This is a genomic window from Streptomyces sp. NPDC028368, assembly GCF_055565615.1.
This window is the reverse complement of sequence record NZ_JBVHTY010000011.1, coordinates 118,193-200,102: the sequence shown is the minus strand read 5'-3', so window position 1 is coordinate 200,102 and position 81,910 is coordinate 118,193. Positions and strand designations below refer to the sequence as shown.

The window sequence follows — 81,910 nt, the reverse complement described above, 5'->3', positions numbered from 1 at the left end:
CTGCGGGCCAACGAGCGGTGTGGGGGTGGAGGGGGTGGGGCGGGGGGGAGGCCCCCAGGTCAGCCGCTCACGCCGCGCAGGACCATCCCCACAGCCGCCTCCGTGATCTCGTCCGGGTTTTCCGCGGCGCCGAGTTCGATGCGGCGGACCGCGGCGTCTACGACGCCCTGGAGGAGCATGGCGGCGAGCCGGGGCTGTTCATGGCCGAGCGCGCCCAGGGCTTCGACGATCATGGCGATGAGTCCGCCGTGCGCGGCGCGGATCTTTTCGCGTGCGCCGGCATCCAGTTCGCCGGCCGAGATGGCGACGACGGCCCGGTGGCGCCGGTCGCCGACCAAGGCCAGCTGTCGGCGCACGTAAGCCTCGATCTTCTCCTCCGGCGTACCGACGCGCTCCATCGCCGCCTCGACCTCCGCGGCCCAGACCGGGAAGTCCACGGCGCACAGCTCTTCGACGACGGCCGCGCGAGAGCGGAAGTACTCGTACACGGAGGAGCGCGCGAGCCCCGTGCGCTCGGCGAGGGCGGGGAAGGTCAGCGCTTCCGTTCCGCCTTCGGACAGCAGGGTGCGGGCAGCGTCCAAGAGGGCGCCGCGCTGCATCGTCCGGTGCTCGGCCACAGAGGCCGCTCGAATCCTTGGCACATGCCCACTGTACGGATGGCTCGCGCGTCGCGGCACTGGGCCCGGCACCCCGGCACGGGGAGTTTCAACGTCCGACGTCGGCCAGTTTCGCCCGGAGCTGCAGTACGGACTTGGTGTGGATCTGGCTCACGCGGCTCTCGGTGACGCCGAGGACGTTGCCGATCTCGGCGAGCGTGAGCCCCTCGTAGTAGTAGAGGGTGACCACGGTCTTCTCGCGGTCGGGCAGGGTGTTGATGGCGCGGGCGAGCAGTCGTCGCAGCTCGCGGTCCTCGGCGATTTCGACGGGGTTCTCGGCGGCGGTGTCCTCCAGCGTGTCCATGAGGCTGAGCCGCTCACCGCCCTCGCCGCCGACGTGCAGGAGCTCTTCGAGCGCGACCACGTTGGCCAGGGACAGCTGGCTGAACACGCCGTGGAGTTCCTCCAGCGCGATGCCCATCTCGTCGGCGACCTCCGCCTCGGACGGGGTACGGCGCAGTTGCGCTTCGAGGGTGGCGTACGCCCGTTCCACGGCTCGGGCTTTCTGCCGTACGGACCGTGGAATCCAGTCCAGCGCGCGCAGCTCGTCGATCATGGCGCCGCGGATGCGGGTGATCGCGTAGGTCTCGAACTTGATGGAACGTTCGGGTTCGAACTTTTCGATGGCGTCGATCAGGCCGAACACTCCGGAGGAGACGAAATCGGCCTGTTCGACGTTGGGGGGCAGCCCGACGCTGACGCGGCCGGCGACGTACTTGACCAGCGGGGAGTAGTGCAGGATCAGCTGCTCCCGCAACCGCCCGTCGCCCGACGCCTTGTAGGCGTGCCACAGCTCGTCGAGCGAGGAGGGCGCGGCGGGGCGCACGCTGCCGCGCGCGGCGGGTGGTACAGCCGCGCGGTCAGACCCGGAGGTGTGCTGGGGCATTCGTCGCCTTGAGCCGTTCTGCCGAGACGCTGGATGGGTGGACGGTTGAGGGGTGAAGTGCCTGTGAGCGTAGCGTGACCGCGGCGTCGCGGTGCGCGAGGAAGTGGGGATCGGGCGTGCGCAGATACGTTCCGCTGCCCGCACCTCAGGGTTACCTCGTACGGCGTGGCAGCACCGCGACACGGCACCGGGCGCACATTCCCGAGGGGCCGGGCGGCGGGGCGCCATGGCGCGGCGGGCGGGATCCCGTGCGTCCGTTGCATCGCATCGCCGTCGCCCAACGGGCCGGCGCCGCACGTCGAAGCAAGGCAAACCTGGATTCTGCGGTCATTCCCCTCACCCTTTCACCCGTTCGCCCCAGGTCAAGGACCGCCTCGCCGGGAACCTTCGGGCGACTCGGCGCGTCTCACCAACTCCCAGTGGCCACCGCACTTTTGAACGAATCCGAGCGACTGCAGCTCGATGAGCTTGCTCTGCGCGACGTCGCGGGCGGTGCCCGATTCCCTGGCAAGTTGGTCGGCGCCCGCCCCGCCACGGGCAGGCAGGGCATCCAGTACGCGGGCCGCGACGGGGTCCAGGAGGTCGCGGGCGAGGGTCGGCCCGTGCCGTTGGGGGCCGAGGTCGCCGATACTACCGACGAGCTCGATGACCTCGTCTGCGTCGGTGACCAGCATCGCCTCGCCGCGCAGGAGTTGGTGTACGCCTGCGGACAGGCTGCTGGTAACGGGGCCGGGCATGCCCATGATGAACCGTCCCAGGGCCAGCGCTCGCCGAGCGGTGACCAGTGAGCCGCTGCGGAGTTCGGCTTCCACGACGACGGTGCCCCGGGTGAGCGCGGCGATGACGCGGTTGCGCTGGATGAATCGGCTGCGGGTGGGGTGGTCACCGGGCGGTAACTCTGCGACGAGCAGGCCCTGTTCAGCGATACGGCCGAGCAATTCCGTGTGTCCGCGCGGGTAGGCGTAGTCGACGCCGGACGCGAGTACGGCGAGGGTCGGGCCGTCGGCGGCCAGCGCGCCGCGGTGGGCTGCGGCATCGACGCCGTACGCGGCTCCGGAGGCGACGGTCCAGCCGCGTTCGGCGAGACCGGCGCCCAGGGTGGCGCCGAGGCGGGCGCCGTATTCGGTGCAGGCTCGGGCGCCGACGATGGCGACCGAGCGCAGCGCCCAGAACCGGAGGTTCGCCGCACCGCGCACCCACAGGCCGATGGGGCGGTGATCACCGAGGTCGTCCAGCTGGCCGGGCCATTCCTCGTCGCCGGGGATGAGGAACCGGCCGCCGAGCGCGGCGACGGCGGCCAGGTCCGCTGCGGGATCGGTACGCGCCGCGCGCAGCCTCAGACCCGCGATCTTGTCCGGCCGGGCGCCTTCGGGCGGATCGGCGTCGCCGGACAGCGCGCGCCACAGGGCCTGCGGGCCCATCTCGCGCAGCCAGCGACCGGCGGTCCCGTCACCCGGCTCGAGGATGCGGGTGAGCGCCGCGCGCGCCGTGCGGTGTTGCTCGTGCGGCTTGTCGTGAGCCGTCGGCTCGTCGGAGGCTGGGTCCTGTGTCGTGTCGGCTGCGCCGTGGGTGGCAAAGCCCCATGCGTCCGTACCGTTCATTACGCCCCCTGCTCGTCTGGAGGCCGCGTCGTCGCGCGGCCCTGGTTGTGATCCGAAATGGCCGCTCCTGCGGGCCGGGCGGGTGCGGACCGCGGGACCGCCGGCTTTCGTACGGGCGGGCGCGCCGCGCCGGCCACTCCCCCGGGGCCCCCGCCCCCGCCCCCCACCACCCCACGCCACCCCCGTATTCACCGCGGCTCGCCCATCAGCACCGTGGCGGCGGGTCCACGCGCACGTGACACCCATCCGGCCATGGCGTTCTCCATCCGCTCACGGCACATCACCAGGCCGCGTCACCACACCCATTCACGGCCGCATCACCAGGCCACGTCACCCCGCCTACTCACGTCGGCATCACCCGCTCACGGCATCCCGCCCCGCACTCGTGCCACCGCGCCCGCTCATCCCCCACTCATGCATCGCACCCGCTCACGCCGCTTCGCCGCCCGCCGCCGCACCCGCCCATCCGGCTTCACCGGTCACAGCCACCTGCTCATGCTGCGCCCCACCTCACCCCCACCCGCCACCGCCACCGCCACCGGCATCAGCACCAGCACCAGCACCAGCACCAGCACCAGCACCAGCACCAGCACCGACAACGTGGCGCGGGTGGGGGTGGGGGGCGGATGGCGGATGGCGGATGACGGGCTGGTTCAGGACATCGTCGATGCCGACTTCGACGCCGGTGCCGTTACCGGCATCGCGTTGCCGCGCCGTACACCGGTGCGCAGTTCCAGGGCCCAGTTGACGTCCTCCCTGGTGGGACGGTCGCGGCCGGAGAGGTCGGCGGACGTCCAGGCGACGCGCAGGACGCGGTCCAGGCCGCGGACCGTCAGAAGTCCGCATTCCAGGTCGCGTTCGGCCTGGGCGAGGGCTCCGGGGTCCACCTGCCAGCGGGTTCTCAGCTCGTGTCCGGGCACCTCGCTGTTGGTGTTCCAGGGGGTGCCGGCGAAGCGGGCGGCGGCGCGTTCGCGGGCGGCCCGGACGCGTTCGGCCACTTGCGCGCTGGATTCGGCGCCGCGGCCGAGTGCGACCAGCTCGTGGCGGGCGACCGGTTCCACGGCGATCCGCAGGTCCACGCGGTCCATCAGGGGCCCGGACAGCCTCGCTCGGTAGCGGCGGATCGAGGACGGGCGGCATTCGCAGCCGCCTGCGATGGTTCCGTGTCTGCCGCAGGGGCAAGGGTTTGCCGCGAGGGCCAGAAGGAAGCGGGCCGGCATGCGCATCATGCCGGCGGCTCGGGCGACCACCACATGGCCCGATTCCAAGGGCTGACGCAGCGCGTCCAGGACACGGGCATCGCACTCGGCCGCCTCGTCGACAAACAGCACGCCGTTGTGCGCGAGGGATACGGCCCCGGGGCGAGGCAGCCCGCTGCCGCCGCCGACGAGGGATGCCATGGTCGCGGAGTGGTGCGGGGCGCAGTAGGGCGGCCGGTCGACAAGTGGTTGTCCCGGTGGGAGGGTGCCGGCCACCGAGTGGACGGCGGTGACCTCCAGGGATTCCTTGGGGGACAGCGGCGGCAGCAGGCCGGGGAGGCGTTCGGCGAGCATGGTTTTGCCTGCTCCGGGCGGGCCTTTGAAGAAGATGTGGTGGCGTCCGGCGGCGGCTACTTCGAGGGCGCGCCGGGCGCTGTGCTGGCCTGCGACGTCCGAAAGGTCGAGTGGGCGGTCTCCGGGTGGCAGGCCGGCGCAGACTCCGGTGCCGGGTACGGCCAGGCCGGACAGGAAGGGGTCGGGGCGGCCTTCGGTGGGGGTGTCCTCGTCCTCGTCGGGCACCGGTTCGTCGGTGAGGACGGCGATGAGCTGGCGCAGGCTGCGGACGCCGAGGACGGAGATGCCGGGGACGAGCGAGGCCTCGGCGACGGTCCGTTCCGGTACGACGACCTGGCGGTATCCGGCGTCTGCGGCGGCCAGGACGGCGGGCAGTACGCCGCGCACGGGGCGGACGCGGCCGTCGAGTCCCAGTTCGCCGATCATCATCAGGTCGGTGAGTGCGCGGGGGTCGAGCCGCTCGGCGGCGCCGAGGACGGCGCAGGCGACGGCCAGGTCGAAGCCGCTGCCGCTCTTGGGGACGGATGCCGGGCTGAGGCCGACGGTGAGCTTCTTCTGTGGCCATTCGGCGCCGGAATTGACTACCGCCGCGCGCACCCGGTCCTTGGACTCGACCAGGCTTTTGTCGGGCAGTCCGACCAGGGTGAAGGCCGCGACGCCGGGTTCCAGGTCGGCCTGGACCTCGACGACGACGCCTTCGACGCCGACCAGGGCGACGGAGCAGGTACGGGCGAATCCCATCACGCCACCCCCCGTACGTGTTCGACCACCGGGGCACCGCGGGCCGGCAGCAGCACGCCGATGACGTCGATGCGTACGCCGCCGGGTGGCGGGCCGCCGTGCCGCTCCAGCCAGCGCTCGGCCAGCCGGCGCAGCCGCTCGGTCTTCCCGGTCCGTACGGCCGCCATGGGGTGTTCGTACGAGGCCGCGCGGCGGGTTTTGACCTCGCAGATGACCAGTGCGTCGCCGTCGGCCGCCACGATGTCGATCTCGCCGTCCCGGCAGCGCCAGTTGCGGTCCAGGATCCGCATCCCGGCTTCGATGAGCCGTCGGGCGGCCAGGTCTTCGCCGTAGCGTCCGAGCGCCCGCCGCGGGTCCGTCTTGGCGGTGGTGGCAGCCGTGGCGGCCACGGTGACCGTGGTGGCTGTCGGCGCCGCCGGGGTGGCCGATGTCGTCGCAGGGGTGGCTGTGCGGCGTCTTGCTGCCGTCCCGCTGCCCGGCCTTCGGCGCCGACTGCGCTTCGTGCCCTCGTCGGTCCGTGCTGTGTTCCCGGCCTCCCGGCCGGCCTGCGTGGCGTTCATTCGGCACCACCTCCGGCACCGACTGTGACGCCTCCGCACAGACCTATTGGATCTTGGTGGACAACGGGCCGGTTGTGGATATCCCCGTCACCCGCAGGGGTCCCGGCCCCCGTCGTCAGCCGTCCTCAGCTGCCCTCAGCTGCCCTCAGCTGCCCTCAGCTGCCGGGAAGATCCAGATCGCTCTTGTTGAGCTCCTCGATATTCACGTCCTTGAACGTGAGCACCCTCACCTGCTTGACGAAGCGGGCCGGGCGGTACATGTCCCAGACCCAGGCATCGGCCATCGAGACCTCGAAGAAGACCTCGCCCTGAACCGAGTGCACCTGCATTTCGTAGTCATTCGTGAGGTAGAAACGACGCTCGGTCTCGATCACATATTTGAACAGTCCGACGACGTCGCGGTACTCCCGGTAGAGCTTCAGCTCCATCTCGGTCTCGTACTTCTCGAGGTCCTCGGCGCTCATGGCAGATCCCCTTCAGCCGTGCGTCCCCCTATTGTGCGTCAGACCCTCTCGGTCTCCAGGAGCACCGGCGCACTCGGGGGCCCTTCGTCGAGCAGCGTGCGCAGCAGCTCGGCGAGTCTGGTCGGATACACCGTCTCATGCGACGCGGACAGTTCCTCCGCAGTCCACCACCTCACTTCCGAGACGCTGCGTCGCTCCAGGTCGGTCTGCCCGCCCATGTCGGTGGCAGTCCGGTCCGTACGTCCCAGGTAATACCACTCGTCCTGGTCCCAGCGCCGCCCGTCGAAGGGAAAGGAGCAGCGGCGTTTCCACAGGACGGGGCCGAGGGCGGCCTCGGTGATGCCGGTCTCCTCGGCGAGTTCGCGGCGGGCCGCCTCTTCGCGGGTCTCGGTGCCCTCCAGGCCGCCTCCGGGGGTGAACCACCAGGTCTCGTGGTGGTTGTCCGGTTCGAAGCCGTGCAGCAGCAGGATCCGGTCGTCGGGGTCGAGCAGTACGACGCGGGAGACCTTGCGCACCGTGGCGGGGGCGTCGGCGGCCGCTGCCGGGAGCTCAGTCATGGCTGCGGGCCTTGCGGGCCGAGCGCCGGGCGATGGGGCCGTAGGCACCGCCGCCGAGGATGAGGACGGCGCCGGCGATGACGGCGAGGGCGATGGGCCGGACCGGGCCGGGCTGTGAGGTGCCGCCGGGGAGCTCGGCGAAGGCGGTGGGGCGCTGCATCACGCCGATGCTGCCCAGCGGCCAGGCACGGGCGTCCACGCGGGCCTGGACGGCGCCGCGCGGTACGGAGCCGTGGTCGCCGTCCGTGAGGTGGACGCGGGAGTCGAGGGAGTCGTTGCGGTGGTCGCCGAGGAGGAAGAGCTGGCCGGCGGGAACCTTGGCCTTGAAGCCGATGGGTGAGGCGGGTCCGTTGCCGTGCAGATACGGTTCGTCGACGGGCTTTCCGTTGATGGTGAGCTTGCCCTTGGTGCAGCAGGTGACCTTGTCGCCGCCGACGCCGACGACGCGCTTGACCATCGGCAGCTCGCCCCAGGCCGCGTCCTTGAAGACGACGATGTCGCCGCGGCGTATCTCGGAGCCGTCGACCTTCTCGGCCACGACCCGGGCCCCGACGGCGATCGTCGGCGACATCGAATCGGTCGGCACCGTATAGGGGCGGTAGATCAGTGCCGCCCATACGAAGCCGCCCAGGAACAGCACACAGCCGACGGCCACGGCCAGACCGGACAGCACACTGCCCGTGGTCCGGCCGCGGCCGTCGGTCCTGCGTTCCGTACTGCTGCTCATCCCAGTGCTCCCACCCTGCGGGCGGGCGCCCGCGTTCGAAGATCTGGGACGGCACCCTACCTGGGGTAACGCACCCCGGTCAGCACCTGGGGGCACGCTCCTGGGTCAGCCTCCGGCGGCGCCACAGCACGAGCGGTACGGCGCCGGCGAGGCCCAGCGTGGCCGGGGCCGCCGCCATCGCCTTGTTGATCCCGGGCTGGTCGAAGGTGTCGGGGATCGGCAGCGTCGCCCAGCGGTTGATGGGCCAGGCGATGGTGAAGGCGCGGCCGACGACCTCGTCGACCGAGACCGTGCCGTTGCCCTTGAGGTTCTGGTGGTAGCGGGAGTCGAGGGAGTCGTCGCGGTGGTCGCCCATGACCCAGATGCGGTCCTTGGGGACCTTGATCGGGCCGAATGCCCGGTCACCGCAGGGGGTGGCGCCCGGGAAGACGTACGAGTCCTCCTGGAGCGCCTTGCCGTTGACCTTCACCGGGCCGGTGCCGTGGCACTCGACGGTGTCGCCGCCGACCGCGATGACCCGCTTGATCAGGTCTTTTTCCTCGGCGGACGGCATCAGGCCGATGAAGCTGAGGACCTTTTGTACGGGGTTGGGCTCGGGGGTGGGCGCTTCGTTGAGCCAGCCGCCCGGGTCGTGGAAGACGACGACCTCGCCGCGCTGCGGCTTCGACCCGAACCACGGTGTCAGCTTGTCGACCAGCACCCGGTCCCCGCGCTGCAGGGTGTCCTGCATGGAGTCGGAAGGGATGGAGAACGCCTGCACCAGGAATGTTTTGATCAGCAGCGCGAGGAGCAGTGCGATGCCGATGAGGATCGGCAGCTCCTTCCAGAAGGCGCGCGGCTTCTTCGTCTGCTTCACGCTGCCGCCCTCCTCCTCGTCCGCCGGCTGGTCCGACGAGCCGGACCGGCCGGCGGGACCGGACGGGCCGGACCGTACTGACCGCTGTGACTGTGACTGTGACTGATGCACGGAACTCGTCGCCTGGTGCGGGGACTCACCGTGCCCCGCCGGCTCTTCGGGCTCTTCGGTTCCGGACCGCGCGCCGACCGCCAAGTCCCCCACATCTGCTCCTTACTCCACGCACTCGCCCGCCCGTCAACCGGTGCAGGCCCACCACTCCCATAACGAGCGGGAGTTCCGCAGGGGTCGGGAGTACGGCCAAACTCTCGGAGGACAGCCTATGCGGCGGATCCGCGGCCGCCGCCTTCGCGCCCGGCGCGTCGTGCACCGTAGTGAAGGTGTCGGGCTCCTGAAGGCGCCGCCAGTGGCTGAACGGCCAGGCAATCACCACGGCCTGGCCCACGACGTTGTCCTCCGAGACCGTGCCACGGTACGGCTCGTTGAGATGGAAGCGCGAATCCGCGGAGTCGGAACGGTGGTCGCCCATCACGAAGATCCGTCCGGTGGGGACGTTGACCGTGAATTTCAGCTCGGAGGGCGGGTTGCCGGGGTGGACGTACGGTTCGGTCAGCGGGGTGCCGTTGACGGTGATGCGGCCTTGTTTGTCGCAGCAGCGGACGGTGTCGCCGCCGACCGCGATCACCCGTTTGATCAGGTCCTGTTCGTCGGCGGAAGGCAGCAGTCCGATGAAGGTCATGAAGTCCTTGAACTGCTTGACACCGACCGGCGGGTCGCCGCCGAGCCGGCTCTTCTCGTCCGGGGGCAGCCACTTTCCCGGGTCCTTGAAGACGACGACGTCGCCGCGCTCCGGCTTGGCGCCGAACCAGGGGGTGAGCTTGTCGACCAGCACCCGGTCGCCGATCTTGATCGTCTGTTCCATGGAGCCCGACGGGATCACGAACGCCTGGACCAGGAAGGTCTTCAGTACGAGGGCGATGGCCAGCGCCACGCCGATGAGGATCGGGATTTCCTTGAGGTAGGAGCGCTGCCTGCGGCGTTTGATGCGCTTGGCCTGGCGGCGCCGTTCGGCCCGTCCGCCGGTGGCGCGGCGGGTGCCGACCGCTGCCGTGTCGCCGCCGGGCTCGTCGGCCGGCGCGGTGTATTCGTCGGCCGTCTGGCCGTCCGGCTCTTTGGCCTGGTGCCCGTGGCGGGGCTTGCCGCGGTTACCCATGGGGGCCTGCCGGGGCGGGTATGCCGTCGAACGAACGCGGGGTGCTGATGGTGGTCCAGCGGCCGATGGGCCAGCTGATCCAGTCGGCCCGGCCGATCACCTTGTCGACCGGTACGGTGCCGCCGCCGGCCTCACCGAGGTGGTCGCGGGAATCGCTGGATCTCGCGCGGTGGTCCCCCATCACCCACAGCTTCCCTTCCGGTACCACGATGTCGAAGTCCACCGAGGACGGTGCATCCCCCGGGTGGAGATAGCCCTCGCTGACGGGCTTGCCGTTCACCTTGATCCGCCCCCGTTTGTCACAGCAGGTCACGTGGTCGCCGCCGACTCCGATGACCCGCTTGACGTAGTCGGTGTCCGCGGACCGGGTCAGGCCCAGCGCCGCGCCGGCGCCGCGCAGCAGTGCCGTGACGGGATTGTCCCCCGAGTTGCTGTGAACGAAAGACCCCGTGCCGTCGAATACCACGACATCGCCCCGTTCCGGCTCGCTGCCGAAACGGTACGCCAGCTTGTTGACCAGCACGCGGTCCCCGATCCGCAGGGTGTTCTCCATGGAGGAGCTGGGGATCAGAAAGGGTTGGACGACGAACGTGCTGAGGAGGAAGAGGAACGCCAGACAGCAGGCGAGGAGGGTGGCCGGGCGGTGGCGCAGGCGGGCCGTCCGGGCGAGAAAACGCGCGGAGCGCGACCGCTGCTCCGGCCCCTGGTCGGGGGCGGGAGAGGGGTCGCGCTCCGAGAGCTGTGCGTCGGTGTCCATCGGGCCCTGAGCCTATCCGGCCGGGTCCGGACGCCGTACGTGAGCTTGGCTTTACGTTGCTCCGGCGCAAAAAATCGCGCTCCGGTGCGGCCGAGCTCAGTTGTCGCGCTTCTCCTTGATCTTCGCGGCCTTGCCGCGGAGCTCGCGCAGGAAGTACAGCTTGGCGCGACGGACGTCACCGCGGGTCACGACCTCGATCTTCTCGACGATCGGGGTGTGCACCGGGAAGGTGCGCTCGACGCCGACGGAGAAGCTGACCTTGCGGACCGTGAAGGTCTCGCGGACGCCGGAGCCCTGACGGCGGATGACAACGCCCTTGAACTGCTGCACACGGGAGCGGTTGCCCTCGATGACGCGGACGTGGACGTTGACGGTGTCACCCGGGCGGAAGGCCGGGATGTCGCTGCGCTTCGACGCGGCGTCGACGGAGTCGAGAAGGTGCATGACCTACTGCTTTCTTCGCTGATGCCACAGGTCATCAACGGGATATGAGGAAGAGGATGTTTCGGTTGCCGTCCGTCGGGCGGGCGTCGTTCCCCCTGTGGCAGGGGCGCGCGCCGGACGCACACAGCAGCGGCCTATTCTTCCACGGCTTGGCTCGTGCGCCCAAATCGGCCGTCCGTCCCCGGTGACCAGCCCAGCGCGGCGAGGATTTCGCGGTCCTTCTTGGCGAAGGCGGCGGGGTCGGTGCGCTCGATCAGGTCGGGCCGGTTCAGGTCGGTGCGGCGGAAGGCCTCGTCGCGGCGCCAGCGGGCGATCTTGCCGTGGTGGCCGCTGAGGAGGACGTCGGGGATGGTGCGGCCGCGCCACTCGGGGGGCTTGGTGTAGACGGGGCCCTCCAGGAGGTCGGCCATCGCGCCGGGGGCGAAGGAGTCGTCCTGGTGGGAGGCGGCGTTGCCGAGGACACCGGGCAGCAGCCGGGCGATGGCCTCGACCATGACGAGTACGGGGGCCTCGCCGCCCGCCAGGACGTAGTCGCCGATGGAGACCTCGCGGACGTCGAGGCGGTCGCCGTACTCCTCGATGACGCGGCGGTCGATGCCTTCGTAGCGGGCGGGGGTGAACACCAGCCAGGGCGCTTCGGAGAGTTCGACGGCGAGCTGCTGCGTGAAGGGCGCGCCGCTCGGGGTGGGGACGACGATGACGGGTTCACCGTCGCCCGACGCCAGGATCTCGTCCAGCGCCTCGCCCCACGGTTCGGGCTTCATGACCATGCCGGGGCCGCCGCCGTAGGGGGTGTCGTCGACGGTGTTGTGCTTGTCGTGCGCATGGTCACGCAGGTCGTGGATGCGCACGTCGAGCTGTCCGCGGGCGCGGGCCTTGCCGACGAGGGAGACGTTCAGCGGTTCGAGGTACTCGGGAAAGATCGTGACGACGTCGAGCCGCATCAGCTGTCCTCGCGGCCGGAGGCGATCTCGGCCTGGCTGTCGTCGAGGAGGCCGGGCGGCGGGTCGATCACGACGCGCTGCTCCTCCAGATCGATCTCCGGGACGATTTCGGCGACGAACGGGATCAGGACTTCACCGCCGTCGGGCCGCTTGACGACCAGCAGGTCCTGGTAGGGCAGGTGGGAAACCTCGGCGATACGCCCGACGGTGGCGCCGTCGCGGGTGACGACATCGAGGTCGATCAGCTGGTGGTCGTAGAACTCCTCGGGGTCCTCGGGGACCTCCTCGGGGTCGACCTCGGCGATCAGCAGGGTGTTGCGCAGGGCCTCGGCGGCCGTGCGGTCCCCGACGCCCTCGAAGCGCAGCAGCAGCCGGCCGCTGTGCACCCGCCCGGTGGCGATGGTCAGCGGTCCGGTGGAGGACGGGTCGGTGGCGAGGACGGCCCCCGGGGCGAGCCGGAGTTCGGGCTCGTCGGTGCGCACCTCCACGGTGACCTCGCCCTTGATTCCGTGGGCGCGGCCGATCCGTGCGACTACCAGCTGCACGCTGTTTTCTCCCCTTTTTGCGGCTGAACCGCCGCCGCTCTCGCGGAGGTGGCTGAGGACTGTCGTGGTGTCTCAATCGATGGTGGCGATCGTGGATCCACGATCGCAAACGAACTCAGGCCGGGGACGGCTCGAAAGCCCTCCCCGGCCCGAGCCGGTGTTCAACTTGTCAGCGGACGTCGTCCACGTCGACGAGGTCGACGCGGATGCCTCGGCCGCCGATGGCGCCCACGACGGTCCGCAGCGCGCGGGCGGTACGGCCGTTACGGCCGATCACCTTGCCGAGGTCGTCGGGGTGGACCCGGACCTCGAGTACCCGCCCGCGGCGCAGGGTGCGCGAAGCTACCTGCACGTCGTCGGGGTTGTCGACGATGCCCTTGACGAGGTGCTCGAGGGCTTCCTCGAGCATGCTCAGGCCTCGGTCGACTCGGAGGCGGACTTGGCCTCGGCGGCCTCGTCAGCCTTCTTGTCGGCCTTCTTCGCCTTCGGGGTGATGGCCTCACCCTTGGGCTCGTTGCCGGAGTCCTTGGCGGCGGCCTCGAAGAGGGCGCGCTTGTCGACCTTGGGCTCGGCGACCTTCATCGGCGCCGGGGCCGGCAGACCCTTGAACTTCTGCCAGTCGCCGGTGACCTTGAGGATGGCCATGACGGGCTCGGTCGGCTGCGCGCCGACACCCAGCCAGTACTGCGCACGCTCCGAGTCGACCTCGATGCGCGAGGGGTTCTGCACCGGGTGGTACAGGCCGATCTCCTCGATGGCCCGGCCGTCACGGCGGGTACGGGAGTCGGCGACGACGATGCGGTAGTGAGGCGAACGGATCTTGCCCAGACGCTTCAGCTTGATCTTGACTGCCACGGGAGTGGTGTCTCCTGGTCTTGACGTGGGTGGGCACAACGAGATGCCACGTGGGGTTGCGGTACTCGGATGCCCGATGGACGCGTCAGCCGGAGGAGAGAGGGGTCCTGTGCGGCTGTCGAGTACAGCTGGCCATTGTGCCACACGCCGTGCGGTCAGCCGACCGCGGCCACCTCGGGGATACGGAACGGCTTGCCGCAGCCGCCGCAGACGATCGGCGCCTGGGCCAGCACGGACGGCACGACGCGGACGTTGCGCCCGCAGTCGCAGACGGCTTTGACGCGGACGCCGCCTCCGGAGGAGCCGTGCCGGGCGGCCGGGCCGCGGAAACTGCGCGCGGTGTCGGTGGCGGTGGCGACGGTGTGGGCCTTGAGGGCCCTGGCGAGGCGCTCGATGGTGGGGCGGTAACGCCTTCTGGCTTCGGGGTTGAGCGTGACCAGGGAGAAGCCGCTGCTGGGATGCGGTTCGTCGACATGGTCCAGACCCAGCTCCTCGGCGATCGCCAGGAACCGGCGGTTGTGGTAGCGGCCTGCGCGGGAGGTGTCGCGGACGCCGCGGGCGGCGGCGATGCCGTGGACTGCCTCATGAAGCAGCCGTTCGAAGGAGAGTTCGGCGCCACAGGCGGACGAGGACTCTCCGATCAGGGACTCGGGCGCGGCCAGGTCCGGCAGCTCGGGGTGGTGCCGTTGAATATCGGCCCACGCGAGCGCCAGCTCGGCGGCGAGAACAGGCGGTGTCGTGCTCACGTCGTGACAACGAGCCGGGGTCGCCCAGTGTTCCGATTCCGGGGCATCCCAAATAATTTGCACGTACCAGTCAGTTTCTGGTCATGGGCCGTGCCCGGGGGCGGGGTGCGTCGATCCCGCCGATCCCCGCTGATCTCCACCGATCTCCGCGGAAGCCGCCCATCGGGCCTCAAGCCGGGGTGTACCCCCGCGCACCCCCGCGTACGCCGCACGGCGTAATGCGCGCGGCCGCCGGGCGGTGAGCACGGCGGCGATGTTACGGCCCACCGTAGGGGCACGGGGCGCCGGCCGCCGCATCGGGAGGGCGGGCGCCGGCGGGCGCCGGCGTGGCGGATCGGCGTGTGCCGGGGCAGGCTGGAACGGCGCTCAAGGCGCCGGGACCGGCGCATACGGGGGCGCGCGGGAGACAAACCCGGCGCACCCTCTGGACGCCCGGACGGATGCGCAGTTGTCTGGATTGCGGGGGCGCACAACGCTCGGACACGGGGGCGATCGGCACTGAACAGCTTCGGTTCTCGGCGAATAGGGGCGCTTTCGATGTCACCCACGCTCGTGCGGCACCAGCTTCCGGACTCCGCTTCCCCGCCAGGCGACACCCTGCCCGGCGCAGACCTGCCCGGCGACCGCCTGCCCGATCCGGCCGGCTCGCGGGCGCGGGCCCGTGACTGGGCCGAGATCCAGGAGCGGATGCTGGTGCCGCTGTACGAGGCGGCGTACGACCGGCTGGGGGTCGGCGCCGGCACCCGGCTGCTGGGGCTGGGCTGCGGTTCGGGGCTGGCGCTGCTGCTCGCGGCGGGGCGGGGTGCGCAGGTCAGCGGGGTGGAGGGCGATGCCTCGCGGCTGGAGCTGGCGCGGGAGCGGCTGTCGCCGGAGGGTGGGCCCCAGGCGGCCCGCCTGGTCAGCGGGGGGCCGGAGGCGGCGGCGTGCGGGGAGGCTCCGTTCAATGTGATCACGGCGTTCCATCCGTCGGGCTGTGTGCGCACCGTCGAGGGGCTGACGGCGTCGCTGACCGCAGCGGCCTCGGTGGCGGAGCGCGGCAGCGCGGTGGTGCTGGGCGGCTGGGGCCCGGTGGAGCGGTGTGCCACCGCCGGGGTGCTGCGGGTGGCGCAGCGGCTGGCCGATCCCCTGCGTACGGGCGGCGGGTGGCGGCCCAGCGGGCGGGACGATCTGGAGGACCTGGCGGACCGGGCGGGGCTGCGGCCGGACGGTTCGGGGCGGGTGGCCTGCCCGTTCGGGTACGCGGATCTGGCGAGCGCGGTGCGCGGGCTGCTGTCGACGGGGGTGTTCGACGCGGCGCTGGAGGTGACCGAGCGGCGGCAGGTGGAGAAGGAGCTCGGCGAGGCGCTGCATCCGCATCAGCGGGCGGACGGGACGGTCTGGATGCCGAATGTGTTCCGGTATGTGATTGCGCGGACGCGGTAGGCGGGTGCGGAAGAAGGGGCGGCCCCCATGGAGGCCAGGCTCGCGCACCGTATCCGGCTGTTTCGTGACAGCGGTCAGGTCCGCCCTGAGGTCGCCGCGTTCGTGACGGCCGAGCTGGCGGCGCTGGCGGGCGAGGGGCGGCGGGTCACCGAGGACAGCGCGGGGATGCTCACCAGTCATCTGCTGATGGCGCTGACGCGGTTGCTGGACGGCGGTCCCCCGGCGGAGTGCGATGCGGCGGTGGCGGCGGAGCTGGCGGACCATCCCGAGGCGGTGGCGCGGGCCCGCGCCGTGGCCGTACGGGCGGGCCGCGAGCTGGGTGCCCGGCTGCCCGATGCGGAGATTCTTTTCCTGGCCCTGCACCTCGCCGTGCTGCGCGGGGACCCCTCGCTGCGAAGGGAAGCATCATGACGAAGATCCTCACCGGTGGCGTCGGCAAGGCGGAGGTGGCGAGCGCGGTGACCGGGCTGGGGCTGCCGGGCGTCGAGGTCGTCGTCAGCAATGACATGGACGCGGCGGCGGCGCTGCGGGCCGGGCAGGCCGACTACTTCCTGGGGACCTGCCACACCGGGGCGGGCGCCTCCCTGGGGGTGCTGGTGGCTCTGCTGGGTGCGGCCGCCTGCCACACCTTCGGCCGGTCCGTGCCCACTGCGGAGCAGATCGAGGCGCTGCTGGGCGAGGGGAAGCAGGTGTTCGGGTTCGCCCTCGACCGGATCGAGGCGGTGGTGCCGGCGCTGGCCCACGCCATCGCGGTCCGTACGGCGTGACCGGTGGGCCCCGGCCTCGCCCGTCCTGACGTCGCCCAGGCGGTCGGACTGGACTTCTCCCCGGTGCAGCAGCTGACCGTCATCGGGCTGTGTGCGCTGACCGCGTTCGTCGCGCATCTGGCGCTGGCGGTCTTCAACGACGGCGTGCGGCCGTTCATGCTGGACTTCGTCCAGGGGCGGACCACGCGCGGCGCGACGGCGGCGGTCTCCTTCGGGCTCTCGGCGGGGTTCATCTTCGGGCTGGGTGCGCCGATGGCGCTGGCGTCCGGGGTGCTCAATCCCTGGCTGGTGTTTTTGCCTACCGACGTTCTGGGCATCCTGGCGCCCCGGAAGTGGCTGGCGCCGCTGCTGGGCGGTGCGTGGGGCGCGCTGGTCGTCTTCGGCCTCAAGGGTGCTGACGAGGCGGTGCACCGGCTGCCGGTGGACTTTCTGACGGCCATGCAGCAGATGTCCACGCCGATCCTGTTCCTGTTCACGCTGTTCCCGGTGCTGGCGATCAGCAAGCAGTTCGGGCGGCTGCGGGGCGCGGTGGCGGGTGTGGTGGAACTGGCCCTTGTGGTGCTGACGATGAAGCTGTGGCCGCAGGTGTTCGCGGGGGCACTGGCGATGGCGGCCGGGGTGCTGCTGCTGATCGGCTTCGCGGTGGCCAGGGATGTCCGGGAGCGGCGCCGGGAGCCGGGCGTGGCGGCGCATGAGGGGGCCGACGACCCCATGGCGTCGCTGTTCAGCGCGAGCGCGGCCCGGTTGCGCCGCTGTCTGCCGCTGTTCATGGCACTGGGCGCCGGCGTGTGCGTACTGGCCCAGATGCATATCTTCGGCGGCGGTGAGGCGACGAGCTTTCTGATCGCCAGGGGGAAGTACCCGGAGGCGGCGCAGGTCGACCTCTACCGGGTGCTCGGCTTCCTGCCGCTGATCGCCACCACGGCGCTCGCCTCCGGTGCGTACGGCATCGCGGGCTTCACCCTCGTCTATCCGATCGGCTATCTGCTGCCGAATCCGTGGCTGGCGCTGATCTGCGGTGCGCTGGTCTTCGCCGCCGAGGTGCTGGCGCTGAGCGGTATCGGCAGGCTGCTGGGCAGGCTGCCGTCGGTACGCGACTCCTCCGAGCGGCTGCGCGGCGCGATCGGCGACACCCTTCAACTGGCCGTACTCTTCGGCTCGTTGATGGCCGCGAACGCGATGGGCGGCGGGCTGGGCATCCTGATCGTCGGCGGACTGTATCTGCTGAACGAGGCGATGGGGCGGGTCGTGGTGCGGATGGCCGCGGGCCCCGCCGCCGTCATCGCCGCCGGCATCGCCCTCAACGTCCTGTACGGGCTGGACCTGTTCACCCCGGTCGCCGTCTCATGACCGCGGGCACCGCCGCCGAGGTGGCCGCCGGGCAGGTACGGGGCAGCGGCCTGCTGCACACCGTCACCGGCCCGCTGCCCTCGTCCGCCGTGCGCGGCCCGGTGCTCGCCCATGAGCATCTGGCCCTCGATCTCACCCGCGGCGCCGACCGGGAGGCGGCCCTGACGCCGCGCCACCGGGCCGCGGTCGCCGAGGAACTGAGCGCACTGCGCCGGGAGTTCGGCCTGTCGCTGGTCGTCGAGCTGACCTGCCGGGGCATGGGGCGGGACATGGCGGGGCTGGCGCGGATCGCCGCGGCGTCGGGCGTCGCGGTGGTTGCGGCCACCGGCTGGTACTACGAGCCGTTCCACCCGCCCGAAGTGGGCGGCGCCGCCCCCGAGCGGCTGGCCCGGACGCTGATCGAGGAGATCGAGGGCGGCTGTGCCGGCATCCGCCCCGGGGTGATCGGCGAGATCGGCAGTCACGGGGACGTGCCGAGCGAGCCCGAGGCGCGGGCGCTGACCGCCGCCGCGCTGGCCGCCGTCGCGACCGGCCGCTCGGTCGCCACCCACGCCCGGCTGGGCCGTGGCGGCCGCGCCCAGCTGGAGCTGCTGACCGCGGCCGGACTGCCGCCGCACCGCATCGGCATCGGCCATCAGGACCTGCTGGATGATCCGGCCGCCCACCGGGAGCTGGCGGCGGCGGGCGCGTACGTCTGCTTCGACACCGTCGGCAAGGAGCACTACCGGAGCGACACGGTACGGCTGCGCCTGCTGCTGGCGCTCCTGGAGGCCGGGCACGCGGACCGGGTGCTGCTCAGCTGCGATGTCTCCCGGCACAGCTATCTGGTGAGCGAGGGCGGCGGCGGGTACGGGCATCTCTTCCGGTCCTTCGTTCCCCGGCTGCGGGCGGCCGGGGCGGACGAGGAGCTGATCGACGGGCTGACGCGGCGCAATCCGCTGCGGTTCCTGACGGGGCGGGATGTCCCGTACGGCACGGGCGGAGGCGGGAGGCGATGAGCGTGCGCCTGCCCCGGACCAGTCCCCTGCCCACCGTCACCGTGGCCGACGCCACCGACCGGCAGTTCCGTCTTCTGCGGTGCACCGCCCGCCACTTCGAGGGGCAGCAGCTCTTCGAGGCGGATGCCGGGGTCGTGCCGGGGCCGGGCCGTCCGCGCACCACCGCCCGGGTCGAGGCGGTGCTCGCCGATTTCTTCGGGGCCCAGGCGGCGGCCCTGGTGCAGGGCGCGGGCACCGGCGCCATCAGGGCCGCGCTCGCCGCCGTACTGGAGCCGGGCGATCCGCTGCTGATCCACCGGGCGCCGGTCTACCGCACCACGGCCGTCACCCTGCGCGGCCTGGGCGTACGGGTGGTGGAAGCCGATTTCAACGACCCGCGGGAGCTGCGGCGGGCGCTGGCCGCGGGCCGGCTGCGCTGGGCGTATGTGCAGCACACCCGGCAGCGGCTCGCGGACTCCTACGATCCGGGCGAGGTGCTGGCGGCGTGCCGTGCCGCGGGCCTGCGGACCGTCGTGGACGACAACTACGCGGCGTTGCGGGTTCCGGCGTGCGGGGTGGAGCTGGGCGCCGACGCCTCGTGTTTCTCGCTGTTCAAGCTGCACGGCCCGGAGGGGGTGGGCGTGGTCATCGGCGCCGCGGACCTGGTGGCGCGGGTGCGCGACGACAACTACTCCGGTGGCGGCCAGGTGCAGGGTCACCAGGCGCTGGACGCGCTGCGGGCGCTGACCCATGTGCCGGTGATGTGGGCGGTGCAGTCGGCGGTGGGAGCGGAGGCCGCCGCGCACCTGGCGGCCGGCGCGGTGCCAGGAGTCGCCGAGGCCGCGCTGGCCAACGCCCAGGACCGCTGTCTGCTCGTCCGCCTGGACCGCCCGCTCGCCCGCGCGCTCCCGGCCGCCGCCGCACGGCACGGCGCCGCCCCCTACCCCGTCGGCGCCAACTCCCGCTACGAGATCGCCCCGCTCTTCTACCGCCTGTCCGGCTCCGTGCTGGCCGACGCCCCCGAACTCGCCGACTGGGCCGTACGGATCAACCCGATGCGGGCCGGGGCGGACCTGGTCCTGGACATTCTCGGGCGGGCCCTGGCCGACCTCGGCGACGGCGGCCGACGCCCCCGCGCTGCCGGGGACTGACCCGCCGTGTTCCTCGACACCGTCCTCGCCCGCAATCCGCGGCTGGTCGCCTGCGCGGCCGAGCTGCACCGCAGCGGCGCCATCCCGCCGGACACGTATGTGATGGACCTGGACGCCGTACGGGCCAACGCCGCGCTGCTGGCCGCGGAGGCCGGCCGGCTGGGCCTGGCCCTGTGGTTCGTCGTCAAGCAGCTGGGCCGTAATCCGGAGCTCATCGGGGCCATCGCCCGTCATATCCCGCGCTTCGCCGCGATCGATCCGCCCGAGGCCCGGGTGCTGCACTCGGCGGGCGCGCGGCCCGGCAACCTCGGCCACCTGGTGCAGATCCCCCGGCGCGCGCTGCCCGAGATGCTCGCCCGGCGGCCGGAGGCGGTCACCGTCTACGACCTGGCCAACGCCCGCGCGGTCTCGGACGCGGCCGGCCGGCTCGGCCTGGTCCAGGACATCCTGGTGCGGGCGGAGGGCGCCCCGGGCGCGGTCCATCCGGGCCAGGAGGGCGGGGTGCCGCTCACCGGGCTGGCGGACTTCGCCGCTGCGGCCGAACGGCTGCCGGGCGTACGTATCGCGGGCGTGACGGCGTTCCCCTGCCTGGAGTGCGATCCGGTCACGGGCCTGCCCACACCCACCCCGAACCTCGAACTGGCCTTCAGATCACGGGAGTTGCTCGCCGACCGGGCCGGTATCGCCCCGTCCCGGCTGATCCTGAGCGCCCCCGGTGTCACGTCCATGGCGAGCCTGCCGCTGCTGGCCCGGCTCGGTGCGACGCACGGCGAGCCCGGCCACGCGCTGACCGGCACCACGCCCCTGCACGCCGTCGATCCCCGGCAGCCGGAGCGGTCCGCCTACGTCTATGTCACCGAGGTCGCGCACACCCTCGCCGACGGCAGCCCGGCCCTGTTCGGAGGCGGCTTCTACGCCCGGGGCGCCGTCCGGTCCGCGCTGATCCCGCGTACCGGCGCGCGGCTTGCCGTACGGGGCGCGCCCGCCGGGAACATCGACTACTACCGGCTGCTGGAGCCGGGCGATGCGCGGGTGGGCGATACGGCCGTACTCGCCTTCCGTACGCAGGTGTTCGTCACCCGCAGCACGGTCGCGGTGGTCGCCGGTCTGTCGGACGGCGCGCCGGAGCTGACCGGCTGCTACGACCCGTGGGGCCGCCCCCTGGACGTACCGCATGCGTGAGCCCCCGGCCGCCATCCGGCGATCGGGGGCTCATCTCGCTGCCCGGCCCGTGAACTGCTCCGGGCCGCTCAGCCCATGAACTTCTTGAACTCCTCCGGGAGTTCGAAGTCCTGCGGCTGCTGGCCGCCCTGCGGCAGGCCGAGCGGGTTGCCCGCCTGGCCGGCCTCGCGGCGGGCGGCCGCGGCCTGCTCATCGGCCTTGCGCTTCATCGGGTTGCCGCTCTTGCGCTTGCCCTTGGCCTGCTTGACCTGCTTCTTCTTCCGGGCGGCGCCGCCACCCATGCCCGGCATGCCCGGCATCCCCGGCATGCCGCCGCCCTGGGCCATCTTCGACATCATCTTGCGGGCGTCGAAGAACCGCTCGACAAGGCCCTTGACCATGCTGACGTCGACACCGGAGCCCTTGGCGATACGGGCGCGGCGCGAGCCGTTGATGATCGTCGGGTCCTGGCGCTCGGCCGGCGTCATCGACTTGATGACGGCGGCCGTGCGGTCCACCTCGCGCTCGTCGAGGTTGTTGATCTGCTCCTTCATCTGGCCCATGCCGGGCAGCATGCCGAGCAGCTTGGAGATGGAGCCCATCTTGCGGACCTGCTCCATCTGGGCCAGGAAGTCGTCGAGGGTGAACTCCTTGGGGCCCTTCGCCAGCTTGGCCGCCATCTTCTCGGCCTCGGCCTGGCTGAAGGTCTGCTCGGCCTTCTCGATCAGCGAGAGCATGTCGCCCATGCCGAGGATGCGGGACGCCATGCGGTCCGGGTGGAACGCGTCGAAGTCGTCCAGCTTCTCGCCGTTGGAGGCGAACATGATCTGCTTGCCGGTGACGTGCGCGACGGAGAGCGCGGCACCGCCCCGGGCGTCGCCGTCCAGCTTGGACAGGACCACGCCGTCGAAGCCGACGCCGTCGCGGAAGGCCTCGGCGGTGTTGACCGCGTCCTGACCGATCATGGCGTCGACGACGAAGAGGACCTCGTCGGGGCTGACCGCGTCGCGGATGTCCGCGGCCTGCTGCATCATCTCCTGGTCGATGCCCAGGCGGCCGGCGGTGTCGACGATGACGACGTCGTGCTGCTTGGTCCGGGCGTAGTCGATCGAGTCCTTGGCGACCTGGACCGGGTCGCCGACGCCGTTGCCCGGCTCGGGACCGTAGAAGGCCACGCCGGCGCGCTCGGAGACGACCTGCAGCTGGTTGACGGCGTTGGGGCGCTGGAGGTCACAGGCGACCAGCAGCGGGGCGTGGCCCTGGCTCTTGAGCCAGCTGCCGAGCTTGCCGGCGAGGGTGGTCTTACCGGCGCCCTGGAGGCCGGCCAGCATGATCACGGTCGGGGAGGTCTTGGCGAAGCGCAGCCGGCGGGTCTCGCCGCCCAGGATCGTGATCAGCTCGTCGTTGACGATCTTGATGACCTGCTGGGCGGGGTTCAGCGCCTGGGAGACCTCGCTGCCGGTGGCGCGCTCCTTGACCTGCTTGATGAAGGCGCGGACCACGGGGAGGGCGACGTCGGCCTCGAGCAGGGCGATACGGATCTCGCGCGCGGTGGCGTCGATGTCCGCCTCGCTCAGGCGGCCCTTGCCCCGGAGGTTTTTGAAAGTACTCGCCAAGCGGTCGGAAAGCGTATCGAACACGGCGGTCGTCGATCCTCGGGGTCGGGGGCGGGGTCCAGTCGGGTTCTAGGGTATCCGCCCCTGCAAGCTCAGCGGGCCGGGCCTGTGCCGCGGGGCTCTGCGGGCGGGCGGCGCGAGTACGGCGGACGTCCGGGGAAGTCCGGCGGAACCCGCTACAGCAGCGCGTTCTGCACCGTCGCGGCGAGGGCCTGTGCCGCCGCCTCCGGCAGCGGCCGCCCGTCCTGCCGCGTCACGTAGAAGGCGTCCACGGCGTTCGCTCCCAGCGTGCTGATGTGGGCGCTGCGGACGCAGACCCCGGCGCTCTCCAGGGCGCGGCCGATGCGGTGCAGCAGCCCGTGGGCGTCCTGGGCGCGGACCTCGATGACGGTCGCGGTGCGGGAGCTGCCAGGGGCGACGGTCACCCGGGGCGGCGGGGCGAGGGTGGCGCGGGCGCGGCGTGCGTAGGCGCGTTCGCGTTCGGCGAGGCGGGCGGGGATGTCGAGGGTGCCCTCCAGGGTGCGGACCAGGTCCACGCGCAGCCGGTCGGCGTCCGGCAGCGAGCCGTATTCGGCGGCCACCCGCCAGCTGAGGAGGAGGACCGGGCCATCCCCTATGGGGTCGAGGGTGCGCAGGTCGGCGGCGCGGACGGTGAGGCGGTGCAGGGCGAGGACGCCGGCCGCGGCGGGCAGGACACCGGGCTGGTCGGGGACGGCGATGTGGAGCTCCACGCCGACGGGTTCGGGGGCGGGGGGCTGCGCGGACGGTTCGGCGGGGGGTTCGGCTCGGGCGTGCAGGGCCAGGACCGGGCCGCCGGTGCGCCCGGCCTCGACGGCCAGCCGCTCCTGCTCCGCGGTGGGCTCGTCGGCGGCGCCGGCGTCCGGTTCGGCTTCCCCCGCGAGCCGGGCGGCGACCCGTTTGACCAGGTCGCAGACGAGTCCGCCGCGCCAGGCGCTCCAGGCGGCGGGCCCGGTGGCGAGCGCGTCGGCCTCGGTGAGGGCGTGCAGCAGCTCCAGGGTCCCGGCGCTGCCGACCGCCTCCGCGACCGCGCCGACGGTGGCCGGGTCGTCCAGGTCCCGCCGGGTGGCGGTCTCGATGAGCAGGAGGTGGTGGCGTACGAGGGAGCCGATCACCGCCGTGTCGCGGGCGTCACATCCGAGGCGGGCGGCGATGTCCCGGGCGATGGTCTCGCCGGCCACCGAGTGGTCGCCGGGCCGGCCCTTGCCGATGTCGTGCAGCAGGGCGGCGATCAGCAGCAGGTCGGGGCGGTGGACCCGGCGGGTGAGGGCGGAGGCCCGGACGGCGGTCTCGACCAGGTGGCGGTCCACGGTCCAGGTGTGGACGGGGTTGCGCTGGGGGCGGCAGCGGACCCGCTCCCATTCGGGCAGCAGCCGCGTCACGATGCCCTCGGCCTCCAGGGACTCCCATACGGGCACGGTGGGCGCGCCCGCGCCCAGGAGGGTCACCAGTTGTTCGAGGGCCTCCGGTGGCCAGGGCACGGGCAGCGGCCGGGTTGCCGAGGCGGTGGCGCAGCGGCGGATCGCGTGGGTGGCCAGCGGCAGCCCGGCCTGGGCGGCGGCGGCCGCGGCGCGCAGCACCAGCACGGGGTCGCGCTCGGGGCGGGCGGTTCGGGCCAGCACCGCCTCGCCGTCGAGTTCGACGACGCCTTCGGCCAGCGGCGAGCGTTCTCCCTTGCCTGCCGTACGGCCGGACAGCAGACCGCGCAGCATGGGCCGCACGGACCGGGCGCGCAGGACCCGGCCGACCTCGCGCCAGGTGACGTCGGCGGCGTAGGAGATGGTGCGGGCGGCTTCGTAGGTACGGCGGAGCAGGACGTCGGCGTCCGGTGCGCCGAGGGTGGTGGCGACCTGGCCCTGTTCCTGGAGGGAGAGCCGGTCGGTGGCGCGGCCGGTGACCAGGTGGAGCGCGTCGCGGGTGTCGAGGAGGCGGGTGCGGGCGGCTTCCAGGCCGCCGCGGGGTGCGTCGGCGAGCCAGGAGGCGGCGACGGCCCGCAGGGCGGTGGCGTCCCGCAGGCCGCCTCTTGCCTCCTTGAGGTCCGGTTCGAGGAGGAACTGCAGCTCGCCCTGGCGCTCGGCGCGCTCCTGGCACAGGTCGTGGAGTTCCGGCAGCCGTTTGGGGGCGCTCTCGCGCCAGTCGGCGTACGCGGTGGTGCGCAGCGCCGCGGTCAGCTCGGGGTCACCGGCCAGGTGGCGGGCGTCCAGCAGGCCCAGCTGCACCTTCAGGTCCTCGCGGGCGGCCTTGCGGGCCTCGGCGGGGGTGCGTACGGAGTGGTCGAGGTCGAGGCCGAGGTCCCAGACGGGGTACCAGAGGTGGTCGGCGAGCTTGGCGACGGCGCCGGTGTCGGCGGTGCCGTCGTGCAGCAGGAGGAGGTCGAGGTCGCTGCGGGGGGAGAGTTCGCCGCGGCCGTATCCGCCGACCGCGACAAGGGCGACGCCTCGGACGGTGGCGGCGGTGGCGGCGCGGGCCAGGAGGCCGGCGAGCCAGTCGTCGGTCAGCCGCGCGAGGGTGGCCCGGCGGTCGGGTCCGGTGGCCGTGTCGTCCTGGAGGAGCCGCAGGCGGGCGGCGGGATAGCCGCCGGTTGTCTCGTCCGTCACCAGATACTCCCAGGCCGCGTCGTTGGCGGTGGGCCGGCACTCTCCGGCCGGCCCACCGCAACCATCAATTGAGCAACCCCCGCGGCGGGCAACTCCCGCCGCGGGAGCGCGCCGGCTCAGGCGCGAAAGGCGCGCTCGTCAGAGCGCGTCGGGGCCGCGCTCGCCCGTCCGTACCCGTACCGCGTCGTCAACGGGAACGCTCCACACCTTCCCGTCCCCGATCTTGCCGGTACGGGCCGCCTTGACGATGACATCGAGCAGTTCCTGCGCGTCGGCGTCCTCCGCCAGGACCTCGATGCGGATCTTGGGCACCAGGTCGACGGTGTACTCGGCGCCGCGGTACACCTCCGTGTGCCCGCGCTGCCGGCCGTATCCGCTGGCTTCGGTGACGGTCAGGCCGTGCACGCCGAAGGCCTGCAGGGCGTCCTTCACCTCGTCCAGCCGGTGCGGCTTGATTACTGCCGTGATGAGCTTCACGCGTCCACCTTCTTTGTCAGGGCCTCGCCGAGTGCCGGTCCCTTGCGGGCCACGGTGCCGCCGCCCGCACCGGTGAAGTCGTACGCGGTCTCCGCGTGCGCGGCCTGGTCGATACCGGAGATCTCTTCGTCCTCACCGATCCGGAAGCCCATCACCAGGTCGATGACCTTGGCAAGGACGTAGCTGACGACCAGCGAGTACAGCAGGACGCAGACCACTCCGACGGCCTGCCTGCCGAGCTGGTCCCAGCCGCCGCCGTAGAAGAGGCCCTTGGCCTTGCTCTGCACCCCGCCGGTGGCGAACAGTCCGATCAGCAGCGATCCGGCGACTCCGCCGACCAGGTGGACGCCGATGACATCGAGGGAGTCGTCGTAGCCGAACTTGTACTTCAGGCCGACGGCCATTGCGCAGAGCACACCGGCGATCGCGCCGACCGCGATGGCGCCCAGCGGGCTGACCGCGCCGCAGGCAGGGGTGATCGCGACGAGTCCGGCGACCGCGCCGGAGGCGGCGCCCAGCGTGGTGAACGAGCCGTGCCGGAGCTTTTCGTACGCCAGCCAGCCGAGCATCGCGGCGGCGGTGGCGACCTGGGTGTTGACGAAGGCGACCGCGCCGACGCCGTCGTCGTTGCCGAGCCAGGAGCCGGCGTTGAAGCCGAACCAGCCGAACCACAGCAGTCCGCAGCCGAGCATCACCAGCGGCAGGCTGTGCGGGCGCATCGGGTCCTTCTTGAAGCCGATGCGCTTGCCGACGACCAGGATCACGCCGAGCGCGGCGGCACCGGCGTTGATGTGGACGGCCGTGCCGCCGGCGAAGTCGATGACCTGCAGCTTGAAGAGCCAGCCGCCGTCGCCCCACACCCAGTGGGCGACGGGGAAGTAGACGAGGGTGACCCACAGGGCGATGAACAGCGCCCAGGCGGTGAACTTCACCCGGTCCGCGAGGGCACCGCTGATCAGCGCGGGCGTGATGATCGCGAACATCAGCTGGAATACGGCGAAGACATAGACCGGGATGGTGGTGGAGCCCCACAGCTCGGTCAGGCCGATGCCGCTGAACCCGGCGAAGTGGCCGTCCCAGCCGATGAAGCCGCCCTTGTCGGACCCGAACGCGAGCCCGAAGCCGTACAGGACCCACAGAATGGTGACGATGCCCAGGCTGATGAAGCTCATCATCAGCATGTTGAGCACGCTTTTGACCCGGACCATGCCCCCGTAGAAGAAGGCGAGGCCGGGGGTCATGACCATCACCAGTGCGGAGCAGATCAGCATGAACCCGGTGTTTGCCGGGCTGAGTGTGGCTTTGTCTGCTGCCAACGTCAGGATGCCTGGGGGCATCGGCGTCTCCTCGTCGTCGATGCGGCCCGTGCGGGCGTGGTTCTGGTGGGCCGACTTCGCGATGAGGTTGTCGCAGGGGGGTTTCGGCCAAACCTTGCCGGTGTTTCACGGCAGTGACGAAGACGCCATACGTGTTACGCCGAAGTGAACTCCGCCCGGCCTCCACAGGCAAAAAGCCCGGCCGCGGCCGCGCACCCGTATGACCTGGCGTGGGGAAGCCGAGTCGGGCTGTACGGGGCGGCGGCCGCAGCCGGGGGCCGAGGGGCTGTGGGGTCAGACGGCCTTCGCCGCGTGTTCCGGCAGCTGGCGGGAGAGCTCGTCACTGAGCCGGACCACCTCGGCGACGCCGGAGAACTCGCGGACCGCGGTGTCCACCGTCTTGCGCAGCCGGGTGTTGACCCGCTCGGAGCGGACCTGCCGGGCGAACGGGATCGCCCGCTGCGCCATCGCCGCGCAGGCCTCGGGCTCCTTCTGCAGCAGCCGCACGGTGGCCATCCCGATCAGGTTGAGCGCATACGAACGCTGATGCTCGGGGTCCTGGCCGAACAGTTCCACGGCGCGCTCCATCACGGGCTCGGCGAGCGAGGCGTAGGTGGGGCTGCGGCCCGCGACATAGGCGAGGTCGCGGTAGGAGTGGGCGTTCTCGGCGTTCAGCTCGGCCTCGGAGAAGAAGCGGATCCAGTCCGGTTCGGGCTCGCCGGGCATGACGTCGGAGAAGGTGTCCTCGGCCATCCGGACCGCCCGCTTGACCTTGCTGGGCTGGCCCATCCCGGCGTAGGCGCGGGCCTCCATCGCATACAACATCGCCTGGGTGCGGGGGGTCGCCGTCTCCCGGCTGCCGTACTGGGCGAGGTGGATCAGCTCCAGTGCGTCGTCCGGCCGGCCCAGATGGATCATCTGGCGGCTCATGCTGGAGAGGATGTACGAGCCCAGGGGGCGGTCGCCGGCTTCCTTGGAGGCGTGCAGCGCCAGGACGAAGTATTTCTGGGCGGTGGGCTGCAGCCCGATGTCGTAGCTCATCCAGCCGGCCAGCTCGGCGAGCTCGGCGGCGACCTTGAACAGCCGCTTGGCGACCGCTTCGGGCTGGGGCTCCTGGAGGAGGTCGGTGACTTCGTGGAGCTGGCCGACGACCGCTTTGCGCCGCAGCCCCCCGCCGCACTGGGCGTCCCACTGGCGGAACATCGCGGTGGTGGATTCGAGGAGTTCGAGCTCGGGCTGGGAGAGCCGGGCGGGGCGCCGGGCGCGGTCCGGCTGTGTGTCGGTGGCGCCCTGGCCGGCGGGCACCGGCACCAGCCAGCGCTGCATCGGCTCGATCAGGGTGGGGCCCGCGGCGAGCGCCAGGGAGGTGCCCAGGAAACCGCGGCGGGCCAGCATCAGGTCGCTGCGGGAGAACTCGCTGATGAGATTGACCGTCTGGGGGCCGGCCCAGGGCAGGTCGACACCGGAGACGGACGGGGACTGGTGGGCGGTGCGCAGTCCCAGTTCCTCGATGCCGACGACGCAGCCGAAGCGTTCCGAGAACAGCTCGGACAGGATCCGCGGGATGGGCTCGCGCGGCTGCTCGCCGTCGAGCCAGCGGCGGACCCGCGAGGTGTCGGTGCTGATGTGGTGGGCGCCCATGTTGCGCGCCCGGCGGTTGACCTGTCTCGCCAGCTCGCCCTTGGACCAGCCGCTGCGCATGAACCACGAACCCAGTTGTGCGTTGGGTCGTTTGACGGCGTCGGTGCCGCCCGTGCCGCCGTTGCCGGCCACTTGGTAGCCCCCATCCCGATCGTTGCTCTCGGTGCTCGGTGCGAACCCTTCACAGGACGCCGCCCGTTGCGACGCCTGTCCGTGGTACATCTACCCGATCACGCCTTCCGGCCACACCTTTTGGCCTGTGCCCGACCGGTGGGTTGCCACCGGCATACCCGTGCGAATGATGCCTCTCCGGGGTTCGCGCACCGAAAGTAATCCTACGATCACGCCCCCCGCGAGGGCGATTGCGGAAACGCCACCATTCGCCACCCCTTCGAATGAACTGCCCGGCGGGCTCTCGCGATTGACTTGACACAAGCCGATCGGGGCCGGGCGGAACGGAGCGCACAAGGGCGTGCGGACCGCACCGCACCACCCGGCGCGCCGCACCACACCGCGCCGCACCACCGGCACAACGGCCTCGACGGTGCGGCACAGCACGGCAGTTGGGGTCCGCCGGGTGGCTCACCGGCTCGTAACCACAGGCACGCAGTACCCGTTGGAGGGGGCATGGGCTTCACGATCGGCGGCATCCGGGAGATTCGGTCCGGCTCGCGGCGCCGCGCCCGCTCGTCCGAGATCACGGCGGTGGCGGAGTGCACCGGGCTGTGGGGGTGGGACGTGGTTCCCGGCGCCCGCGCGGTCCGGTCCGGCAGCGGCCGTGCGGACTGCTCGTGCGGCGCCGCCGACTGCCCCTCCCCCGGCGCCCATCCGCTGGACTTCGGCAAGGAGCTGGCGGCCGGCGCGACGCTGGAGGAGGCCGCGGCGGCCTGGGGCCGGACCCCGGGTGCGGCCGTGCTCCTCCCGGTGGGCCGGTCGTTCGACATCCTCGACGTCCCGCAGGCCGCCGGCCGCGGCGCGCTGGCCCGGCTGGAGCGGATGGGTCTGCCGCTCGGGCCGGTGGCCGCCACCCCGACGGGCCGCGCCCTGTTCTTCGTCGCCCCGGGCGCGGCCGCCGATCTGCCGGGGCTCCTGTACCGGACGGGCTGGGACGACGCCGACCTCGATCTGCGTCCGCTGGGCGAGGGCGACCACATCACCGCGCCCCCGTCCGACCTGGGCGGCCACGGCCCGATGAGCTGGCTGCGTCCCCCGACCCTGCACACCGCGGGCCGGCCGCCGCAGGCGCGGCTGGTGGTGGGCACCCTGGCGTATCTGTGCGCCCGCGTCTGCGTCTGACCCTCCGCCGCTTCCGCGGGATGCGCTCGCCATCGGGGTGAGCGGCCGGGCGCGCGGTGGCGGGCCGCGGAAAACGTCCGGAGAAAGACGTCGGCCCCCGGTGCCCGCGGAGTGCGGGTCCAGGGGCCGATGACGGCCGGGGCGTGGGCGCCACGGTGGGCCGCCCGTGCGCGGCGTCAGTCGATCAGGGCGTCGACGAAGGCCTCGGGCTCGAACGGCGCGAGGTCGTCCGCGCCCTCGCCCAGGCCGACCAGCTTGACCGGTACGCCCAGTTCGCGCTGGACGGCGACGATGATGCCGCCCTTGGCGGTGCCGTCGAGCTTGGTGAGCACCACGCCGGTGATGTCCACGACCTCGGCGAACACCCGCGCCTGCACGAGGCCGTTCTGGCCGGTGGTGGCGTCCAGGACGAGCAGCACCTCGCCGACCGGGCCGTGCTTCTCGACGACCCGCTTGACCTTGCCGAGCTCGTCCATCAGGCCGGTCTTGGTGTGCAGCCGGCCGGCGGTGTCGATCAGGACGACATCGGCGGACTCGGCGATACCTTCCTTCACCGCGTCGAAGGCGATCGAGGCGGGGTCGCCGCCCTCGGGCCCGCGGACCGTACGGGCACCGACCCGCTCGCCCCAGGTCTGGAGCTGGTCGGCGGCGGCGGCGCGGAAGGTGTCGGCGGCGCCGAGGACCACGGACTTGCCGTCGGCGACCAGGACGCGGGCAAGCTTGCCGGTGGTGGTGGTCTTGCCGGTGCCGTTGACGCCGACGACCAGGACGACGCCGGGGATCTCCTCGCCGCCGTTGCCGATGCCGTTGTGGGTGTGCACGGTGCGGTCGGCGTCCGTGCCGATGAGGGTGAGGAGTTCCTCGCGCAGCAGGTTGCGCAGGTCCTCCGGGGTGCGGGTGCCAAGGACCTTGACCCGCTCGCGCAGCCGGTCGACGAGCTCCTGGGTGGGGGTGACGCCGACGTCGGCGGTCAGCAGGGTGTCCTCGATCTCCTCCCAGGTCTCCTCGTCGAGGTGTTCGCGGGAGAGCAGGGTCAGCAGGCCCTTGCCCAGGGTGTTCTGGGAGCGGGAGAGCCGGGCGCGCAGCCGGACCAGCCGGCCGGCGGTGGGCTCGGGGACCTCGACCGGCGGCGCGGCGGGCGCCTCGGGCTCGGCCGCCGGCGCCTCGGGTTCGGCGGCGGGTGCCTCGGCCTCGGCCGGGGGCAGTCCGACTTCTTCGATGGTGCGACGTTCTTCGTCGCGGGGGGTTTCCGCCTCCTCGCCGACGTGGGGTTCGGCGGGGGGCGCGGTGACGGTGGGGGCGGACGGGCCGGCCGGCGGGGACGGCGGCAGCTGCTTCTTCTTGCGGCCGCTGACGACGAGCCCGCTGATCGCGCCTAGCACGATCACGGCGATGACTACGGCAAGGATGACGGTTTCCATAACCCCTCCAGTATCAGCCACGCCCCGGCCGTGGGGACTGCACGCGCCGAACCCGGATGTGCGGCCTCCGGGCCCGATTCCAGACGTCCGGCATCCAGGATTGAATCTGGATGTGTAGTATCCTGATTCACTCCCCGGGACCCGCCCGTGGAGTACCGGAAAGGGAATCTGGATGTTTGATGTCCTGGTTTTGGGAGGCGGTTTCGCCGGACTGTGGAGCGCCGCCGCGGCCACCCGCCTGCTGCGCATCCACGAGGCCGGGGACACCGGAGCCGCCCGCCGGTCGGTCGCGCTGCTCACCCCGCTCCCCGACCTGACCATCCGCCCGCGCCTCTACCAGGCCGACCCGGCCGGCTTCCGCGTCCCGCTCGACCGGGTGCTCGGCCCGGTCGGCGTGCACCGGATCGCCGCCACCGCGACCGCCCTCGACACCGGGCGCCGCCGGGTCACCGCGACCGCGGCCGACGGCTCCCGCAGCGAGGTGGGCTACCGGCGGCTGGTGCTGGCCACCGGGAGCGCGGTGGTCCGGCCCCAGCTGCCCGGTGCCGCGCTGCTGCACGACATCGACACGCTGGCCGCCGCGGTGAAGCTGGAGGACCATCTGCGGGCGCTGCCCGGCACGCCGGACGGGCCGGGGCGCTGGACCGCGGTGGTGGTCGGCGCCGGGTTCACCGGGCTGGAGATCGCCACCGAGCTGGTCGGCCGGCTGCGCGCCAAGGCGGCCCCGTACGGCGCCGAGGACGAGGTGCGGGTGATCCTCGTGGAGCGCGCGGCCGTCATCGGGGAAGGGCTGGGCGAGGCGGCCCGCCCGGTGATCACCCGGGCGCTGGACGAGCTGGGCGTCGAGCGCCGCCTCGGCGTCACGGTCACCGGCCTGGACGAGCGCACGGTGCGCCTCTCCGACGGCAGCGCACTGCCCGCCCGTACAGCGGTGTGGACGGCCGGAATGCGGGCGAGCGCGCTGACCGAGCAGATCCCCGCGCCCCGGGACGAGCTGGGGCGGCTCGCCGTGGACGCCCGGCTGCGGGTGCAGGGAGTCGAGGGCGTCTACGCGGCCGGGGACACCGCGGCGGCCAGGGCCGAGGGCGGCCACGCCGTGCCGCAGAGCTGCCAGCACGCGACGCCGCTCGGCAAGGTGGCGGGCCACAACGCCGCCGCCGATCTGCTCGGCCTGCCGCCGGTCGGCTTCGCGCCCGACCCGTACACCACCTGCCTGGATCTCGGCGCGGCCGGCGCGGTGGCCACGGCCGGCTTCGGCCGCACGCTGCGTCACGGCCCCGAAGGCTTCGAGAAGGAGCTGAAACGCGCCATCAACGAGACGTGGATCTCGCCGCCGGTCGACGACCCGGAGGAACTGCTGAGGCGGGCCGACCACCGCATCAGCCAGCGGCGGTCCGCACCGTCCCCTGCCTGATCAGCAACCCAGGGATGGACTCTTCGACAAGGGAGTGTGACGCCCGTCCTTGTCGAGGGGTCCAAAGGGATGTTCGAGTAGAACTTGGTTCAAAGTACGATGGTCGGCGGCCACGCAACGCGCGTAGAGTCCTGGCAACAATTTCCGGCCAGGCACCACAGCCGCTGCCTGCACCTCCTCCCCGGGGGTGCCCCAGATCCCCCGCACGGAGACACAGCACCAATGGGCACGTCCGCTTCCACTCCCCAGACCGAGGGCGCCGTCGAAACCCGCGGCATCGAGCCCGTCCCCGACAACGAGCGCCGGGGCCGCGTCCGCGAGCTCTTCCCCACCTGGGTCGCCACCAACATCAGCGTGCTGTTGCTCACCATGGGGGCCTCCCTGGTGGTCAACAACGGCCTGAACTTCTGGCAGGTCCTGCTGGTGGCCGCGATCGCGGCCACCATCGCCTTCGGCATGGTCGGCGTGCTGTCGGTCTCCGGTAAGTGGGGCGGCGCGCCCGGCGCGCTGCTCTCCCGGGCCGCCTTCGGCGTCCGCGGCAACTACTTCCCCGGCGCGATCTTGTGGGTCGCCCGCTTCGGCTGGGAGACGATCAACGCGGTCACCGGCGCATACGCCGTGCTGACCGTGCTGCATCTGCTGTTCGGCGTGGAGAGCAACAACGTCCTGGTCGTCGTCACCCTGCTCGGCTTCGTGGCCGTCACCTACCTGATCAGCGGCATGGGCCGTAAGGCGCTGAACATCTGCAACAAGTACTCGACGTACCTGTTCGGCCTGTTCAGCATCATGGTGCTGGTCTATCTGATCGCCACGATGGACTGGGAAGCGGTCTTCGCCAAGAAGGCGGGCACCACCGCCATGGTGATCGCGGGCATCGGCACCATCGCGGCGGGCGGCATCAGCTGGGTCCCCACCGGCCCCGACTTCGCGCGCTACCTCCCGCACTCCGCCTCCGGCAAGAAGATCGTCGCCACGACCGTCTCCGGTGCCGCCCTGGTCCTGGTCCCGATGGTGCTGATGGGCGGCGTGATGGCCGTCTCCAGCCCGAAGCTGGCCGGCCAGAACACCGACCCGATGTCGTTCCTGGGCAACATCCTGCCGACCTGGCTCGCGGTCCCCTACCTGATCACCGCGCTGGTCGGAATGGTGCTGATCAACAGCCTGTCGATGTACTCCGCGGGCTTCACCGCCCAGACGATGGGCGTCAAGCTGCCGCGTGCCCTGGCGGTCAGCATCAACGCCGTCATCAGCCTGGTCGCCGGCCTGTTCATGATGCTGGTGGCCAAGGACTTCATCGGCCAGTTCATCGCCTTCCTGACGCTGCTCGCGGTCTCCTTCTCCGCATGGATCGGCGTGTACGCCGTCGACATGGCCCGGCGCCGCAAGCTGGCCGTGCGCTACGACGCGGACAGCCTGATGAACACCGGCCGCACCAGCCGCTACTGGTACACCGGCGGCTTCTGCTGGCAGGCCATGACCTCCTGGGCCGCGGCGCTGGCGGCGGGCCTGTGCTTCACCAAGGTGCAGTGGTTCACCGGCCCGCTGGCCACCACCTGGATCGGCGAGAACGGCCTGGGCTGGGCGGCCACGATCGTGATCGCCGCGGCGATCTTCGCGGTGCTGCCCTCGCCCAGGGAGACCGTCCCGGCGGGCACGCCCGAGCGGGCGGCCGACGAGGCCCCGCAGCCGGCCGAGGTCGGCTGACCGGTGGCCGCCCGGCCTGGCGGCCGGTCCCGCGCCCTAGCGATCTGACGTAACGTCAGCTAGCGTCCCCTTCGCCCACCGCCCGGCGAAGGGGACGTCGTCATGTGTGCCATTCCCGCCCGTCACCCGACCACCACCCCTCGACGAGGCGCTGTGCGCCACCCCATCCCGATATCGGTCCTGCGCTTCAACCTCGTCGACCCGTCGCCCACCCCCGACGCGCTGTCCGCGCGCTACCGCGCCGCCCTCGAGATGGCCGCCTTCGCCGACGACCGCGGCCTGACCATGGTCCAGACCGAGGAACACCACGCCACCGCCAACGGCTGGATGCCCTCTCCGCTGACCTTCGCAGGCGCCGTCTTCGGCGCCACCCGCCGCATCGGCGTCACCGTCTCCGCGCTGATCACGCCGCTGCACGACCCGCTGCGGCTGGCCGAGGACATCGCCACGCTCGACCTGCTCAGCGGCGGCCGCCTGATGACCGTCGCCGGGCTCGGCTACCGGGAGGCGGAGTACACGGCGCACGGCAAGGACTGGAAGGGCCGTGGCGCCCTCCAGGACGAGGTGCTGCGGACGCTGCTCGACGCCTGGACCGGGGAGCCGTTCACCTATCAGGGGCGTACGGTCCGCATCACCCCGCGCCCGTACACCCAGCCGCATCCCCTGCTGCTGATCGGCGGCAGCTCCCGGGCCGCGGCCCGGCGCGCCGCCCGCCTGGGACTCCCCCTCTTCCCCAGCGCCCACCTCCCGGAACTGGCGGCCTACTACGAGGAGCGGCGCGCCGAGTTCGGCACCGAGGGCTGGGTGATGCAGCCGCCCGAGCGGACCGCACTGCTGCACCTCTCCGAGGACCCCGACCGCACGTGGGCCGAGTACGGGGCGCATCTGCTGCACGAGGCCCGCACCTACGCCTCCTGGCAGTCCGCCGGCATCCGCTCCGCGGTGCGCTCTACCGCGACGGACGCCGAGACGCTGCGCAAGGAGGGCGTCTACCGGATCGTCACGCCGGACGCCTGCCTGCGGCTGGCCCAGGAGGCGGGCGCACAGGGCTCGTTGATTCTGCATCCGCTGTGCGGGGGCATGCCCGTCGACGAGGGCTGGCGTTCGCTGCATCTCTTCGCGGAGCGGGTACTGCCGCGGCTGGAGGCCGCTACGGCGGGCTGACCTGCGACGTTTGCCGCGCGGGGCGGCGTTGTCAGTGGCGCGTGTCACGCTCGGTCACATGAACTTGGAGGACGAGGGCCGCACCCCGCCCACCGGTCCGCGCCGGACCGGTTACCGCTTCCCCGTACCGCGAAAAAGGTGCTGCCCCGGCTCGGGTGAGCCGGGGCAGCAGCCACAACTGAGGAGACGGACTGGCGGGGGGGGTTAGCCCATCTCCTCCAACGCCTTGCCCTTGGTCTCCTTGACGTACTTGAGCACGAAGGGGATCGAGAGCAGAGCGAAGACCGCGTAGATGACGTAGGTGCCCGAGAGGTTCCAGTCGGCCAGGCTCGGGAAGCTGGCCGTGATGGCCCAGTTGGCGATCCACTGCGCGCAGGCGGCGACGCCCAGCGCGGCGGCGCGGATCTTGTTCGGGAACATCTCGCCCAGGAAGACCCAGACCACGACGCCCCAGGAGAGGGCGAAGAAGAGGACGAAGACATGCGCGGCGATCAGGGCCACGGTGCCCTCGGTGGCCGGCAGAGTGCCGGCCGCGGTCTTGGCGGAGAACGCCCAGGCCTCCAGGGCGAGGGCGATGGCCATACCGGCCGAGCCGATCAGCGCCAGCGGGCGGCGGCCGATCTTGTCGACGAAGATCATCGCGATCACGGTGCCGATGATGTTGATGATCGAGGTGGTGAAGCTGTAGAAGAACGAGCTCTCGGGGTTGATCCCGACGGACTGCCAGAGCGTCGAGGAGTAGTAGAAGGCGACGTTGATGCCGACCAGCTGCTGGAAGACCGAGAGTCCGATGCCGACCCAGACGATCGGCAGGAAGCCCATCTTGCCGCCGAGCAGGTCCTTGAACGTCGACTTGTGCTCGCGGCGCATCGCGTCCTGGATCTCCACGACCCGGGTGTCGAGGTTGACGGTGTGGCCCTCGACCTCGGCGAGCACCTCCTTGGCGCGGGAGACCTTGCCGACGGAGATCAGGAAGCGCGGCGACTCGGGGATCGCGAAGGAGAGCAGACCGTAGAGAACGGCCGGCACGACCATCACGCCGAGCATCCACTGCCAGGCCTCCAGGCCGGCGAGGGTGTTGCGCTGGCCGCCGGCGAGGTTGAGGATGCCCCAGTTGACGAGCTGGGAGACGGCGATGCCGATGACGATCGCGGCCTGCTGGAACGAGCCGAGCCGGCCGCGGTAGGCGGACGGCGAGACCTCGGCGATGTAGGCCGGGCCGATGACCGAGGCCATACCGATCGCGAAGCCGCCGATGACCCGCCAGAAGGCCAGGTCCCACAGGGCGAACGGCAGGGCGGAGCCGACGGCGCTGATGGTGAACAGGACCGCAGCGATCTGCATCACGCGGATGCGGCCTATCCGGTCCGCGATCCGGCCGGCGGTCGCGGCGCCGATGGCGCAGCCGATCAGGGCGACGGCGATCACCTGGGCGAGGATCGCCGGGCCGACGTCGTAGCGGCTGCGGATCGCCTCGACGGCACCGTTGATGACGGAACTGTCATAGCCGAAGAGGAAGCCGCCCATCGCGGCAGCCGCGGTGATGAAGATGACATGGCCGAGATGGTCCGGATGTGCCTTACGGCCTTCGGGGACCGTCGGCTGCGCGGTGCTGGTCAACGTGAACTCCAGTGGCCCGGCTGCGCTGCCGGGCATCGGGGGCTGGCCCTTCCAGTGGCGCATAGGTTGGAGGTACCCACCACTTGAAGGTAAAAGCAACGTTGCAGAGACTATGCCTTCAAGTTTCGAAGTCAATAGCCCGTGATGAATTCGTTTCCCGCCACGTTTCCGCAAGCCTCTGGTGACGCTTCGTTCAAGTTATGAAGAGAGTCGAAGAAGTGTCAGGAGGGGGCTCAGGAGGGGAGGCGACCGAGGGGCCACAAATGATCAATGCAGACGCTGGCTGATCACCTTCGAGACGCCGTCACCCTGCATCGAGACGCCGTAGAGCGCGTCCGCGACCTCCATCGTCCGCTTCTGGTGAGTGATCACGATCAGCTGGGAACTCTCCTGGAGCTCTTCCATGATCCGGATCAGCCGCTGCAGATTGGTGTCGTCCAGCGCCGCCTCGACCTCGTCCATCACATAGAACGGACTGGGCCGCGCCTTGAAGATCGACACCAGCAGCGCCACCGCCGTCAGCGACCGCTCGCCGCCCGACAGCAGCGAGAGCCGCTTGACCTTCTTGCCCGGCGGCCGCGCCTCCACATCCACCCCGGTCGCCAGCATGTCGTCCGGATCGGTCAGCACGAGCCGTCCCTCGCCACCCGGGAAGAGCCGCGCGAAGACCCCTTCGAACTCCCGCGCCGTGTCATGGAAGGCCTCGGTGAAGACCTGCTCCACCCGCTCGTCGACCTCCTTGACCACCCGCAGCAGATCGGTCCGGGTCTTCTTCAAGTCTTCAAGCTGCTCGCTGAGGAACTGGTGACGCTCCTCCAGCGCCGCGAACTCCTCCAGCGCCAGCGGATTCACCTTCCCGAGCTGCTGATACGCCCGCTCGGCGGCCTTGAGCCGCTTCTCCTGCTCGGCCCGTACATACGGCACCGGCTGGTTGCGCGGATGCTCCGGGTCCTCGGGCAGCACCTCATCCTGGGCCGGCGGCGACGGCGGTACGAGCTGATCGGGCCCGTACTCGGACATCAGCCCGGCCGGCTCCACCCCCAGCTCCTCCAGCGACCTGGTCTCCAGCTGCTCGATCCGCAGCCGCTTCTCCGCGCCCAGCACCTCGCCCCGGTGCACCGAATCCGTCAGCTTGTCCAGCTCGGACTTCAGCTCCCGGCCCTGTTCACGCTCGGCCACCAGCGCCGCTTCCCGCTCGGCCTTCGCCCGCTCGGCGGCCGCCCGCTCCTCCTCGGCCCGTACGACCGACACCTCGACATGCGCCAGCAGCTGCCGCGCACCGGAGGCGACCGCCGAGGCCACCGCCGCCTCATGGCGCAGCCGGGCGCGCCGCTGCTCGGCCCGCGCCCGCGCCTCCCGTTCGGCGCGCGCCCCCCGGTCCAGCGAATCCGCCCGCCCGGCCAGCGCCTTCACCCGTTCCTCATGGGTACGCGCCTGGAGCCGGGCCTCCATCTCGGTCTGCCGCGCATTGGCCCCGTCGGCGGCCAGCCGGTCCCGTACGGACGTATCGGGCTCCTCCTCGCCGGCGCTCGCGTCCTCCTCGGCCACCGCCAGCCGCTCGGCCAGCTCCTCGGCCTCCTCGGTGGCCCGCAGCAGCGCCTCCTCCGCCTTGGCGGCCGCCGCGGCGGACCGCTCCGCCTCGCCCGCGGCCGCCCGCGCCTGCCCGCCGAGCCGCCCCAGATCCCCCGCGACCTTGGACTTCTCCCGGTCCGCCGCCCGCCGCCGCTCGCCCAACTCCTCGACCAGCGCGGCACATTCCCCGCGCCGTTCTCCCGCGGCGCGCTGCGCCGTCGCCAGCTCCGCACAGCGCGCCGCCAGGCTCTCCAGCTCGGCCGCCGCCTCGTCGACGGATGCCTGCACCTCCAGCAGACTCGGCGCCCCGGCCGACCCGCCCTGGGCAAAGTGCGCCCCCAGCAGATCCCCCTCACCGGTCACGGCCGTCAGCTCGGGCCGCGCCGCCACCACTTCCTCGGCGTCCTCCAGCGTCCCGACCACCACCACATCCCGCAGCAGCCGCGCCACCGCCGCCGTCAGCTCCCGCGGCCCACCCACGAGTTGACCGGCCCGCACGGGCTCGGAACGGGGGCCGGGCACCCGGGGGACGGCAGGAGCGGGGAGAGCGGGGCCGCCGGCCTCAGCGGCCGCCGGTGCGGGCTCACCGGATTCGGCCGCCCCGGCCGACGCACCCGCACCACCCCCGCCGCGCGTCGGCGCCGCCATCGCACCCTCCGCAGCCGTCACACCGGTCACTTGCGCCGTACCGACCTCATGGGTCACTCCAGCCGCACCCGGCGTGCTGTCCCCTCCCGTCCCCTGCCATCCGATCGCCGCATGCTCCGCCCCCGTACCGTCCGGCGCTTCCTCACCAACCGCCCGCGCCGGTCCCGGCACCCGGCCGACTGCCGTATCGGCCGGCTCACCCGTCCCGCGTCCCGCCGCTACATACGCACCTGCCGCACCATCCACCCCAGCGCCGTCCCCCAACACCATCGCCGCCCTCCCCGCATCCTGCTTGCGCAGCAGCCGGATGGCCTCGGCGGCGGTGGCCGGACCGGTGACGGCGACGGCGTCCGCGGCCGCGCCGAGGGCCGCCGCAACCGGGATCTCGAAGCCGGGGGTGACGGTCAGCAGTTCCGCCGCCGGGCCGAGGACGCCGGTGAGGCGGTCCGCTGCGGCCAGCAGCGCGCCCGAGCCGTCCTTACGGCGCAGCCCCAGCGCCAGCGCGTCGTGCCGGGCCGAGGTCGCGGCCCGCTCCCGCTCGGCCGCGGTCAGCGCCTCGCGCGCGGCGGTCAGCTCGCTCTCCGCCGCCGCCAGCTCCCGGCGGGCCGCCTCATACCGCTCGCCGAGCTCGTCATCGTCCGCGTCCAGCCCGTCGACCTCGGCCTTGAGCTGCTCGTACGCCTCCTGGGCCACGGCCGCCCGCTCCTGGGCGCCGTCCCGTGCCTCGGCGAGCCGGCCGATCTCCGCCCGCGCCGAAGCCGCCCGGCCGCGCGCCGCGGTGACCTGCCCGCTGAGCCGGGCGAGCCCCTCGCGCCGGTCGGCGATGGCGCGGGCGGCATCCCGCAGCCTGCGTTCCTCGTCCGCCAACTGCCGCTCCAGTTCGGCGCGGTGCTCGACGGTGTCCTCCAGCGCCCGGCTCGCCGCCTCCAGCGCGGCCGCCAACTCCGCCTCCTGCTCACGGATCCGGGCCGCCTCGCGCTCCATGTCCTCCGGGTCGCGCCCCTGCCGCTCGTCCGGCGGGGCGGCCGACGCGCTCTTGACCCGCGCCTCGGCCAGCGAGACCGTGCCGCGTACCCGCTCCGCCAGCTGCGACAGCTCGTACCAGGTCTGCTGGGCCCGCTGCACCCGCGGCGTCAGCGTGCGCACCTCCGCCTCCAGCACCGCCTCGCGCTGCAGCGCGGTCCGCAGCTGGGCCTCCGCGGACTCCTTGCGTTCCTTGAGCGCGGCCTCGTCCTCGATCTCGGCGCGCAGCGCCCGGCGCAGGGTGACGAGGTCATCGGCGAGCAGCCGCAGCCGGGCGTCGCGCAGATCGGCCTGGATGACGGCGGCCCGCCGGGCGACCGCGGCCTGCCGCCCCAGCGGCTTGAGCTGGCGGCGCAGCTCATCGGTCAGATCCTGTACGCGGGCGAGGTTGGCCTTCATCGCGTCCAGCTTCCGCAGCGCCTTCTCCTTGCGCTTACGGTGCTTGAGGACGCCCGCCGCCTCCTCGATGAATCCCCTTCGCCCCATCGGGTCGGCGTGCAGTACGGAGTCGAGCTGCCCCTGCCCGACGATGACATGCATCTCGCGCCCGATGCCGGAGTCGGAAAGCAGCTCCTGGATATCGAGCAGCCGGCAGGTATCACCGTTGATCTGATACTCGCTGCCGCCATTGCGGAACATGATCCGGGTAATGGTGACTTCGGCGTATTCGATGGGCAGCGCGCCATCGGAATTGTCGATGGTGAGCGAGACCTCGGCCCGGCCCAGCGGTAGCCGGCCGGTCGTCCCGGCGAAGATGACATCCTCCATCTTGCCGCCGCGCAGCGACTTGGCACCCTGCTCACCCATGACCCAGGACAACGCGTCCACGACATTCGACTTGCCGGAACCATTGGGTCCCACGACGCAGGTGATGCCGGGCTCGAAGCGCAGCGTCGTCGCGGAGGCGAAGGACTTGAAGCCGCGCAGGGTCAGACTCTTGAGATGCACGCTTTTGGACTCTACCGGCCGATTGTCGGGGTGCGACCCCAACATTCCGCCGCCGGTCGCCGCCGCCGTTTCGGGGGTGTACGGCCCCCGGGTATGCGGCGGCGTTCATTTTCGGTTTCACCGGGGAATGCGCAGGGCACATCATGCGGTAAGGGAGGCACCACGAGGCCGAAGAGGCCGCAGGGACGAAAACGAAAGCCGGGAATCGACGGCCTGAAAAGCTACTGCCGGGGAAACGACGAAGGGACGCCGAAGCGTCCCTTGCAGATCTTGAAGAGAGCGGCGGTGCCTCAAGCGGCTGGCGAGCAGCCCGACCGGCCCTGGGGTTGGGGTCAGGTGAGCGCGGGCTCCGCCTGGGGTACGTCGATGTCGAGCATCGAGTCGTCGTGACGTGCGGCAGCGGACAGCATGTCGTTTTCGGCCTGCATCCGAATAAGTTCGGATTCAAGGTCTTGGACGCGCTGCTGAAGCCGTCGCATCTCGGAGAGGACTCGGGGGTCGGAGCCGCCGACGTAACCGAGAAGCGCCTTTGCCATGATGGATGGTCCTCCACACTGAGTGACCGACCGAAGCGGTGTGGGTCGTGAGGGATTCGCACCCGCGGTGCTTGCCATTACTGAGGTCTTCAATGCCAAACAGCTAAGGTGCGCGGGGATTCCAGAGTCTCACCAAAAGGTTTGAGGGTCAACACGATCACCCCCCGTATCCTCGGGCACCCGAGAGTGCGCGGCCGCTTGGGCTCTGCGCCTACTCCCCAGAAAGGTCCCGCGGGGGTGTGGAGATCATCTGTACAGCGGCAGCCTTGCACGGGTCGGCCGAGTTGGCAACCACCAGGCCTTATCTCCTGTGAGCACCTGACAAAGGCATAGCCCAAAGATCATTTTTGACGGCCGTGCGGTCGGTTTCCGCGGGCCTCTCAGCGGATCTCGAAGCCGTCGTAACCGCCGCGGGGCGTGTCCCATATCTCAGTGACACCGTCGACCCGGCCGGGCGTGTCTCCGGTACGCAGCCAGTCCAGCAACTGTTCGCAGCGTTCCTTGGGTCCTTCCGCGACCACCTGGACGCGGCCGTCGCCGAGATTGCTGGCGAATCCGGCCAGTTCACCGATGCTCAGGGCGTTCGCGCGGGTGAACCAGCGGAATCCGACCCCTTGGACTCGGCCGCGCACCCACGCGGTCACCCGGACGTCTTCGTTCATGTGTGCACGTTAACCGGCCAATTGCCCGTCGGGCACCTCGGCCCGGTACGCCATGGCGTACAGTCCCCCGACATCGAGACTCACCCGTTCGGGTGAGTCAACTTGACGCCTAGGCAGGCTCTGCGGCGGTAGCCGCTCCAGTGGAGCCGGTGCTTGCACCGGAGGAAGGAAGCCAGCGGATGGGCCGCCATCGACGTTCTGCTCCCCACGCGCCCGAACCCATAGGAACCCGGCCTGTTGACGCCCCGCCGGCGGCACCGTCCGCCGCCGACGGCAGCGCGCGGCACGCCGGCCGCCGGGCCGCACGCGCCCGCCGGGCGGCGCCGGTACGCACCGGACTGCTCGGTGCCTCGGCCGCGGTGGCCATGGGAGCCGTGGCGGTCGCCTCCGGACTGATCCCGGGCGGCGGGCAGTTCGAGGTGAGCGGCGGCGACCGCGGCGACCGGGTACGCGCCGACTCGCTGCCGGAGCCCGATCCGCAGGGCGGCAATGACATGACGCCGACGGACCGCGCCACCGACCCGGCGAGCCGCGGCGGCGCGCGTCCCACCGCTCCGCACACCCCCCGCGCAACCTCCGCGGCGACCCCGTCGGTCTCCCCCTCCCCGCACCGTACGGCCAAATCCCCCGCCAGAAAGACCGGTTCGCACCGCCCGGCGGAGACCGCCGCCCCGACGGCCGCCGCCACGCCCAGGAGCTCCGCGACCCCGTCGAAGACCGCGGACCCCCAGTCCGCCGCCGAGGCCGAGGTGCTCTCCCTCGTCAACCAGGAGCGCGACCGGGCCGGCTGCTCCCCGGTGACCGCCGGCAGACAACTGGCCGGGCTGGCCCAGAGCTTCAGCGACGACATGGCCGAGCGGGGCTTCTTCGATCACACCGACCCGGACGGCAACACGCCCTGGGACCGCGCACGCGACCTGGGCATCGTGGACCTCGGCGGCGAGAACATCGCCCGCGGCCAGGCCAACGCCCAGTCCGTGATGGACTCCTGGATGCACAGCCCCGGCCACCGCGCGAACATCCTCAACTGCGAGTACAAGACCCTCGGCGTGGGCGCCCACTTCGGGCCGGGCGGGCCCTGGTGGACACAGGACTTCGGGTTCTGAGGCCGCCGCGGACGGGCCGGTCGGCCGCCGGCCGCTGAGGGCTCACCCGTACGGCCGTACCGTGAGGGCGCGAGGCCGCCGGCGCACCAGGCTGCCCCGGGCTCGCCGCGGTGAGCAGGGAGCGGACGAGATGGTCGTCGCTCCCCGGGGCCATGGCGCCCTCAGCCCAGCCGGGCCGGCCGCGGCGGCCGCTGGCAGCGGGGGCAGAAGTAGCTGGAGCGGTTCATCCAGGGGCGGCGGCGAATCGGTGTGCCGCAGCGGCGGCAGGGTTCGTCCTCGCGGCCGTAGGCGTCCAGGGAGCGGTCGAAGTAGCCGGACTCGCCGTTGACGTTGACGTAGAGCGTGTCGAAGCTGGTGCCGCCGACGGCGAGGGCGGCGTTCATCACCTCCCGGACGTGGCCGAGCAGCTCGGCGGTGCGGGGACGGGTGAAGGTGGCGGTCGGGCGGTCGTAGTGGAGCTTGCTGCGCCACAGCGCCTCGTCGGCGTAGATGTTGCCGACGCCGCTGATCAGGGACTGATCGAGCAGGGCCCGCTTGATGGTGGTCCGGCGGCGGCGCAGCGCCTCGTGGAAAGCGGCGTCGTCGAAGGCCGCGTCGAGCGGGTCGCGGGCGATGTGGGCGATGACGTCGGGGAGGTCGTCGGCGTCGCCGGGGACGGTGTCGTGCAGCGAGAGGCCGCCGAAGGTGCGCTGGTCGACGAAGCGGAGTTCGGTGTCCAGGTCGTCGGCGAAGCGGATGCGGATGCGCAGGTGCTTTTCGTCGGGGGCGTCCTCGGGCTGGACGAGGAGCTGGCCGCTCATGCCGAGGTGGGCGAGGATCGCCAGGCCGTGTGTGACGGACGGGGCGATCATCGGCGTGATGCCTTCGGCGGCGGTCTGCGCGGCCGGGCCGCCGCCGGTGACCGGGAGCCAGAGGTATTTGCCGCGGCGGCGTGCCGTACCGATGCGCAGGCCCTCCAGGCGGGCGGCGAAATCGGCCGAGCCGGCCGTGTGCCGGCGGATCGCACGGGGGTGGCGGACCTCGACGGAGTCGATGGTCCGGCCGCTGACCCAGCGCTCCAGTCCACGGCGGACGACCTCGACCTCGGGCAGCTCGGGCACGGGGAGCTCCTCACAATCCTCGGGAAAGACTTCTGACCCCGTCCAGGGCGGCCGGGCCGCCCTGGACGGGGTCAGAAGAGGGATTCAGTGTGCCGACGACTCGGCGTCGCCGGAAGCCGGAGCGTCGTCCTGCGCACCCGGCGACACATCGTCTCCGGAAGCCGACTCCTTGGCCTTGGCCGCCTCGTCCGCCGCGGCGCGAATGGAACGCCACGCGGACTCCGCCGCCTGCTGCTCGGCTTCCTTCTTGCTGCGGCCGGTGCCGGTGCCGTACGAGACACCACCGACGCGGGCGGCAGCAGTAAAGGTTTTCTCGTGGTCCGGTCCGGTCTCGGTGACCAGGTACTCCGGGACGCCGAGACCTTCGGTCGCGGTGAGTTCCTGGAGGCTGGTCTTCCAGTCGAGGCCCGCGCCCAGGCTGGAGGACTTCTCGATGAGCGGGTCGAAGAGCCGGTGTACCAGCTCGCCGGCCGCCTCGAGGCCCTGGTCGAGATAGACCGCGCCGATCACCGCTTCAAGGGTGTCGGCGAGGATGGAGGCCTTGTCCCGGCCGCCCGTGCCCTCTTCGCCCCGGCCGAGGCGGATGAAGGCGCCGAGGTCGAGGCCGCGGCCCACCTCGGCAAGCGCACGCGAGTTGACCACCGCGGCCCGCAGCTTGGCCAGCTGGCCTTCGGGCAGGTCGGGGTGGATGCGGTACAGCGTGTCGGTGACCACCAGGCCGAGCACCGAATCCCCGAGGAATTCGAGCCGCTCGTTGGTGGGCAGACCGCCGTTCTCGTATGCGTACGAGCGGTGCGTCAGCGCACGCACCAGAAGGGCGGACTCGAGCTTGTACCCGAGCCGCCCTTCCAGAAGCGTGTGGGACGAGGCTGTGTCCGCCGGATTCTCATCCCCGCGCTTGCGAGGAGACGGATTGGCGTCTTCCGCCTTCTTGGGGCTAGACACGCTGCCTGTCACCAGCCGCTCAGACCTCGAGGACCTGGCGCTTGTTGTAGGTGCCGCAGCTCGGGCACGCGATGTGCTGCAGCTTGGGCTCGTGGCAGCTAGCGCATGCCACCAGGGTGGGGACCGCAGCCTTCCACTGCGACCGGCGGTGGCGCGTGTTGCTGCGCGACATCTTCCGCTTCGGAACAGCCACGGCTACTTCTCCTGAGGTTCATCCCCGCCGTCGCGGGGAACGTTGTCCTTCTCGTCGTCCTGGTTGGTCCCGACGAGTCCCTGCAGTGCCGCCCAACGCATGTCGACGGCATCGTGGTGGTGGTCCGGGTCGTCCGCGAGCCGCGCTCCGCAATCGGAGCACAGGCCCGGACAGTCGTCCTGGCACACCGGCTGCAGCGGCAGTGTGAGCACCACCGCATCCCGCAGCACGGGTTCGAGGTCGAACAGGTCGTCCTCGATGAAGAAGGTGTCTTCCTCGTCCTCGGCGTCGTCGCCGGATTCCGCGGGGCGGATCCGGTCATCGGCGTCGGGGTAGGAGAACATCTCCTGGAAGTCCGCGTCGAGCTCTCGCTCCAGCGGCTCCAGACACCTTACGCACTCCCCCTTCACGGCTGCACGGGCGGTACCTGTGACAAGTACCCCGTCCATGACCGATTCCAGGCGGAGGTCGAGCTCGATCGATGCGCCCTCGGGCACTCCGACGACCTCATTGCCGAGGTCCCGGGGGGCCTCGACGGTGCGGGAGAGCCGCTTGAGCGTGCCGGGACGACGACCCAGCTCGCGTGTATCGAACACGAGCGGGGAACGGTGGTCGAGGCGGGCGTTGATGGCTTCCTGCTTTCTGTACTGCGCTACGAGCCGCCCGAGATCCGATGGATATGCGGGCAGCAGTGATCGCGAAGTAGACGCGACCGAACAGCCAGGATACTGGACAGGCCCCGATAGGCCCAATCCGCTTCCGGACCTTGCGGGGACGGCTACTGGCGGCCCTCTTCGTACTGCCGGATCTGCTCCAGGTTGATCATGCTGGTGTCGAAGAGGCTGGTCTCGTCCAGCGCCCCGGCCTGGGCATGCGGGTCCTGGGGTGCGTGCGGGGGCTGCGGCGGCAGCTGCTGCTGGTACTGCGGTGCGAGATATCCGGTGGCCGGGTCATAGCCCTGCTGCTGGGCCTGCTGGGCCTGCTGGGCCTGCTGGGCCTGCTGGGCCTGCTGCTGCCAGTCGTAGCCGTACGGGTCCTGGTGGTGCTGGGTATACGGGTCCTGCTGCGGCTGCTGATAGCCGTAGACGTCCTGCTGCTGGTAGGCCGCCGGGTCCGCGTAGTAGTCCTGCTGAAGCTGCGGCTGGGGCTGGAGCGGCTGGTGGGGGTCCGGGAGCTGCTGGTGTTCCTGGGGCTGCGGCGGGGCCTGGGGCGGCTGCGGGTCCTGGCCGGCGCCGATGCCCGCGAGGCCGGCGAGATATTCGGCGTCCGCCTGGGGCTGCCCGGTCTGCGGGTCGCCCGCCGTCGCGAGATGCATCCCGAGCTCATCGACCGCCCGCGCGCCCTGGAGCTTGTCGCGGCCGCGGCCGACCGCTTCCAGGGTCTTGGTCAGTACGGCCTGGAAGGCGCCGAACTTGGCATCCACATAGGCGTCGGCGCGCTGCTTGAGGGTCTCGGGGTCGGCGCTGCGCTCGGGCGCCTCGGTGCCGTCCTCGTCGGGGTATCCCTGCTCGCCGGCCCCCGGGCCGCGGCCGAGCAGCTTCTCGCGGCCGCGGTCGACGGAACCGATGGTCTTGGTGAGGACGACCTCGAAGTTCGCGAGCTTGCTGTCGACGTAGTCGTCGGCCTCGGCGCGGATCTCCTCGGCCTCCCGGCGGGCCTCCGCCAGGATCCGGTCGGCCTCGTCCTGGGACTGCCGGGCGACCTCGGTGTCGGAGATCAGCGAGCCGCGGTGGGCGTGCGCGGACTCGATGATCCGCTCCGCCTCGGCGCGCGCCTCCTCGACCATCTGCTCGCGCCCGCCGAGCAGCTCCTGCGCCTGCGCGAGGGAGCCGGGCAGGGCCGCCCGCACCTCCTCGAGCAGGGCGAGCAGCTCGGCGCGGTTGACCACGCACGAGGCCGACATGGGCACGGACCGGGCGCTGCCGACGGTCTGGACGATGTCGTCGAGCTTCTTCTGCACGTCCACCTTGGACTCGCCACTCTCTGAAGGGATGGAACGAGGGAACGGGACGACTGTACGACCACGGGCGCCGGGGCCGACACCTACTGACGCCCCATCAGGAAAGCGGCCGGCCGGCGCACGGCGCGGCCGGTCACCGCTTCTTGCGCAGCCGCTCGGTCAGGGCGTCAAGGACGAACGGCGGGACCAGATGGGAGACATCGCCGCCCCAGGCCGCGACCTCCTTGACGAGGCTGGAGGAGAGGAAGCTGTAGGTGGGGTTGGTGGGGACGAAGAGGGTCTCCACGCCGGACAGCCCGTTGTTCATCTGGGCCATCTGCAGCTCGTAGTCGAAGTCGCTGACGGCGCGCAGTCCCTTGACGATGGCGGGGATGTCGCGCTGCTTGCAGAAGTCGACGAGCAGGCCGTGGAAGGACTCGACCTCGACATTGCCGTACTCGGCGGTGGCCCGGCGGATCAGGTCGATCCGCTCGTCGACGGTGAACAGCCCCTGCTTCGACTGGTTGATCATCACGGCGACGTGGACGACGTCGTACAGCTTGGAGGCACGGGCGATGATGTCCAGGTGCCCGTTGGTGATGGGGTCGAACGACCCCGGACAGACGGCGCGGCGCAACTTCGTCTCCTCGCTCTGCGGTCCGGTGCTCTGCGGTCCGGTCATGACACGCTTGTTGACGTCGATTCGGCCGACGTCGAAGCGGCGCGACCGTACCAAAGCGTGGCCTCGCCGTAGCGACGGGCCTTGATCGCTTCAAAACCGTCCGGCCATGGGAACGTGCCGCCTCTGGTGCTGCGCTCCACGGTGACGAGTGCCCCCTCCGCAAGCCACCCCTGACCACGGAGTGTGAGCAGAATCTCGCGCAGATCGGCGTCCGTGGCGGCGTACGGCGGGTCCAGGAACACGACGTCGTACGGATCGCCCGGGGCCGGCGTCGCGGCGGTCTGTTCGGCCTTGCCGGCCCGCAGTTCGACGCCGGGGAGGCCGACCGCGCGGATGTTGTCCCGGATGGTGCGGGCGGCGCGGGTGTCGGCCTCCACGAGCAGGACGTGGGCGGCGCCGCGGGAGAGCGCCTCCAGGCCGACCGCGCCGGAGCCGCCGTACAGGTCGAGCACCCGGGCGCCGGTGAGCGGCCCGTCGAGCGACTCCCAGGTGGAGAACAGGCCCTCGCGCGCCCGGTCGGAGGTGGGGCGGGTGCCGTTTCCCGGTGGCACGGCCAGGCGGCGGCCGCCGGCCGTACCGGCGATCACGCGGGTCATGGGCCCGTCCTTACGTTGTGCGTGGGGTGGAGGTGCGGTGCTAGGAGCCGGGTGGGCTCCGCTCCCACGATATTCCGTCAGCGCACGGTCAGCGCCTGCCGGAGGCCTTCGGCAGGCGCACGGGACGGGTGATCGATCTCACCCTGGTCCCGCCGGCTCCGCGTCCCCTCCCCCGAACCCCTCCCCCTGTCCCGCTTCAGCCCTTGTCCAGGTACTGCTCCCGTTCGTCGTCCAGCAGGGCGGACAGCGCGATCCGCAGTTCGGGGTAGGCCGCCAGCTCGGGGTCGGCGGCGACGACCGCGGTGGCCTCCTCCCTGGCGGCCGCGATCACCTCCTCGTCGTCGATGACCGCGAGCATCCGCAGCGACGAGCGGACACCGGACTGCGCCTGCCCCAGGACGTCGCCCTCGCGGCGCTGTTCCAGGTCGATACGGGAGAGTTCGAAGCCGTCGAGAGTGCCGGCCACGGCGGCCAGCCGGGCGCGGGCCGGGGTGGCCTCGGGCATCTCGCTGACCAGCAGACACAGTCCGGGGGCCGAGCCACGGCCCACCCGGCCGCGCAGCTGGTGCAGCTGGGAGACGCCGAAGCGGTCCGCGTCCATGATCACCATGGCGGTGGCGTTCGGGACGTTCACACCGACCTCGATGACGGTGGTCGCCACCAGCACATCCAGCTCGCCGGCCGCGAACTTCCGCATCACCCCGTCCTTGTCGTCGGGGGCCATCCGGCCGTGCAGCACCGCCACTTCGAGGCCCGCCAGCGGCCCCTTGGCGAGCTTTTCGGCGACGTCGAGCACGGCCAGCGGCGGCCGCTTCTCCTCGATGTCCTCCGGTGAACTCGCCTTGTCCGCCGCTCCCTTGGCGCTCTTCTTCGCCCCCTTGAGTGCGTCCTCCTCGTCGCCGATCCGCGGGCACACCACATAGCCCTGATGCCCGGCCTCGACCTCTTCGCGGACCCGTTCCCAGGCGCGGGCCAGGAAGTGCGGTTTGTCCTTGGCGGGCACCACATGGCTCGCGATCGGCGAGCGCCCGGCGGGGAGTTGGTCCAGGACGGAGGTCTCCAGATCGCCGAAGACGGTCATCGCGACCGTGCGCGGAATCGGGGTCGCCGTCATCACCAGGAGGTGCGGCGTCCGCTTTTCCCCCTGGGAGTGTCCCTTGCCGCGCAGCGCGTCGCGCTGCTCGACGCCGAAGCGGTGCTGTTCGTCGACCACGACCAGACCCAGGTCGTGGAACTGCACCTTGTCCTCGATCAGTGCATGCGTCCCGATGACGATGCCCGCCTCGCCGGTGACGAGATCGAGCAGCGCCTGACGGCGGGCCGCGGCACCCATGGAGCCGGTCAGCAGCACCACCTTGGTGCCCTGGTCGGCGCCGCCGAGCATCCCGCCCTCGGCCAGCTCGCCCATCATTTCCGTGATGGAGCGGTGGTGCTGCTGGGCGAGGACCTCGGTCGGCGCGAGCATCGCCGCCTGACCGCCGCTGTCGACCACTCCGAGCATGGCGCGCAGCGCGACCATGGTGTTGTGGGTCACCGTGAAGTGGTCGGTGACATAGGCGTGGTCGGGGTGGGCGACGCTGATGCACTGGACGGGCTTGCGGCCGACGTGCTCGATGGCCCGGATGTCGCGCCGGAAGCCGGTGTGGCCGGTCGACGCCGCATCCGGCAGCGCCACGTAGACGTCGTACGCACCGTCCCGTACGGGGCAGAGCCGCGCACTGCCGCCCAGGGAGCGCACCAGCCACGCGAGGTCATCGGCCGGCTGGGCGGGCGCCGCGCGGTAGACCGCCGATCGGTGGACCGCCGCGGCCCCTGTGGGCCGCCCCCCTGCGTCCAACAGCCCCCGCACCACGGCCAGCCGGTCCTTGAGGGGGGCGTTGCGGTACGCATCCGGGAGCCGGCCCGCCCCCTCGGCCAGCGACCGGCCCAGCCGGTACGGATCCAGCGGCCGGTCCCCGCCGTCGTCGAGGTCCACCGGTGTGGCCGCCGCGATGGACCACTTGGGCCGGCCGTCGGCCCTCAGCAGATCGCCCCGCAGTTCGCGCGTCGTCAGCACCCGCTCCTCCGTACCGCGGGCCCCGACGATCCACAGATGCTCGTCGTCGCACTCGACCGTGCTGCCGTCCGACAGCACCAGCCGCCACACCTCCCGCTCGCCCTGCGGAAAGACGCCGTCGACCACGGCGACCTCACCGGACGGCACCACCACCTCGGTGCCGACGGTCATTTCCCCCATGGAGCGGAAGCCGCGCGGCGTCAGCACCAGGGCATCCAGCGGCTGGGCCTTGCCGGAGCCCACCTCGCCCTGCAGGAGGCGGTGCATGGGGTGGTCGGTCGCCAGGTCGTCGAAGATCTCCCGGCTGACCTTCTGCTGGCCTTCGGTGAGCGTGAAGGGCAGCTTGGCGTCGAAGGCGTCGAGCAGACCGTCCGCCTTCAACGTCCTGGGTACGGCGGGGAGTTGGGTCTCGGCCAGTCGGCGCCGGGCGAGCGCCACCTGGAGGACGAACGCCTCGTCCCATTTCAGCCGGGCGCGCGCATCGGCGATATCGGCCTTGGTCCCCGGCCGGTGGATCTTCAGCAGCGCCTCGGTGAGCGGGATCAGGGCGCGGCCCTCGCGCAGCGCGTCCGGCAGCGGATCGGCGGCGTCCTGCGCGCTGGGCAGCACCGCGTCCACCGCCTTGGCGAGCTTCCAGGAGGCCATCTGCTGGCACGCCGGATAGATCGGCATCAGCTGATGGGCGAAGGCGTCCACGGCCCCGGCGTCGCTGTCCTTGTCCAGGAGCTCGTATTCGGGGTGGGCGAGCTGCAGTTTGTGGTTGAAGACCGAGACCTTGCCGGCGAACATCGCGCGCCGGCCGGGCAGCAGCTCGTTGTGCGGCTTGTGGATGCCCTTGCCGAAGAAAACCAGCCGGAGCCGGCCGCTGCCGTCGGTGAGGGTCACTTCCAGCCGCTGTCCTCTGCCGCCGTTGAATTTCAGCACCCGGGCGTCGGCGACCTGTGCGACGACCGTGACGTGTTCGTCCAGCGGGAGATCCGCGAGACGGGTCAGCTCGCCGCGCTCGGCGTAGCGCCGGGGATAGTGATGCAACAGATCGCCGACCGTATGCAGGTCGAGATGCTCGGCGAGCACCTTCGCGGTGCTGCCGCCGAGGATTTTCTTCAGGGGTTCGTCGAGCGCTGCCACGCACCTATTGCACACCACAGCACTGACAATCGCGGTGTGGTGAGCGCCAGAGCCCGGGATCGCGCAGCGTCGAGCTCCCGGCACCCCGGGTCTCGCGCTCCATGGCACCGGGAGGGCTTGTCCGCCATGAGTCCCGGCGCTCTTACTCCACCCCGATGAGCAGCGGCGCCGCGTACTGCCCGCCGTCGTAGACGACGGTGTCCACGGCCAGATAGCGCTCGCGGACATGCCGCTCCAGCCGTTCGGCGAGGGAATCGGGAATGTCGGTGCCGAGCACGAGGGTGACCATTTCGCCGCCCGCGGAAAGCATCCGGTCGAGCACCGTCATGGCCGTCCCGGCCAGGTCGGATCCGATCACCGCGACATCGCCGTCGATCAGGCCGAGGACGTCCCCGGCCTGGCAGACGCCGGCCATCGTCCACGACTGCCGCTCGGCGACGGCCAGCTCGGCGTAGCGGGTGGCGCCCGCGGCCGAGGTCATGGCGACCACGTCCTCGTCGAAGGTGCGGCCCGGCTCGTGGACGGCCAGCGCCGCGATGCCCTGGACCGCGGAGCGGGTGGGGATCAGGGCGACGCGTACGCCTTCGGTGCGGGCCTGTTCGGCGGCGGCCGCCGCGGTGTGCCGCAGTTCGGGGTCGTTGGGCAGCAGCATCACCTCGCGGGCGTGGGCCTGGCGGATCGCCTGGACCAGTTCGCCGCTGGCGGGCGGTTCCCCGGGGCGTACCGAGACCGCGGTCGCGCCCGCGTCGGCGCACAGCCCGGCGAGCCCGGCGCCCGGGACCACGGCGACGACGGCGCGCGCCGCCATCTCGGGCTCCTTGGTGCGGGTGACGCCGCCGAAGTGGGTGATGCGGATCCGGTAGGGGCGGCCCGCGTCTATGCCGACCTCCACGGCGGCGCCCGCGTCGTCGACATGGACGTGGACGTTCCACAGGCCGTCGCCGCCGACGACCACGAGGGAGTCGCCGAGCCCGTCGAGGCGGCTGCGCAGCCGGGCCACGGCGGAGTCGTCGGCTTCCAGGAGATAGATCACCTCGAAGGCGGGCCCGTCCCCGTCGGGGGCCGCGCAGCCGTCCGCTCCGGTGGCCTCGGGGCCGCCCGCCTCGGGGAGCGGCGCATCGGCCCGTACGGTGACGGGCGCCGCCGAGACCTCCCCGGACAGCGCGTCGGCGAGCGCACCGAGCAGGGCGACCAGTCCGCAGCCGCCGGCGTCCACGACGCCCGCGCGGCCGAGGACCGCGAGCTGGCCGGGGGTTGCCTTCAGCGCGGTGCGGGCGCCGTCGTGGGCGGCCCGAGCGATCGTGGCGGCGTCCCCGGTGGCGCGTTCCGCGGCGTCCGCGGCGGCGGTGGCCACCGTCAGGACGGTGCCCTCCACCGGGTGCGCCACGGCCTCGTACGTCGATGCGGCGGCCCGGCGCAGCGCCCGGCGCAGCACGTCGGCCGGGCCGTCGGGGCCGCCGGCCGGCTCGCCCCCTGCCGCCAGGACCTCCGTCATGCCGCGCAGCAGCTGCGCGAGGATCGTGCCGGAGTTGCCGCGGGCCCCGATGAGGGCGCCGTGGGCCATGGCACCGATGGCGTCGGCGAGGCGGGGTGCGGTGCCGGTGGAGGCGTGGCCGTCGAAGGCGGCCTCGACGGCGCGGGTGGCGGACTCCAGGGTCAGGTAGAGATTGGTGCCGGTGTCGCCGTCGGCCACCGGGTAGACGTTGATCGCGTCGATCCGCTCGCGCTCCCGGCCGAGCGCCTCCAGGGCCAGCCCGCACCAGGCGCGTACCGCGGCGGCGTCGAGCGGGTACGGCACATCGTCCTCCTGGATCGCGGGATGCACCGCACAGTAGCCGCGCTCCGGCCGGGAGGCCCGGGGCGGGTGCCGGGAGGCGCATGGTAGTTTCGTTGTACGGGAGCGGTCGTTGTATGCTGCTCCGGTTGCCCGATGAAAATCGGGCCATTCCTCTCCTGGCGACGCCGGTCGGTCAATGCACTCGGCCCGTCAGGATTTCACCGTAAGTGCATCTGAAGTCTTTGGAGTGACCCGTGGCTGCCAACTGCGACGTCTGCGGCAAGGGGCCGGGCTTCGGCAAGAGTGTCTCGCACTCGCATCGCCGTACCAACCGTCGTTGGAACCCCAACATCCAGACGGTGCGTGCAGTGATCGGGCGCACGCCGAAGAAGCTGAACGCCTGCACCTCGTGCATCAAGGCCGGCAAGGTCTCGCGCTGACGCCTTAGCCGTAGCGCAGCCCCTCCGGTTGCTTGTGAAGCCGGTCCACCTTCGGGTGGGCCGGCTTCTGCCGTTCCCGGGGGGAGGCGGAGGCCGGCGCGCACGGCCTCGGGGAACGGCGAGCGCCGCCAGTGCGGGCGGTGCTGTCACCGCTAGCTGGGCAATCACCGCTAGTGCAATCGGTGCTCGCCGTACCACCAGCGCTCGCCGTGCTGTCAGCGCTCGCCGTGCAGGCGCCAGCCATGGTCGACCGGCCCGATGCCCGCGCCCAGCCGGAAGCCGGCCGCGATGGCGCCATTGACGTAGTCCTTCGCCGCGGCGGCGGCCTGCGGGACGGTGTCCCCCTTGGCGAGCTGCGCGGCGATCGCGCTGGCGAGCGTGCAGCCGGTGCCGTGGGTGTGCCGGTTGTCGTGGCGGGGGGCGCGCAGCCAGTGCTCCTCGGTGCCGTCGGTGAGCAGATCGACGGCGTCCCCGGAACCGGCACCGGCCGCCAGATGACCGCCCTTGATGAGCGCCCAGCGCGGCCCGAAGTCCAGGATCGCGGTGGCCGCCCGCCGCATATCGGCCTCCTCCTGGACCTGTACGCCGGTCAGCTGGGCGACCTCGTCCAGGTTGGGGGTGGCGACCGTGGCGGTCGGCAGCAGCTTGGTGCGGACCGCGTCGAGGGCGGTGGCGGCGAGCAGCGCGTCGCCGTGCTTGGAGACGCCGACGGGGTCGACGACGATCGGTACCCGCAGTTCGGCGAGCAGCTCCGCGACGGTCTCCACGAGCCCGGCCGAGGAGAGCATCCCGGTCTTCACGGCCTCCACACCGATGTCGTCGACCACGCTGCGGAACTGGGCCCGTACGGCCTCGGCGGGCAGCTCCCACGCGCCCTGCACGCCGAGCGAGTTCTGTGCGGTGACGGCGGTGAGCACGCTCATGCCGTGCGTGCCGAGCGCCAGCATCGTCTTGAGGTCGGCCTGGATGCCCGCGCCGCCGCCGGAGTCGGACCCGGCGACGGTCAGGACGCGTGGAGGTATCTGCGGCGGGCTCTGTATTCGGCTCTGCATAAGGCCGAATCTACTCGGCGTCCTCGTTGTCCCCGAAGTGGTCCCAGCCGGCCTTCGCCCAGGGGGCGCCGTCCACGGTGACCTGGGGCAGCGCGGAGGGATTGAGCACCTCGCCGATGACCTTCCACCGGGCGGGCAGCTTCACATCCGGCGGGAAGGTGGCCACGATCGCGTGGTCCTCGCCGCCGTTGAGCACCCACTGCATCGGGTCGACGCCGACGGCCGTGCCGATGTCGGACATCTGCGAGGGAATGTCGATGGCGGCGGAGCGCAGATCGATGCGGACCTTGCTGGCCTCGGCGATGTGCCCGAGGTCGGCGACCAGTCCGTCGCTGACGTCGGTCATGGCGGTGGCGCCGAGTCCGGCGGCGGCCGGGCCCGCGTGGTAGGGCGGTTCGGGCCGGCGGTGCGCCTCGACGAAGGCGCGCGGCGAGCGGAAGCCGCGGGAGAGGACGGCGTGCCCGGCGGCGGACCAGCCGAGCCAGCCGGTCACCGCGACCACATCGCCGGGCTGGGCGCCGCCCCGGGTGACCGGTTCGGCGTTGCGCAGATCGCCGAGCGCGGTGATGGCGACGGTGATGATCTCGCCCCGTACGACATCGCCGCCGACCACCGCGGCGCCGGCCACCTGGCATTCGTCGCGCAGCCCGTCCATCAGCTCGGTCGCCCAGGTCGCGGGGAGTTCCGCGGGGACGACCAGGCCGAGAAGGATCGCGGTGGGCACCGCGCCCATGGCCGCGATGTCGGCGAGGTTCTGGGCGGCGGCCTTACGGCCGACGTCGTAGGCGGTGGACCAGTCGCGGCGGAAGTGCCGGCCCTCCAGGAGGACGTCGGTGCTGGCCACCACCCTCCGGTCGGGCGCGGTGACCACCGCGGCGTCGTCTCCCGGCCCGATGCGTACGGCAGGGGTGGAGGTGAGCCGGGCGGTGAGCTCCTTGATCAGCCCGAATTCCCCCAGCTCGCCCACGGTGCCCTTCATGCTGTTGCCCTTCCCATGCGTACGGACCGTCCGTACTTGGCTGACGACTGCGCCGCACTTGCCGCTTTCACCGCGCGGGTCTCCCCGCACCGCACGGTGACGCGGTACCGTGGCGTCCCTTCTTCCCACATGATCCCCGTAGCCGCCCTGGAGGTCCCGTGGTACAGGCGTACATCCTGATCCAGACCGAGGTCGGCAAGGCCTCCGCCGTGGCAGAGGTGATTGCGAAGATCCACGGCGTGCTGCAGGCCGAAGACGTGACCGGACCCTATGACGTGATCGTGCGGGCACAGGCCGACACCGTGGATGAGCTGGGCCGCATGGTGGTCGCCAAGGTCCAGCAAGTGGAGGGCATCACGCGTACCCTCACCTGCCCGGTGGTCCATCTCTAGCTCCCCCGTATGCTCGGCCGGGTGATGTCCAAGCGCCGCCGGTATCTTGCCCTGCCGTTGCTCACCGTGCTGTTCGGGGCGGTGAGCTGTGCTTCGTCGGATGTCGATGTGCCCTCCCCCCAGGGCGAGGCGCTACGGCACTGCCGGGCGCTCCACAAGGAGTTGCCGAAGACCGTGGACGGCCTCGAGCGCGGCAGTGCAGAGCCGGTCTCCGACTTCACCGCCGTCTGGGGCGATCCCGCCGTTCAACTGCGCTGTGGGGTGCCGAAGCCCGAGGTCCTCACGTTCGGGAATGAACATTACAACCCCAACCCCGACGCGGCAGTGGTCGACGGCGTCCGATGGCTTTTCGAGAAGCAGGACGACGGCTATCGCTTCACGACCGTGCTGCGCAAGGCCTATGTCGAGGTGACCGTGCCCGGGAAGTACGCCCCCGAGGTCAATGTGCTCCCCGACCTCGCGGGCGCCGTCAAGAAGTCCGTTCCGACCGGGGTCTAGGACCCCTGCGGTGCTTCAGCGCAGGCCCGTGGAGCGGGTCAGCGCGGCCTGCAGCAGCCGGTCGATCAGCTCCGGGTAGCTCACACCGCTTTCCTGCCACATCCGCGGGTACATCGAGATGGGCGTGAAACCGGGCAACGTATTGATCTCGTTGATCACGAACTCGCCGTTGTCCTGCAGGAAGAAGTCCGCGCGTACCAGGCCCTCGCAGGACGCCGCCTCGAAGGCCGCGACGGCCAGTTCCTGGACCTTGGCGGTCTCCTCGGCGGTCAGCGGCGCCGGGACGATGCCGTCGGCCGAGTCGATGTACTTGGCCTCGAAGTCGTAGAAGTCGTGGGCGGTGACCGGCGGGATCTCGGCCGGCACGCTGGCTCGCGGGCCGTCCTCGAACTCCAGCACCCCGCACTCGATCTCGCGGCCGCTCAGCAGCGACTCCACCAAGATCTTGGGGTCGTGGCGGCGGGCCTCCTCGATCGCCTCGTCCAGGCCCGCGAGGTCGTTGACCTTCGTGATGCCCATGGACGAACCGGCCCGCGCGGGCTTCACGAAGAGCGGCCAGCCGTGTTCGGCGGCGAAGTCGACGATCTTCTTACGGGCGGCCGCAGGATTCTTTTCCCACTCCCGCGGGCGGATGACCTCGTACGGGCCGACCGGCAGTCCGAAGGAGGTGAACACCCGCTTCATGTAGTCCTTGTCCTGGCCGACGGCGGAGGCGAGGACGCCCGAGCCGACGTAGGGGACGCCGGAGAGCTCCAGCAGGCCCTGCAGGGTGCCGTCCTCGCCGTACGGGCCGTGCAGCACCGGGAAGACGACGTCGACCTCGCCGAGCGCCTTGGGCACCGAGCCGGGCTCGCTGTAGACGATCTCGCGGTTGGTCGGGTCGACCGGGAGCACGACGCCGCCCTCGGCGGACTCGGCGAGCTCGGCCACGGTGGGCAGCTGCCGGTCCGTGATGGCCATCCGCTCGGGATCGTCGGCGGTCAGCGCCCAGCGGCCGTCCGTGGTGATGCCGATGGGCAGCACCTCGTACTTCTCGCGGTCGATGGCGCGCATGACGGCGCCGGCGGTGACCACGGAGATGCCGTGCTCGGAGCTGCGGCCGCCGAAGACGACGGCGACGCGGGGCTTGTGGGAGGAGGTCTGGCTGCTCATAACGCGTTGAGAGTACCTGCTGAGGGCCCAGGAGTCAGTGCTGCGGCGCCGGGTCGTGCCGCCGCAACCGACAACGGCCCCCGCCTCGGGCCACCACGCCGCGGGGCGCTAGTGCCGTTCTGGCTTGGCGGTGCGCGACATCAGTTCCTTGAGGGCGACCATCGGCGGCTTGCCCTCGTGGACGATGTCCACGACCGTCTCGGTCAGCGGCATGTCGACGCCGTGCCGGCGGGCCAGATCCAGTACGGACTCGCACGACTTGACGCCCTCGGCGGTCTGCTTGGTGACCGCGATGGTCTCCTCCAGCGTCATGCCGCGGCCGAGGTTGGTGCCGAAGGTGTTGTTGCGCGACAGCGGCGAGGAGCAGGTGGCCACCAGGTCGCCCATGCCGGCCAGGCCGGCGAAGGTGTGCGCGTCGGCGCCCATGGCGAGGCCGAGGCGGGTGGTCTCGGCCAGGCCCCGGGTGATCAGGGATGCCTTGGCGTTGTCGCCCAGGCCCATGCCGGTGGCGATGCCGACGGCGAGCGCGATGACGTTCTTGACCGCACCGCCCAGTTCGCAGCCCACCACGTCGGTGTTGGTGTACGGGCGGAAGTACGGGGTGTGGCAGGCGGTCTGCAGCCGCCGGGCGACCGCTTCGTCGGCGCAGGCCACGACCGCGGCGGCGGGCTGGCGGGCGGCGATCTCCTTGGCGAGGTTGGGGCCGGTCAGCACCGCGACGCGCTCGGCGGGGACCTTGGCGACCTCCTCGATGACCTCGCTCATGCGCTTGGCGGTGCCCAGTTCGACGCCCTTCATCAGGGAGACCAGGACCGTGTCGGCGGGCAGCAGGGGCGCCCATTCGCTGAGGTTGGCGCGCAGCGTCTGCGAGGGGACGGCAAGGACGGCGAAGTCCGCGCCGTGCGCCGCTTCCGCCGGGTCTGTGGTGGCCCGTACGGACTCGGGGAGCTCGACCCCCGGCAGGTAGTCGGGGTTGGTGCGGCCGTTGTTGATGGCGTCGACGACGGCCGCGCGGCGCCCCCACAGGGTCACCTCGCATCCCGCGTCGGCGAGCACCATCGCGAATGCGGTGCCCCAGGACCCCGTGCCGTAGACGGCGCAGCGCGTCACTTGCCTTCATCCTCCTGTGCCTGCTGGGTGCTTCCGGCCTGCTGAGCGCTTCCGGCCCGCTCGGTACCGGCAACGGCCCCGCCGCAGCCAGGCTCCATGAGGGCATCCGCGGCGGCCTTCGCGGCCTGGCGGGCGGCGCGGCGCTCGCGGGCGATGGCCTTGCGGTAGTCGTACGGTTCGGCGGGCGCGGGCTCGCCGCGGACCTCGGCCAGCTGCTCGGTGATCGCGGCCATGATGGTCGCGGTGACGGCGCGCAGCACCTCTGCGGTGGGCTCCTTGCCGTAGAACTCGCTCAGGTCGACCGGCGGTCCCGCCTTGACCTTCAGCGTCTTGCGCGGCAAGAGCTGGAGCTTGTTCTCCTTGGCGTACGGCGGCATCGCGGCATTGGCGCCCCACTGGGCGACGGGAATGACCGGCGCCTTGGTCAGCAACGCCACCCGCGCGGCACCGGTCTTGCCCTGCATGGGCCACATCTCGGGGTCGCGGGTGAGGGTGCCCTCGGGGTAGAAGGCGACGCATTCGCCCTTGTCGATCGCGGCGACGGCGGCCCGGAACGCGGTGGCCGCGTCGGTGGTTTCCCGGTAGACGGGGATCTGGCCGGTGCCGCGCATCATCAGGCCGACAAAGCCGCTCTTGAAGAGACCGGACTTGGCGAGGAATCGCGGGACCCGTCCGGTGTTGTACTGATAGTGCGCATAGGAGAGCGGATCGAGATACGAGTTGTGGTTGACCGCGGTGATAAAACCGCCGTCGGCCGGAATGTGCTCCATTCCCTGCCAGTCCCGCTTGAACAGAACCAAGAGCGGCGGTTTGCAGATGACCGCGGCCAAGCGGTACCAGAAGCCGATTCTGCGGCGGGACACTTGGACACCCTCCTTGTGGGACCTGCGAAGCTGCTGCGAGCCGGCAGCCGCACAAGTGTCGCCCCAGGTACCCGCTATGTCGAGAACACCGTAACCCCGTCGCTGACGAACGGCGGCGAGTGCGAGTGAGAATGATGCCGATGCGAAGAGACGGAGCGGATGTGGGCTGGAGCCTGGTGGTGCCGCTGAAACCGCTGGTGCGAGCCAAAAGCAGGCTCTCGAAGGCCGCCGGTGAAGAGTTCCGGCCGCACTTGGCCCTCGCGTTCGCCCTGGATACCGTGTCCGCCGCGCTGGCCTGCGCCGACGTGCGCGATGTGGCGGTTGTCACGGATGATCCGGTGGCCGGGGAGCACCTGGCGGCCCTGGGGGCGCGCATCGTGCCCGACACTCCGGCCCGCGGGCTCAACGCCGCGCTGGCACACGGCGCGGACGCGGTACGGGCGCATCGGCCCGGCGCACCGGTCGCCGCTTTGAATGCCGACCTTCCGGCGCTGCGCCCCGCCGAACTGGAACTGGTGCTCCATTCCGCCGCGCTATTTCCCCGCGCATTTCTCGCGGATGCGGCGGATATCGGGACAACACTTCTCAGTGCGACTTCCGGAGTGGAATTGGCACCGGCATTCGGCGGCGCTTCGCGGGCGCGGCACCTGGCGTCCGGAGCGCGGGAGATCACCGCGGTTCAGGTGCCGTCGGTACGGCGGGATGTGGACACCGGCGAGGATCTGCGGGCGGCGCTGGCGCTGGGCGTGGGCCCGCACACGGCGCGGCAGGCGCCGCGGCTGGCGATCGGTGCCGCACGGGGCCCCGAGGGGCCGGCGCGGCCCGGGTTCAGAGCGTCTGGAGCGTGACCAGCACGATCGTGCGGCCGTCGCCTTCGCCCTCGACCTCGATGCGTACCCGCTGACCGGGCCGCAGCAGGCGCAGACCGCCCGCGTCGAAGGCCGCCGCGTCGAAGGGCAGCGGGGTGCCGTCGTCCAGCAGCACGCTGCCGGAGCGGGTGTCGTCGTCGTAGGTGTACGCGGTGGCCTGCATGGGAGAGAGCCTAGACGGCGCCGGGTGCCACAACGCACCGCGGGCCGGGCTCCCCGAAGGGAGACCGGCCCGACGCATCGCGTCGCCGCTGCTTCACCGCTTGCGGGCGGTGGCCTTCTTGGCGGTGGTCTTGCGCGCCGTGGCCTTCTTGGCGGGCGCCTTCTTCGCCGTGGCCTTCTTGGCGGGGGCGGTCTTCTTCGCGGTGGCCTTCTTGGCCGTGGTCTTCTTCGCCGTCGTCTTCTTCGCGGCGGTCTTCGTGGCGGTGGCCTTCTTCGCCGTTGTCTTCTTGGCGGTGGCCTTCTTGGCGGCGGTGGTCTTCTTCGCCACTGCCTTCTTCGCCGCGGTGGTCTTCTTCGCCGCGGCCTTCTTGGCGGTGGCCTTCTTCGCGGCGGCCTTCTTGATGGCCGTACCGCCCGTAAGGCTGCCCTTGGGGGCCTTCTTGACGGCGACCTCGCCGCCCTTGGGGAGCTTCTTCGAGCCGCTTACCAGGTCCTTGAAGCCCTGACCGGCGCGGAAACGCGGCACCGAGGTCTTCTTGACGCGCACGCGCTCACCCGTCTGCGGGTTGCGGGCGTAGCGGGCCGGGCGGTCGACCTTCTCGAACGAACCGAATCCGGTGACCGAAACGCGGTCGCCGGTGACAACTGCACGGACGATTGCGTCCAGTACGGCGTCCACCGCGTCCGCGGCGTTCTGGCGGCCGCCGAGCTTGTCGGCAATGGCTTCTACGAGCTGCGCCTTGTTCACGTCTTCCCCTTCGGAGACATTGCTGGAACGAAAGTTTCCAAGCTTTTTCGCACGTTAGGCAGATACATACCGCAAATCAAACACGAAACGGGCTAATCACCCTTGTGCCGCAACAAAATCGACCTTCACGGACTTCCGTCGCGGTGCACATCTTCGGGATAACGACCTTCATCGAGGTCTTGCATGAACCACTCCAGACGCCTTGCCGCGTCCGCAAGATCGTGTTTAGCCGCGGCCGTGATGACGAGCAGCTTCCGGGTCAGCGCCATCCGTACGCCCTCCGGGACTTGCAGTGTCCGCACTCTTGCGTGTGCGTCCTTGAGTCGGTCGGCGACGAAACCGTAGAGCTCGAGTTGGCCGTCGCGTTCCATGCGCTAATTGTGCCATCTGCGGCGAGTTGTCGCTTCACGGGGCCTCAACAGCCGCCTTCACAAGCCGATGCGCCCCCTGCCAACTTCACAGGGGGCGCATCGTACGCAATAACGCTTTGAGCCAAAAACCCGAGGTCAGACCTCGATGGTACGCGGCTTGAACGACGGGCGATTCGCCTCGTACGTCACGATGGACGACTCCTCCCGAAGGGTGAGGCTGATGTCATCCAGACCTTCCAGCAGCCGCCAACGGGCATTCTCGTCCAGCTCGAAGTCGGCGGTGATTCCCTGCGCACGGACCTGGCGGTCGACCAGGTCGACGGTCACCTCCACAGCGGGGTCGGCCTCCACCAGCTTCTGCAGCCGGTCGACGGTCTCCTGCGGCAGGACCACCGTCAGCAGTCCGTTCTTGAGGGAGTTACCGCGGAAGATGTCCGCGAACCGCGAGGAGATGACGGCCTTGAAGCCGTAGTTCTGCAGCGCCCAGACGGCGTGCTCACGGGAGGAGCCGGTGCCGAAGTCGGGGCCCGCGACCAGGACGGTGGCGCCCTCGTACCGCTCCTGGTTGAGCACGAACTGAGGGTCCTTGCGCCAGGCCTCGAACAGCCCGTCCTCGAAGCCGTCGCGGGTGACCTTCTTCAGCCAGTGGGCGGGGATGATCTGGTCGGTGTCGACGTTGCTGCGGCGCAGCGGGACGGCCCGGCCGGTGTGGGTGGTGAAAGCTTCCATGGTTCAGACTCCCGCGGGCGTGGCGACGGCGACGTCGGACAGGTCGGCCGGTGAGGCCAGATGGCCGAGAACCGCCGTTGCGGCGGCCACCTGCGGCGAGACCAGGTGGGTGCGGCCTCCCTTGCCCTGCCGGCCCTCGAAGTTGCGGTTGGAGGTGGACGCGGAGCGCTCACCGGGGGCCAGCTGGTCGGGGTTCATGCCCAGACACATCGAGCAGCCCGCGTGCCGCCATTCGGCTCCCGCGGCGGTGAAGACCTTGTCCAGACCCTCGGCAACGGCCTCCAGGGAGACCCGGACCGAGCCGGGCACGATCAGCATCCGTACACCCTCGGCGACCTTGCGGCCCTCCAGGATGGACGCCGCCGAGCGCAGGTCCTCGATACGGCCATTGGTGCACGAACCTACGAAGACGGTGTCCACGGTGATCTCGCGCAGCGGCTGGCCTGCCGTCAACCCCATGTACTCCAGGGCCTTTTCGGCGGCGAAGCGCTCCGAGGCATCCTCGTACGAAGCCGGGTCGGGGACGCTGGCCGAAAGCGGCGCACCCTGGCCGGGGTTGGTGCCCCAGGTGACGAACGGCGCCAGCGAGGCGGCGTCGATGTGCACCTCGGCGTCGAAAACCGCGTCGTCGTCGGTGCGCAGCGTCTTCCAGTACGCGACCGCGGCGTCCCAGTCCTCGCCCGTGGGGGCGTGGTCGCGGCCCTGCAGATAGTCGAAGGTGGTCCGGTCGGGGGCGATCATGCCCGCCCGCGCGCCGGCCTCGATCGACATGTTGCAGATGGTCATCCGGGCTTCCATCGACAGCTTCTCGATGGCCGAGCCGCGGTATTCCAGGACGTAGCCCTGGCCGCCGCCGGTGCCGATCTTGGCGATGATCGCCAGGATGAGGTCCTTGGCGGTGACGCCGTCGGGCAGCTCGCCGTCGACGGTGATCGCCATGGTCTTGAACGGGGCCAGCGGCAGCGTCTGGGTGGCCAGGACGTGCTCGACCTGGCTGGTGCCGATGCCGAACGCCAGGGCGCCGAAGGCTCCGTGGGTGGAGGTGTGACTGTCACCGCAGACCACGGTGGTGCCGGGCTGGGTCAGTCCCAACTGCGGTCCCACGACGTGGACAACGCCCTGCTCGACATCGCCCAGCGGATGCAGCCGGACACCGAACTCGGCGCAGTTCTTGCGCAGCGTCTCCAGCTGGGTGCGCGAGACCGGGTCGGCGATCGGTTTGTCGATGTCGAGGGTGGGGGTGTTGTGATCCTCGGTGGCGATGGTCAGGTCCGTACGGCGCACCTGGCGGCCGGCCTTGCGGAGGCCGTCGAACGCCTGCGGGCTGGTGACCTCGTGCAGCAGGTGCAGATCGATGAAGAGGAGGTCGGGCTCGCCTTCCGCGCGCCGGACGACATGGTCGTCCCAGACCTTCTCCGCGAGTGTCCGTCCCATCGCTTTCCCTCCGGCCGGCCGCTGTGCCGGCCTTGTTCGTCTGTGCGCGGGTGCCCGCAGAAATCCCCTTGACGGGCCTGCCGCCGGGCCCTGGTCCAGGGCCACATCTACAGACTGACGACTTCCCTGGAAAATTGAACTTGCGTTTCATACTGTGAGACGCGAGTATCGTTGCATGGACAACTCTAGCGGCGTCGGCGTTCTCGACAAGGCGGCTCTCGTACTGAGCGCTCTGGAGTCCGGTCCGGCCACCCTCGCCGGGCTGGTCGCGGCGACAGGGCTTGCACGACCCACGGCCCACCGGCTGGCCGTGGCTCTGGAACACCACCGGATGGTGGCGAGGGACATGCAGGGCCGGTTCATCCTGGGCCCCAGGCTCTCCGAGCTGGCCGCGGCGGCCGGCGAGGACCGCCTGCTGGCCACGGCCGGACCGGTGCTCACCCACCTGCGCGATGTGACGGGCGAGAGCGCCCAGCTCTATCGCCGGCAGGGCGATATGCGCATCTGCGTGGCGGCGGCCGAGCGGCTGTCCGGACTGCGGGACACGGTCCCGGTCGGCTCCACGCTCCCCATGAAGGCGGGCTCGGCCGCCCAGATCCTGATGGCCTGGGAGGAGCCGGAGCGGCTGCACCGCGGCCTGCAGGGGGCCCGCTTCACGGCCACCGCGCTCTCCGGCGTACGGCGCCGCGGCTGGGCCCAGTCGATCGGCGAGCGGGAGCCTGGCGTCGCATCCGTGTCCGCGCCCGTACGCGGTCCCTCCAACCGCGTGGTGGCCTCCGTATCCGTCTCCGGCCCCATCGAGCGCCTGACCCGCCACCCCGGCCGTATGCACGCCCAGGCAGTCATCGACGCGGCCGCCCGCCTCTCCGAGGGCCTGCGGCGGAACGGCTGACGACGGCACCCGGCCCCGTACGGATGATCCGTACGGGGCCGCATCTTTCGACGCTCTTCGGCGCTCAGACCGACAGCCGCCGCGCCGCCCGCTCCCCACGGCGCCCGACCGGCACCACGCCCTGGGCCTCCCCCAGCCCGAACGACGGCATATTGACGTAGATGCTCTCGTACGCGCCCGCCGGGACGACGAAGGTCTCGTGCCAGAAGCCGACCTTGTCGCGCCCCTCCCGCGCCCGCCGGTTGAACGCCGCCCAGGCCGGCCGGTGCTCGCCGTCCTGGTCCGCGGCGTACGCCAGCAGCTTCTCCTTCGACTCCCAGTACTGGATGAGGCCGAAATTCCTCGGGGGCGCGGCGAGCGGGCGGTAGCCCAGCAATCCGCTGTCCCGGTCACGGGCCAGCTCCTTGATCATGCGCGGCATCGCCCGGAACACCGGCAGCCAACTCCGCACCGCCCACCAGCTGTTGACCCGCATCCCGATGAGGAAGACGACCACGTCCCCCTCGCCGCCCGCCGTCATCCGTCCCTGAATCGGCTTGCCGCTCATGACAGCCCCCTTCGCCACACCGAACATGTTGGATAGCGTCGCTATCCATGATTGGATAGTGGCACTCTCCAAGTGGGAGCGCAAGGGAAAGGCGGAAGAGAGATGCGGCTGGCAGCGCTGAGCGAGCGCAGCGGGGTACCCACCCCGACGATCAAGTACTACCTGCGCGAACGGCTGCTGCCGCCGGGCCGCCGGATCACCGCCACCCAGTCCGAGTACGGCGAGGAGCATCTGCGCCGGCTACGGCTCGTCCGGGCCCTGATCCAGGTCGGCCGGATCCCGGTGACCACCGCCCGCGAGGTCCTGGCCGCCATCGAGGACGCCTCGCTCGACCACCACCACCGGCTGGGCGCGGCCGTCGGGGCACTCCCCTACGGCCCGGAGCCCGACGAAGCGGACCCGGCAACGGCCGTCGCCCGCAGCACCGCCACCGAGCTGCTGGAACTCCTCGACTGGCGCTCCAACCTCGCCGCCGCGGCCGACTCGCCCGCCTTCGACATGCTCGTCACCGCCATCACGGCACTGCGCCGCCTCGGCTACGCCTGCGACACCGCGCATCTGCTGCCGTACGCGCGCCAGGCGGAACAACTCGCCGTCGTGGACCTGGACCTGGTCGAGGAGTTCGAGACGCCGGAGGAGCAGGTGGAGGCGGCCGTGGCCTTCACGGTGCTGTACGAGCCGGTACTGCTGAGCCTGCGCCGGCTGGCCGAGGCGGAGGAGTCCAACAGGCGCTTCGGCACCGGCAGTTGAACGCGAGAAGGCCCCCCGCTGATGCGGGGGGGCCTTCATCTCTGTACCCCCGACCGGATTCGAACCGGCGCTACCGCCTTGAGAGGGCGGCGTGCTAGGCCGCTACACAACGGGGGCAAGTTTTACTGCAGTTGAGTCCTGTCACCAGGACATGCTGCGCTGGGCTACCAGGACTCGAACCTAGACTAAATGAACCAGAATCACTCGTGCTGCCAATTACACCATAGCCCATGGTGGTTTAGACCAGTACCCCCGACCGGATTCGAACCGGCGCTACCGCCTTGAGAGGGCGGCGTGCTAGGCCGCTACACAACGGGGGCCCTAGCGATCCTCAACGTCGCCGCATCCGGGAGCGACCCGAAGGAGACGGAGTGAAAGGATCTGTACCCCCGACCGGATTCGAACCGGCGCTACCGCCTTGAGAGGGCGGCGTGCTAGGCCGCTACACAACGGGGGCGTTGCAGATAAGCTCTGCGAGCTGGCCTACCAGGACTCGAACCTAGACTAACTGAACCAGAATCAGTCGTGCTGCCAATTACACCATAGGCCATCAAAGCACAACCCCCTGTGCTGGGGGTTTTGTTTGACTTACGCTTCCCGGCCGGACCTTTCGGCCCTCTCGGGCGGCGCAGGAAGAACATTACCTGATCGTGGACGGCGCACCAAAACCGATAACTCCGCGCAACAGCTCGGGGAGCTCGGCCAGGCTCGCGATGCGCCGCACGCCCGGCGGCGGCTCCTCCCCGGTGCCCGTACGGTCCAGCCATACGGGCCTCAGACCGGCATCGCGGGCGCCGAGCGCGTCGATGTCGAGCCGGTCACCGACGTAGACCACCTCGTCCGGCGGGAGGCGGAGCGCCGCGCAGGCGGCCGTGAACGCCTCCGGAGCGGGCTTGGCGTGCCCCAGCTCATCGGCGCACAGCACCGCCTCGAAGTGCGTCCGGATCCCCAGGACGGCCAGCTTGCGCTCCTGGTTGGCGGTCCCGGAGTTGGACAGCACCGCCTGCCGCACCAGCGGCGCCAGCGCCTCCAGGGCGGGCACGGAGTCAGGGAAGAGCACCCAGGACGCTTCGTAGTGCGCGATGTACCGGCCGAACCAGGCATCCGCTTCGTCGTCGGTCAGCGCGATCCCCAGAAACGTCCGGGCGCGGGCCCGGCGATGATCGAGAAACCCCACCTCACCGGCGAGAAAGCGGGCGAACTCGGTCTCCATCGCGCTGCGCCAGCGTGCCAGCGCCGCCTCCTCGCCGCCGTACGCGGCCACCAGGCCCTCGGCCTCCAGATGCCGCAGCGCACCGGCGCGGTCCGAGCCGGTGTAGTCGAAGAGGGTGTCGTCGAGGTCCCAGAGGACGGCGCGGATGGGCATGGCGCCAATCTAACGGCGCGGCGCCCCGTCGTTCAGCGATTCGGTGGCTCGCCCGATGGCGACCGGGTCCGGGAGGGCCGGCCGCCGGCCGGGGCAGCCCTTCCGTCCGGTCCTGGATACGCCAAGGGCCCGGCAGCCGCAGCGGCTTCCGGGCCCGGGGCACTCGTACGGGATCAGCCCGCCAGCTTCTCCAGCGCCGCGTCGATGCGGGCGAGCGTGCGGTCCTTGCCCAGGATCTCCAGGGACTCGAAGAGGGGCAGGCCGACCGTGCGGCCGGTGACGGCTACGCGGACCGGGGCCTGGGCCTTGCCGAGCTTGAGGCCGTGCTCCTCGCCGGCGGCCAGGACGGCCTCCTTGAGGGGCTCCGGGCCGGACGACCAGTCGGCGGCCTCGAGCTTGGCGCGGGCCGTGGTGAGCAGCGCGACCGGGTCGCCCTTCATGGCCTTCGCCCAGGACGCCTCGTCCTCGACGGGCTCCGTGCGGAAGAGGAAGTCGACGTTGGCGGTGATGTCGGACAGGACCGTCAGCCGGGTCTGGGCGTGCGGGGCGACCGCTTCCCAGGCGGCCTGGTCGAAGTCCTCGGGGGCCCAGTTGGCGTACGGGGCCTTCAGCCAGGGCTCACAGGCCTCGATGAAGTCCTTCAGGTCCAGCCGGCGGATGTGGTCGGCGTTGATCGCCTCGGCCTTCTTCAGGTCGAAGCGGGCCGGGTTGGCGTTGACGTCCGCGATGTCGAACTTCTCGACGAGTTCGGAGATCGAGAAGATGTCCTGGTCGGCGGAGAAGGACCAGCCGAGGAGGGCGAGGTAGTTGAGCAGGCCCTCGGGGAGGAAGCCGCGCTCGCGGTAGAGGTTGAGGTTGGCCTGCGGGTCGCGCTTGGAGAGCTTCTTGTTGCCCTCGCCCATGACGTAGGGAAGGTGACCGAACTCCGGGATCGCGGAGGCGATGCCGAGGTCGATCAGGGCCTTGTAGAGGGCGATCTGGCGGGGGGTGGAGGAGAGCAGGTCCTCGCCGCGCAGGACGTGGGTGATCGCCATCAGGGCGTCGTCGACGGGGTTGACCAGGGTGTACAGCGGGGCGCCGTTGGCGCGGACGATGCCGTAGTCCGGGACGTTGTCCGGGGTGAAGGTCAGCTCGCCGCGCACCAGGTCGGTGAAGGTGATCGGCTCGTCGGGCATGCGGAAGCGGACGATGGAGGTGCGGCCCTCGAGGTTGTAGGCCTCGGCCTGCTCCGGGGTCAGCGTGCGGCACTTGCCGTCGTAGCCGGAGGGCTTGCCGGCCTTGCGGGCGGCGTCGCGGCGCTCGTCCAGCTCCTCGGTGGTGCAGTAGCAGTGGTAGGCGTACCCGCCGGCCAGGAGCTTGTCCGCGACGTCCCGGTAGATGTCCATGCGCTGGGACTGGCGGTACGGCGCGTGCGGGCCGCCGACCTCGGGGCCCTCGTCCCAGTCGAAGCCCAGCCAGTGGAAGGAGTCCAGCAGCTGGTTGTAGGACTCTTCGGAGTCGCGGGCCGCGTCGGTGTCCTCGATCCGGAAGACCAGGGTGCCCTTGTTGTGCCGTGCGTAGGCCCAGTTGAACAGGGCGGTACGGATCAGGCCGACATGGGGGTTACCGGTCGGGGAGGGACAGAAACGGACGCGGACGGGGGTCGCGTTAGCCACGCTTGATCACCTTGTTGGTGAGAGTGCCGATGCCTTCGATGGTGACGGCGACCTCGTCGCCGACGTTGAGCGGGCCGACCCCGGCCGGGGTGCCCGTGAGGATGACGTCGCCGGGGAGCAGCGTCATGGCCTCGGTGATGTGGACGATCAGGTCCTCGATCGGACGGACCATCTCGCTGGTGCGGCCGAGCTGGCGCTGTTCGCCGTTGACCGTGCACTGGATGGTCAGGTCGCCCGGGTCCAGTTCGGTCTCGATCCAGGGGCCCAGGGGGCAGGAGGAGTCGAAGCCCTTGGCGCGGGCCCACTGCTTCTCGCGCTTTTGCACATCACGCGCGGTGATGTCGTTGGCGCAGGTGTAGCCGAGGATGACGTCCTTGACGCGCTCGCGGGGCACCTCACGGCACATCCGGCCGATGACGACGGCGAGCTCCGCCTCGTGGTGCACCTCCTGGGAGAAGGAGGGGTACGCGATGGGGTCGCCGGGGCCGACCACGGAGGTGGAGGGCTTGAAGAAGGTGACCGGGACGTCGGGGACGTCGTTGCCCAGCTCGGCGGCGTGGTCGGCGTAGTTGCGGCCGATTCCGACGATCTTGTTGGGCAGAGTGGGCGGCAGGAGCCGGACCTTGTCCAGGGGGACCTTCTGCCCGGAGCGCTCGAATTCGGCGAAGGGATGTCCCTTGATGACGTCGAGTTCGTCGCCCTCGACCACGCCGAAGCCGACGTTGCCGTCGATGGAGAATCTGGCGATGCGCACGGGTTGCCGCTGCCCCTCTTTGATCACTGGCCGGAGTTGACACTCCAGGCTATCGCGGGGCCGCGGCCGTCCCACGCTCCGTATTACGCCGGTACGTCCTGCACGGGCGCGTCCATCAGGACGGTGCGGCGGGGGTTGGCCGTCTGGGCGGGCAGTTCGGCGGTGTGCTCCGGGGCCGGCGCGGTGGCGAGCTCATCGGCGTCCTTGAGGTGCGCCAGGGTGGTGCGCCGCGGGTTGGCTATGTTGCGGAACATCATCGTTGACTTCACTGCCTTCACTGCTTCACGCCTCGCGTTGTGATCGTTGTGGTGGTGATCGTGTGGAGAAATGGGTGTTGCGCTCGGTTGCCTTGTCGTTCTGGGCAACCGTGTAAAGCGTCAGGCTAAGCGCGCCATTCCCTGCGATGCGCTGGAGAAGTCGGCGATCTTCCTGTGAGTTTGCTCACGAAGTGTGCGACAAATGCCGCAATTCCCATGATCAACATCTCTGGGCGAATCGGACATCGACGGATTGAAGCGGATGTTCCGCTCCCGATCACCGCACCTGGGACAGCGCGCCAGGACGGACGACTCGCGGGCAAAAGTCCGTTATCGGGGGTGGAATCCTCTACATGCCGTCACGTGATCCGTACATTGCGTCACCCATGTCACAGCCACCGGCTCCGCTCTTGTTGGAGATCCTGCACTGTGCTGGAATTCCACGGACCGCCGCACGTTTCAGCCGGCGCGCAGGGCGCAAAGTAGCGCCGCGCGGTGGTGCCGCTCTCTCGGCCAGAGAGGGCAGCCCGCCGGTCACTCACGACCGCCATGGGGGACTTGCGGTCCCCTACGACTCGACACCGTCCCGCCGTTCACGCGGAGGGACGCCTGGTCCAGAGGTTGCGACGCTAGTGCAGGGACGTTTCAAGAGGGATGGCAGCGCTGCGGCGGACCCGGAGCTGCGCGGCGGGACAGACCGCGCCTCCTCGCCCCAGCCTGCCCAGAGCAACGGTTCGGCGCCCCGCGGTGACGCAGCGGAGAGCCCCAAGGCCAGCGCGTCGAAGGGCGTAACCGGCCCCGGCACGCGAATATCGCTGCGCAACTGGCGCATCAGCACCCGTCTGGTCTCCCTGCTCGCGCTCCCGGTTGTCGCCGCGACCACCCTGGGCGCGATGCGTATCGACACGCAGCTGAACAACATCGACGCGCTCGACAAGATGCAGCTGCTGACCGAGATGACGCGGCAGGCGACCGAGCTCGCCGACGCGCTCCAGGTGGAGCGGGACAAGTCGGCGGGCCCGCTGGCCGGCAGCGGCAACAGCAAGGACGACGCGAACGTCGTGGCGCCGCGGGAGGCGACCGACCGCGCCAAGCTCTCGTTCAACCAGGCCACCGGGGACATCCAGACCCAGGACTCCACCATGGCCGGTGTCCGGGCGACGATCCTGGAGATCGGGCGCCAGCTCACCGACCTCAACGAGATCCGTGCCAGCGCGTACAAGGACGACAAGAACGCCGCGCGCACGGTCACCGCGTACAACCAGCTGATCGAATCGCTGCTGTCGCTCTCCCAGGACATGGCGCAGGCGACCAGCAACCCGGAGATGATCCGCAGTACCCGTGCGCTGGCGGCGTTCTCGTCGGCCAAGGAGTACGCGTCGATGCAGCGCGCGCTGATCAGTGCCGGCCTCGCGCACAAGGGCGGCGCCCAGCTCTCCGCCAACGACCGGCTGGCCGGCCGGACGGCCGAGGAGAACGAGAAGGCGGCCCGCGACCGGTTCTCGCAGATCTACACCAGCAGCGGCCAGGGCAGCGCCACCGCGCTGACGCGCGGTCTGGACGGCAACAACGACGAGATCAAGGCGGCGTACGCCTTCGCGCACCGCGCCTTCGCGAACGACACCGGTATCCGCAGCCAGGAGTACAAGTACCTCGACTGGTACGACTCCGACTCGGTCAAGATCGCCGAGATGTCGCGGATCGAGACGTCGCTGCTGTCCGAGATGGAGCAGAAGTCGCGCGAGCTGCGCAACGAGGCGACCCAGGACGCGATCCTCAACGGTGCGCTGATCCTGCTCGTCCTCGGCGTCTCGCTGATCGGCGCGTTCGTCGTGGCCCGGTCCATGGTCCGTTCGCTGCACCGCCTCCAGGACACCGCGCAGAGGGTCGCCCAGGACCGGCTGCCCGAGCTGGTCAAGCAGCTGTCCGAGGCCGACCCGCAGGACGTGGACACCTCCGTCGAGTCGGTCGGTGTGCACAGCCGGGACGAGATCGGCCGGGTGGCCGCGGCCTTCGACGACGTGCACCGTGAGGCCGTCCGCCTCGCCTCCGAGCAGGCGCTGCTGCGGGGCAACGTCAACGCGATGTTCACCAACCTCTCGCGGCGTTCCCAGGGCCTCATCCAGCGTCAGCTCTCGCTGATCTCCGAACTGGAGTCCCGCGAGGCCGACCCGGACCAGCTGTCCTCGCTCTTCAAGCTCGACCACCTCGCGACCCGTATGCGCCGTAACGGTGAGAACCTCCTGGTCCTCGCCGGTGAGGAGCCGGGGCGCCGGTGGACGCGGCCGGTGCCGCTGGTCGACGTCCTGCGTGCCGCCGCCTCCGAGGTGGAGCAGTATGAGCGGATCGAGCTCAACGCCGTTCCGCAGACCGAGGTCGCGGGCCGGGTCGTCAACGACCTCGTGCACCTGCTCGCCGAGCTGCTGGAGAACGCCACGTCGTTCTCCTCGCCGCAGACCAAGGTCAAGGTGACCGGTCACGCGCTGCCCGACGGCCGTGTGCTGGTCGAGATCCACGACACCGGTATCGGCCTGTCCCCCGAGGACCTCTCCGCGATCAACGAGCGGCTCGCCAGCCCGCCCACCGTGGACGTCTCGGTGTCCCGGCGGATGGGTCTGTTCGTGGTCGGCCGTCTGTCGCTGCGGCACGGCATCCGTATCCAGCTGCGGCCCTCCGACTCCGGTGGCACCACCGCGCTGGTCATGCTGCCGGTCGATGTGGCGCAGGGCGGCAAGAAGCCGGCGCCGAGCACCGCCAAGAGCGGCGCCGGTGACGTCGGCGGCTCGGCCTCCAGCCGGCTCGCCGGACTCCAGCCGCGCGGTCAGGTCGGCGCGGGTCCCTCGTCCGGGCGCCCCGCGCTGCCCGGACGCGGCGGTCCCGCCGGCGGCGGTGCGGCGAACGCCTTCGGCGGAGCGGGAGCGGCCCGCCGTACGAACGCTCCCGGCGCGCCGGGTGCCGGCCAGTCCGGTGCCCCGCGTCCCTCGCTGCCCACCCGCAGCGCGGACATCGGCCAGCCCCCCGCCGGCCCCTCCCCCACCGTCGCACCGCCCACCGGCGCGCCCCGGCGCGAGGAGCGGCCGCAGCTGCCGCCCCGCGGCCCCGCGGCCGAACTGCCGGGCGGTTCCGGCGCGTCCGGTGGCCAGGACGGCCAGCAGCCCGGCACGACCAGCTGGGGCGCGCGCCGCGAGCGCGGCGCCGTCGACGACTGGCCGCTGGCGCCCCGTGAGGCGCAGGACCGGCCGCGTGGCCACGAGGAGCCGGAGACCACCGGCAGCTTCGAGCGGCCCGCCCCTGGCGGCGGCCCCGCTGACACCACGGCGTTCGCGCGTCCCGACTTCAACGGCCCGCCGCCCGGTGCGGACGGCTCGCAGAGCGGGCGCGGCCCGGCCGACACCACGCAGTTCACGCGGCCGGGCGCGCGTGACACCGGAAACTTCGCGTTGCCCTCCGCAGAGCGTGAGCGGGCAGACGCCGGTGCGTCCGGCGGTCCCGGCGAGCGCGAGGCGGACCCGTTCGAGACCGGTCAGTTCGAGACCGGTCAGTTCGAGACGGGCCAGTTCGAGGCGGGACGGTACGAGTCCGGCCCGTACGAGACGGGTCAGTACGAGACGGACCGGTTCCGCCGGCCCGAAGGCCGGCCCGGCGGCGACGCGGGGCGGCCGGACCAAGGACGGCAGGACGCCGGACGGCAGGACCAGGGACGGCAGGACACCGGCCAGTTCGAGACCGGTCAGCTTCCGGTGCAGCAGCCGCTCAGCCGCGACGAGCTGGGCGACGCGGACGCGGGCCCCGGTGACGGCCGTACGCCGATCTTCGACACCATCGAGTCGAACTGGTTCAACCACCCGGCGGCGGCCGCTGCCGGAGTCCCGCCGCAGTCGGGCAATGCGCCCGAGGCATCCGATGCGCCGCTGATGCCGCGCCGCGGGGCCACGCAGCAGGACACCACTGCCCCGGTGGGCAATGCGCGGGGCGGAGCGCAGGGGGCGCCCGCCGACGCCGCATCCCAGTGGCGCAGTTCGCCCAACGACGAGACCTGGCGGCAGGCGGAGCAGATCCGTCAGCCCGCGGCGGGCGGTCTCACCACCTCCGGACTGCCCCGCCGGGTCCCGCGTGCGAACCTCGTCGCGGGCACCGCACAGCAGCAGCAGTCCAACCAGACCGGTCCGCAGGTCTCGCGTGCGCCCAGTGACGTGCGCGGGCGGCTGACCAATCTCCGCCGGGGTATCCAGCAGGGCCGGCAGGCCGGAGGGACGTCCTCCACCGGCAACCACGGCATTGTTGACCCCACTCACCAGCAGGAGCGTTAGTTGAGTCCGATGAGCCAGGCGGCGCAGAATCTGAACTGGTTGATCACCAACTTCGTGGACAACACCCCTGGGGTGTCCCACACGGTGGTGGTCTCCGCGGACGGGCTGCTCCTCGCGATGTCCGAGGGCTTCCCGCGCGACCGTGCCGACCAGCTGGCGGCCGTGGCCTCCGGCCTGACCTCGCTGACCTCGGGCGCGTCCCGCATCTTCGAGGGCGGGACGGTCAACCAGACCGTGGTGGAGATGGAGCGCGGCTTCCTCTTCCTCATGTCCGTCTCGGACGGATCGTCGCTGGCCGTTCTGGCGCACCCCGAGTGCGACATCGGCCTCGTCGGTTACGAGATGGCCCTGCTGGTCGACCGCGCGGGCACCGTGCTGACGCCCGACCTGCGCGCCGAGCTGCAGGGCAGCCTGCTGAACTGAGGCGTCCGCAGCGCCTCCTTGTCCAGCGATCCACCCACCATGTGCCGCACCCCCCACCGGCCCAACCCGACGACAGTCAGTTGTCCCGCCCGGAGGACCCATGACCCCGCCACCCGCCACTTCCGGCCCGTACGGCGCCTACAGCCAAGCGCCGTACGGGAGCGAAGGTGACCAGCCGCTGGTGCGCCCGTACGCCATGACCGGAGGCCGGACCCGGCCGCGCTACCAGCTCGCCATCGAGGCGCTGGTCAGCACGACCGCCGACCCCTCTCAACTGCCCGGACTGCTGCCCGAGCACCAGCGGATCTGCCACCTGTGCCGTGAGGTGAAGTCGGTTGCCGAGGTCTCGGCGCTGCTGCACATCCCGCTGGGTGTGGCGCGGATCCTGGTCGCGGACCTGGCAGAGGCAGGGATGGTGGCAATCCACCAGCCCGGCGGCAGTGGTGAGGCCGGCGGCACGCCGGACGTGACCTTGCTCGAGAGGGTGCTCAGTGGTCTTCGCAAGCTCTGACAGCGGCTTCGACGGGAGTGCGGCCCGCGCCACGACCTCTGCCAAGATCGTGGTGGCGGGCGGCTTCGGCGTGGGCAAGACCACGTTCGTCGGCGCGGTCTCGGAGATCAATCCGCTGCGTACGGAGGCCGTGATGACCTCCGCCTCGGCGGGGATCGACGACCTCAGCCACGTCCAGGACAAGACCACGACGACCGTGGCGATGGACTTCGGCCGGATCACGCTGGACCAGGACCTGATCCTGTACCTCTTCGGTACGCCCGGTCAGGACCGCTTCTGGTTCATGTGGGACGACCTGGTGCGCGGCGCGATCGGCGCCGTGGTGCTGGTCGACACCCGCCGCCTCGCCGACTGCTTCCCGGCCGTCGACTACTTCGAGAACAGCGGCCTGCCGTTCGTCGTCGCCCTCAACGGCTTCGAGGGGCACCAGCCCTACGCGCCCGAGGAGGTGCGCGAGGCCCTGCAGATCGGCCCGGACGCACCGATCATCACCACGGACGCGCGGCATCGCAGCGAGGCCAAGAGCGCGCTCATCACGCTTGTCGAGCATGCGCTGATGGCAAGGCTCCAGTAGCGCGGTTCCCGGTTTGCGTGAATGGATCTGTGTCCTTCGACACGCCGGCGAATGTGCTTCATAACGTTTCGACAGTGAATCGGCCGGCGTTCGACACCCCTCGCGCATGTGCGGCTTCGCTGCGCTCACAAGTGCCCCGCCTTTTGGCGGGGCTCGCCCTTAACGCCCCTTTTATCTCTTGCTCTTGTGGGACCTCTCCTGCTTTGCCCAGTGTTTGGAAGGCACCGCCCTGACGTGCTGAAATTCGCTGAACTACGGAGTAGTAACGCCCAGAAGAAACGGCACTGCAAGTACGTGCCGGCGCCGAGAGGTTGTTGGTCGAGTGAGGCGAAGCAAGGCGAGCCCGGAGCCGCAGGAAGTGCGGCGGGGCAACTTCACCCCGCCGCCGCGTGCGGGCGTACCGGCTTCCGACACGTCCGAGAACACGGTCGTGAAGCCTCCGGTCAGCGGCGGTAAGTACTCCCCGCGCAACTGGCGGGTGGCCACCCGTCTGAACGCCATCCTGCTGATCCCCGTACTGGTCGCGCTCGTCTTCGGCGGTCTGCGGGTCGACAGCTCGTTCGCCACCTGGCAGGAGGCGCAGGACGCGGAGAACACCGCGAAGCTCGTTCGCGCCGCGCTTTCCTATAGCAACGCCCTGATCGACGAGCGGGACCGCACCGCCGCCCCGCTCCTGGAGGGCAAGAAGGACGACCCGGCCGTCGAAGAGGCGCGCACCGCCACCGACGACGCCGCGGACGCCTTCCACCAGGCCGCCAAGGCCATGCCGGACAAGCCCGGACTCCAGCGCCGCCTGGCCTCGTTCGAGAAGGTCGAGCCCAAGCTGGACCAGCTGCGCAAGGTCGCCTACACCTCCCGGCTGCACGGTGTGCAGACCGAAGAGGGCTACGTCCAGGTCCAGCACCCGCTGATGGAGTTCGCCAACGAACTCGGTCTGGGCACCGGCAACATCACCTCCTACGGCCGCACCGTCTACGCCGTCGCACTGGCGAAGGCCGCCGTCGGGCTCCAGCGCTCCATCGGCACCCACCTCCTGGTCGACCCGGCGTCCCCGCAGGGCGGCAAGGAGCACAAGCTCCAGCTGACCGCGTTCGCGTCGTACCGCTACCTGGAGGGCATCGCCATCGGCGAGTACACCTCCGGCGGAACGCCCGAGGACGTCAACCGGCTGAACAAGGACGCCGCCGCGCTGAAGGCAGCGGCGAAGCAGCAGGTGGCACGGGCCAAGGAGCAGGCCGCGGCGGCCAACCGGCCGTTCCGTACGCCGCCGTCCATCGACCAGATGTCCGCCATGATCACCACCGGCGCGGCACCGGAGACGCTGGCTCTCAAGGGCGTCACCTCCGAGACCTGGTTCACGGCCGCGACCGGCAAGTTCGACATGTACCGGTCCATCGAGAAGGACCTCGCGGACAAGGCGGTCAACGAGGCCGCGCAGATCGCCGACGACGCCAAGCAGTCCACCTTCGTCGACTCCGCCATCGTGCTGGCCGCCCTGATCATCGCGTTCGTCGTGGCCGGTCTGATGGCCCGCCGGATGAGCCGGAACATGCGCCAGCTGCGGACCGCCGCCTTCAGCGTCGCCGAGCAGCGGCTGCCGATGCTGGTCGACCAGCTCTCGCGGACCGATCCCGGCCGGGTCGACACCCGTGTACAGCCGATCCCGATCTCCACGACCGACGAGATCGGCGAGGTCGCCCGCGCCTTCGACCAGGTGCACCGCGAGGCCGTCCGGCTCGCCGCCGAGCAGGCGCTGCTGCGGGGCAACGTCAACGCGATCTTCACCAACCTCTCGAGCCGAAACCAGGGCCTGATCGAGCGGCAGCTGACGCTGATCACCGACCTGGAGAACAACGAGGCGGACCCGGACCAGCTGGAGAACCTCTTCCGGCTCGACCACCTCGCCACGCGTATGCGCCGTAATGGCGAGAACCTCCTGATCCTCGCCGGCGAGGACCCCGGCCGCCGCTGGAACCAGCCGGTGCCGCTGGTGGACGTGCTGCGCGCGGCGACCAGTGAGGTCGAGTCGTACGAGCGAATAGAGCTCACCGGCGTCCCCGAGAGCGAGATCCACGGCACCGCCGTCACCGACCTCGTGCACCTGCTGTCCGAGCTGCTGGAGAACGCCACGACGTTCTCCTCGCCGCAGACCAAGGTGCGGGTGGCCGCGACCCGGCTGCCCGACGGCCGGGTGATGATCGAGATCCACGACAAGGGCATCGGGCTGACCCCCGAGGACTTCGCGGACATCAACCACAAGCTGGCCAACCCGCCGAGTGTGGACGCCGCGGTCTCCCAGCGGATGGGCCTGTTCGTGGTCGGCCGGCTGGCCGACCGGCACGGGATCCGGGTCCAGCTGCGCCCCTCGGGCGAGCAGGCCGGCACCACCTCGCTGGTCATGCTGCCCGACGCGATCACCCACGGTGGTGGCGGCGAGGACCGGTACGAGGACGACTTCACGGTCTCCCGGATCGTCCCCGAGCACCAGCACCAGCACGCACCGTACGAGGACCATCAGCGCACCGCCGCCGATCTGGGCTTCGACGACGGCGGCTACAGCCAGGCGGACGACTCCGCCGAGCTGGACCCGGTGGGCCGCTCGCTGCTCCGTGAGGAGCGCCGTGCGGCTCTGGAGGCCCAGGCGGGCGGCCACCAGGCCCCCGGCTTCGAGCCCACCGGGTTCGAGGGCGGCGGGTTCGAGGGCGGCGGCTTCGACGGCAACGGCTTCCAGGGCGGCGACCGTCCGCTCTTCCGCGACGAGACGCCGGCCGGTTCGGGCGACGCCTTCCCGGGCTTCCCGGACCAGGCTTACCCGGACCAGGCGTACTCTGACCAGGCATATGCGGAAGGCGATCAGCCGCTCTACGACGACCGGTCGCACGGCAGCCTGGCGTTCGGTGCGCCGGGCCCCGCGCAGACCACCGGCCAGCACCCGTACGTCCCGGAGGAAACGGCCAAGCCGGACGAGAGGCCCGAACGCCCCGCGTTCGACGGCTACTTCGGGACCGAAGCGGAATCTGACCGGAATATAACTGCCGCTCCCGCTGATGCGTCCGAGCGCGTAACATTCGAGCGTCCGGGCCCCTCCTCGAGCGACTCCCACACGCTGACCAACGCCGGCCTTCCGCGCCGCGGAGGCCGTGGCCAGCAGTCACCGCAGGCTCAGCAGCAGTGGCAGGAGCAGCCCGAGGAGCCGGTGACGCCCCCGCAGCAGGGGAGCGCACCGGTCAACGGCCAGGACGGCTCCGAATGGCGCAGCTCCAACGACGAGCGCTGGGAGCGGGCGGAGCGGCTGCGCGAGCCGAAGGCGGGCGGGGTCACAGCCTCCGGCCTCCCCCGGCGGGTGCCCAAGGCCAACCTGGTCGAAGGCGCGGCGGAGCAGACCCCGCAGGGCGGCCCACAGGTCTCCCGTGCCCCGGAGGACATTCGCGGCAGGCTGAGCAATCTGCGCCGTGGTGTCCAGCAGGGACGCAATGCGGGCGCGGAACCCCAGAATGACCAACAGGGCTTCGGCCCCGGCAGCACCTACGATCAGGAGCGTTAGTGTGAGCCCGATGAGCCAGGCGGCGCAGAATCTGAACTGGTTGATCACCAACTTCGTGGACAACACCCCTGGGGTGTCCCACACGGTCGTGGTCTCCGCGGACGGACTCCTCCTCGCCATGTCCGAGGGGTTCCCTCGTGACAGAGCCGACCAGTTGGCGGCGGTGGCCTCCGGGCTGACGTCGCTGACTGCCGGCGCCTCCCGCATCTTCGAGGGCGGGAGCGTGAACCAGACGGTGGTGGAGATGGAGCGCGGCTTCCTCTTCATCATGTCGGTCTCGGACGGATCGTCGCTGGCCGTTCTCGCACACCCCGAGTGCGACATCGGCCTCGTCGGTTACGAGATGGCCCTGCTGGTCGATCGCGCGGGCACGGTGCTCACGCCCGATCTGCGTGCCGAACTGCAGGGCAGCCTTCTCAACTAACAGACAGGCAGTGCGTTTCCCGCCACCGCGCCTTATGGTTCGGTGGCGCGACCGGCGTCAGATTGGCAAGTTGGAGGAGGAGACGTGGCAACGCCCCCTAGCGGATACCCGTACGGTTCCGGGCAGCAGTCCGGGCCCCAGGGCGAGACCCATAACAACCGCTTCAACTTTCCGTCTGCGCCGAGCCGCAGGCCGCAGCGGTCCGAACCACCGCGGCCGCCGCAGCACCAGCAGCAGCCGCCGCAGCGGCCGTACGACTCCCAGCCGTACGAGCCGTCGCCGTACGACCAGCCGCAGGCGCCCCGCATCCAGCCGGTGCAGCCGCAGCGGCGCGCGCCGGAGCCCGCCCCCACCGGGGGTGCGCACAATCCGCTCGTGCGCCCGTACGCCATGACCGGGGGCCGGACCCGGCCGCGCTACCAGCTCGCCATCGAGGCGCTGGTCAGCACGACCGCCGACCCCTCGCGACTGCAGGGCCAGCTGCCGGAGCACCAGCGCATCTGCCACCTCTGCCGTGAGATCAAATCAGTGGCTGAGATCTCGGCCCTGCTCTCCATCCCCCTCGGCGTCGCCCGGATCCTCGTCGCCGACCTGGCGGAGGCCGGACTCGTCGCCATCCATCAGCCCGGCGGGGACGAGACCGCCGGCGGACAGCCAGATGTGACACTGCTCGAAAGGGTGCTCAGTGGACTTCGCAAGCTCTAGCGGTGCAGCCCGCTCCACCACCTCCGCGAAGATCGTGGTGGCGGGCGGCTTCGGCGTGGGCAAGACCACGTTCGTCGGGGCCGTCTCAGAGATCAATCCGCTGCGTACCGAAGCCGTGATGACCTCCGCCTCGGCGGGGATCGACGACCTCACGCACGCGCCGGACAAGACGACCACGACCGTGGCGATGGACTTCGGCCGGATCACGCTGGACCAGGACCTGATCCTGTACCTCTTCGGTACGCCCGGTCAGGACCGCTTCTGGTTCATG

The 81,910-nt window shown here is 71.1% G+C and carries 78 protein-coding genes and 5 tRNA genes; 27 read left to right on the top strand and 56 right to left on the bottom strand.

What is annotated here, in order from left to right; translation table 11 throughout:
• Positions 1-59 precede the first annotated feature (59 nt).
• The 17 genes from ACZ4S3_RS25400 to ACZ4S3_RS25320 form a co-directional block, all read right to left on the bottom strand.
• Positions 60-617 carry a TetR/AcrR family transcriptional regulator gene (locus tag ACZ4S3_RS25400; protein ID WP_467937891.1) on the bottom strand — a complete coding sequence of 186 codons (558 nt, stop codon included), beginning with the start codon at positions 615-617 and terminating at the stop codon, positions 60-62.
• Between the two features lie 88 nt (positions 618-705).
• Positions 706-1,542 carry an RNA polymerase sigma factor WhiG gene (whiG, locus tag ACZ4S3_RS25395; RefSeq protein WP_467937889.1) on the bottom strand — a complete coding sequence of 279 codons (837 nt, stop codon included), beginning with the start codon at positions 1,540-1,542 and terminating at the stop codon, positions 706-708.
• Between the two features lie 362 nt (positions 1,543-1,904).
• Complete coding sequence (gene dprA / locus ACZ4S3_RS25390) at positions 1,905-3,143, bottom strand: DNA-processing protein DprA (RefSeq protein WP_467937887.1); 1,239 nt, start codon at positions 3,141-3,143, stop codon at positions 1,905-1,907.
• Between the two features lie 653 nt (positions 3,144-3,796).
• Positions 3,797-5,437, bottom strand: a complete 1,641-nt coding sequence (locus ACZ4S3_RS25385) for a YifB family Mg chelatase-like AAA ATPase (protein ID WP_467937885.1) — start codon at positions 5,435-5,437, stop codon at positions 3,797-3,799.
• Positions 5,437-5,826 carry a YraN family protein gene (locus tag ACZ4S3_RS25380; RefSeq protein ID WP_467938071.1) on the bottom strand — a complete coding sequence of 130 codons (390 nt, stop codon included), beginning with the start codon at positions 5,824-5,826 and terminating at the stop codon, positions 5,437-5,439. Before ACZ4S3_RS25380 ends, ACZ4S3_RS25385 begins: the two co-directional genes overlap by 1 nt.
• A gap of 326 nt (positions 5,827-6,152) precedes the next feature.
• Positions 6,153-6,461: a DUF2469 domain-containing protein gene (locus ACZ4S3_RS25375; protein WP_003980220.1), complete on the bottom strand. Its 309-nt coding sequence runs from the start codon at positions 6,459-6,461 to the stop codon at positions 6,153-6,155.
• A 38-nt stretch (positions 6,462-6,499) separates the two neighbouring features.
• On the bottom strand, positions 6,500-7,018 hold the full coding sequence (locus ACZ4S3_RS25370) for an NUDIX hydrolase (RefSeq protein ID WP_467937883.1): 519 nt from the start codon (positions 7,016-7,018) through the stop codon (positions 6,500-6,502).
• A complete protein-coding gene (gene lepB / locus ACZ4S3_RS25365; protein ID WP_467937881.1) occupies positions 7,011-7,745 on the bottom strand; it encodes a signal peptidase I in 735 nt (244 codons plus the stop codon). Before lepB (ACZ4S3_RS25365) ends, ACZ4S3_RS25370 begins: the two co-directional genes overlap by 8 nt.
• Positions 7,746-7,824: 79 nt before the next feature.
• The gene (gene lepB, locus ACZ4S3_RS25360) at positions 7,825-8,805 is read right to left on the bottom strand and encodes a signal peptidase I (RefSeq protein ID WP_467937879.1); all 981 of its coding nucleotides are present in this window, start codon (positions 8,803-8,805) and stop codon (positions 7,825-7,827) included.
• Positions 8,738-9,814 carry a signal peptidase I gene (lepB, locus tag ACZ4S3_RS25355; RefSeq protein ID WP_467937877.1) on the bottom strand — a complete coding sequence of 359 codons (1,077 nt, stop codon included), beginning with the start codon at positions 9,812-9,814 and terminating at the stop codon, positions 8,738-8,740. The genes lepB (ACZ4S3_RS25360) and lepB (ACZ4S3_RS25355) overlap by 68 nt, the downstream gene beginning before the upstream one ends.
• Complete coding sequence (gene lepB / locus ACZ4S3_RS25350) at positions 9,807-10,571, bottom strand: signal peptidase I (protein WP_467937875.1); 765 nt, start codon at positions 10,569-10,571, stop codon at positions 9,807-9,809. Before lepB (ACZ4S3_RS25350) ends, lepB (ACZ4S3_RS25355) begins: the two co-directional genes overlap by 8 nt.
• 96 nt (positions 10,572-10,667) lie before the next feature.
• Positions 10,668-11,015, bottom strand: a complete 348-nt coding sequence (gene rplS, locus ACZ4S3_RS25345; RefSeq protein ID WP_467937873.1) for a 50S ribosomal protein L19 — start codon at positions 11,013-11,015, stop codon at positions 10,668-10,670.
• A gap of 134 nt (positions 11,016-11,149) precedes the next feature.
• Positions 11,150-11,959: a tRNA (guanosine(37)-N1)-methyltransferase TrmD gene (gene trmD / locus ACZ4S3_RS25340; RefSeq protein WP_467937871.1), complete on the bottom strand. Its 810-nt coding sequence runs from the start codon at positions 11,957-11,959 to the stop codon at positions 11,150-11,152.
• Positions 11,959-12,504, bottom strand: coding sequence for a ribosome maturation factor RimM (gene rimM / locus ACZ4S3_RS25335; protein WP_467937869.1), 546 nt, complete (start codon positions 12,502-12,504; stop codon positions 11,959-11,961). Before rimM ends, trmD begins: the two co-directional genes overlap by 1 nt.
• A 169-nt stretch (positions 12,505-12,673) precedes the next feature.
• Positions 12,674-12,913: an RNA-binding protein gene (locus tag ACZ4S3_RS25330; protein WP_030071708.1), complete on the bottom strand. Its 240-nt coding sequence runs from the start codon at positions 12,911-12,913 to the stop codon at positions 12,674-12,676.
• Positions 12,914-12,915: 2 nt separating this feature from the next.
• Positions 12,916-13,359: a 30S ribosomal protein S16 gene (gene rpsP, locus ACZ4S3_RS25325; protein WP_467937867.1), complete on the bottom strand. Its 444-nt coding sequence runs from the start codon at positions 13,357-13,359 to the stop codon at positions 12,916-12,918.
• Positions 13,360-13,514: 155 nt separating this feature from the next.
• A complete protein-coding gene (locus ACZ4S3_RS25320) occupies positions 13,515-14,105 on the bottom strand; it encodes a hypothetical protein (RefSeq protein WP_400070021.1) in 591 nt (196 codons plus the stop codon).
• 537 nt (positions 14,106-14,642) lie between these two features.
• Between ACZ4S3_RS25320 and ACZ4S3_RS25315 the strand changes: the two genes are divergently transcribed.
• Genes ACZ4S3_RS25315 through ACZ4S3_RS25285 form a run of 7 tightly spaced genes read left to right on the top strand, consistent with a single transcriptional unit; the run spans position 14,643 to position 20,954 of the window.
• Complete coding sequence (locus ACZ4S3_RS25315) at positions 14,643-15,527, top strand: methyltransferase domain-containing protein (protein WP_467937864.1); 885 nt, start codon at positions 14,643-14,645, stop codon at positions 15,525-15,527.
• A 27-nt stretch (positions 15,528-15,554) separates the two neighbouring features.
• Positions 15,555-15,938, top strand: a complete 384-nt coding sequence (locus ACZ4S3_RS25310; RefSeq protein WP_467937862.1) for a PRD domain-containing protein — start codon at positions 15,555-15,557, stop codon at positions 15,936-15,938.
• Positions 15,935-16,294, top strand: a complete 360-nt coding sequence (locus tag ACZ4S3_RS25305) for a DUF2620 family protein (protein WP_467937860.1) — start codon at positions 15,935-15,937, stop codon at positions 16,292-16,294. Before ACZ4S3_RS25310 ends, ACZ4S3_RS25305 begins: the two co-directional genes overlap by 4 nt.
• A gap of 3 nt (positions 16,295-16,297) precedes the next feature.
• Entirely contained in the window at positions 16,298-17,644 is a 1,347-nt protein-coding gene (locus ACZ4S3_RS25300) for a YhfT family protein (RefSeq protein WP_467937858.1), read from the top strand.
• Positions 17,641-18,642 (top strand): phosphotriesterase family protein, encoded by a 1,002-nt coding sequence (locus tag ACZ4S3_RS25295; RefSeq protein WP_467937856.1) that lies wholly within the window; start codon positions 17,641-17,643, stop codon positions 18,640-18,642. Before ACZ4S3_RS25300 ends, ACZ4S3_RS25295 begins: the two co-directional genes overlap by 4 nt.
• Positions 18,639-19,772: an aminotransferase class V-fold PLP-dependent enzyme gene (locus ACZ4S3_RS25290; protein ID WP_467937854.1), complete on the top strand. Its 1,134-nt coding sequence runs from the start codon at positions 18,639-18,641 to the stop codon at positions 19,770-19,772. Before ACZ4S3_RS25295 ends, ACZ4S3_RS25290 begins: the two co-directional genes overlap by 4 nt.
• Positions 19,773-19,778: 6 nt before the next feature.
• Positions 19,779-20,954, top strand: a complete 1,176-nt coding sequence (locus tag ACZ4S3_RS25285) for an alanine racemase (RefSeq protein ID WP_467937852.1) — start codon at positions 19,779-19,781, stop codon at positions 20,952-20,954.
• A 68-nt stretch (positions 20,955-21,022) separates the two neighbouring features.
• On the opposite strand, the gene ffh is transcribed toward ACZ4S3_RS25285, so the two are convergent.
• The 4 genes from ffh to ACZ4S3_RS25265 all read right to left on the bottom strand — a co-directional run bounded on the left by ffh (position 21,023) and on the right by ACZ4S3_RS25265 (position 26,978).
• Positions 21,023-22,573, bottom strand: coding sequence for a signal recognition particle protein (ffh, locus tag ACZ4S3_RS25280; protein WP_467937850.1), 1,551 nt, complete (start codon positions 22,571-22,573; stop codon positions 21,023-21,025).
• A 152-nt stretch (positions 22,574-22,725) separates the two neighbouring features.
• On the bottom strand, positions 22,726-25,164 hold the full coding sequence (locus tag ACZ4S3_RS25275; RefSeq protein WP_467937848.1) for a [protein-PII] uridylyltransferase: 2,439 nt from the start codon (positions 25,162-25,164) through the stop codon (positions 22,726-22,728).
• 138 nt (positions 25,165-25,302) lie between these two features.
• Positions 25,303-25,641: a P-II family nitrogen regulator gene (locus ACZ4S3_RS25270; RefSeq protein ID WP_467937846.1), complete on the bottom strand. Its 339-nt coding sequence runs from the start codon at positions 25,639-25,641 to the stop codon at positions 25,303-25,305.
• A complete protein-coding gene (locus ACZ4S3_RS25265; RefSeq protein ID WP_467937844.1) occupies positions 25,638-26,978 on the bottom strand; it encodes an ammonium transporter in 1,341 nt (446 codons plus the stop codon). Before ACZ4S3_RS25265 ends, ACZ4S3_RS25270 begins: the two co-directional genes overlap by 4 nt.
• On the opposite strand from ACZ4S3_RS25265, the gene ACZ4S3_RS25260 reads away from it, so the two are divergent.
• Positions 26,881-27,126: a hypothetical protein gene (locus ACZ4S3_RS25260; RefSeq protein WP_467938075.1), complete on the top strand. Its 246-nt coding sequence runs from the start codon at positions 26,881-26,883 to the stop codon at positions 27,124-27,126. The two genes, ACZ4S3_RS25265 and ACZ4S3_RS25260, sit on opposite strands and share 98 nt — an antisense overlap.
• A gap of 125 nt (positions 27,127-27,251) precedes the next feature.
• Here the strand turns inward: ACZ4S3_RS25260 and nsdA are convergent, their stop codons facing one another.
• Positions 27,252-28,730, bottom strand: a complete 1,479-nt coding sequence (gene nsdA, locus ACZ4S3_RS25255; RefSeq protein ID WP_467937842.1) for a transcriptional repressor NsdA — start codon at positions 28,728-28,730, stop codon at positions 27,252-27,254.
• A 495-nt stretch (positions 28,731-29,225) separates the two neighbouring features.
• On the opposite strand from nsdA, the gene ACZ4S3_RS25250 reads away from it, so the two are divergent.
• On the top strand, positions 29,226-29,894 hold the full coding sequence (locus ACZ4S3_RS25250; protein ID WP_467937840.1) for a bifunctional DNA primase/polymerase: 669 nt from the start codon (positions 29,226-29,228) through the stop codon (positions 29,892-29,894).
• Positions 29,895-30,070: 176 nt separating this feature from the next.
• Here the strand turns inward: ACZ4S3_RS25250 and ftsY are convergent, their stop codons facing one another.
• Entirely contained in the window at positions 30,071-31,315 is a 1,245-nt protein-coding gene (gene ftsY / locus ACZ4S3_RS25245) for a signal recognition particle-docking protein FtsY (RefSeq protein WP_467937838.1), read from the bottom strand.
• Positions 31,316-31,487: 172 nt separating this feature from the next.
• Here ftsY and ACZ4S3_RS25240 point away from each other — a divergent pair, with 172 nt between their 5' ends.
• The 3 genes from ACZ4S3_RS25240 to ACZ4S3_RS25230 all read left to right on the top strand — a co-directional run bounded on the left by ACZ4S3_RS25240 (position 31,488) and on the right by ACZ4S3_RS25230 (position 35,597).
• Complete coding sequence (locus ACZ4S3_RS25240) at positions 31,488-32,729, top strand: NAD(P)/FAD-dependent oxidoreductase (protein WP_467937836.1); 1,242 nt, start codon at positions 31,488-31,490, stop codon at positions 32,727-32,729.
• A 222-nt stretch (positions 32,730-32,951) separates the two neighbouring features.
• A complete protein-coding gene (locus ACZ4S3_RS25235; RefSeq protein WP_467937834.1) occupies positions 32,952-34,433 on the top strand; it encodes a purine-cytosine permease family protein in 1,482 nt (493 codons plus the stop codon).
• 165 nt (positions 34,434-34,598) lie between these two features.
• Positions 34,599-35,597: an LLM class flavin-dependent oxidoreductase gene (locus ACZ4S3_RS25230; RefSeq protein WP_467938070.1), complete on the top strand. Its 999-nt coding sequence runs from the start codon at positions 34,599-34,601 to the stop codon at positions 35,595-35,597.
• A 204-nt stretch (positions 35,598-35,801) separates the two neighbouring features.
• Here ACZ4S3_RS25230 and ACZ4S3_RS25225 read toward each other — a convergent pair whose 3' ends face one another.
• From ACZ4S3_RS25225 to ACZ4S3_RS25210, 4 genes are all read right to left on the bottom strand, one after another.
• Positions 35,802-37,217 (bottom strand): sugar porter family MFS transporter, encoded by a 1,416-nt coding sequence (locus tag ACZ4S3_RS25225; protein ID WP_467937832.1) that lies wholly within the window; start codon positions 37,215-37,217, stop codon positions 35,802-35,804.
• A 267-nt stretch (positions 37,218-37,484) separates the two neighbouring features.
• Complete coding sequence (locus tag ACZ4S3_RS25220) at positions 37,485-41,408, bottom strand: AAA family ATPase (RefSeq protein ID WP_467937830.1); 3,924 nt, start codon at positions 41,406-41,408, stop codon at positions 37,485-37,487.
• A 332-nt stretch (positions 41,409-41,740) separates the two neighbouring features.
• Positions 41,741-41,944 carry a hypothetical protein gene (locus ACZ4S3_RS25215; RefSeq protein WP_046925798.1) on the bottom strand — a complete coding sequence of 68 codons (204 nt, stop codon included), beginning with the start codon at positions 41,942-41,944 and terminating at the stop codon, positions 41,741-41,743.
• 380 nt (positions 41,945-42,324) lie between these two features.
• Positions 42,325-42,606 (bottom strand): acylphosphatase, encoded by a 282-nt coding sequence (locus ACZ4S3_RS25210; RefSeq protein WP_467937828.1) that lies wholly within the window; start codon positions 42,604-42,606, stop codon positions 42,325-42,327.
• Between the two features lie 179 nt (positions 42,607-42,785).
• Between ACZ4S3_RS25210 and ACZ4S3_RS25205 the strand changes: the two genes are divergently transcribed.
• Complete coding sequence (locus tag ACZ4S3_RS25205; protein WP_467937826.1) at positions 42,786-43,712, top strand: CAP domain-containing protein; 927 nt, start codon at positions 42,786-42,788, stop codon at positions 43,710-43,712.
• Positions 43,713-43,873: 161 nt separating this feature from the next.
• Here ACZ4S3_RS25205 and mutM read toward each other — a convergent pair whose 3' ends face one another.
• The 9 genes from mutM to ACZ4S3_RS25160 form a co-directional block, all read right to left on the bottom strand.
• The gene (mutM, locus tag ACZ4S3_RS25200; RefSeq protein WP_467937824.1) at positions 43,874-44,812 is read right to left on the bottom strand and encodes a bifunctional DNA-formamidopyrimidine glycosylase/DNA-(apurinic or apyrimidinic site) lyase; all 939 of its coding nucleotides are present in this window, start codon (positions 44,810-44,812) and stop codon (positions 43,874-43,876) included.
• Between the two features lie 84 nt (positions 44,813-44,896).
• Positions 44,897-45,769: a ribonuclease III gene (rnc, locus tag ACZ4S3_RS25195; protein ID WP_467937822.1), complete on the bottom strand. Its 873-nt coding sequence runs from the start codon at positions 45,767-45,769 to the stop codon at positions 44,897-44,899.
• 7 nt (positions 45,770-45,776) lie between these two features.
• Complete coding sequence (rpmF, locus tag ACZ4S3_RS25190; RefSeq protein WP_030087884.1) at positions 45,777-45,950, bottom strand: 50S ribosomal protein L32; 174 nt, start codon at positions 45,948-45,950, stop codon at positions 45,777-45,779.
• Between the two features lie 2 nt (positions 45,951-45,952).
• Positions 45,953-46,546, bottom strand: a complete 594-nt coding sequence (locus ACZ4S3_RS25185; RefSeq protein WP_467937820.1) for a YceD family protein — start codon at positions 46,544-46,546, stop codon at positions 45,953-45,955.
• Between the two features lie 182 nt (positions 46,547-46,728).
• Positions 46,729-47,916 (bottom strand): ATP synthase F0 subunit B, encoded by a 1,188-nt coding sequence (locus ACZ4S3_RS25180; RefSeq protein WP_467937818.1) that lies wholly within the window; start codon positions 47,914-47,916, stop codon positions 46,729-46,731.
• Between the two features lie 127 nt (positions 47,917-48,043).
• Complete coding sequence (coaD, locus tag ACZ4S3_RS25175) at positions 48,044-48,571, bottom strand: pantetheine-phosphate adenylyltransferase (protein ID WP_467937816.1); 528 nt, start codon at positions 48,569-48,571, stop codon at positions 48,044-48,046.
• Positions 48,568-49,167: a 16S rRNA (guanine(966)-N(2))-methyltransferase RsmD gene (rsmD, locus tag ACZ4S3_RS25170; protein WP_467937814.1), complete on the bottom strand. Its 600-nt coding sequence runs from the start codon at positions 49,165-49,167 to the stop codon at positions 48,568-48,570. Before rsmD ends, coaD begins: the two co-directional genes overlap by 4 nt.
• Positions 49,168-49,363: 196 nt before the next feature.
• Positions 49,364-52,351, bottom strand: a complete 2,988-nt coding sequence (locus tag ACZ4S3_RS25165) for a helicase-related protein (protein ID WP_467937813.1) — start codon at positions 52,349-52,351, stop codon at positions 49,364-49,366.
• Positions 52,352-52,493: 142 nt separating this feature from the next.
• A complete protein-coding gene (locus tag ACZ4S3_RS25160) occupies positions 52,494-54,149 on the bottom strand; it encodes a DAK2 domain-containing protein (protein ID WP_467937811.1) in 1,656 nt (551 codons plus the stop codon).
• Between the two features lie 233 nt (positions 54,150-54,382).
• Between ACZ4S3_RS25160 and rpmB the strand changes: the two genes are divergently transcribed.
• A complete protein-coding gene (gene rpmB / locus ACZ4S3_RS25155) occupies positions 54,383-54,568 on the top strand; it encodes a 50S ribosomal protein L28 (RefSeq protein ID WP_006602870.1) in 186 nt (61 codons plus the stop codon).
• A 215-nt stretch (positions 54,569-54,783) separates the two neighbouring features.
• On the opposite strand, the gene thiD is transcribed toward rpmB, so the two are convergent.
• Both thiD and ACZ4S3_RS25145 read right to left on the bottom strand, forming a co-directional pair.
• Entirely contained in the window at positions 54,784-55,620 is an 837-nt protein-coding gene (gene thiD / locus ACZ4S3_RS25150) for a bifunctional hydroxymethylpyrimidine kinase/phosphomethylpyrimidine kinase (protein WP_467937809.1), read from the bottom strand.
• Positions 55,621-55,630: 10 nt separating this feature from the next.
• The gene (locus ACZ4S3_RS25145) at positions 55,631-56,599 is read right to left on the bottom strand and encodes a thiamine-phosphate kinase (protein WP_467937807.1); all 969 of its coding nucleotides are present in this window, start codon (positions 56,597-56,599) and stop codon (positions 55,631-55,633) included.
• Positions 56,600-56,757: 158 nt separating this feature from the next.
• On the opposite strand from ACZ4S3_RS25145, the gene ACZ4S3_RS25140 reads away from it, so the two are divergent.
• Both ACZ4S3_RS25140 and ACZ4S3_RS25135 read left to right on the top strand, forming a co-directional pair.
• Positions 56,758-56,991 carry an Lrp/AsnC ligand binding domain-containing protein gene (locus ACZ4S3_RS25140; protein WP_467937805.1) on the top strand — a complete coding sequence of 78 codons (234 nt, stop codon included), beginning with the start codon at positions 56,758-56,760 and terminating at the stop codon, positions 56,989-56,991.
• A gap of 24 nt (positions 56,992-57,015) precedes the next feature.
• Positions 57,016-57,489 (top strand): DUF3515 domain-containing protein, encoded by a 474-nt coding sequence (locus ACZ4S3_RS25135; protein ID WP_467937803.1) that lies wholly within the window; start codon positions 57,016-57,018, stop codon positions 57,487-57,489.
• Between the two features lie 15 nt (positions 57,490-57,504).
• On the opposite strand, the gene ACZ4S3_RS25130 is transcribed toward ACZ4S3_RS25135, so the two are convergent.
• The 3 genes from ACZ4S3_RS25130 to ACZ4S3_RS25120 form a co-directional block, all read right to left on the bottom strand.
• A complete protein-coding gene (locus tag ACZ4S3_RS25130; protein ID WP_467937802.1) occupies positions 57,505-58,641 on the bottom strand; it encodes a D-alanine--D-alanine ligase family protein in 1,137 nt (378 codons plus the stop codon).
• 108 nt (positions 58,642-58,749) lie between these two features.
• Positions 58,750-59,751 carry an NAD(P)H-dependent glycerol-3-phosphate dehydrogenase gene (locus ACZ4S3_RS25125; protein ID WP_467937800.1) on the bottom strand — a complete coding sequence of 334 codons (1,002 nt, stop codon included), beginning with the start codon at positions 59,749-59,751 and terminating at the stop codon, positions 58,750-58,752.
• Positions 59,748-60,614, bottom strand: coding sequence for a lysophospholipid acyltransferase family protein (locus tag ACZ4S3_RS25120; RefSeq protein ID WP_467937798.1), 867 nt, complete (start codon positions 60,612-60,614; stop codon positions 59,748-59,750). Before ACZ4S3_RS25120 ends, ACZ4S3_RS25125 begins: the two co-directional genes overlap by 4 nt.
• Positions 60,615-60,754: 140 nt before the next feature.
• On the opposite strand from ACZ4S3_RS25120, the gene cofC reads away from it, so the two are divergent.
• Complete coding sequence (gene cofC / locus ACZ4S3_RS25115; protein WP_467938068.1) at positions 60,755-61,462, top strand: 2-phospho-L-lactate guanylyltransferase; 708 nt, start codon at positions 60,755-60,757, stop codon at positions 61,460-61,462.
• On the opposite strand, the gene ACZ4S3_RS25110 is transcribed toward cofC, so the two are convergent.
• The 5 genes from ACZ4S3_RS25110 to leuC all read right to left on the bottom strand — a co-directional run bounded on the left by ACZ4S3_RS25110 (position 61,443) and on the right by leuC (position 64,927).
• Entirely contained in the window at positions 61,443-61,646 is a 204-nt protein-coding gene (locus tag ACZ4S3_RS25110) for a hypothetical protein (RefSeq protein ID WP_467937796.1), read from the bottom strand. The two genes, cofC and ACZ4S3_RS25110, sit on opposite strands and share 20 nt — an antisense overlap.
• A gap of 93 nt (positions 61,647-61,739) precedes the next feature.
• Positions 61,740-62,393 (bottom strand): HU family DNA-binding protein, encoded by a 654-nt coding sequence (locus tag ACZ4S3_RS25105; RefSeq protein WP_467937794.1) that lies wholly within the window; start codon positions 62,391-62,393, stop codon positions 61,740-61,742.
• 125 nt (positions 62,394-62,518) lie between these two features.
• A complete protein-coding gene (locus tag ACZ4S3_RS25100) occupies positions 62,519-62,764 on the bottom strand; it encodes an SCO5555 family protein (RefSeq protein WP_030071770.1) in 246 nt (81 codons plus the stop codon).
• Between the two features lie 135 nt (positions 62,765-62,899).
• Positions 62,900-63,493: a 3-isopropylmalate dehydratase small subunit gene (gene leuD / locus ACZ4S3_RS25095; RefSeq protein WP_467937792.1), complete on the bottom strand. Its 594-nt coding sequence runs from the start codon at positions 63,491-63,493 to the stop codon at positions 62,900-62,902.
• Positions 63,494-63,496: 3 nt separating this feature from the next.
• Positions 63,497-64,927, bottom strand: a complete 1,431-nt coding sequence (gene leuC, locus ACZ4S3_RS25090; RefSeq protein ID WP_467937790.1) for a 3-isopropylmalate dehydratase large subunit — start codon at positions 64,925-64,927, stop codon at positions 63,497-63,499.
• Positions 64,928-65,102: 175 nt separating this feature from the next.
• Between leuC and ndgR the strand changes: the two genes are divergently transcribed.
• Positions 65,103-65,819: an IclR family transcriptional regulator NdgR gene (gene ndgR / locus ACZ4S3_RS25085; RefSeq protein WP_088800245.1), complete on the top strand. Its 717-nt coding sequence runs from the start codon at positions 65,103-65,105 to the stop codon at positions 65,817-65,819.
• A 64-nt stretch (positions 65,820-65,883) separates the two neighbouring features.
• On the opposite strand, the gene ACZ4S3_RS25080 is transcribed toward ndgR, so the two are convergent.
• Positions 65,884-66,366 (bottom strand): DUF4188 domain-containing protein, encoded by a 483-nt coding sequence (locus ACZ4S3_RS25080; RefSeq protein ID WP_467937788.1) that lies wholly within the window; start codon positions 66,364-66,366, stop codon positions 65,884-65,886.
• 102 nt (positions 66,367-66,468) lie between these two features.
• Here ACZ4S3_RS25080 and ACZ4S3_RS25075 point away from each other — a divergent pair, with 102 nt between their 5' ends.
• Positions 66,469-67,116 carry a MerR family transcriptional regulator gene (locus tag ACZ4S3_RS25075; protein WP_467937787.1) on the top strand — a complete coding sequence of 216 codons (648 nt, stop codon included), beginning with the start codon at positions 66,469-66,471 and terminating at the stop codon, positions 67,114-67,116.
• A gap of 44 nt (positions 67,117-67,160) precedes the next feature.
• Here the strand turns inward: ACZ4S3_RS25075 and ACZ4S3_RS25070 are convergent.
• From ACZ4S3_RS25070 to ACZ4S3_RS25030, 9 genes are all read right to left on the bottom strand, one after another.
• Positions 67,161-67,233 (bottom strand) — tRNA-Glu (locus ACZ4S3_RS25070).
• 42 nt (positions 67,234-67,275) lie between these two features.
• Positions 67,276-67,347: transfer RNA gene (locus ACZ4S3_RS25065), tRNA-Gln, on the bottom strand.
• A gap of 16 nt (positions 67,348-67,363) precedes the next feature.
• Positions 67,364-67,436, bottom strand: a tRNA-Glu gene (locus ACZ4S3_RS25060).
• Between the two features lie 64 nt (positions 67,437-67,500).
• Positions 67,501-67,573 (bottom strand) — tRNA-Glu (locus tag ACZ4S3_RS25055).
• A 21-nt stretch (positions 67,574-67,594) separates the two neighbouring features.
• Positions 67,595-67,666: transfer RNA gene (locus tag ACZ4S3_RS25050), tRNA-Gln, on the bottom strand.
• 90 nt (positions 67,667-67,756) lie between these two features.
• Complete coding sequence (locus ACZ4S3_RS25045) at positions 67,757-68,482, bottom strand: HAD family hydrolase (RefSeq protein ID WP_467937785.1); 726 nt, start codon at positions 68,480-68,482, stop codon at positions 67,757-67,759.
• A 173-nt stretch (positions 68,483-68,655) separates the two neighbouring features.
• Positions 68,656-70,137: a glutamate--tRNA ligase gene (gene gltX, locus ACZ4S3_RS25040; RefSeq protein WP_467937783.1), complete on the bottom strand. Its 1,482-nt coding sequence runs from the start codon at positions 70,135-70,137 to the stop codon at positions 68,656-68,658.
• Positions 70,130-70,891 carry a fumarylacetoacetate hydrolase family protein gene (locus ACZ4S3_RS25035; RefSeq protein WP_467937781.1) on the bottom strand — a complete coding sequence of 254 codons (762 nt, stop codon included), beginning with the start codon at positions 70,889-70,891 and terminating at the stop codon, positions 70,130-70,132. Before ACZ4S3_RS25035 ends, gltX begins: the two co-directional genes overlap by 8 nt.
• An 83-nt stretch (positions 70,892-70,974) precedes the next feature.
• Entirely contained in the window at positions 70,975-71,160 is a 186-nt protein-coding gene (locus tag ACZ4S3_RS25030; protein ID WP_467937779.1) for a hypothetical protein, read from the bottom strand.
• Positions 71,161-71,780: 620 nt separating this feature from the next.
• Between ACZ4S3_RS25030 and ACZ4S3_RS25025 the strand changes: the two genes are divergently transcribed.
• From ACZ4S3_RS25025 to ACZ4S3_RS24990, 8 genes are all read left to right on the top strand, one after another.
• Entirely contained in the window at positions 71,781-75,458 is a 3,678-nt protein-coding gene (locus ACZ4S3_RS25025) for a nitrate- and nitrite sensing domain-containing protein (RefSeq protein ID WP_467937777.1), read from the top strand.
• A 9-nt stretch (positions 75,459-75,467) separates the two neighbouring features.
• Complete coding sequence (locus ACZ4S3_RS25020; protein WP_362706796.1) at positions 75,468-75,881, top strand: roadblock/LC7 domain-containing protein; 414 nt, start codon at positions 75,468-75,470, stop codon at positions 75,879-75,881.
• A gap of 100 nt (positions 75,882-75,981) precedes the next feature.
• On the top strand, positions 75,982-76,392 hold the full coding sequence (locus tag ACZ4S3_RS25015) for a DUF742 domain-containing protein (protein WP_030087818.1): 411 nt from the start codon (positions 75,982-75,984) through the stop codon (positions 76,390-76,392).
• Positions 76,373-76,966: a GTP-binding protein gene (locus ACZ4S3_RS25010; RefSeq protein WP_467937776.1), complete on the top strand. Its 594-nt coding sequence runs from the start codon at positions 76,373-76,375 to the stop codon at positions 76,964-76,966. Before ACZ4S3_RS25015 ends, ACZ4S3_RS25010 begins: the two co-directional genes overlap by 20 nt.
• Positions 76,967-77,288: 322 nt before the next feature.
• Positions 77,289-80,510, top strand: coding sequence for a sensor histidine kinase (locus tag ACZ4S3_RS25005; RefSeq protein WP_467937774.1), 3,222 nt, complete (start codon positions 77,289-77,291; stop codon positions 80,508-80,510).
• 10 nt (positions 80,511-80,520) lie between these two features.
• The gene (locus ACZ4S3_RS25000) at positions 80,521-80,934 is read left to right on the top strand and encodes a roadblock/LC7 domain-containing protein (RefSeq protein ID WP_136742879.1); all 414 of its coding nucleotides are present in this window, start codon (positions 80,521-80,523) and stop codon (positions 80,932-80,934) included.
• 84 nt (positions 80,935-81,018) lie between these two features.
• Positions 81,019-81,639, top strand: a complete 621-nt coding sequence (locus ACZ4S3_RS24995) for a DUF742 domain-containing protein (protein WP_467937772.1) — start codon at positions 81,019-81,021, stop codon at positions 81,637-81,639.
• Positions 81,620-81,910 (top strand): GTP-binding protein (locus ACZ4S3_RS24990; protein ID WP_352308898.1); only part of this gene is annotated, 291 nt, incomplete at its 3' end. The genes ACZ4S3_RS24995 and ACZ4S3_RS24990, both read left to right, overlap by 20 nt.

Bases quoted from the DNA above. Each gene is read 5' to 3' on its own strand.
- whiG (WP_467937889.1), bottom strand. From the start codon at position 1,542: ATGCCCCAGCACACCTCCGGGTCTGACCGCGCGGCTGTACCACCCGCC.
- dprA (WP_467937887.1), bottom strand. From the start codon at position 3,143: ATGAACGGTACGGACGCATGGGGCTTTGCCACCCACGGCGCAGCCGAC.
- ACZ4S3_RS25385 (WP_467937885.1), bottom strand. From the start codon at position 5,437: ATGGGATTCGCCCGTACCTGCTCCGTCGCCCTGGTCGGCGTCGAAGGC.
- ACZ4S3_RS25375 (WP_003980220.1), bottom strand. From the start codon at position 6,461: ATGAGCGCCGAGGACCTCGAGAAGTACGAGACCGAGATGGAGCTGAAG.
- ACZ4S3_RS25370 (WP_467937883.1), bottom strand. From the start codon at position 7,018: ATGACTGAGCTCCCGGCAGCGGCCGCCGACGCCCCCGCCACGGTGCGC.
- lepB (WP_467937881.1), bottom strand. From the start codon at position 7,745: ATGAGCAGCAGTACGGAACGCAGGACCGACGGCCGCGGCCGGACCACG.
- lepB (WP_467937877.1), bottom strand. From the start codon at position 9,814: ATGGGTAACCGCGGCAAGCCCCGCCACGGGCACCAGGCCAAAGAGCCG.
- lepB (WP_467937875.1), bottom strand. From the start codon at position 10,571: ATGGACACCGACGCACAGCTCTCGGAGCGCGACCCCTCTCCCGCCCCC.
- rplS (WP_467937873.1), bottom strand. From the start codon at position 11,015: ATGCACCTTCTCGACTCCGTCGACGCCGCGTCGAAGCGCAGCGACATC.
- trmD (WP_467937871.1), bottom strand. From the start codon at position 11,959: ATGCGGCTCGACGTCGTCACGATCTTTCCCGAGTACCTCGAACCGCTG.
- ACZ4S3_RS25330 (WP_030071708.1), bottom strand. From the start codon at position 12,913: ATGCTCGAGGAAGCCCTCGAGCACCTCGTCAAGGGCATCGTCGACAAC.
- ACZ4S3_RS25315 (WP_467937864.1), top strand. From the start codon at position 14,643: ATGTCACCCACGCTCGTGCGGCACCAGCTTCCGGACTCCGCTTCCCCG.
- ACZ4S3_RS25310 (WP_467937862.1), top strand. From the start codon at position 15,555: ATGGAGGCCAGGCTCGCGCACCGTATCCGGCTGTTTCGTGACAGCGGT.
- ACZ4S3_RS25305 (WP_467937860.1), top strand. From the start codon at position 15,935: ATGACGAAGATCCTCACCGGTGGCGTCGGCAAGGCGGAGGTGGCGAGC.
- ACZ4S3_RS25295 (WP_467937856.1), top strand. From the start codon at position 17,641: ATGACCGCGGGCACCGCCGCCGAGGTGGCCGCCGGGCAGGTACGGGGC.
- ACZ4S3_RS25290 (WP_467937854.1), top strand. From the start codon at position 18,639: ATGAGCGTGCGCCTGCCCCGGACCAGTCCCCTGCCCACCGTCACCGTG.
- ACZ4S3_RS25260 (WP_467938075.1), top strand. From the start codon at position 26,881: ATGACCATCACCAGTGCGGAGCAGATCAGCATGAACCCGGTGTTTGCC.
- ACZ4S3_RS25265 (WP_467937844.1), bottom strand. From the start codon at position 26,978: ATGCCCCCAGGCATCCTGACGTTGGCAGCAGACAAAGCCACACTCAGC.
- ACZ4S3_RS25250 (WP_467937840.1), top strand. From the start codon at position 29,226: ATGGGCTTCACGATCGGCGGCATCCGGGAGATTCGGTCCGGCTCGCGG.
- ftsY (WP_467937838.1), bottom strand. From the start codon at position 31,315: ATGGAAACCGTCATCCTTGCCGTAGTCATCGCCGTGATCGTGCTAGGC.
- ACZ4S3_RS25240 (WP_467937836.1), top strand. From the start codon at position 31,488: ATGTTTGATGTCCTGGTTTTGGGAGGCGGTTTCGCCGGACTGTGGAGC.
- ACZ4S3_RS25235 (WP_467937834.1), top strand. From the start codon at position 32,952: ATGGGCACGTCCGCTTCCACTCCCCAGACCGAGGGCGCCGTCGAAACC.
- ACZ4S3_RS25215 (WP_046925798.1), bottom strand. From the start codon at position 41,944: ATGGCAAAGGCGCTTCTCGGTTACGTCGGCGGCTCCGACCCCCGAGTC.
- ACZ4S3_RS25210 (WP_467937828.1), bottom strand. From the start codon at position 42,606: ATGAACGAAGACGTCCGGGTGACCGCGTGGGTGCGCGGCCGAGTCCAA.
- ACZ4S3_RS25205 (WP_467937826.1), top strand. From the start codon at position 42,786: ATGGGCCGCCATCGACGTTCTGCTCCCCACGCGCCCGAACCCATAGGA.
- coaD (WP_467937816.1), bottom strand. From the start codon at position 48,571: ATGACCGGACCGCAGAGCACCGGACCGCAGAGCGAGGAGACGAAGTTG.
- rsmD (WP_467937814.1), bottom strand. From the start codon at position 49,167: ATGACCCGCGTGATCGCCGGTACGGCCGGCGGCCGCCGCCTGGCCGTG.
- thiD (WP_467937809.1), bottom strand. From the start codon at position 55,620: ATGCAGAGCCGAATACAGAGCCCGCCGCAGATACCTCCACGCGTCCTG.
- ACZ4S3_RS25145 (WP_467937807.1), bottom strand. From the start codon at position 56,599: ATGAAGGGCACCGTGGGCGAGCTGGGGGAATTCGGGCTGATCAAGGAG.
- ACZ4S3_RS25135 (WP_467937803.1), top strand. From the start codon at position 57,016: ATGTCCAAGCGCCGCCGGTATCTTGCCCTGCCGTTGCTCACCGTGCTG.
- ACZ4S3_RS25130 (WP_467937802.1), bottom strand. From the start codon at position 58,641: ATGAGCAGCCAGACCTCCTCCCACAAGCCCCGCGTCGCCGTCGTCTTC.
- cofC (WP_467938068.1), top strand. From the start codon at position 60,755: ATGCGAAGAGACGGAGCGGATGTGGGCTGGAGCCTGGTGGTGCCGCTG.
- ACZ4S3_RS25110 (WP_467937796.1), bottom strand. From the start codon at position 61,646: ATGCAGGCCACCGCGTACACCTACGACGACGACACCCGCTCCGGCAGC.
- ACZ4S3_RS25100 (WP_030071770.1), bottom strand. From the start codon at position 62,764: ATGGAACGCGACGGCCAACTCGAGCTCTACGGTTTCGTCGCCGACCGA.
- leuD (WP_467937792.1), bottom strand. From the start codon at position 63,493: ATGGAAGCTTTCACCACCCACACCGGCCGGGCCGTCCCGCTGCGCCGC.
- leuC (WP_467937790.1), bottom strand. From the start codon at position 64,927: ATGGGACGGACACTCGCGGAGAAGGTCTGGGACGACCATGTCGTCCGG.
- ndgR (WP_088800245.1), top strand. From the start codon at position 65,103: ATGGACAACTCTAGCGGCGTCGGCGTTCTCGACAAGGCGGCTCTCGTA.
- ACZ4S3_RS25080 (WP_467937788.1), bottom strand. From the start codon at position 66,366: ATGAGCGGCAAGCCGATTCAGGGACGGATGACGGCGGGCGGCGAGGGG.
- ACZ4S3_RS25075 (WP_467937787.1), top strand. From the start codon at position 66,469: ATGCGGCTGGCAGCGCTGAGCGAGCGCAGCGGGGTACCCACCCCGACG.
- ACZ4S3_RS25045 (WP_467937785.1), bottom strand. From the start codon at position 68,482: ATGCCCATCCGCGCCGTCCTCTGGGACCTCGACGACACCCTCTTCGAC.
- ACZ4S3_RS25020 (WP_362706796.1), top strand. From the start codon at position 75,468: ATGAGCCAGGCGGCGCAGAATCTGAACTGGTTGATCACCAACTTCGTG.
- ACZ4S3_RS25015 (WP_030087818.1), top strand. From the start codon at position 75,982: ATGACCCCGCCACCCGCCACTTCCGGCCCGTACGGCGCCTACAGCCAA.
- ACZ4S3_RS25000 (WP_136742879.1), top strand. From the start codon at position 80,521: ATGAGCCAGGCGGCGCAGAATCTGAACTGGTTGATCACCAACTTCGTG.